At 54.2% G+C, this 115,343-nt stretch carries 103 protein-coding genes, 1 riboswitch and 1 other annotated feature (2 of these 105 running past the window's edge); of the genes, 24 read left to right on the forward strand and 79 right to left on the reverse strand.

Annotation, left to right across the window (positions count from 1 at the left end; translation table 11 throughout):
* The 20 genes in view from cobT to C0557_RS15980 are tightly spaced (at most 27 nt apart) and all read right to left on the reverse strand, a layout consistent with a single transcriptional unit that may run on beyond the window.
* Nucleotides 1–561: the 5' portion of a nicotinate-nucleotide--dimethylbenzimidazole phosphoribosyltransferase gene (cobT, locus tag C0557_RS15885; RefSeq protein ID WP_208659406.1), read on the reverse strand. It extends 498 nt beyond the left edge of the window; only the first 561 of its 1,059 coding nucleotides appear in the window; the start codon lies at nucleotides 559–561; its stop codon lies off the left edge, out of view.
* A gap of 27 nt (nucleotides 562–588) precedes the next feature.
* A complete protein-coding gene (gene cobS, locus C0557_RS15890) occupies nucleotides 589–1,326 on the reverse strand; it encodes an adenosylcobinamide-GDP ribazoletransferase (protein WP_208659408.1) in 738 nt (245 codons plus the stop codon).
* A complete protein-coding gene (cobU, locus tag C0557_RS15895) occupies nucleotides 1,323–1,868 on the reverse strand; it encodes a bifunctional adenosylcobinamide kinase/adenosylcobinamide-phosphate guanylyltransferase (RefSeq protein WP_208659410.1) in 546 nt (181 codons plus the stop codon). The genes cobS and cobU overlap by 4 nt, the downstream gene beginning before the upstream one ends.
* On the reverse strand, nucleotides 1,862–3,385 hold the full coding sequence (locus C0557_RS15900) for a cobyric acid synthase (RefSeq protein ID WP_208659412.1): 1,524 nt from the start codon (nucleotides 3,383–3,385) through the stop codon (nucleotides 1,862–1,864). Before C0557_RS15900 ends, cobU begins: the two co-directional genes overlap by 7 nt.
* Entirely contained in the window at nucleotides 3,382–4,197 is an 816-nt protein-coding gene (locus C0557_RS15905; RefSeq protein WP_208659414.1) for an energy-coupling factor ABC transporter ATP-binding protein, read from the reverse strand. Before C0557_RS15905 ends, C0557_RS15900 begins: the two co-directional genes overlap by 4 nt.
* A gap of 9 nt (nucleotides 4,198–4,206) precedes the next feature.
* The gene (locus C0557_RS15910) at nucleotides 4,207–4,887 is read right to left on the reverse strand and encodes an energy-coupling factor ABC transporter transmembrane protein (RefSeq protein ID WP_208662987.1); all 681 of its coding nucleotides are present in this window, start codon (nucleotides 4,885–4,887) and stop codon (nucleotides 4,207–4,209) included.
* Entirely contained in the window at nucleotides 4,871–5,152 is a 282-nt protein-coding gene (locus C0557_RS15915; RefSeq protein ID WP_208659416.1) for an energy-coupling factor ABC transporter substrate-binding protein, read from the reverse strand. Before C0557_RS15915 ends, C0557_RS15910 begins: the two co-directional genes overlap by 17 nt.
* Nucleotide 5,153: 1 nt before the next feature.
* Nucleotides 5,154–5,888 carry a cobalt ECF transporter S component CbiM gene (gene cbiM / locus C0557_RS15920; RefSeq protein WP_208659418.1) on the reverse strand — a complete coding sequence of 245 codons (735 nt, stop codon included), beginning with the start codon at nucleotides 5,886–5,888 and terminating at the stop codon, nucleotides 5,154–5,156.
* Nucleotides 5,885–6,595: a cobalt-factor II C(20)-methyltransferase gene (locus C0557_RS15925; RefSeq protein WP_208659420.1), complete on the reverse strand. Its 711-nt coding sequence runs from the start codon at nucleotides 6,593–6,595 to the stop codon at nucleotides 5,885–5,887. The genes cbiM and C0557_RS15925 overlap by 4 nt, the downstream gene beginning before the upstream one ends.
* Entirely contained in the window at nucleotides 6,592–7,386 is a 795-nt protein-coding gene (locus tag C0557_RS15930) for a sirohydrochlorin cobaltochelatase (protein ID WP_208659422.1), read from the reverse strand. Before C0557_RS15930 ends, C0557_RS15925 begins: the two co-directional genes overlap by 4 nt.
* 10 nt (nucleotides 7,387–7,396) lie before the next feature.
* Nucleotides 7,397–8,182, reverse strand: a complete 786-nt coding sequence (locus C0557_RS15935) for a cobalt-precorrin-6A reductase (protein WP_208659424.1) — start codon at nucleotides 8,180–8,182, stop codon at nucleotides 7,397–7,399.
* Nucleotides 8,179–8,904 carry a precorrin-3B C(17)-methyltransferase gene (locus C0557_RS15940; RefSeq protein ID WP_007371323.1) on the reverse strand — a complete coding sequence of 242 codons (726 nt, stop codon included), beginning with the start codon at nucleotides 8,902–8,904 and terminating at the stop codon, nucleotides 8,179–8,181. Before C0557_RS15940 ends, C0557_RS15935 begins: the two co-directional genes overlap by 4 nt.
* Nucleotides 8,904–9,959: a cobalt-precorrin 5A hydrolase gene (gene cbiG / locus C0557_RS15945; RefSeq protein ID WP_208659427.1), complete on the reverse strand. Its 1,056-nt coding sequence runs from the start codon at nucleotides 9,957–9,959 to the stop codon at nucleotides 8,904–8,906. Before cbiG ends, C0557_RS15940 begins: the two co-directional genes overlap by 1 nt.
* A complete protein-coding gene (locus C0557_RS15950; protein WP_074779603.1) occupies nucleotides 9,940–10,713 on the reverse strand; it encodes a cobalt-precorrin-4 methyltransferase in 774 nt (257 codons plus the stop codon). Before C0557_RS15950 ends, cbiG begins: the two co-directional genes overlap by 20 nt.
* Nucleotides 10,706–11,275: a decarboxylating cobalt-precorrin-6B (C(15))-methyltransferase gene (locus tag C0557_RS15955; RefSeq protein WP_208659429.1), complete on the reverse strand. Its 570-nt coding sequence runs from the start codon at nucleotides 11,273–11,275 to the stop codon at nucleotides 10,706–10,708. The genes C0557_RS15950 and C0557_RS15955 overlap by 8 nt, the downstream gene beginning before the upstream one ends.
* The gene (locus C0557_RS15960) at nucleotides 11,265–11,870 is read right to left on the reverse strand and encodes a cobalt-precorrin-7 (C(5))-methyltransferase (protein ID WP_208659431.1); all 606 of its coding nucleotides are present in this window, start codon (nucleotides 11,868–11,870) and stop codon (nucleotides 11,265–11,267) included. Before C0557_RS15960 ends, C0557_RS15955 begins: the two co-directional genes overlap by 11 nt.
* On the reverse strand, nucleotides 11,864–13,000 hold the full coding sequence (gene cbiD, locus C0557_RS15965; protein WP_208659433.1) for a cobalt-precorrin-5B (C(1))-methyltransferase CbiD: 1,137 nt from the start codon (nucleotides 12,998–13,000) through the stop codon (nucleotides 11,864–11,866). The genes C0557_RS15960 and cbiD overlap by 7 nt, the downstream gene beginning before the upstream one ends.
* A complete protein-coding gene (locus C0557_RS15970; RefSeq protein WP_208659435.1) occupies nucleotides 12,997–13,629 on the reverse strand; it encodes a cobalt-precorrin-8 methylmutase in 633 nt (210 codons plus the stop codon). The genes cbiD and C0557_RS15970 overlap by 4 nt, the downstream gene beginning before the upstream one ends.
* Before the next feature lie 11 nt (nucleotides 13,630–13,640).
* The gene (cbiB, locus tag C0557_RS15975; RefSeq protein WP_208659437.1) at nucleotides 13,641–14,597 is read right to left on the reverse strand and encodes an adenosylcobinamide-phosphate synthase CbiB; all 957 of its coding nucleotides are present in this window, start codon (nucleotides 14,595–14,597) and stop codon (nucleotides 13,641–13,643) included.
* Nucleotides 14,594–15,973, reverse strand: a complete 1,380-nt coding sequence (locus C0557_RS15980) for a cobyrinate a,c-diamide synthase (RefSeq protein ID WP_208659439.1) — start codon at nucleotides 15,971–15,973, stop codon at nucleotides 14,594–14,596. Before C0557_RS15980 ends, cbiB begins: the two co-directional genes overlap by 4 nt.
* A 99-nt stretch (nucleotides 15,974–16,072) precedes the next feature.
* A riboswitch (cobalamin riboswitch) is annotated at nucleotides 16,073–16,255 on the reverse strand.
* Nucleotides 16,256–16,641: 386 nt separating this feature from the next.
* Between C0557_RS15980 and C0557_RS15985 the strand changes: the two genes are divergently transcribed.
* A complete protein-coding gene (locus C0557_RS15985; RefSeq protein ID WP_208659441.1) occupies nucleotides 16,642–17,508 on the forward strand; it encodes an L-threonine kinase in 867 nt (288 codons plus the stop codon).
* A gap of 31 nt (nucleotides 17,509–17,539) precedes the next feature.
* On the opposite strand, the gene C0557_RS15990 is transcribed toward C0557_RS15985, so the two are convergent.
* From C0557_RS15990 to dacD, 4 genes are all read right to left on the reverse strand, one after another.
* On the reverse strand, nucleotides 17,540–17,875 hold the full coding sequence (locus C0557_RS15990; RefSeq protein ID WP_074779588.1) for a DUF496 family protein: 336 nt from the start codon (nucleotides 17,873–17,875) through the stop codon (nucleotides 17,540–17,542).
* Nucleotides 17,876–18,041: 166 nt separating this feature from the next.
* Nucleotides 18,042–19,100 (reverse strand): FUSC family protein, encoded by a 1,059-nt coding sequence (locus tag C0557_RS15995; RefSeq protein ID WP_074779586.1) that lies wholly within the window; start codon nucleotides 19,098–19,100, stop codon nucleotides 18,042–18,044.
* Between the two features lie 125 nt (nucleotides 19,101–19,225).
* On the reverse strand, nucleotides 19,226–19,699 hold the full coding sequence (sbmC, locus tag C0557_RS16000; protein ID WP_074779584.1) for a DNA gyrase inhibitor SbmC: 474 nt from the start codon (nucleotides 19,697–19,699) through the stop codon (nucleotides 19,226–19,228).
* 121 nt (nucleotides 19,700–19,820) lie between these two features.
* On the reverse strand, nucleotides 19,821–20,981 hold the full coding sequence (dacD, locus tag C0557_RS16005; RefSeq protein ID WP_371813163.1) for a serine-type D-Ala-D-Ala carboxypeptidase DacD: 1,161 nt from the start codon (nucleotides 20,979–20,981) through the stop codon (nucleotides 19,821–19,823).
* Nucleotides 20,982–21,191: 210 nt separating this feature from the next.
* On the opposite strand from dacD, the gene sbcB reads away from it, so the two are divergent.
* The gene (sbcB, locus tag C0557_RS16010) at nucleotides 21,192–22,616 is read left to right on the forward strand and encodes an exodeoxyribonuclease I (RefSeq protein ID WP_208659443.1); all 1,425 of its coding nucleotides are present in this window, start codon (nucleotides 21,192–21,194) and stop codon (nucleotides 22,614–22,616) included.
* Nucleotides 22,617–22,694: 78 nt separating this feature from the next.
* Here the strand turns inward: sbcB and C0557_RS16015 are convergent, their stop codons facing one another.
* Entirely contained in the window at nucleotides 22,695–24,053 is a 1,359-nt protein-coding gene (locus tag C0557_RS16015; RefSeq protein ID WP_208659445.1) for an APC family permease, read from the reverse strand.
* Between the two features lie 338 nt (nucleotides 24,054–24,391).
* On the reverse strand, nucleotides 24,392–25,216 hold the full coding sequence (locus tag C0557_RS16020; protein WP_208659448.1) for an SDR family oxidoreductase: 825 nt from the start codon (nucleotides 25,214–25,216) through the stop codon (nucleotides 24,392–24,394).
* A gap of 176 nt (nucleotides 25,217–25,392) precedes the next feature.
* Here C0557_RS16020 and hisL point away from each other — a divergent pair, with 176 nt between their 5' ends.
* The 9 genes from hisL (at nucleotide 25,393) to hisIE (ending at nucleotide 32,598) form a co-directional block, all read left to right on the forward strand.
* Nucleotides 25,393–25,443: a his operon leader peptide gene (gene hisL, locus C0557_RS16025; protein WP_001364200.1), complete on the forward strand. Its 51-nt coding sequence runs from the start codon at nucleotides 25,393–25,395 to the stop codon at nucleotides 25,441–25,443.
* Nucleotides 25,419–25,541 (forward strand) — a sequence feature (His leader region). It overlaps the preceding gene by 25 nt.
* 36 nt (nucleotides 25,542–25,577) lie before the next feature.
* Nucleotides 25,578–26,477 (forward strand): ATP phosphoribosyltransferase, encoded by a 900-nt coding sequence (hisG, locus tag C0557_RS16030; RefSeq protein ID WP_074779576.1) that lies wholly within the window; start codon nucleotides 25,578–25,580, stop codon nucleotides 26,475–26,477.
* 4 nt (nucleotides 26,478–26,481) lie between these two features.
* Nucleotides 26,482–27,786, forward strand: a complete 1,305-nt coding sequence (gene hisD / locus C0557_RS16035) for a histidinol dehydrogenase (protein WP_208659450.1) — start codon at nucleotides 26,482–26,484, stop codon at nucleotides 27,784–27,786.
* Nucleotides 27,783–28,844: a histidinol-phosphate transaminase gene (gene hisC / locus C0557_RS16040; protein WP_208659452.1), complete on the forward strand. Its 1,062-nt coding sequence runs from the start codon at nucleotides 27,783–27,785 to the stop codon at nucleotides 28,842–28,844. The genes hisD and hisC overlap by 4 nt, the downstream gene beginning before the upstream one ends.
* The gene (gene hisB, locus C0557_RS16045; protein ID WP_208659453.1) at nucleotides 28,841–29,908 is read left to right on the forward strand and encodes a bifunctional histidinol-phosphatase/imidazoleglycerol-phosphate dehydratase HisB; all 1,068 of its coding nucleotides are present in this window, start codon (nucleotides 28,841–28,843) and stop codon (nucleotides 29,906–29,908) included. The genes hisC and hisB overlap by 4 nt, the downstream gene beginning before the upstream one ends.
* A complete protein-coding gene (gene hisH, locus C0557_RS16050; protein WP_208659455.1) occupies nucleotides 29,908–30,498 on the forward strand; it encodes an imidazole glycerol phosphate synthase subunit HisH in 591 nt (196 codons plus the stop codon). The genes hisB and hisH overlap by 1 nt, the downstream gene beginning before the upstream one ends.
* On the forward strand, nucleotides 30,498–31,235 hold the full coding sequence (gene hisA / locus C0557_RS16055) for a 1-(5-phosphoribosyl)-5-[(5-phosphoribosylamino)methylideneamino]imidazole-4-carboxamide isomerase (RefSeq protein ID WP_208659458.1): 738 nt from the start codon (nucleotides 30,498–30,500) through the stop codon (nucleotides 31,233–31,235). Before hisH ends, hisA begins: the two co-directional genes overlap by 1 nt.
* Complete coding sequence (gene hisF, locus C0557_RS16060; RefSeq protein ID WP_074779569.1) at nucleotides 31,217–31,993, forward strand: imidazole glycerol phosphate synthase subunit HisF; 777 nt, start codon at nucleotides 31,217–31,219, stop codon at nucleotides 31,991–31,993. Before hisA ends, hisF begins: the two co-directional genes overlap by 19 nt.
* Nucleotides 31,987–32,598, forward strand: a complete 612-nt coding sequence (gene hisIE / locus C0557_RS16065) for a bifunctional phosphoribosyl-AMP cyclohydrolase/phosphoribosyl-ATP diphosphatase HisIE (RefSeq protein ID WP_007371298.1) — start codon at nucleotides 31,987–31,989, stop codon at nucleotides 32,596–32,598. The genes hisF and hisIE overlap by 7 nt, the downstream gene beginning before the upstream one ends.
* Before the next feature lie 71 nt (nucleotides 32,599–32,669).
* On the opposite strand, the gene wzzB is transcribed toward hisIE, so the two are convergent.
* Entirely contained in the window at nucleotides 32,670–33,653 is a 984-nt protein-coding gene (wzzB, locus tag C0557_RS16070) for an LPS O-antigen chain length determinant protein WzzB (protein ID WP_208659460.1), read from the reverse strand.
* A 202-nt stretch (nucleotides 33,654–33,855) separates the two neighbouring features.
* On the opposite strand from wzzB, the gene C0557_RS16075 reads away from it, so the two are divergent.
* Nucleotides 33,856–34,860, forward strand: a complete 1,005-nt coding sequence (locus tag C0557_RS16075; protein WP_208659462.1) for an NAD-dependent epimerase — start codon at nucleotides 33,856–33,858, stop codon at nucleotides 34,858–34,860.
* 41 nt (nucleotides 34,861–34,901) lie between these two features.
* Here the strand turns inward: C0557_RS16075 and C0557_RS16080 are convergent, their stop codons facing one another.
* The 39 genes from C0557_RS16080 to C0557_RS16270 form a co-directional block, all read right to left on the reverse strand.
* Complete coding sequence (locus C0557_RS16080) at nucleotides 34,902–36,077, reverse strand: IS4 family transposase (RefSeq protein ID WP_208659464.1); 1,176 nt, start codon at nucleotides 36,075–36,077, stop codon at nucleotides 34,902–34,904.
* A 111-nt stretch (nucleotides 36,078–36,188) separates the two neighbouring features.
* Complete coding sequence (gene ugd, locus C0557_RS16085) at nucleotides 36,189–37,355, reverse strand: UDP-glucose 6-dehydrogenase (protein WP_208659466.1); 1,167 nt, start codon at nucleotides 37,353–37,355, stop codon at nucleotides 36,189–36,191.
* A 265-nt stretch (nucleotides 37,356–37,620) separates the two neighbouring features.
* Nucleotides 37,621–39,027, reverse strand: coding sequence for an NADP-dependent phosphogluconate dehydrogenase (gndA, locus tag C0557_RS16090; RefSeq protein ID WP_074778168.1), 1,407 nt, complete (start codon nucleotides 39,025–39,027; stop codon nucleotides 37,621–37,623).
* A gap of 143 nt (nucleotides 39,028–39,170) precedes the next feature.
* On the reverse strand, nucleotides 39,171–39,719 hold the full coding sequence (rfbC, locus tag C0557_RS16095; RefSeq protein ID WP_208659468.1) for a dTDP-4-dehydrorhamnose 3,5-epimerase: 549 nt from the start codon (nucleotides 39,717–39,719) through the stop codon (nucleotides 39,171–39,173).
* A 14-nt stretch (nucleotides 39,720–39,733) separates the two neighbouring features.
* Complete coding sequence (rfbD, locus tag C0557_RS16100; RefSeq protein WP_208659470.1) at nucleotides 39,734–40,624, reverse strand: dTDP-4-dehydrorhamnose reductase; 891 nt, start codon at nucleotides 40,622–40,624, stop codon at nucleotides 39,734–39,736.
* 35 nt (nucleotides 40,625–40,659) lie between these two features.
* Nucleotides 40,660–41,535 carry a glucose-1-phosphate thymidylyltransferase RfbA gene (gene rfbA / locus C0557_RS16105; RefSeq protein WP_208659472.1) on the reverse strand — a complete coding sequence of 292 codons (876 nt, stop codon included), beginning with the start codon at nucleotides 41,533–41,535 and terminating at the stop codon, nucleotides 40,660–40,662.
* Nucleotides 41,536–41,550: 15 nt separating this feature from the next.
* The gene (rfbB, locus tag C0557_RS16110) at nucleotides 41,551–42,615 is read right to left on the reverse strand and encodes a dTDP-glucose 4,6-dehydratase (protein ID WP_208659474.1); all 1,065 of its coding nucleotides are present in this window, start codon (nucleotides 42,613–42,615) and stop codon (nucleotides 41,551–41,553) included.
* Between the two features lie 313 nt (nucleotides 42,616–42,928).
* Nucleotides 42,929–43,756, reverse strand: coding sequence for a hypothetical protein (locus tag C0557_RS16115; protein ID WP_208659476.1), 828 nt, complete (start codon nucleotides 43,754–43,756; stop codon nucleotides 42,929–42,931).
* A 27-nt stretch (nucleotides 43,757–43,783) separates the two neighbouring features.
* Nucleotides 43,784–43,954 (reverse strand): hypothetical protein, encoded by a 171-nt coding sequence (locus C0557_RS16120; RefSeq protein ID WP_208659478.1) that lies wholly within the window; start codon nucleotides 43,952–43,954, stop codon nucleotides 43,784–43,786.
* 38 nt (nucleotides 43,955–43,992) lie between these two features.
* A complete protein-coding gene (gene wbaP, locus C0557_RS16125; RefSeq protein ID WP_208659480.1) occupies nucleotides 43,993–45,429 on the reverse strand; it encodes an undecaprenyl-phosphate galactose phosphotransferase WbaP in 1,437 nt (478 codons plus the stop codon).
* 45 nt (nucleotides 45,430–45,474) lie between these two features.
* Nucleotides 45,475–46,653 (reverse strand): glycosyltransferase family 4 protein, encoded by a 1,179-nt coding sequence (locus C0557_RS16130; protein ID WP_208659482.1) that lies wholly within the window; start codon nucleotides 46,651–46,653, stop codon nucleotides 45,475–45,477.
* Complete coding sequence (locus C0557_RS16135; RefSeq protein ID WP_208659484.1) at nucleotides 46,631–47,830, reverse strand: glycosyltransferase; 1,200 nt, start codon at nucleotides 47,828–47,830, stop codon at nucleotides 46,631–46,633. Before C0557_RS16135 ends, C0557_RS16130 begins: the two co-directional genes overlap by 23 nt.
* A gap of 10 nt (nucleotides 47,831–47,840) precedes the next feature.
* Nucleotides 47,841–49,334: a murein biosynthesis integral membrane protein MurJ gene (gene murJ, locus C0557_RS16140; RefSeq protein ID WP_253073732.1), complete on the reverse strand. Its 1,494-nt coding sequence runs from the start codon at nucleotides 49,332–49,334 to the stop codon at nucleotides 47,841–47,843.
* Nucleotides 49,331–50,497, reverse strand: coding sequence for a glycosyltransferase family 4 protein (locus tag C0557_RS16145; protein WP_208659486.1), 1,167 nt, complete (start codon nucleotides 50,495–50,497; stop codon nucleotides 49,331–49,333). The genes murJ and C0557_RS16145 overlap by 4 nt, the downstream gene beginning before the upstream one ends.
* The gene (locus C0557_RS16150) at nucleotides 50,490–51,626 is read right to left on the reverse strand and encodes a glycosyltransferase (protein ID WP_208659488.1); all 1,137 of its coding nucleotides are present in this window, start codon (nucleotides 51,624–51,626) and stop codon (nucleotides 50,490–50,492) included. Before C0557_RS16150 ends, C0557_RS16145 begins: the two co-directional genes overlap by 8 nt.
* Nucleotide 51,627: 1 nt before the next feature.
* A complete protein-coding gene (locus C0557_RS16155; RefSeq protein ID WP_208659490.1) occupies nucleotides 51,628–52,938 on the reverse strand; it encodes an O-antigen ligase in 1,311 nt (436 codons plus the stop codon).
* A gap of 26 nt (nucleotides 52,939–52,964) precedes the next feature.
* Nucleotides 52,965–54,344, reverse strand: a complete 1,380-nt coding sequence (locus tag C0557_RS16160; protein WP_208662993.1) for a phosphomannomutase CpsG — start codon at nucleotides 54,342–54,344, stop codon at nucleotides 52,965–52,967.
* A gap of 12 nt (nucleotides 54,345–54,356) precedes the next feature.
* On the reverse strand, nucleotides 54,357–55,754 hold the full coding sequence (locus C0557_RS16165) for a mannose-1-phosphate guanylyltransferase/mannose-6-phosphate isomerase (RefSeq protein ID WP_074778195.1): 1,398 nt from the start codon (nucleotides 55,752–55,754) through the stop codon (nucleotides 54,357–54,359).
* A gap of 251 nt (nucleotides 55,755–56,005) precedes the next feature.
* Complete coding sequence (gene galF / locus C0557_RS16170) at nucleotides 56,006–56,905, reverse strand: GalU regulator GalF (protein ID WP_074778197.1); 900 nt, start codon at nucleotides 56,903–56,905, stop codon at nucleotides 56,006–56,008.
* A 186-nt stretch (nucleotides 56,906–57,091) separates the two neighbouring features.
* Complete coding sequence (gene wcaM, locus C0557_RS16175) at nucleotides 57,092–58,507, reverse strand: colanic acid biosynthesis protein WcaM (protein WP_208659492.1); 1,416 nt, start codon at nucleotides 58,505–58,507, stop codon at nucleotides 57,092–57,094.
* Nucleotides 58,508–58,518: 11 nt separating this feature from the next.
* The gene (wcaL, locus tag C0557_RS16180) at nucleotides 58,519–59,739 is read right to left on the reverse strand and encodes a colanic acid biosynthesis glycosyltransferase WcaL (RefSeq protein WP_208659494.1); all 1,221 of its coding nucleotides are present in this window, start codon (nucleotides 59,737–59,739) and stop codon (nucleotides 58,519–58,521) included.
* On the reverse strand, nucleotides 59,736–61,016 hold the full coding sequence (gene wcaK / locus C0557_RS16185; protein ID WP_208659496.1) for a colanic acid biosynthesis pyruvyl transferase WcaK: 1,281 nt from the start codon (nucleotides 61,014–61,016) through the stop codon (nucleotides 59,736–59,738). Before wcaK ends, wcaL begins: the two co-directional genes overlap by 4 nt.
* Nucleotides 61,017–61,047: 31 nt before the next feature.
* Nucleotides 61,048–62,526, reverse strand: a complete 1,479-nt coding sequence (wzxC, locus tag C0557_RS16190) for a colanic acid undecaprenyl disphosphate flippase WzxC (RefSeq protein WP_074778204.1) — start codon at nucleotides 62,524–62,526, stop codon at nucleotides 61,048–61,050.
* 10 nt (nucleotides 62,527–62,536) lie between these two features.
* Entirely contained in the window at nucleotides 62,537–63,931 is a 1,395-nt protein-coding gene (gene wcaJ / locus C0557_RS16195; RefSeq protein WP_208659498.1) for an undecaprenyl-phosphate glucose phosphotransferase, read from the reverse strand.
* A gap of 58 nt (nucleotides 63,932–63,989) precedes the next feature.
* Nucleotides 63,990–65,360: a phosphomannomutase CpsG gene (gene cpsG, locus C0557_RS16200; RefSeq protein ID WP_208662995.1), complete on the reverse strand. Its 1,371-nt coding sequence runs from the start codon at nucleotides 65,358–65,360 to the stop codon at nucleotides 63,990–63,992.
* Between the two features lie 109 nt (nucleotides 65,361–65,469).
* Nucleotides 65,470–66,906 (reverse strand): mannose-1-phosphate guanyltransferase, encoded by a 1,437-nt coding sequence (cpsB, locus tag C0557_RS16205; protein ID WP_208659500.1) that lies wholly within the window; start codon nucleotides 66,904–66,906, stop codon nucleotides 65,470–65,472.
* Nucleotides 66,903–68,210, reverse strand: a complete 1,308-nt coding sequence (gene wcaI, locus C0557_RS16210; protein ID WP_208659502.1) for a colanic acid biosynthesis glycosyltransferase WcaI — start codon at nucleotides 68,208–68,210, stop codon at nucleotides 66,903–66,905. Before wcaI ends, cpsB begins: the two co-directional genes overlap by 4 nt.
* Nucleotides 68,207–68,680: a GDP-mannose mannosyl hydrolase gene (locus C0557_RS16215; protein ID WP_007371263.1), complete on the reverse strand. Its 474-nt coding sequence runs from the start codon at nucleotides 68,678–68,680 to the stop codon at nucleotides 68,207–68,209. The genes wcaI and C0557_RS16215 overlap by 4 nt, the downstream gene beginning before the upstream one ends.
* A 2-nt stretch (nucleotides 68,681–68,682) precedes the next feature.
* Nucleotides 68,683–69,648, reverse strand: coding sequence for a GDP-L-fucose synthase (locus tag C0557_RS16220; protein ID WP_074778212.1), 966 nt, complete (start codon nucleotides 69,646–69,648; stop codon nucleotides 68,683–68,685).
* 2 nt (nucleotides 69,649–69,650) lie between these two features.
* A complete protein-coding gene (gene gmd, locus C0557_RS16225; RefSeq protein ID WP_074778214.1) occupies nucleotides 69,651–70,772 on the reverse strand; it encodes a GDP-mannose 4,6-dehydratase in 1,122 nt (373 codons plus the stop codon).
* Between the two features lie 25 nt (nucleotides 70,773–70,797).
* On the reverse strand, nucleotides 70,798–71,352 hold the full coding sequence (wcaF, locus tag C0557_RS16230) for a colanic acid biosynthesis acetyltransferase WcaF (protein WP_007371260.1): 555 nt from the start codon (nucleotides 71,350–71,352) through the stop codon (nucleotides 70,798–70,800).
* Nucleotides 71,353–71,374: 22 nt separating this feature from the next.
* On the reverse strand, nucleotides 71,375–72,121 hold the full coding sequence (gene wcaE / locus C0557_RS16235) for a colanic acid biosynthesis glycosyltransferase WcaE (RefSeq protein WP_074778218.1): 747 nt from the start codon (nucleotides 72,119–72,121) through the stop codon (nucleotides 71,375–71,377).
* Nucleotides 72,122–72,134: 13 nt separating this feature from the next.
* Complete coding sequence (gene wcaD, locus C0557_RS16240; RefSeq protein WP_208659504.1) at nucleotides 72,135–73,355, reverse strand: colanic acid polymerase WcaD; 1,221 nt, start codon at nucleotides 73,353–73,355, stop codon at nucleotides 72,135–72,137.
* On the reverse strand, nucleotides 73,330–74,547 hold the full coding sequence (gene wcaC, locus C0557_RS16245; RefSeq protein WP_074778222.1) for a colanic acid biosynthesis glycosyltransferase WcaC: 1,218 nt from the start codon (nucleotides 74,545–74,547) through the stop codon (nucleotides 73,330–73,332). Before wcaC ends, wcaD begins: the two co-directional genes overlap by 26 nt.
* On the reverse strand, nucleotides 74,544–75,035 hold the full coding sequence (gene wcaB, locus C0557_RS16250) for a colanic acid biosynthesis acetyltransferase WcaB (RefSeq protein WP_074778224.1): 492 nt from the start codon (nucleotides 75,033–75,035) through the stop codon (nucleotides 74,544–74,546). Before wcaB ends, wcaC begins: the two co-directional genes overlap by 4 nt.
* Nucleotides 75,036–75,881, reverse strand: coding sequence for a colanic acid biosynthesis glycosyltransferase WcaA (gene wcaA / locus C0557_RS16255; protein WP_208659507.1), 846 nt, complete (start codon nucleotides 75,879–75,881; stop codon nucleotides 75,036–75,038). It abuts the gene before it with no gap.
* 105 nt (nucleotides 75,882–75,986) lie between these two features.
* Nucleotides 75,987–78,155 carry a tyrosine-protein kinase Wzc gene (wzc, locus tag C0557_RS16260; RefSeq protein ID WP_208659509.1) on the reverse strand — a complete coding sequence of 723 codons (2,169 nt, stop codon included), beginning with the start codon at nucleotides 78,153–78,155 and terminating at the stop codon, nucleotides 75,987–75,989.
* 2 nt (nucleotides 78,156–78,157) lie between these two features.
* On the reverse strand, nucleotides 78,158–78,601 hold the full coding sequence (gene wzb, locus C0557_RS16265; protein WP_074778424.1) for a low molecular weight protein-tyrosine-phosphatase Wzb: 444 nt from the start codon (nucleotides 78,599–78,601) through the stop codon (nucleotides 78,158–78,160).
* 2 nt (nucleotides 78,602–78,603) lie between these two features.
* Entirely contained in the window at nucleotides 78,604–79,746 is a 1,143-nt protein-coding gene (locus tag C0557_RS16270) for a polysaccharide export protein (RefSeq protein ID WP_074778231.1), read from the reverse strand.
* Nucleotides 79,747–80,435: 689 nt separating this feature from the next.
* Here C0557_RS16270 and C0557_RS16275 point away from each other — a divergent pair.
* Nucleotides 80,436–82,019 carry a TerC family protein gene (locus C0557_RS16275; protein WP_208659511.1) on the forward strand — a complete coding sequence of 528 codons (1,584 nt, stop codon included), beginning with the start codon at nucleotides 80,436–80,438 and terminating at the stop codon, nucleotides 82,017–82,019.
* Between the two features lie 4 nt (nucleotides 82,020–82,023).
* Here the strand turns inward: C0557_RS16275 and C0557_RS16280 are convergent, their stop codons facing one another.
* Nucleotides 82,024–82,779, reverse strand: a complete 756-nt coding sequence (locus C0557_RS16280; protein ID WP_208659513.1) for a DeoR/GlpR family DNA-binding transcription regulator — start codon at nucleotides 82,777–82,779, stop codon at nucleotides 82,024–82,026.
* 84 nt (nucleotides 82,780–82,863) lie between these two features.
* On the opposite strand from C0557_RS16280, the gene C0557_RS16285 reads away from it, so the two are divergent.
* Nucleotides 82,864–83,448, forward strand: coding sequence for an NUDIX domain-containing protein (locus C0557_RS16285; RefSeq protein WP_208659515.1), 585 nt, complete (start codon nucleotides 82,864–82,866; stop codon nucleotides 83,446–83,448).
* 42 nt (nucleotides 83,449–83,490) lie between these two features.
* Here C0557_RS16285 and asmA read toward each other — a convergent pair whose 3' ends face one another.
* The 3 genes from asmA to udk form a co-directional block, all read right to left on the reverse strand.
* The gene (asmA, locus tag C0557_RS16290) at nucleotides 83,491–85,338 is read right to left on the reverse strand and encodes an outer membrane assembly protein AsmA (RefSeq protein WP_208659517.1); all 1,848 of its coding nucleotides are present in this window, start codon (nucleotides 85,336–85,338) and stop codon (nucleotides 83,491–83,493) included.
* Nucleotides 85,339–85,359: 21 nt separating this feature from the next.
* Nucleotides 85,360–85,941 (reverse strand): dCTP deaminase, encoded by a 582-nt coding sequence (gene dcd / locus C0557_RS16295; RefSeq protein ID WP_007371246.1) that lies wholly within the window; start codon nucleotides 85,939–85,941, stop codon nucleotides 85,360–85,362.
* A gap of 83 nt (nucleotides 85,942–86,024) precedes the next feature.
* Nucleotides 86,025–86,666 carry a uridine kinase gene (gene udk, locus C0557_RS16300; RefSeq protein WP_074778241.1) on the reverse strand — a complete coding sequence of 214 codons (642 nt, stop codon included), beginning with the start codon at nucleotides 86,664–86,666 and terminating at the stop codon, nucleotides 86,025–86,027.
* A gap of 353 nt (nucleotides 86,667–87,019) precedes the next feature.
* On the opposite strand from udk, the gene C0557_RS16305 reads away from it, so the two are divergent.
* Nucleotides 87,020–90,349, forward strand: coding sequence for a diguanylate cyclase (locus C0557_RS16305; RefSeq protein WP_208659519.1), 3,330 nt, complete (start codon nucleotides 87,020–87,022; stop codon nucleotides 90,347–90,349).
* Nucleotides 90,350–90,387: 38 nt separating this feature from the next.
* Here the strand turns inward: C0557_RS16305 and alkA are convergent, their stop codons facing one another.
* Entirely contained in the window at nucleotides 90,388–91,230 is an 843-nt protein-coding gene (gene alkA / locus C0557_RS16310) for a DNA-3-methyladenine glycosylase 2 (RefSeq protein ID WP_208659520.1), read from the reverse strand.
* Nucleotides 91,231–91,362: 132 nt separating this feature from the next.
* On the opposite strand from alkA, the gene yegD reads away from it, so the two are divergent.
* The 7 genes from yegD (at nucleotide 91,363) to baeR (ending at nucleotide 104,036) form a co-directional block, all read left to right on the forward strand.
* The gene (gene yegD / locus C0557_RS16315) at nucleotides 91,363–92,715 is read left to right on the forward strand and encodes a molecular chaperone (RefSeq protein ID WP_208659522.1); all 1,353 of its coding nucleotides are present in this window, start codon (nucleotides 91,363–91,365) and stop codon (nucleotides 92,713–92,715) included.
* Nucleotides 92,716–92,898: 183 nt separating this feature from the next.
* Nucleotides 92,899–94,137 (forward strand): MdtA/MuxA family multidrug efflux RND transporter periplasmic adaptor subunit, encoded by a 1,239-nt coding sequence (locus C0557_RS16320; protein ID WP_208659524.1) that lies wholly within the window; start codon nucleotides 92,899–92,901, stop codon nucleotides 94,135–94,137.
* Nucleotides 94,137–97,259, forward strand: coding sequence for an MdtB/MuxB family multidrug efflux RND transporter permease subunit (locus tag C0557_RS16325; protein WP_208659526.1), 3,123 nt, complete (start codon nucleotides 94,137–94,139; stop codon nucleotides 97,257–97,259). Before C0557_RS16320 ends, C0557_RS16325 begins: the two co-directional genes overlap by 1 nt.
* The gene (gene mdtC, locus C0557_RS16330; protein WP_208659529.1) at nucleotides 97,260–100,337 is read left to right on the forward strand and encodes a multidrug efflux RND transporter permease subunit MdtC; all 3,078 of its coding nucleotides are present in this window, start codon (nucleotides 97,260–97,262) and stop codon (nucleotides 100,335–100,337) included.
* Nucleotides 100,334–101,749 carry an MFS transporter gene (locus tag C0557_RS16335; RefSeq protein WP_208659531.1) on the forward strand — a complete coding sequence of 472 codons (1,416 nt, stop codon included), beginning with the start codon at nucleotides 100,334–100,336 and terminating at the stop codon, nucleotides 101,747–101,749. Before mdtC ends, C0557_RS16335 begins: the two co-directional genes overlap by 4 nt.
* On the forward strand, nucleotides 101,746–103,317 hold the full coding sequence (gene baeS, locus C0557_RS16340; protein ID WP_208659534.1) for a two-component system sensor histidine kinase BaeS: 1,572 nt from the start codon (nucleotides 101,746–101,748) through the stop codon (nucleotides 103,315–103,317). The genes C0557_RS16335 and baeS overlap by 4 nt, the downstream gene beginning before the upstream one ends.
* Nucleotides 103,314–104,036 (forward strand): two-component system response regulator BaeR, encoded by a 723-nt coding sequence (baeR, locus tag C0557_RS16345; RefSeq protein WP_007371234.1) that lies wholly within the window; start codon nucleotides 103,314–103,316, stop codon nucleotides 104,034–104,036. The genes baeS and baeR overlap by 4 nt, the downstream gene beginning before the upstream one ends.
* A gap of 29 nt (nucleotides 104,037–104,065) precedes the next feature.
* Here baeR and C0557_RS16350 read toward each other — a convergent pair whose 3' ends face one another.
* Entirely contained in the window at nucleotides 104,066–104,527 is a 462-nt protein-coding gene (locus C0557_RS16350) for a helix-turn-helix domain-containing protein (RefSeq protein ID WP_208659536.1), read from the reverse strand.
* 393 nt (nucleotides 104,528–104,920) lie between these two features.
* Here C0557_RS16350 and yegQ point away from each other — a divergent pair, with 393 nt between their 5' ends.
* Together yegQ and yegS are read left to right on the forward strand one after the other, a co-directional pair.
* Nucleotides 104,921–106,282 carry a tRNA 5-hydroxyuridine modification protein YegQ gene (yegQ, locus tag C0557_RS16355; RefSeq protein WP_208659538.1) on the forward strand — a complete coding sequence of 454 codons (1,362 nt, stop codon included), beginning with the start codon at nucleotides 104,921–104,923 and terminating at the stop codon, nucleotides 106,280–106,282.
* 251 nt (nucleotides 106,283–106,533) lie between these two features.
* Entirely contained in the window at nucleotides 106,534–107,433 is a 900-nt protein-coding gene (gene yegS, locus C0557_RS16360; protein ID WP_208659540.1) for a lipid kinase YegS, read from the forward strand.
* Nucleotides 107,434–107,677: 244 nt separating this feature from the next.
* On the opposite strand, the gene C0557_RS16365 is transcribed toward yegS, so the two are convergent.
* From C0557_RS16365 to fbaB, 7 genes are all read right to left on the reverse strand, one after another.
* Complete coding sequence (locus C0557_RS16365) at nucleotides 107,678–108,451, reverse strand: ABC transporter ATP-binding protein (RefSeq protein ID WP_208659542.1); 774 nt, start codon at nucleotides 108,449–108,451, stop codon at nucleotides 107,678–107,680.
* 10 nt (nucleotides 108,452–108,461) lie between these two features.
* Nucleotides 108,462–109,325: an ABC transporter ATP-binding protein gene (locus tag C0557_RS16370; RefSeq protein WP_208662997.1), complete on the reverse strand. Its 864-nt coding sequence runs from the start codon at nucleotides 109,323–109,325 to the stop codon at nucleotides 108,462–108,464.
* Complete coding sequence (locus C0557_RS16375; protein ID WP_074778268.1) at nucleotides 109,297–110,202, reverse strand: ABC transporter permease; 906 nt, start codon at nucleotides 110,200–110,202, stop codon at nucleotides 109,297–109,299. Before C0557_RS16375 ends, C0557_RS16370 begins: the two co-directional genes overlap by 29 nt.
* Complete coding sequence (locus C0557_RS16380; RefSeq protein ID WP_074778270.1) at nucleotides 110,199–111,236, reverse strand: ABC transporter permease; 1,038 nt, start codon at nucleotides 111,234–111,236, stop codon at nucleotides 110,199–110,201. Before C0557_RS16380 ends, C0557_RS16375 begins: the two co-directional genes overlap by 4 nt.
* Nucleotides 111,233–112,861 (reverse strand): ABC transporter substrate-binding protein, encoded by a 1,629-nt coding sequence (locus C0557_RS16385; RefSeq protein WP_074778272.1) that lies wholly within the window; start codon nucleotides 112,859–112,861, stop codon nucleotides 111,233–111,235. Before C0557_RS16385 ends, C0557_RS16380 begins: the two co-directional genes overlap by 4 nt.
* Nucleotides 112,862–112,960: 99 nt before the next feature.
* A complete protein-coding gene (locus C0557_RS16390) occupies nucleotides 112,961–114,115 on the reverse strand; it encodes a mandelate racemase family protein (protein ID WP_208659544.1) in 1,155 nt (384 codons plus the stop codon).
* Between the two features lie 246 nt (nucleotides 114,116–114,361).
* Nucleotides 114,362–115,343, reverse strand: the 3' portion of a protein-coding gene (gene fbaB, locus C0557_RS16395) for a class I fructose-bisphosphate aldolase (protein WP_007371229.1). 71 nt of this gene lie beyond the right edge of the window; only the last 982 of its 1,053 coding nucleotides appear in the window; its start codon lies beyond the right edge, outside the window; its stop codon occupies nucleotides 114,362–114,364.

Consider the following 115,343-nt stretch of genomic DNA (forward strand, 5'->3'; position numbering starts at 1 on the left):
GACAATCGCCGCGGCTGGCGTGGTATTGGCCATCCCCAGTTCGCCAACGCCAAACAGCGTCACGCCCTGCGCTGCCAGCTCGCGGGTATAACGCATCGTTTCCAGCAGCAGTTCCTGCGCCTGCTCGCGGCTCATCGCCGGGCCGCTGGCGATATTCCCGCTGCCACGCGCAACCTTCATATTGACAAGACCCGGGATCGGATCGGCATCAATACCAACATCCAGCACGTGTACTTTCGCCCCGGCCTGCGCCGCCAGCACACAAACGCCCGTGGTGCCTTGCGTCATGTTTGCCGCCTGAATCGCGGTCACCACCTGCGGTGAAATCGCCACGCCTTCATGCCAGACGCCGTGATCGGCGCACATCACCACAATCGCTTTTTCGCCGATGCCCGGCGCGCCATTCAGCCCCGGCATACCGGCCAGTTGTACCGCTAATGCTTCCAGTCGCCCCAGGCTGCCAGGCGGCTTCAGTAAACCATCCAGATGAACCTGGGCCTGCGCCATCGCCTCGTCATCGGGTGCCGGAATGCTTGCCAGTAATGTCGTTAATGTCTGCATGCTGTTTCTCGTTATGTTGTGGGCTGGTTATAACAGCGCCAGAAGAAAAATCAGTTCGCCCAGTTCAATGGCGGCACCGAGCGTATCGCCGGTCTGCCCGCCAAGCGTGCGCTTCAGCATCTGCCCGAGCAGAAATACCGCCGCCAGAGTCACCAGCAGCGCCACAATCCCTTTCGCGCCCAGCAACCCGATCGTGACCAGCGCGGTAATCATGAGCGTGACTGACGTATCGCGCCCCGACACTTTGCCGATAAACAGATTGCCGAGCCCCTCTTCGCGGGCGTAGCGATGACCGAACATCAGTAGCACCGCGCAGCCGCGCCCGGCGGCACAGGCCGCCGCAAGTGCTGCGATCATCGGCGCATCACGCAGTTGCAGTTCGCTAAGGGTGAGGATTTTCGCGGCCAGCACGAAGACCAGCGCCAGACCGCCATGGGTGCCGAGACGGCTGTCGCGCATGATCTCCAGCATCCGCTCGCGCCGCCGGGCGGAAAAGACGCCGTCGCAGGTATCGGCAAGACCATCAAGATGGAAGCCGCCGGTCAGCAACGCCAGCGCCAGCACGCAGAACAGTGCCGCCAGCGGTGCGCCGCACCACGGCTGCAATATCACCAGTACGCCGCCGCTAATAGCGCCCAGCAGCACGCCGACCAGGGGAAAAGTGACAATCCCGCGCACATAATCGGCGACATCCAGCCCCTGCACCCAACGCTCTGGCACCGGCAGACGGCTAATAAATGACAGCGTGGCAAAGAACAGTTTCATTTGATTTTGACTCCAATCCCGGACACCACCAGCCAGACGTGATCCGCCGCCTGCGCCAGCCGCTGATTGACGCGCCCGGCTATATCGCGGAAATGCCGCGCGAGGCGGTTTTCCGGCACAATCCCCATCCCCACTTCATTGGTGACCAGCACCACCGGCGACGGGCAGGCCGCGCAGGCGGCTATCAGCACCTCAATTTCCTGCTGCACCTGCGTTTCCAGCGCGGCGTAATCCCACTGTTCCGGGTCACTCTCGCCGCCAAAGGCAAACAGCAGATTGGTCGCAAGCGTAGTGATGCACTCCAGCAGCACGGCTTCGCGGCTATCGTTGTCGGGCGTAATGATCTCCGCCAGCTGCTGCCAGCGCTCTTCGGTACGCCAGTGGGCCGGACGGCTCGCCCGGTGGTGCGCAATACGCGCCGCCATCTCCTGATCAAAGATCTGCGAAGTGGCGATATAGAGTACGCGGCTGGCGTCTGCGACCAGCGACTCGGCGTGGCGGCTCTTACCGCTGCGCGCCCCGCCGGTAACAAGGGTTAACATGTTTGCTCCTGATGTTGCTGCATAATCTGGTAAATACGATCGATGTCGACATGCTTGCGCATGGCGTCGGCGAGGATATCAAACTGCTGCGCTTTATAGTCGGCATAATTCACGGCGATATCGAGCGGCCCCAGCCCTTTACGCTCGCGCAGGCCGTTCAGCAACGCGCGGGTAAACGCATCGCTGTCGAACAGGCCGTGCAGATAAGTACCAAACACCAGGCCATCATCGCTGACCGCGCCATCCGCCACGCGCTGACCGTTTTTCGCTAACCACAGCGCCGGGCGGCAACCGCTTTGCAATGTGGTTTCGCCCATATGGATCTCATATCCGCGCAGCGCCAGCCCGGCGCAGTTCGCCAGCCAGCCGGGCAATGCCTCCGGCAAACGGGCCTCAACAAGCGTGGTGGTTTTATCCTGTGCGAAATGGGTTACGGTATTGAGCAGCCCCAGCCCCGGCTGCGTACCCAGCCCGGATTCCACCTCATCGACGATCGTCTCGCCGAGCATCTGGTACCCCCCGCAAACGCCGATCGTCGGTCCGCCCGCGCGATGCCTGGCAAGCAGCGCCTTCGCCAGCCCGCTTTCACGCAGCCAGTTCAGATCGCCGAGGGTGTTTTTACTGCCGGGTAAAATCACCAGATCCGCGCCCTGCAACGCATCGGGCGAGCGGACATAGTGCACGCGTACATCCGGCTGCGCCGCCAGCGCGTTAAAATCGGTGAAGTTGGAAATATGCGGAAGCTGCACCACCGCAATATCCAGCGCCCGCTCGGCGGTGCTCAGGTATTTGCCTCGTTGCAGCGCCACGCCATCTTCATCTTCGAGGTCGACCTCCAGCCACGGCATCACACCGATCACCGGAACGCCCGTCAGTTCTTCAATCTGTTTTATGCCCGGCGTCAGTAGCGCGACGTCGCCGCGAAATTTATTGATGATCACCCCTTTTACCCGCCAGCGTTCATGCGGCTGGAGCAGCGCCAGCGTACCGTAAATGGCCGCAAAGACGCCGCCGCGATCGATATCCGCCACCAGGATAACCGGGCACGCGGCCATCTCCGCCATGCCCATATTGACAATATCCCGATCGCGCAGGTTGATCTCCGCCGGGCTGCCTGCCCCTTCCAGCACCAGCGCGTCGTACTCCTGCGCCAGGCTTTGCCAGACGCGCATAATCTGCGCCCGCAGATGCGGCTTGTAATCGTGATAGCTGACGGCATCCATGTCGGTCGCCACTTTGCCCATCAGCACCACCTGCGCTTTACGGTCGCTGGTGGGTTTAAGCAGCACCGGGTTCATACGCACATCCGGCACGATACCCGCCGCTTCCGCCTGGAATATTTGCGCGCGCCCCATCTCCTGGCCATCCGGCGTGATACCGGAATTGAGCGCCATGTTCTGCGATTTAAAGGGGGCGGTTTTCAGCCCATCCTGATAAAAAATGCGGCACAGCCCGGCCACCAGCACGCTTTTACCCACGTCCGAGGCGGTGCCCTGCAACATAATCGCCAGCGTCATGACGCCTCCTTAACCCGCATCGCCCGCATGCGGGCATAAAATTCATCTTCACTTTTACACAGCGGCAAACCCAGCTCGCTGTGCAGTTTTACCAGCCACGGCTGCGTCAGACCGGCTTTCTCAACCAGTGCGCGGTGGGCAAACACCTCGGCAGGCGTTCCCTGCGTCAGACATTCGCCGTGATGCAGCACATAGACTGCATCACAAATTTCATAAATCAAATCAATATCGTGGCTGGAGATCACCACATGATTTCCCTGCGCGACAATGCGGCGGATGAGCGCCATCATCTGCGCGCGCCCGGCGGGATCAAGACCCGCGGTGGGCTCATCCAGCAGCAGATATTTTGCCTGCATCACCAGCGCGCCAGCGATGGCGACGCGCTTTTTCTGCCCGTGGCTCAGGCACTGGATCGGCTGCTGACGGAAGGATTGCGCATCCACCAGCGTCAGGGCGTCATCGACGCGGCGCGCGATCTCTGCTTCCGCCACGCCAATGTTGCGCAGGCTGAAGGCGATGTCGCTGTCGATATCGGTATAGAAGATCTGCTGATCGGGGTCCTGAAAGACGGTGGTCACCTGCTGGCGCAGCGCCAGCAACCCACGCTTGCTGTAATCGAGCGGTTTTCCCTGCCACAGTACCGCCCCTTTTTGCGGGCGCAGGATACCGTTCAGGTTCATAAACAGTGTTGATTTCCCGCAGCCGTTGGCGCCGATCAGCCCGGTCACCGGCTGGCGGGAAAAATCGAGCGTCAGCCCTTTCAGCGTCGGCGCATCCTGGTAACTGAACCACAGATTTTCACATGCCAGCATGCCTCGTCCCTACAGGTGAAAATCACCCTGATAAAGTTTGATATCCAGCGTGGTCGCCAGCGCTTTGTAGCGCAACAGCACGCGGGTAAATAACAGGCTCACCAGCATCGCCAGCGAGCGGTAGCTCTGCGGCAAGGTGCGATAACCAAAGCGCAGCGTCTGCGCACGGTGAAGCGCCGCCGCCTCTTCGAGCAGGATAAAGATAAAGCGCCAGGTGAGCAGGATCTGTTCGGTCAGCAAGCGCGGTACGCGCCCGCGTTTGAGCAAGAGAATCAGTTGCGGAAAGGTCAGATTGAGCACCAGCCAGAAGGTTGCCGCCAGCGCGGCGAGACTGCGCCATAACGTTGAGTTAGCTGACGCCAGCCCCTGCGGCGTTACGCCGATCCAGACGCTGCCCAGATGCACGCCGTACAATAGCTGCTGCGGCTCGCGCGTCACGCTGAACAGAATCGTCACCACGCCAACCAGCAAAAAGCCCATCGGCAGAGCCATCCAGCGCAGCCAGCGCCAGAGAGAAACGCGCAGCAGCCAGCAGGTAAAAATCGCCAGCGCCACCAGCAACATCCCCTGCCCGAACGGCGGCAGGGAAAAGGCCAGCACCATCATCAGCAACCAGAACAGGAACTTACGCTCCGGCGCAACGTGAAGCCAGCGGCTCTGATAACTCAGCCGATCAAGACCGTTCGCGATCACGCTGCCTGCCTTTCATATAACCGAGGATGTAGAAAATGACCGCGGCGCCCATCGAGCCTTGCAGGGTAAAAAGCAGGCTTTCAATTTCGCTGCTTGCTGGCTCATACAGCGGCTGGAACCACGGCTGGTAATGGGGCGCAATCGCCTGGATCTGGCTTTCCGCCTGGTTGTCGGAACCGCCATATTCACCACCGTGATTGATAAAGAACGGCAGCACCATCAGGGCGATCACCATCGCCAGCAGGATCAGGGTCTTTTTCATCTTAATGCTCCCTTGCAGCGATCAGCTGTCGTTTGACGAGCTGATCGTAAATCATCACCGTCAGCAACCCTTCCGCAATGGCAATCGGAATTTGCGTCAGACAAAAGATGCCCATAAATTTCACGATCGAGCCGATTGCCCCACTTTGTGGATCCGGGAATGCCACGCCCAGCTGCACCGAGGTAATAAAGTAGGTCGCCAGATCCGCCAGCATGGCGCAGAGAAACACCGCCACATCGCGGCGAAAACCCGCCCGGCAGGCCAGTTTCCACACTACATAGCCGACAACGGGGCCAATGACCGCCATCGACATGCCATTGGCGCCAAGCGTGGTCAGCCCGCCGTGCGCCAGCAACAAAGCCTGAAACAGCAGCACAATCGCGCCAAGAATCGCCACCACGCCGGGGCCAAACAGGATCACCGCCAGCCCGACGCCGGTCGGGTGCGAACAGCTTCCGGTCACCGACGGGATCTTCAGCGCCGACAGGACAAAAATAAACGCGCCGCACAGCGCCAGCAGCACCTTCTGGTTGGTATCGTCCGCCACAATGCGACGCAGGCACACCAGCCCGTACCACAGGCACGGCAGGAACAGCACCCACCACGCCAGCGCCCACATCGGCGGCAGAAAGCCCTCCATAATATGCATGGCGAAGGCCTCCTGCGGCACCACCATCAGCAGCAGCGCAGCGGCAAGCCCGCTGTACGACAGCTGTTTCAGTTGTTGCGTTTTCATCTTCTCTCCCACTGTTTATTCACCAGAATGGTCGAAAAATAGGGCAGCGGCTGATCATCGCGAACCTCGCTAAGCTGCCGCCAGCACTGCTCGCCGGGCAGGGTGGCTTCCGCCATCATCAGGGCGTGCTCCAGCAGCCCCGCTTGCGCCAGCAACGCTTTGATACGGGCAAAACGGCCATAGACTTTCATCAGTACCAGGCTGTCGTGTTGCTGTAACGCCTGGCGGATTTCATCTTCCGGCGCGGTGCAGGACACCACGCCCAGCGACTGTTGCTCCATCGCCAGCGGCACCTGCGCGCGTGCGGCAATGGCGGCAAACGACGTGACGCCTGGCACAATCTCCAGCCACTGCGGCTGGCCAAGCCGTTGCAGCAGGAATACCCAGGTGCTGAACAGCATTGCATCGCCGAGGGTAATAAACCCTACCTGTTTACCGGCCTGGACTTCCGCGGCCAGCGCGGCGGCGACGTCGTCCCACACCGCTTCTTTTTCCGCGCTGTCAGCGCTCATTGGAAAGTGGCAGCAGCGGACTTCGGTCTGCGCGCCGAGGTACTCGCGCACAATGGAAAGCGCCAGGCTGTCGCCGCCTTTGCGCCCGGCCGGGGCATACAGCACATCGAGCTTTCCAAGAATGCGCGCGCCGCGCACGGTGATCAGATCGGTAGCACCAGGGCCGGTACTCAGCGCGTAGAGTTTACCGCTCATGCTGCGACCTCCATCACCTGCGCCAGCGCCTGATGCAGATGCTGGACGAACATCGCACGCACATCGGCATTCTCGCCTAAGCCCTGTAACCACGGCGTCGCAGCAATACCGACGCGCTCAAACTGCGTCTTCCACGAATCATCGTCATCCGAGGCCATGTCGTTGATTGCGTGATCGCCCGCCACCAGCATCAATGGCATCAGGTGCACCGCTTTCACCCCTTCATGACGCAGGCCGTCGATCAACAGATCGATTTCCGGGTAGCTCTCTACCGCGCCAACCCGCGCCGGAAAACGGTGAGCCGCCATCATATGGTCGAGGCAGGCGTAAGCCGCAAAAGCGTGATGGCTGGCGCCGTGGCCCATAAACACCACGCGCTCATCGGCCACGACCTGCGGCATCTGCCGGGAGAGCGCCTGCATCAGATGCAGATAATCTTCGTGGCTGCTGAGCAGCGGCGCGCCAATCACCAGCCGTTTGAACAGCGGGCGCAGCGTCTGGACTTCACGAACGATTTTTTCGTATTCGTCGCCGTTGATAATGTGCAGCGACTGGATCGCCACATCCTGATACCCCTGCTCCGCCAGCTTTTGCAGCGCCTCCAGCGGCGTGTCGATATGCAGGTTGTCGCGCTGTTTGAGCTTGCGAATGATCATCCCGGAGGTAAAGGCGCGAAACAGCGCACGATCCGGGCAGCTCGCCGCCAGATCGCGCTCGCAGGCGACAATATTCTTTTCACAGGTGTCGCGATAGCTGGTGCCAAAGCTCACTACCAGAAGGGCTTTCTTCATTCTGTTCTCCTCACTGTGCCGCCAGCCAGCGTTGCAAGCGTCCGGCAAAGGCATCCTGACTGTTGAGTAACTCGTCGCCTACGACCCGCGGTTGCGGCCTGGCAATCACAATGCACGGGATGCCAGCATCCAGCGCAGGCTGTACTTTTTCCAGATAACCGCCTTCCGCGCCGGAGGCTTTGGTGATCATCACCTCAACGCGGTACTGGCGATAAAACGCGGCGTTAAATTCAGCGCTAAACGGGCCGCACAGCGCGAAGATCTCACCCACGCCGAACCCCAGCGCTGCGCACTGCGCCAGCACATCCGCCACGGGCAGCACGCGCGCCAGCAGCGTTTTCCCCGGCAATCCGTCGCGCCAGCGCGCCAGATCTTTGCTGCCGGTGGTCAGCAAGATGCGCTCCCCCAGGTTACGGGCTTTGGCGCAGGCGTCCTCCAGCGTAGCGACATTGAACAGCAGCGGATGTTGCAGCTCCGGCTGTTGTTCCGGACGCTGATAACGACTCAGCAACACCTGCGCCTCGTTGCAGGCGTGGGCAATATTGCGGCTGACCACGTCGGCGTAGGGGTGCGAAGCATCGATCACCCAGCGCGTGCCGTTCTGTTTGAGCCACGTAACCATCTCGCCCCTCTCCAGCCGCCCGCAGCGCACCTGACCGCGAATGTTGCCTGCCAGCTGTGCGCCAGTCGGCGTGGCGACCGACAGCGTGTAACGCACTCCGGCTTCATCCAGTTGCTGGCAAATCAGCCGCGCATCGCTGGTGCCGCCAATCACCAACACCTCGCCTGCTGTCACAGGGTGTAACCGCGTGGGGTGATCATCAGACCGTTTTGCACATAGGTGGCACGGTTACCGACAATCACCAGGCTGGTCATATCAACGGGTGCAAAATCCATCTCGCCGAGCGTGGTCAGCCATTTTTCCTCTTTCTTGCGCCCGGCAGACTTCACCACGCCCACCGGCGTATTGGCGCTTTTGCTGGCCGCCAGCAGTTCGAATGCTCGCGCCAGATGCCCTTCGCGGCCCCGGCTGCGTGGGTTGTAGAAGCAGATGACAAAGTCCGCCTCGCCGGCCGCGATAATGCGCTTTTCGATAACCGGCCACGGCGTCATCAGGTCGCTCAGGCTGATATGGCAGAAGTCGTGCATCAACGGCGCGCCCAGCAGCGCAGCGGCGGCGATGCTGGCGGTCATGCCCGGCACCAGCCGCACTTCTACATCCAGCTGTTGCTTGTTGACCAGTTCGAGCACCAGCCCGGCCATGCCGTAGATCCCGGCGTCGCCGCTGCTGACCAGCGCCACGTTATGCCCGGCCTGCGCCAGCTCGATTGCCGCCTGGCAGCGCTCAATCTCTTTGCACATACCGGTTTTGATCACCTGCTTATCGCCGGTGAAGGCTTTGACGAGGTGGGTATAGGTTTTGTAGCCCACCACAATTTCCGCCGCCTGTAGCGCTTCGATGGCCTCCATGGTCATCATTGCCTGTGAGCCAGGGCCAATCCCGATTACCGTTAACATCAGTGCGAAACTCCCAAAGTAATTGTCACGCCCTGCTCCCGCAGGGTCTCACCGACCAGTTGCCCCTGGCTCATCAGCCAGGCAGCAGGGCCGGAAACGCTACCCACGCCCGCGGTCTGCCGGACAAAGTCCGAGGCCGGAAAGCGATGCTCGTGCTGACGCAGCGCCTGCGCGGTAAAAATTTCAAACGGCACCCGCAGGCTCTCAGCCAGTTGCAGTAACCCTTTCTCATCCTGCTTTAAGCTGATGCTGCCAATCGCCCGCAACGCCAGCGGATCGAAGGCCTGCACCTGAAACTGGCGTTGTAGTAACGCCGACAGCAAGGCAAACGGCGTATCGCGCCGACAGCCGATCCCTGCGACCACGCGTTTTGGCACCAGTTTGAACACCGGCACGGGCAGCGCGGGCAGTTGCGCCCGGATGGACACGCAGACCAGCCCGTCCAGTTCCGGCAGGGCGTCGAGCCGCGTGACGGGGATAAAACCCCGCGTGTCGCAGCGTGCCACTTCCTCACGCAGCGTCTCTTCACACCACAGGCCGATGCGTTTACCGCTGACCAGCATGTGGTTGATGGTCTTGACCGCCGCGCGAAAATCCGCCATCCGCGCATCAAGCTGACAGGCCAGCGTATCCAGCGCCGCCAGTTCGTTTACGTCGGTCGCCGTGGTGATCACCGGATCGGCATCCAGTACGCCCGCCAGATAACGCGTCAGCGCGTTCCCGCCGCCGTAGTGGCCGGAAAGCAGGCTGATCGCATGCTGGCCGCGTTCATCAATCACGATCACCGCCGGATCGAGAAATTTGTCGTTGACCAGCGGGGCAATCGCCCGTACGGCAATGCCCGTTGCGCCGATAAACACCACCGCTGAATAGTGGCAAAAGGCCTCGCGCAGGCTCTGCGCAAAGCTGCCTGCAAAGGGCTGAAAGCCGTCGGTGAGCAATTTCTCGCTGGTAAAACAGGTCATCGGCAACGCCGCTTTCAGACGGCTCGCCAGCGCCAAACCGCCCGGCGTCAGGCAGAACAGCGCAATCGATTCAGGCTTTACGGTATTCATGGCTGAAGTCCGCCGCATAAAGCCGCGAGTAGTGGTACTCCTCGCCAAGAAATGCGCCAACAAGGATCAGCGCAGTTTTACGGATGCCTGCTTCACGCACTTTGTCGCCGATATCGGCCAGCGTGCCGCGTACCGTCTGGCTCTCGGGCCATGTGGCTTTGTAGATCACCGCCACCGGCGTGGTCTGCGGATAGCCGCCTTCCATTAAGCGCTCCGCCACGCGGTGGATGCGCTGCACGGAAAGGTAGATAGCCATCGATGTCTGATGGCTGGCGAAGGATTCAAGCTGCTCGCGCTCCGGCACCGGCGTACGCCCTTCCAGGCGGGTAATGATCAGGCTCTGCGACACTTCCGGGACGGTGTACTCAACGCCCAATTCTGCCGCCGCGCCGAGAAACGCGCTGACGCCCGGCACGACCTGCCACTGGATGCCGCGCCGGGTCAGTTCTTCCCCCTGCTCACGCACCGAGCCGTAAAGCGAAACATCGCCGGTTTGCAGACGCACCACGACTTTCCCGGCTTTCACTCCGGCTTCCATCAGGTCGATAATTTGCGCAAGATGCAGTTCGGCGCTGTCATGGCAGACCGCGCCAGCCGGGCAATACTCCAGCAGTTCGGTGTTGATGAGCGATCCGGCGTAAATCACCACCTGAGCCTGTTGCAACAGCCGGTAGCCTTTCAGGGTGATCAGTTCGCGATCGCCCGGCCCGGCACCGACAAACCAGACCGTTTGTGCATCAGCGTTATCAGGCATGCTGCTTCTCCTTTTCGCAGGAAATCAAAAAGACAGGATTATTCGCTTTGAAGTAGTGACCGCTGCCCAGCCCGGTGAGCAGGGAGACCTGGATTTGCTGGCAATCCAGCGCAGCAACCCGCAGGGTGCGCAGGTGCGAGAGCGCGCTGTTAAGGTTCTCCTGCAAAATAAAGGTCATCACCAGCCGTCCGCCGGGGTGAAGCTGCGCCAGCGACCAGTCAATCAGTTGCGTCAGGTTGCCGCCGCTGCCGCCGATAAACACCGCGTCGGCAAGCCGCTCGACAAACAGCGGCGCAGCGCCGGTGACGATGGCAATGTTGCGACAGCCAAAGTGCAGGCAGTTCTCTTCCAGCAGATTCAGCGCCGCCGGGTTACGCTCGATGGCGGTAACCTGCAAGCCCGGATGCGCCAGCGCCGCTTCAATGCTGACGCTGCCGGTACCGGCGCCGATATCGATCAGGTGCTGCGCGCGATGCAATTCCAGCTTCGACAGCGCCAGCGCACGCACCGCCTCTTTGGTCATCGGCACCTTTTCACCACGGATAAACAGCTCATCTTTCATTGAGGATCACCACCACATTCATCGCATATTCGGCCTGTACTTCCGCCGGACGCAGCCGGTGGATGCGCTCATCTTCCAGCCCTAAGTTTTCACCGATCACCAGCCAGCACTTTTCTGCGCCGCGCGCCAACAATGCCTCCGCAATCGCTTTTGGCCCGCACTTTGCGTCAGTGACCATCGCCACTTTGCGCGCGCGGGCCAGCGCGTCGAAATCCACTGCCCGCCCGTGGCTGCTGGTGAGCCAGATGTCATTCATATCGATGCCCGTGCGTGCGCAGAGATATTGCACGGCGCTGATACCGGGAATAATGCGCAACTGCCCGATACCGAAATGCGCCACCAGCCGGGTGCCGATGCCGTAAAACAGCGGATCGCCGGAAGCCAGCACCACCACGCGCCGCTGCTGTTGCTGCTCAAGCCACGCCAGCAGGCCGGGGATGTCAGCATCCAGTACGCGAACTTCACCGCGAAAATCGGCAAACTGCGCCAGATGGCGTTTGCCGCCGACCAGCACGTCGGCCTGCGCCACGGCCTCCAGCGCCTGCGGCGTCATCAGCGCGAGGTTACCCGGCCCCATGCCGGCAATGGTCAACATTTCAGCTCTCCGGCAATCTCTTCAACCGGGCGATTCGCGCCCAGCACTTTGTTATCAAAAGAGAACAGCACCGCATCACACTGCGGCGGGTTTTGCGTGAAACGCAGCATCTGCGCGATGCGCAGGCAGATCCGCTGCGCCAGATGCGTGTAAAGATGGCTGAACCCGGCAGCGTCGATGTACTCCATTGCCGCTTCAGTGGTGTCGCAGTCGCTGACCTTCAGCAGCAGATCATGCGGCGCGCCGAGCAGCGCCAGGTGTGCGACCAGCGTCTCCATCCGCGCATCCGCGATATGGCTGTGGGTATGAAAAATACCGGCGGCGATTTTCACCAGCTTGCCGGGATGGCCAACCAGTACGATCTGCCGGTAGCCCAGACGCACCGCCTCTTCAATCATGTAGCCAACGAAGTTGCTCATCGTCACTACCCGTTCGCCGGAGACGCCAAGCTGCTCACGCACGAAGCGCTCGCCGTGGTTGCCCGGGACGAGGATCACCCGTTCCATTCCGCCCGCGCGTTTTAGCTCCAGCTCCAGCGACAGCGAGCGTTTCCAGCTCTCTTCCGACATCGGCGTCACGATACCGGTGGTACCAATAATCGAAATACCGCCGAGAATGCCAAGCCTGCCGTTGTAGGTTTTCTTCGCCCGCTCTTCGCCTTCCGGGGCAAAAATTTCCACCTGCGCGCCGCGCGTGGGGCCAATCACTTCGCGTACGGCGGCTTCGATGGTCTGACGCGGCGTGCGGTTGATAGCCGCTTCCCCCACCGCCAGGCCAATACCTTTGCGGGTGACGGTACCCACACCTTCACCGCCGCGCAGAACAATCTGTTCATCATCGGTGAGCGTGACGCGGGCAAAGATCAGCATACCGTGGGTGGCATCCACATCGTCGCCGCCGTCTTTGCGAATGGCGGCAATCGCCTGCTGGCCTTCAATGTGCGGCGATTCCACATTCAGATGCAGGGTGACGCCGGAGGGGGTGACAATCGAGACCTGGTGAATGATGTGCTGGCGCAGCACCATCAACGCGGCGACTTTTGCCGCTGCGGTGGCGCAGGAGCCGGTGGTATAGCCTTTGCGCAGGGCTTTACCGTTGTGCCACACCGGGTCGTCGAAGGACTGGCTCATTGCGCCGCCTGCAAGTGATAGAGCAGCGCATTAATAATTGCCGCCGCCACATTGCTGCCGCCCTTACGACCCTGCGCGGCAATGGCGGGCAAACCGCTCTCTACCAGCGCTTCTTTCGATTCCGCTGCGCCAACAAAACCGACCGGCACGCCGACCACGCCGCTGACGGGCACCTTATGTTCCAGCAGGCGGAACAAAGCCGTGGGCGCATTGCCGAAAACAAAGATTTTCTCTTCCGCTTCCGTCAGCGCCAGATCGACCGCCGCCATCGAACGGGTGATCCCCTCCTCTTTGGCTTTACGTACTACGCGTGGATCGGAGATATAGCAACGCACTTCGCCGCCAAACTCCGCCAGCAGCCGCTTATTAATGCCGGCAAGCGCCATCGTGGTGTCGGTATAAAGGGTGCAGCCTTGCGTTATCGCCCCGCACAAGCGTTGCAGCGCATCACTGGAAAACCACAAAATATCGAGCCAGTCGAAGTCAGCGGTGGTGTGGATGACCCGTTTGATTACCGCCTCATGCAGCGGGCTGGCAAAACGAAAATCGGGGCGGGTTTGCTGGATAATCTCGCCGATAATGACAAAACTTTTGGCTTCAATAGCCTGCGGTTGCTGCAAATAATCCATCGTCTTCATCCTTATGCGCCCGCGAGGGCAAGGTGTATCAGCGCAAACAGCGCCAGCGCCAGCATGGCGGCAAGCCACATCATGCGAATAGTGCGCGGAATGTCATCCGGCGTAATGGCGCGGAGCTCATCGCCAATCCACGGTTTTTCGACCCGCTGGCCGAAGTAGTCATTTGGCCCGCCAAGCCGCACGCCAAGCGCCCCGGCCACGGTGCCTTCAGGCCAGGCGCAGTTGGGGCTGCTGTGGTTGCGCCGATCGCGAAAACCGATACGCAGCGCATTGCCCGCGTCATTACCTGCGAGCCATGCTGCCATGCTGAGTAACAGCCAGCTCAGACGCGCCGGGATAAAGTTGGCGACATCATCCAGCCGCGCGCTGACCATGCCGATCGCACGGTATTTTTCATGCTTGTAGCCCACCATCGAATCCAGGGTATTGACCGCTTTGTAGGCCATTGCCAGCGGCGCGCCGCCGAGCAGTAAAAAGAACAGCGGCGCGATAACGCCATCGACGGTGTTTTCCGCGACGGTCTCAACTACCGCGCGGGTGATTTGCGGCGGCTGGAGCTGCGCGGTATCGCGACCGACAATCCACGACAGCTTTTCGCGGCTTTCAGCAAGCGAACCGGAGCGCAGCGCCTGCTCCACTTCCCGCGCCATATCCGCAAGACAACGCGTGGCAAGCAGGGTGTAAATCATCCACACCTCCACGCACCAGCCGAACCACGGATGGATTGCCTGCGCCAGTGCGAGCACGCCCCAGGCAACGCTCCAGGTGATGCCCACCACCAGCAGCCACATCACGCCGCCGCCGATGCGCAGCGCGGTATCGCTGCGGCACACTCGCCGGACGGCGCTTTGCACCAGGTTAATCAGCGCGCCGATCCAACGCACCGGATGCGGCCAGTGCGGCGGGTCGCCAAGGAAGCGATCGAGCAGAAATGCGACACACCAGGCCAGCAGCGTCATGACGCCCTCCTGGCGGCGGCAAACCAGTGCTCCAGCATCGCTGGACGCTGGGCGAAATGCAGATGTAAATAGCTGGCAAAAGTGTTGCCCACCTGCCAGCCGCCCTGCCAGCGCTTCAGCACTTCGCCATCGCGCGTTTTATGGCACGCCAGCACGGCATCGACGCGCGGGGTGAAATCGGAATAGTGAAACTCGTGGCCGCGCAGGGTTTCCCCTTCGCCAGCAAGTAAGGTCTGCTGCGTTGCGCGGGCTTCGCAGTAACCAAAGCGGGTGAGCTTGCTGCCCATCCGGCTGTGACCGGGGATGGCGCCGACCATCGGCCACTCATCGCCTGCGGCATCCACCAGCGTATCGCCGAGATACATCAGGCCGCCGCACTCGGCATAGATCGCCACGCCACGCCGGTGCGCGGCGAGAATGGCATCGCGCATCGGCTGGTTTGCCGACAGCGTGCGCGCGTGCAGCTCCGGATAACCGCCGCCCAGCCACAGCATCTGGCATGTGGGCAACTCATGGTCATGCAGCGGGCTAAAACGCACGATGCGCACACCGGCATGTTCAAGCAGTTGCAGATTATCGGCATAGTAAAAGTTGAAGGCTTCGTCGTCGGCCAGCGCCAGCTCCAGCCCTGCGCCCGCCTCTGGCGCGGGCATGGCAGGAAGCGCCCCCTGCGGCAGCGCGGTGACCTGGCTCAGGGCGAGTAAGCGGTCAATATCGAGGGTCTGTTCCAGGCGCGCGGCAAACGCCTGCCATGGCTGTGCGTTAACGACCGACTCGCGGGCAGTGACCAGACCAAGATGACGTTCCGGCAGCGCCACGCCGGGAGCAACGGGAACATATCCCAGCACCGGCAAGTCGCAGTAATACTCAATGGCGTGTTTCAGCAGTTGAAAATGGCTGTCGCTGTTTACCCGGTTGACGATCGCTCCGGCAATGCGCAACTGCGGGTCAAAGCGCTGAAACCCCATCACCGTGGCGGCAATTGAGGTGGATACCGCTTTGCCATCAACCAGCAGGATCACCGGAAGCGCAAGCTGTTTTGCCAGCGCCGCGCTGCTGCAATAATTGGGGTCGGTGCCGTAGCCATCGTAAAGCCCCATCACGCCCTCAATAACGGCGACATCGGCGGCGGTGAAATGTTGGCGAAACAGCGCATTTAACACAGGCGTCGGCAGCATAAAGCTGTCGAGATTACGGGAAGCCACGCCGGTAACGGCGCTGTGCCAGGCGGTGTCGAGGTAGTCCGGCCCGACTTTGAAGGGTTGCACGCGTAAACCGCGACGTTGCAGCACAGTGAGCAGCCCGAGCGTGACGGTGGTTTTCCCACAGCCGCTGCCGGTTCCGGCAAGGATAAAGGCGCTGCGTCTGTCTGACATTCCTGTAACCCCGTAGCGGGCAGGAAGAACGGAGCCAGGACGCGAGTTGACCCGGTCTTTCGACCGTACGCGACTGAGCAACCCACTTCCCACCGAAGTTGTTGATAATGTCCATCAGGCCGGTCTTCTGGCTTAGCGTCATCCTCGCCCGTCCTTCCCGATCTTACGATCAGTGGCGATTACGGGGTCGTCAGCATTACAGCAGCGGGGGCTGCGGGGGATTTACACCCCCTTCCCAGCCGCAAAATACATTTGCGGCAAACCTGATAGATTTTTAATCACGGCGCGTCATTATCACCCTGATTTTTCCCTGTACGAACTATATCGCAGCAGGGAAATAAAAACGGGTTCAGTTTATCTTTGAGCAAATAATAATTTGTTGCGCTATGACAATTTATTGCTCACCCTTTTCATCAACTCCCGGCATATTAAGGCATCAGAGAGTTCTCAAGCGCATCCGGAATAACAAAATATTGCTAACGGTAATTTAATCGCCCGCAATATTTGCATTATTTTGCAGACGAAATGCCTGCGGCGTCAGTTGACAGGTCTGGCGAAAAACATTGCAGAAATAGCGGGTCTGCGAGAAATCTAAATTGCGCGAAATTCTGGCGTTCGCCGGGTCGAAGTGACACTATCCGGGCTTTGATTGTGAAGGGAGTTACAGCGTGGCGTTGGCGCACTGTCCCGCATCGTGCGGTGAAATAATCCAGGGCTGGATCCTGGGAGGTGAAAAGCTGGTCTCCTGTCCGGTGGACTGGTACAGCAGTGTCGAAGTCACCCACGGCAAACCTCGGGTGGATGAACGGCCGCTGGTGCGTCGTATGGTTAACCAGCTCCTGGCGCACTGGCAGCTACCTGCCACGCTGGCGCACACATTGCGCATCGAGTGTCACTCTACCATTCCCCTGGCCAAAGGCATGGCCAGCAGCACCGCGGATATTGCCGCCGCCGCCGTGGCAACGGCCCGTCATCTTGAGCAACCGCTGGATGAGAAAACGCTGGCGCAACTGTGCGTGGCGCTGGAGCCGACCGACAGCACGATCTTTTCGCGCCTGACCCTGTTCGATCACAATAGCGCTGAAACGCAGATTACCTGCGGCAGTTTGCCGGAGTGTGACGTGCTGCTGCTTGAAAGCCCGCTAACCCTGACCACTGCCGCTTATCATCGTCTGCCACGCCAGCGGGCACTGCTGGAAAATGCCCCTACGCTGGATAATGCATGGCGCCTGTTGCAGCAGGCCTGCGTGGAAAATGATGCCGCGCGGCTGGGAGAAGCTGCGACGTTAAGCGCGATTGCCAGCCAGGCGCTGCTGCCAAAACCGGCGTTTCCCACCCTGCTCGAGCTGGTGGAGCGTTGCGATCTGTATGGACTGAATGTTGCTCACAGCGGAAGTGTGGTCGGGCTACTGCTTAATAGCCAGCGCCATGATGTGGAAAGCATTCGTCGGGAATTGAAAGAGACCGGGTTGACGGCGCACTGGCCGCAAAACTATCTGCTGAAAATGGTGGCAGGAGGCGTGCTGGAAGGGTGAGAGGCGCACCTCTCACCGCTCGCTGGAGGCGTTATTCCACTTTTGGCTCAATCGGCTTCAGTTCGCCCATGGTTTTGAGTTTTTTGGAGATTTCGCGGCGCTCTTTCGACAGTTCAGCATTTTTGATGATGTAATCATCCACGCGATCTTCGTAGTCGGTCTTCATGCTGGCGATAATGCCCTGGATCGCTTCTACGCTCATACCCGGTTTAATGTAGTCGCTCAGGTTGTCCAGCAGCAGCACGCGCTTCTGGTTATCACGGATCTTCTTCTCCACGTCCTGGATTTCACGCTGCAATTTATTTTTGCGGCGGAACAGACGCACAAACTCCAGAACATCCTGGAATGAAGGCTTACTTGTTTCCATTTTTACACCCCTGATAATGTGAGACTCGGATTCGTTAAAGCAACCACCTTAGAGGCAAACCTACCCAATGTGGTCGCATAAGACAATGGTTTTTCCTGTCGGCTATCATAACCGCAAATGTAGCTGAATCGAAACAACCCAACAACGGCATCGGGTTATCTGGCCGTTATTTGCGCAACGCCCGGCAGATCAAATGTGACAGCAGTTCCAGTTGGCGGGCCAGCTCCATGCTTAGCCAAACGTAACCGTGAATCGAGGTTTCAGCCAGCGCATCGCCTTTATGCTCACGGCTCAACTGGCGCAATTCCGCCACAATCTCACTGAGCTTTTCAGTATTGGCCAGAATCGGCTGCGGGTTGCCTTCATACAGCGCATGCGCAATGGTCAGCAGCGTTTGCTGAGTCATCTGCTGCGTATCCTGCAGCGTACGTGCGTTGATCATCACAAAATGGCTGGTACGTGAGCTCCAGTGAGCATTGATTTGCAGCTCCAGCATGCAGACCATATTGCGGCTGACGGTCTGGATGGCTTCGAAAATCGCCTTTTGCAGATGCGTCTCTTTGCAGGCGGGCGTGATCAGTCCGCGCATCTTCACCACGTCGTTGAGGATTTTTTGCAGATGTTTTTCCAGCCGCGGCCGTTCAACCAGGTTACGGGAGAAACCCGCCTGATAAACGCGGTTGAAGGCGGTAACGTAGTTGGCCATCTGAATACGCCAGTGCAAAAATGCCCGCTGCGGCCAGATGCCGGTAAACAGCATCGCCAGCAGTGAACCGATAATCACATCGCCGCTGCGCCACAGCGCGGTATGCATATCACCTGGCGGCGCGCCAACCACCACCGATAGCGTAATGCCAATGAGCAGCGCCTGGTAAGGCTTTTTGCCCAGCGCCAGCCAGCCACAGAGAAACATCGCCACCGCGCACCACAGCAGCATCACGGGCAGCGAGAGAAGCTCTAGTTTTAATGCCACCAGACCCAGCGCCGCACCCAAAATTGTGCCGCCAATGCGTTCAAATGCGCGCGGAACCACGTTTCCCCAAAAGGAGATCGGCCCCATCAACACCACCAGCGTGATCAGTGGCCAGGTTCCCTCTGGTACCTCCAGCAGACGGATCAGCAAAAAGGTCAGAATAAAAGCCAGCGCGATACGCACACCGTGTACGACACGATAATGGCGGTAAAGACGAATTTCGAAAGGACTGAGTGATTTGTCGCGACGCACAGTCGCTTCTCCCGATTGAACCGACAAAGGCGCAATTGTAGGATTTTTCGGACTCAGATAGCACCCTCTGCGATAAAAAAAGAGGCGACAGCGCTTCCTGTTGCCTCTTCCGGTTATTTTATCGCTTACAGATTTTTCGACTCAACCGGGATATGCATGTCGATTTCCCAGTAACCATCCTGCTGCGCATCGTTCAGGTAGACTTCAAAGCAGGGACCCGCAGCAATTTGCACGGATTGATCGCTAAGCAGTTCATCAAAGAAGAGATCCCAGCACGCTTCGAACTCTTCGTTGTACACCCGCGCCTGCGCCACGGCGTACTGGCCGCCGGGAATGTCGGTGAGAATCACTCCTTCGCTATTTGCCGGGATTTGAAAGCCAGCATCGACGGTGATAGCAACGTCAGCGCGCAGCTTTTCCGGCGGCACTTCGTCAGGGTTATCGTAATAGGCGCACACCCACTCCAGCGGTGCGATCTTATTGCTGTCGACCCACATCATTAGCTGTTTAAAACCCTGCTTCACCGTCACATCCCAGGGCCCGACCAGATGGAACCCGGCGATACGACGTTTTTCCAGTTGCTTCACGTTGTAGCTCATGTTGACTCCCTTAGCGTTACTGTGTGTTTATACAGTATAGCGTTCCGACGATCGCCTGGCATGTCGGAGTCATCAATTATGCGAGCAGACTCGCATCACCGCCACTCTGCCCGCACACGCGTTAACCTTTATGATGCAGCCAGTCGCTCAGACGCGAGAACACGCCGCCTTTGCCGACACTTTCCAGCGTGACCAGCGGCCAGTGAGCGATCAGCTGGTCGCGATCGTAGAGTTGGATCTCCCCCACCTGCTGATGTGCAGCCAGCGGCGCATTTAGCTCTTTACTGCTCAGCACATACTTCGCTTTGACGTTCTGCACTTCTGCTTTTGGTAGCACCAGCCAGTAATCCTGGTCCGTACCCACCGCAATCTGCTCTTTATCGCCGTACCACACGCGCTCGCTGCCGACTTTTTTGCCGTTACGCAAAATTTCGACGGTATCGAAGTTTTGTTGTCCCCAGTGCAGTAATTTGCGCGCCTGATCTTCACGGCCTTTCGGGCTGTCTGCGCCCATAATCACCGCAATCAGGCGGCGCTGACCGTCAACGCTGGAGGCAATCAGGTTGAAGCCTGCACCTGAAGTGTGACCAGTTTTCAGCCCATCGACATTGAGGGTTTTATCCCACAATAACCCGTTACGGTTTTGCTGGGTGATACCGTTCCACGTCAGGCTTTTTTCGCTATACATATGGTAGAAATCCGGCTCGCCGTGAATGATGGCGCGGGACAGTACCGCCAGATCGTAGGCCGAACTGTGCTGCCCTGGCGCATCCAGCCCGTGGACAGTTTCGAAGTGGGTGTCGCGCAGATTCAGCTTCTGCACATAATCATTCATCATGGCGACAAACTGCGGCTGGCCGCCCGCAACATGATCGGCCAGCGCCACGCAGGCATCGTTACCCGAATCGACAATCAGACCGCGGCTCAAATCGCGCACGGTCAGGCGATCGCCGGGCTTCAGGAACATCAGCGATGAACCGTCAAAAACCGGGTTGCCTTTCGCCCACGCATCCTTCCCTACAGTTACCACATCATCCGCGCTGATACGATGGCTGTCGATCGCCCGATCCACCACATAGCCGGTCATCAGTTTGGTCAAACTCGCCGGATTACGCTGCTGATGCTCGTTGCCCGCAGTTAAGATTTGCCCGGTGGTGTAATCCATCAATACCCAGGAGCCAGCCTGAATAGCTGGAGGCTGTGGGGCAAAAGGTAAGTCGTCGGCCTGGGCGTTATGTACGCAAATCGCCAGCAAAGAAGCAGCAAACAAACGGCGTTTCAATGAAATATCCTCAATAGCATCTAAAATCGCTGTCCTTTTTACGGAACTTCGCGTGTCGTTACCTGATTAAATTGCAAAAAAATGTGACACAGATCAGTTTTAACGCACTGTTTTTGCGAGGTTCTGCGGAACAGTGACCGGTTTTTCTTCGGCACACAGGGTGGGATGGTTTACCATAAGCGACATATTTACTGACAGGATGAGCAACTGGTGTCTGATTCCGCCGCAACGCCCACTTTTCTCTTTCACGATTATGAGACTTTCGGTACCAGCCCGGCGCTGGATCGCCCGGCGCAGTTCGCCGCGCTGCGTACTGATGCCGATTTTAATGTCATCGGCGAGCCGGAAGTTTTCTACTGTAAACCGGCGGATGATTACCTGCCGCAGCCCGAAGCGGTGCTGATCACCGGTATCACGCCGCAGATTGCGCGCGCCAAAGGCGAGAACGAGGCCGCGTTCGCCCGGCGAATTCACGATCTCTTTACCGTGCCGAAAACCTGCGTACTCGGTTACAACAATGTGCGTTTTGACGACGAAGTCACGCGCAATATCTTTTATCGCAACTTTTACGATCCGTACGCCTGGAGCTGGCAGAACAACAATTCGCGCTGGGATCTGCTGGATGTGATGCGCGCCTGCTACGCCCTGCGCCCGGAGGGCATCAACTGGCCGGAGAACGACGACGGCCTGCCGAGTTTTCGCCTTGAACATCTGACGAAAGCCAACGGTATCGAACACAGTAATGCCCACGATGCGATGGCCGATGTGTACGCCACCATTGCGATGGCGCAGCTGGTTAAAGCAAAACAGCCGAAGCTGTTTGACTATCTCTATAGCCATCGCAACAAGCAGAAACTGGCGGCGCTGATCGATGTTCCGCAGATGAAGCCGCTGGTACACGTTTCCGGCATGTTCGGCGCATGGCGCGGCAATACCAGTTGGGTTGCGCCGCTGGCCTGGCACCCGGAGAACCGCAACGCAGTGATTATGGTGGATCTCGCGGGCGATATGTCGCCGCTGCTGGAACTGGATGCCGATGCACTGCGCGAGCGTCTGTACACGCCAAAAGCGGATCTCGGCGAGAGCGCGGCAGTGCCGGTGAAGCTGGTGCATCTGAATAAATGCCCGGTGCTGGCGCAGGCCAATACGCTGCGCCCGCAGGATGCGGAGCGTCTGGGGATTAACCGCCAACAGTGTCTTGATAACCTGCAAATTCTGCGCGACAACCCGCAGGTGCGGGAAAAAGTGCTGGCCATTTTTGCCGAAGCCGAACCCTTCGTGCCGTCAGAGAATGTTGATGCGCAGATCTACAACGGCTTTTTCAGCGATGCCGACCGCGCAGCGATGAAAATCCTGCTCGAAACCGAGCCGCGTAACCTGCCCGCTCTCGATATTACCTTTGCCGACGGGCGCATTGAAAAACTGCTGTTTAACTACCGGGCGCGCAACTTCCCCGGAACGCTGGATGAAAACGAGCAGCAGCGCTGGTTGCAGCATCGCCGTAACGTCTTTACGCCGGAGTATTTGCAACAGTACGCCGAACAGATCCAGGCGCTGTTCCAGCAACACGACGGTAACAGTGAGAAGCAGGCGCTACTGAAGGCGCTGTGGCAGTATGCGGAAGAGATTGTCTGAGCGCGAGTAGCCTGACCTGGAAGCATAAAAAAACCGGAGGCCTTGACCTCCGGTTTTTTTGTTTCTGCGTAAAGCGATTTACGCGATATCTTCGTACTGCGGCACCGGGTTGCGGAAGCTGCGGGTGACACAGGCCAGATAGACCAGGCCGATTGCGCCCCAGATGAGGCCCAGAATCATTGAGCTCTGCTCAAGGTTGATCCACAGCGCGCCCACTGTCAGCGCACCGCATACCGGCAGAACCAGGTAGTTGAAGTGATCTTTCAGCGTCTTGTTGCGTTTTTCACGGATCCAGAACTGCGAGATCACCGACAGGTTCACAAAGGTGAATGCCACCAGTGCACCAAAGTTAATCAGCGCCGTTGCCGTGACCAGGTCGAATTTAATCGCCAGCAGCGCAATCGCGCCAACCAACAGAACGTTCCACGCTGGGGTACGCCATTTCGGATGCACATAGCCGAAGAAACGGGACGGGAACACGCCGTCGCGGCCCATGACGTACATCAAACGGGAGACGCCCGCATGCGCCGCCATACCGGAAGCCAGTACGGTAACGCTGGAGAAGATCAGCACGCCCCACTGGAAGGTTTTACCGGCAACGTACAGCATGATTTCCGGCTGTGAAGCGTCCGGATCTTTAAAGCGGGAGATATCCGGGAAGTAGAGTTGCAGGAAGTAAGATGCCGCGATAAACACCACGCCGCCAATCAGCGCGGTGAGGAAGATAGCGCGCGGGATCACGCGTTCAGCGTCTTTGGTCTCTTCAGACAACGAGGAGATGCCGTCAAAACCGAGGAACGAGAAGCACAGGATGGTTGCGCCAGTGATCATCGGCACAACGTGCGCGCCTTCAGACCAGAATGGACGGGAACTGACCAGCGTGCCCGCACCTTCACCGTGTGAAACGCCGTAAATGATCAGGCCGACGATGACTGCGACGATGCCCATTTGCAGGATCACGATCAGGGTGTTGAAGTTCGCCACGGTCTTGATGCTGCGCAGGTTCGAAATGGTCATGAAAGCCACCAGCGCGACCACGAAGATCCACGACGGTACGGACGGCACCAGCGCTTCGAAGTAAATTTTCGCCAGCAGAATGTTGATCATCGGCATGAACAGGTAGTCCAGCAGCGATGACCAGCCGACCATAAAGCCGACAGCCGGAGAAATAGATTTCTGTGCGTAGGTGTACGCAGAGCCTGCGGACGGGAAGCGGCGCACCAGCTTACCGTAGCTCAAGGCAGTAAAGAGGATGGCGACCAGCGCAAACGCATAAGCGGTTGCGACGTGACCATCGGTCAGGCCGGAGACGATACCAAATGTATCGAACAGCGTCATCGGCTGCATATAGGCAAGGCCCATCATTACAACCGGAATTAACGTAAGGGTCTTACGTAATTCCACGCGAGAGGTTTTTGGAGTAACGTTATGCGACATGGCTATCCCCCAGAACGGTGTGTACCGCCGCAAAAGCAAAAAATTGCCCCATTTGTGTTCTTTCCTCAGCGACAACGACTGTCGGTTTTTAAATGTGTATCTATCCGGTACGAAGCCCGGCCTCTTTTATTGAATGACGTTTTTGCCCGCAAAAAAAATAACCGACGGATTAAGGTCGGTTACTCTCTATTTTTTGCAGCGGCACATTTTGCACCAGATTGAGGCGCGATGACAATACAGTGCAAACCAACTCACTGCATTGGTGCATTCAAGTGACTGATTTTTAATCTTTTGGCGAACTATTAATCATACTAATAGCATTTTTTGCACAAAAATCGTCACGACAGCGGCATATTAAACGGATCGGGGTAGAGATATTCGAAGCCCAGCTCATTGCAAATCCGGCTGCCATCAATCACTTTGCCCTTCTCGCGAGCGGTTGATTCGAGAAAATGCGGCGGTGCCAGTCCAAGCTGGCGCGCCATCTGCGGATAAAAGCTTTCCCGCGAGGGATGAGACGGCGCACAAAGGTTGTAGATGTGCCCGCCTTTGGGCGCCTGTAACAGCAGCGTGATAGCCGCAATGACATCTTCCAGATGCACCAGATTAACGCCATGCTGGCCGTCGGGCGCGGTTTTTCCGGCGAGGAATCGCCCCGGGTGGCGCGCAGGCCCAACAAGCCCCGCCAGGCGCAGAATATCAACGGAAGTCCCCGGCAAATTGTGCAGCCAGTCTTCCAGCTCTTTCAGCACCCGCCCGCTGGCCGTCACCGGCTCGCGCGGCGTGCTCTCTTTCACGACGCCAGATGCATCGCCATATACCGACGTCGAACTGGTAAAGATGATGCGCGGAATACGATACGCCAGCGCGCTGTCAACAATTTCCTGCACCGCCTGCAAATAGAACTCTTCGCCAGGCCCGCTGCGCCGCGCGGGAAGCGTAATCACCAGCGCATCGACATTCATCAGCGCGTCGAGATCGTCCGTATAACACACCAGTTCCGGTTCGAGATTCAGCAAATAACTTTCGATACCGCACATGCGCGCGGCTTCCACGCCATCGGGGCGGGTTTTGCTGCCGGTCACCTGCCAGCCCCGCGCCATTAATGATAATGCCAGCGGCATGCCCAGCCATCCTAACCCGACAATTGCGACCTTTTTCATGCTTTCTCCCCTTCCTTTCCGGCACCTGACTCTTCAAGGCTACGCCAGCCAGCGACAACTGACAATTCATACAATGTATATGAAATGAATGAATGATTAAAAAAGCCCTTGCGTTTGTCAGCTAAAGTGGTTTAGGTTAATCAGCATTATGTGAATAAGCATTCATTGAGAATTTTATGACCCGCGTTCAATTTAAACACCACCATCATCACCATCATCCTGACTAGTCTTTCAGGCGATGTGTGCTGGAAGACGTTTGGATCTTCCAGTGGTGCATGAACGCAGAGAAAGCCCCCGGAAGATCTTCTTCCGGGGGCTTTTTTTTTTGAACCAAATTCAGCAGGATAAAGAGGACAACAGAATGTTAGATAACACGCGTTTACGCATAGCTATTCAGAAATCCGGCCGCCTGAGCGATGACTCTCGCGAACTTCTGGCCCGTTGCGGCATTAAGATCAACCTGCACACGCAGCGTCTGATCGCGCTGGCGGAAAATATGCCGATCGATATTCTGCGCGTACGCGATGACGACATTCCGGGGCTTATCATGGACGGCGTCGTTGACCTGGGCATTATTGGCGAGAACGTGCTGGAAGAAGAGTTGCTAACCCGCCGCGCGCAGGGCGAAGATCCGCGTTACTTTACCCTGCGCCGTCTCGATTTCGGTGGTTGCCGCCTGTCGCTGGCCACGCCGGTGGATGAGTCCTGGAACGGCCCGGAAGCGCTGGACGGCAAACGCATCGCCACCTCTTACCCGCACCTGCTGAAACGCTATCTGGATCAGAAAGGCGTCTCTTTTAAATCCTGTCTGCTGAACGGTTCTGTTGAAGTTGCTCCGCGCGCCGGTCTGGCCGACGCGATTTGCGACCTGGTATCAACCGGTGCCACGCTGGAAGCTAACGGTCTGCGCGAAGTCGAAGTGATTTACCGCTCGAAAGCGTGCCTTATCCAGCGCGACGGCGAGATGAGCGACGCCAAACAGCAACTGATCGATAAACTGCTGACCCGCATCCAGGGCGTTATTCAGGCCCGCGAATCGAAATACATCATGATGCATGCGCCAAGCGAGCGTCTGGAAGAAGTTGTTGCCCTGCTGCCGGGCGCTGAACGCCCAACCATTCTGCCGCTAGCGGGCGACCAGCAGCGCGTGGCAATGCACATGGTGAGCAGCGAAACCCTGTTCTGGGAAACGATGGAAAAACTGAAAGCGCTGGGCGCCAGCTCCATCCTGGTTCTGCCGATTGAGAAGATGATGGAGTAAGGCCATGAGTTTCAATACCGTAATTGACTGGAACAGTTGTAGCGAACAACAGCAACGCGACCTGCTGATGCGCCCGGCCATCTCAGCCTCGGAGAGCATTACCCGCACGGTGGTGGAGATCCTTGATAATGTCCGTGCGCGCGGCGATAACGCGCTGCGCGAGTACAGCGCCAAATTCGACAAAACGCAGGTTGATGCGCTGAAAGTCACCGCTGACGAAATCCGCGAGGCCAGCGCCCGACTGAGTGACGAACTCAAGCAAGCAATGGCCGTGGCGGTGAAAAATATCGATACCTTCCACAATGCGCAAAAATTGCAGGCGGTGGATGTGGAAACGCTGCCTGGGGTGCGCTGCCAGCAAGTGACCCGCCCGATCGCTTCCGTCGGCCTCTATATTCCCGGTGGTTCGGCTCCACTGTTCTCCACGGTGCTGATGCTGGCAACGCCAGCGCGTATCGCCGGATGCCAGAAAGTGGTGCTCTGCTCGCCGCCGCCGATTGCCGATGAAATTCTCTATGCCGCGCAGCTGTGCGGCGTACAGGAGATCTTTAAAGTCGGCGGCGCGCAGGCCATTGCGGCGCTGGCTTTCGGTACGGAATCCGTACCGAAAGTTGACAAGATCTTCGGACCGGGCAACGCCTTTGTTACCGAAGCCAAACGCCAGGTGAGCCAGCGTCTGGATGGCGCAGCCATTGATATGCCGGCTGGCCCTTCTGAAGTGCTGGTGATTGCCGACAGCGGCGCAACGCCGGATTTTGTGGCCTCCGATTTGCTGTCGCAGGCGGAACACGGCCCCGATTCCCAGGTGATCCTGCTGACGCCGGACAGCAATATGGCTTCCCGCGTCGCCGACGCCGTTGCGCGTCAACTGGCGGATCTGCCGCGTGCGGAAACTGCGCGCCAGGCGCTCTCTGCCAGCCGCCTGATTGTGGCGCGCGATCTGGCGCAGTGCGTGGCGATTTCCAATCTTTACGGCCCGGAGCACCTGATTATTCAGACCCGCGACGCCCGCGCGCTTGTCGATGGCATTACCAGCGCCGGTTCGGTGTTCCTCGGCGACTGGTCGCCGGAATCGGCTGGCGATTACGCTTCCGGCACTAACCACGTTTTGCCGACCTATGGCTATACCGCAACCTGCTCCAGCCTGGGGCTGGCGGATTTCCAGAAACGCATGACAGTACAGGAACTCTCGCGCGACGGTTTTGCACGGCTTGCCAGCACCATCGAAACGCTGGCAGCGGCTGAACGTCTGACCGCCCACAAAAACGCCGTCACCCTGCGCGTCAAGGCGCTGAAGGAGCAAGCATGAGCATTGAAGAACTGGCGCGTAAAAACGTACGCGAACTGACACCTTACCAGTCTGCCCGCCGCCTGGGCGGCAAAGGGGATGTCTGGCTGAACGCCAACGAGTTCCCGACGGCAGTGCAATATGAACTCACGCAACAGACGCTGAACCGCTATCCGGAGTGCCAGCCGAAAGCGGTTATCGAAAATTATGCGCAGTATGCCGGGGTGAAACCGGAGCAGGTGCTGGTCAGCCGTGGCGCCGATGAAGGCATCGAACTGCTGATCCGCGCCTTCTGCGAACCAGGCCAGGATGCGGTTCTGTTCTGCCCGCCGACTTACGGCATGTACAGCGTCAGCGCCGAAACGCTGGGTGTCGAATACCGTACCGTGCAGGCGCTGGCAGACTGGCAGCTCGATTTACCGGCTATCGCCGATAAACTGGACGGCGTGAAAGTGGTGTATGTTTGCAGCCCGAACAACCCGACCGGTCAGATTATCAAACCGCAAGATATGGGCGTCTTGCTGGAAATGACGCGCGGCAAAGCTCTTGTGGTAGCTGATGAAGCCTATATCGAATTCTGCCCGCAGGCGACGCTGGCGGGTTGGCTGGCGGAATATCCGCATCTGGTAGTGCTGCGCACGCTGTCGAAAGCCTTCGCGCTGGCCGGTCTGCGCTGTGGTTTCACGCTTGCCAATGAAGAGGTGATTGCCCTGCTGCTGAAAGTGATCGCCCCTTACCCGCTCTCCACGCCGGTGGCCGACATCGCTGCGCAGGCGCTCAGCCCGCTGGGCATTGTGGCCATGCGTGAGCGTGTGGCGCAGATCCTCGCGGAGCGCCAGTATCTGGTTAGCGCATTAAAGGATATTCCGTGCGTTGAACAGGTATTCGACTCGGAAACGAACTATATTCTCGTGCGCCTGACGGCCTCCAGCACCGTGTTTAAATCTTTGTGGGATCAGGGCATTATCCTGAGAGACCAGAACAAACAACCTTCTTTAAGCGGCTGCCTGCGTATCACCATCGGCACCCGCGCAGAGAGCCAGCGCGTCATCGACGCCTTACGTGCGGAGCAAGTATGAGCCAGAAGTACCTGTTTATTGACCGTGACGGAACACTGATTTCCGAGCCGCCGAGCGACTTTCAGGTCGACAGATTCGACAAGCTGGCCTTTGAGCCAGAGGTCATTCCGGTGCTGCTGAAGCTGCAAAAAGCGGGCTACCAGCTGGTGATGATCACCAATCAGGATGGTCTGGGCACCAGCAGCTTCCCACAGGCCGATTTCGATGGTCCGCATAACCTGATGATGCAGATCTTTACCTCGCAAGGGGTGAATTTTGAAGAGGTGCTGATCTGCCCGCATTTCCCTGACGATGGCTGCGACTGCCGCAAACCGAAAGTGAAAATGGTGGAACGCTGGCTGGCGGAACAGGCACTGGATCGCGCCAACAGCTATGTGATTGGCGACCGCGCAACCGATATCGAACTGGCGGACAACATGGGGATCGGCGGCCTGCGCTATCACCGCGAGACGCTGAACTGGGCGATGATCGGCGAACAACTGACGCGCCGCGATCGTTATGCGCACGTGGAACGCACCACCAAAGAGACGCAGATTGATGTCAAAGTGTGGCTGGATCGCGAAGGCGGCAGCAAAATTCACACCGGCGTCGGTTTCTTTGACCACATGCTGGATCAGATCGCCACCCACGGCGGTTTCCGCATGGAAATTACCGTTAAAGGCGATCTCTATATTGACGATCACCACACGGTGGAAGATACCGGTCTGGCGCTGGGCGAAGCGCTGAAACTGGCGCTGGGCGACAAGCGCGGCATCAACCGTTTTGGCTTTGTACTGCCGATGGATGAGTGTCTGGCACGTTGTGCCATGGATATCTCCGGTCGTCCGCACCTGGAATATAAAGCCGAGTTCGCCTATCAGCGCGTGGGCGATCTGAGCACCGAAATGGTCGAGCACTTCTTCCGTTCGCTCTCCTACACCATGGCGCTGACCCTGCATCTGAAGACCAAAGGCAAAAACGACCATCACCGTGTGGAAAGCCTGTTTAAAGCCTTCGGCCGCACGTTGCGTCAGGCCATTCGCGTGGAAGGCGATACCCTTCCCTCCTCAAAAGGAGTGCTGTAATGAGTGTAGTGATCCTTGATACCGGCTGCGCCAACCTGAATTCGGTGAAATCCGCCATTGCCCGTCACGGTTATGAACCGCTGGTGAGCCGCGATCCGGATGTGGTGCTGCGCGCCGACAAACTGTTTCTTCCCGGCGTGGGTACGGCGCAGGCGGCGATGGACCAATTGCGCGAGCGCGAACTTATCGATCTGGTGAAAGCCTGCACCCAGCCGGTGCTCGGCATTTGCCTTGGCATGCAGTTGCTGGGCCGTTTCAGCGAGGAGAATAAAGGCGTCGATTTGCTGGGTATCATCGACCAGGATGTGCCGAAAATGAAAGATGTCGGCCTGCCGCTGCCACATATGGGCTGGAACCAGGTCTATCCGAAAGCGGGCAACCGCCTGTTCCAGGGCATTGACGATGGCGCGTACTTCTACTTTGTGCACAGCTACGCGATGCCGGTCAATGAGAACACCATTGCCCAGTGCCAGTACGGTGAAGCGTTCACCGCCGCCGTACAAAAAGATAATTTTTATGGCGTGCAGTTTCACCCGGAACGCTCGGGGCGCGCGGGCGCACAACTGCTGAAAAACTTCCTGGAGATGTGATGATTATTCCCGCTTTAGATTTAATCGACGGCACGGTGGTGCGTCTCCATCAGGGCGATTATGCGCAGCAGCGTGACTACGGCAACGATCCGCTGCCGCGTTTGCAGGATTATGCCGCACAAGGCGCCGAAGTTCTGCACCTGGTGGATTTAACCGGGGCGAAAGATCCGGCTAAGCGCCAGATCCCGCTGCTGAAAACGCTGGTCGCCGGGGTGAATGTTCCGGTGCAGGTCGGTGGCGGCGTGCGCAGTGAAGAAGATGTCGCTGCCCTGCTTGACGCGGGCGTGGCGCGGGTGGTGATCGGTTCTACCGCCGTCAAATCCCCGGAAGTGGTAAAAGGCTGGTTCACCCGGTTTGGTGCGGACCGGCTGGTGCTGGCGCTGGATGTGCGTATTGATGAACAGGGGACGAAACAGGTGGCAGTCAGCGGCTGGCAGGAAAACTCCGGCGTTACGCTGGAGACGCTGGTGGAAACCTACCTCGCCGTGGGCCTGAAACACGTGCTGTGTACGGATATTTCCCGCGACGGTACGCTGGCCGGTTCCAATGTTTCGCTGTACGAAGAGATTTGCGCACGCTGGCCGCAGGTGGCGTTCCAGTCTTCCGGCGGTATTGGCGGGATAAATGATATTGCCGCCCTGCGCGGTACCGGCGTGCGCGGCGTGATTGTCGGACGCGCGCTGCTGGAAGGTAAATTCACTGTGAAGGAGGCCATTCAATGCTGGCAAAACGGATAATCCCTTGTCTCGACGTGCGTGATGGTCAGGTGGTGAAAGGCGTGCAGTTTCGCAATCACGAAATTATTGGCGATATCGTTCCGCTGGCGAAACGCTATGCCGAAGAAGGTGCAGACGAGCTGGTGTTTTATGACATCACCGCCTCCAGCGATGGTCGCGTTGTGGATAAGAGCTGGGTTGCGCGCGTCGCGGAAGTGATTGATATCCCCTTCTGTGTGGCAGGCGGTATTAAATCTGCCGACGATGCCGCCAAAATTCTCTCGTTCGGCGCGGATAAAATCTCCATCAACTCTCCGGCGCTGGCCGATCCTGAGTTGATCACCCGACTGGCTGACCGCTTTGGCGTGCAGTGTATTGTGGTGGGAATTGATACCTGGTTTGATGCTGCTACCGGCAAATACCACGTAAACCAGTATACCGGCGATGAAAGCCGTACCCGCGTGACAAAATGGGAAACGCTGGACTGGGTGCAGGAAGTGCAGAAGCGCGGCGCCGGGGAAATCGTACTGAATATGATGAACCAGGATGGCGTGCGCAACGGTTACGATCTTGAGCAGTTGAAAAAAGTGCGTGCGGTATGCCATGTTCCGCTGATTGCTTCCGGCGGTGCAGGCACCATGGAACACTTCCTGGAAGCGTTCCGCGATGCGAATGTTGACGGTGCGCTGGCGGCTTCCGTCTTCCACAAACAGATTATTAATATTGGTGAATTAAAAACGTTCCTGGCAGGCCAGGGCGTGGAGATAAGGGTATGTTAACAGAGCAACAACTGGCCCAACTGGACTGGGAAAAAACCGACGGACTGCTGCCCGCCGTGGTGCAACATGCGGTTTCCGGCGAAGTGCTGATGCTGGGTTATATGAACAAAGAGGCGCTGGCGAAGACGCTGGAAAGCGGTAAAGTGACCTTTTTCTCCCGCACCAAAGGGCGTTTGTGGACCAAAGGGGAAACCTCTGGCCACTTCCTTAATCTGGTTAATATTGCCCCGGACTGTGACAACGATACCCTGCTGGTGCTGGTGAATCCGATCGGCCCGACCTGCCACACCGGCACCTCAAGCTGCTTTGGCGATAATAGCCATCAGTGGTTGTTCTTGTATCAACTTGAAGAGCTGCTGGCATCGCGTAAAACCGCCGATCCGGCCAGTTCCTATACGGCCAGACTGTATGCCAGCGGCACCAAGCGTATCGCGCAAAAAGTCGGCGAAGAAGGTGTGGAAACGGCGCTGGCGGCGACTGTACACGACCGCGAAGAGCTGACGAATGAAGCCTCTGACCTGATGTATCACCTGCTGGTGCTGTTGCAGGATCAGCAGTTGGATCTGACGACCGTAATTGAGAACCTGCGCAAGCGGCATCAGTAAGGCGTAAAAAAACCGGGCGCTGCCCGGTTTTTATTGTTCTGCTGGATCCCTCTCCAGTGAAAGCGGTTTGTTTACTGCTTCACCTGATAAGCCCTGATGGCATTGCGTACCAATACGAATCCCGCCCCGATCACCCCTCCCAGCAACGTGGCCAGCACCAGCGTTAACGCTTTTTTCGGGCTGTCGCGGAAGGCAGGTAGCGATGGTTTCATTACATAGCGATAAGCATGGATAGTTTGCGGGTCTACTGAAATCGACTGCAAGACCAGCAAATTCTGCCGGGTTTTAAAGTAATCATCAGAGAAGACCAGCGGTCGGGATGATTCATTCTTAATCATCGATTCCAGCGCCGTACTGCCAAGCAGGAACATGTTATCCTGCGAAATATTCTCCGCCTGCTGAACTTGCGGAGCCTGCACACCCGCTTCTTTAGCAATCGTAAGCGCCTGCGCAATCTGTTTAATCCGCAGATCCTTTTGTTCCTGCGCCACTTTTTCTTGTGTGGACAACGATTCAATCAGATTCGAGATTTGCGCATGAATATTGTTTTGTAAGTCTTCGACCAGCTCTTTGCCAATTTTTTGGTCGATTTGTTCAATATATTGCGCCAGTTTCTGCTGAGCTTCTTTAGCCGTTGGGCCAACGTAGGTCACTTTCAACGGTAATGGCTGTCCCTGAACCGAGGCGGCAATCGTAAGGTTTTCCGGCTTTTCCTGGTTCTTTAGCGTCTCCGCCAGGGCGGAAAATGCGGCATTAAAACGCGTAATGACACGCTGTTGAATATCGTTGATATCAAAGTTGGGAGTATTAATTATTACGCTCATGGCGTTCGAATAAGCAACAATCTGCCCGGCGTCAGGCGAACTGATCACCGCGACCGATGTCCATTTCTCTTTTGCAACGTTTATATAAGCAACAGCAAGGATAATGCTCACTGCAACGAACATTGCCACAAACCACTTCCCTCGCCAGATTTGCAATAACACATCAATGAAATCAATCTGTTCCTGCGCGTTATTTAGCTCAGTCTGGTGGTTATTTTTTTCGTACGTCATAGCAACCTTAGATAAGACATGCATGAGAAAATATTATAGTGCGCGAGTTTAGGCCCCCCTGCTTTTTTTTCTATAGGATAATATTTAAAAAATGTTTATCGTTCATTTTTTGTACCAAATGATAAATCCTTTAACTTATAGCGATTAGCCTGTCAGCATCATACAATATGCGAATTGTATTAGATGTCATAAAGGATGAGAGATGAAATTTCTGGTTACCGGCGCGGCCGGCTTTATCGGCTTCCACGTCAGCGAGCGCCTTTTGCAGGCGGGCCACCAGGTTGTAGGGATTGATAATCTCAATGATTATTACGATGTGAGCCTGAAACAGGCGCGCCTGGATCTGCTGGCCTCGCCCGGCTTCAGCTTCCACAAGATTGACCTCGCCGACCGTGAAAATATGGCACAGCTGTTTGCGACGGAGAAATTCGACCGGGTGATCCATTTAGCGGCGCAGGCTGGCGTACGCTACTCGCTGGAAAATCCGCATGTTTATGCCGAATCAAATCTCATTGGGCATCTGAACGTACTGGAAGGTTGCCGCCATAATAAAGTGCAGCATCTGCTCTATGCCTCCTCCAGTTCCGTTTACGGCCTGAACCGTAAAATGCCGTTCTCCACTGATGATTCTGTTGATCATCCGGTTTCGCTGTATGCGGCAACCAAAAAAACCAATGAGTTGATGTCCCACACGTACTCTCACCTTTATGGATTACCGACTACCGGTTTGCGTTTCTTCACCGTTTATGGCCCGTGGGGCCGCCCGGACATGGCGCTGTTTAAATTCACCAAAGCGATGCTGGAAGGCAAAAGCATCGACGTTTATAACTACGGCAAGATGAAGCGCGACTTCACCTATATCGACGATATCGTTGAAGCGATTGTCCGTATGCAGGAGGTGATCCCGCAGGCCAACCCGGCCTGGACGGTTGAAACAGGCACGCCAGCCAGCAGCTCTGCACCTTACCATGTCTATAACATCGGCAATAGCTCGCCGGTGGAGTTGATGGATTACATTACGGCGCTGGAAGAGGCGCTGGGCATTGAAGCACAGAAAAATATGCTGCCGATTCAACCGGGCGATGTGCTGGAGACCAGCGCGGATACTCAACCGCTCTACGAAACAATCGGTTTTAAACCGCAAACCTCGGTTAAAGAAGGGGTGAAACGCTTTGTTGAGTGGTACAGAGACTTTTATAAGGTATAAAAAAACGGCCCTTACGGGCTGAGGGATCCCCAGAAACATCATTAATACACCATGATGATGTTTCGATAGGCCCTCGCCATATCGGCGTACACCCTGTCGGGGTTCATCCCCGACAGGAGCCCCGGTGACTGTCGGATGACATTTTCACTCAAAGTCAGATACGACAGCACTCTGCGTGATTTCTCACTGTTCGCCTGAAACCATCTGTTTATTCCTTTACTTTCAAGGTAATAACCACTCATCCACATAATGATGCTGTAGAGCGTGGCGATCAGGCAAAGCACAGATATCCGCTTTTCTCCCCGGCTTTTGCTTGCCCGTAGTCCCAGACCATAACGTTCACTTTTCTCATCCCTGAAGTTCTGCTCTATTTGCATACGGCGACTGTAAATTTTAACTATCCCGCGTGGCTTATATCCCATCAGGCTGGTAAAAAGCAGCCACGGTTCACGCGCGTTTTTACGGTACATCCTGTCTGTTTTGGGGTAATGCTGGCTGCTTTTCCTGCCCGTCGCCCGCTTATGCACGGTGTAGAAATGTCCCGGACAGTCACGACTGACGTTGCGTGCCAGTCGTCCGAATCCCAGATAGCGCGCCGTTGTTGATGACGCAATATCCCGCGCCATCAGCCACTCTTCATTCCCGGCGACCTGAAAATAGAGGCTGCCCCTGACCCGTCCGACAAAATCCCAGCCCAGAGAGCGGATGTGGTGAAACCAGCTGCTGCGAAAGCCTGCATCGGTCACGATAATGACCTGCTTATCTTTGCCGATGGCGGCAGCCATCTGATCGAGAAAGGCATTTTGTACTGCAGAGTTGTTCTGGTGGCGGGAGGAAATGACTTTACTCATCAGAGGGATAGCTCTGCCATCACACAATAAGCTTGCCCGTAAAACACTGAGCTCTGATGAGGGATAGCCACTCCAGTCCACGGCAATGACACAAACTGAAAGGCTGTGTGTGAGACGGGATACAAGCTGCTGGTAGACGGAAGGAATATCACTGAACATCAGGTCGCTGTTGAGGTGCCGGTCAACACGCTTAATCTTGTGCTTAACACGTGCGGGGCCTGGCAGGTATCTGCCGATGCTGGTAAGAGAAAGCGAAGCACCACGCGTCAGGGCCACGGTCATATCGAGCAGGGCATTTTTACGGTACTGATGAATGGAGTTCAGGGACTGACTGAAAAATTTATGGCAAACTTGTGAAGCAGGCATAGAGGAGTGACCTTACTTTTTGGTGGAACACTAAGTAGATCACAACCTTCTATGCCTGTCTTTATTTATGGGGAACCATCAGCCCTTACGGGCCGTTTTCATTTTTCGTCTTTAGTCGTTACCGAATAAATCACGGGTATAGACTTTGTCCGCAACATCAGACAGTTCTTCCGCCATACGGTTGGAGATAATCACGTCAGCTTCCTGTTTAAACGCCTCCAGGTCGCGCACTACGCGGGAATGGAAGAATTCATCCTCCTGCATCACCGGTTCATAAATGATAACCTGCACGCCCTTCGCTTTAATGCGCTTCATGATGCCCTGAATGGACGATGCGCGGAAGTTATCGGAACCGCTCTTCATGATCAGACGGTAAACGCCGACCACTTTCGGTTTACGCGAGAGAATGGAATCGGCGATAAAGTCTTTACGCGTGCGGTTAGCATCAACGATGGCCGAAATAATGTTGTTCGGCACGGACTGGTAGTTTGCCAGCAGTTGCTTGGTGTCTTTCGGCAGACAATAGCCGCCGTAACCAAATGACGGGTTGTTATAGTGGTTGCCAATACGCGGATCGAGACAAACGCCTTCAATAATCTGACGGCTGTTCAGCCCCAGGCTTTCCGCGTAGCTGTCCAGCTCGTTGAAGTAAGCAACACGCATCGCCAGATAGGTGTTGGCGAACAGTTTGATCGCTTCGGCTTCCGTAGAGTCGGTAAACAGTACGCGAATGTCTTTCTTAATTGCCCCTTCCTGCAACAGTGCGGCAAAACGCTCAGCACGTTCAGAACGCTCTCCGATGACGATACGTGATGGGTGCAGGTTATCGTACAGAGCTTTCCCTTCACGCAGGAATTCGGGTGAGAAAATGATGTTATCTACGCCGAATTTTTCGCGGATCGACTGGGTAAAGCCCACCGGAATAGTGGATTTGATAATCATCACCGCCTGCGGGTTAATTTCCAGTACATCGCGGATCACCGATTCCACGCTGCTGGTATTGAAGTAGTTGGTTTTCGGATCGTAATCCGTCGGGGTGGCGATAATCACAAAGTCGGCACCGCGATAGGCTTCCTGTTTGTCCGTGGTAGCATGGAAATTCAGCGGCTTATTCTGCAAATACTCCTGGATTTCCTTATCAACGATGGGCGAAATCTTCTGGTTAAGCATATCAACTTTGGATTGCACGATATCCAGCGCTACGACTTCATGGTTCTGCGCGATCAGAATCCCGTTTGATAGCCCAACGTAACCTGTTCCGGAGATTGTTATTTTCATTCGATAAGCAACTTTTGTGAGTGTATGAAACCGGAGATGACGAACCTGTCGCCACCCACTTAATATCAATAACTGTTGGGGTTTTTACCTCTTCTGTTGAGGGACTGTCAAGGCGACAACCAGCCTGCAACAGCGGCGTTGATGCGAAGTTTAATGTCGAATTGTCAACAAATTAAAGACGAGTGCCCTGAAAAGCCGCGCTGCGGCCGAAAAAAAGCCCGGTTGCGCTAACCGGGCTTGCATTCATCAAACGAATGATTTCAGATTAATCCAGCCACTCGGTGTGGAAGACGCCATCTTTGTCAGTACGTTTATAGGTGTGCGCACCGAAGTAGTCGCGCTGGGCCTGGATCAGGTTCGCTGGCAGCACGGCGGAACGGTAGCTGTCGTAATAGGCCACTGCGGCAGAGAAAGTCGGTACCGGAATACCGTTCTGCACAGCGTAAGCCACGACATCACGCAGCGCCTGCTGGTAATCATCAGCAATTTTCTTGAAGTACGGCGCCAGCAGCAGGTTGGCGATTGCCGGTGTTTCTGCGTAAGCGTCAGTGATTTTCTGCAGGAACTGCGCACGAATGATGCAGCCTGCGCGGAAAATCTTCGCGATTTCGCCGTAGTTCAGATCCCAGTTGTGCTCGTCAGAGGCGGCACGCAGCTGAGAGAAGCCCTGCGCGTAAGAGACGATTTTACCCAGATAGAGCGCGCGGCGCACTTTCTCGATAAATTCCGCTTTATCACCAGCCGGTTTCGCTTGCGGTCCGGAAAGCACTTTAGAAGCCGCAACGCGTTGCGTTTTCAGGGAGGAGATGTAGCGCGCGAAAACGGATTCGGTGATCAGCGACAGCGGCTCGCCGAGATCCAGGGAGCTCTGGCTGGTCCATTTACCGGTACCTTTGTTTGCCGCTTCATCCAGGATCACATCGACCAGGTATTTACCCTCTTCATCTTTCTTGGTGAAGATATCTTTGGTGATGTCAATCAGGTAGCTGCTCAGTTCGCCCGCATTCCACTCGCTGAAGGTTTTCGCCAGCTCTTCGTTAGAGAGGTTCAGACCGCCCTTCAGCAGCGCGTAAGCTTCAGCGATCAGCTGCATGTCACCGTATTCGATGCCGTTGTGCACCATTTTCACGTAGTGACCCGCACCATCCGGACCGATGTAAGTGACGCACGGTTCGCCATCTTCAGCCACTGCAGCAATTTTCGTCAGGATCGGCGCAACCAGTTCATACGCTTCTTTCTGACCGCCAGGCATGATTGACGGGCCTTTCAGCGCGCCTTCTTCACCGCCGGAAACACCGGTACCGATGAAGTTAAAACCTTCGGCAGAAAGTTCGCGGTTACGACGGATGGTGTCCTGGAAGAAGGTGTTACCGCCATCAATGATGATGTCGCCTTTGTCCAGATACGGTTTCAGAGATTCGATCGCCTTGTCAGTACCCTCGCCGGCTTTCACCATCAGCAGGATGCGGCGTGGGGTTTCCAGGGATTCGACAAATTCTTGCACGGTGTAGTAAGGAACCAGCTTTTTGCCCGGGTTTTCGGCAATCACTTCTTCGGTTTTTTCGCGGGAGCGGTTGAACACGGAAACGGTGTAGCCACGGCTCTCAATGTTGAGCGCAAGGTTGCGCCCCATCACTGCCATACCAACAACGCCGATTTGTTGCTTGGACATTACATACTCCTGTCAGGTGTGGTCACCGCGGCTTATGCGCGGCTTGAAATGTGCCAGAGATGTTAACTCAACACCGCAGCTTTGTGGATAGCTTTGGTATTGTTACCGCACAGACGGCTATTGTTGCAGCGTTAACAAAGGCGTTACTCAAAAAAAGTAGCTTCTGCAAAAGATTTCGCATTGAGATCTTTTTGCGACATCAGAGGTTTCATGTCAGGAAGGATTGGCCACTGAATGCCAACGGTGGCATCGTTCCAGAGTAGGGCATGTTCGTATTCAGGATTGTAGTAATCAGTACATTTGTAAACAAACTCGGCTGTTTCTGAAATTGCATAGAACCCATGAGCAAAGCCTTTAGGGATCCATAACTGCCGTTTATTCTCAGCGGAGAGAGTGACACCCACCCATTTGCCAAACGTAGGGGATTTTTTACGCATATCGACGGCAACATCGAACACTTCGCCCTCAACGACACGGACTAACTTTCCTTGCGTGTTTTTAGTCTGGTAATGCAATCCGCGCAGAATATTTTTTGAAGATTTAGAATGATTATCCTGCACAAAGTGCGTGGTGCCGATGACTTCATCGAACTTACGTTGTTGCCAGGTTTCCATAAAAAAACCACGCTCATCGCCAAACACCGCGGGTTCGATAATCTTCACTTCAGGGATTTCAGTTTCAATGACTTTCATCTTCAACTCTTTTCTTACTTACCCAAAACTTCCGTTATCACGCGCTCCACGCCTTTTCTCCAGTCAGGCAAGATAACACCGAAAGTTTTCTGGAATTTAGCATTGGAGAGACGCGAATTACGCGGCCGTTTCGCAGGTGTCGGGTATGACGACGTAGGAATCGCGGTTACCTCGGTAACCTTTAATTGATGACCGCTGGCTTTAGCCAAATCGAACACATAACGGGCATAATCGTACCAGCTTGTTTCACCGCTCGCGACCAAGTGATATGTCCCGGCCGTATTGTTGCGGCGTAGCTCCTCGCGAATGGCGATGGCTGTACAATCCGCTAATAATTCAGCGCCAGTCGGCGCACCGAATTGATCATTGATAATAGAAAGCGCCTCTTTTTCACCCGCCAGGCGCAGCATCGTTTTGGCAAAGTTAGCGCCGCGCGTAGCATAAACCCAACTGGTACGAAAGATAAGATGGCGAGGGTTGACTTTCCTGATTGCTTCCTCTCCTGCTAGTTTAGTCTTTCCGTAGACATTAAGCGGCCCGGTAGCGTCATCCTCGCAACGGAAATGGTCGCCTTCCCCATCAAATACATAATCCGTTGAATAGTGCACCAGCAGTGCGCCCAGTTTCGCTGATTCACGAGCCAGCACGGCAACACCATGCTCATTCAGTTGCGCGGCAAGCTCTCGTTCACTTTCAGCTTTATCCACGGCGGTATGTGCTGCGGCATTAACAATTACGTCGGGCTGCACCGTCTGGATTGTTCTGACCATCCCTTCCTGATTCGTCAAATCACCACACAATGTTTTATCGAAGTAATCGACAGCAACAACTTCACCCAGCGTAGCAAGGGAACGCTGTAATTCCCAACCTACCTGCCCATTTTTACCGACAAGCAAAATTTTCATTGAACGCGACTCTGTTGGGTTTTCATGGACCATGGTTAACTTTTATTTTCATTAATCAGGACTTGCAGATACTGCCCATACGCCGTTTTTTTAAGTAATTCAGCCTGAACAGCCATTTCATCGGTAGTCAGCCAATTTTTACGGAAGGCAATTTCTTCCAGGCAAGCGACCTTCATGCCCTGTCTTTTTTCGATCGTATTGATAAATTGAGAGGCTTCAATCAGACTGTCATGCGTGCCAGTGTCCAGCCAGGCAAAGCCACGGCCCAACACTTCCACATCCAGTTCGCCACGCTCCAGATACATTTGATTAAGCGTTGTAATTTCAAGTTCGCCACGAGCAGAAGGTTTCACTTCTTTAGCCATATCCAGTACTTTATTGTCATAGAAATAAAGTCCTGTGATGGCCCAATGGGATTTAGGTTTTAACGGTTTTTCTTCGATAGAGAGCGCTTTAAAATTCTCATCAAACTCTACTACGCCGAATCTCTCGGGATCCTGAACCTGGTAACCAAAAACGGTAGCGCCGCTGGTTTTACTGGCCGCAGCTTCCAGTTTTTTACCAAAGCTTTGTCCAAAATAAATATTATCACCCAGCACCAGCGCGCAATTATCATTGCCAATGAATTTCTCGCCAATAATAAATGCCTGCGCTAAGCCGTCGGGGGATGGCTGGACCGCATAGGTAAAATTAACGCCAAACTGGGAGCCATCTTTAAGCAGGCGCTGGAATGAAGCAAGATCTTCCGGTGTCGTGATAATTAAAATATCGCGAATACCCGCCAGCATCAGGACGGAAATAGGATAAAAGATCATCGGTTTATCATAAATGGGCAGCAATTGTTTCGATACCCCCTGCGTGATGGGATATAAACGTGTGCCCGAACCGCCAGCCAGAACAATACCTTTCATCGTCGTTATCACCTCTTATTTTTTCAGGCCGATTCGTTCGCCAGCATATGAACCATCCAGCACACTCTGCCACCAACTTTTATTATTCAGATACCAATGAACTGTTTTCTCAATACCGCTTTCGAACGTTTCTTCCGGTATCCATCCGAGATCGCGTTTAATCTTATCTGCACAAATAGCATAGCGCACATCATGGCCAGGGCGGTCAGGAACAAACACAATCAGCTCAGAGAAGCTGGAGATTCCTGCGGGTTTATTATCGATAACACGGTCAAGAATAGTGCAAATGGTTTTTACAACATCAATGTTCTTACGTTCGTTATGCCCGCCAATACAATATGTCTCACCATTTTTCCCCTCGGTGACCACTTTATACAGCGCGCGAGCATGATCCTCGACGTAAAGCCAATCGCGGATCTGTTCGCCGTTACCATAAACAGGTAATTGTTTACCGGCCAACGCATTAAGAATAATTAAGGGGATTAATTTCTCTGGAAAATGGTAGGGTCCGTAATTGTTCGAACAATTGGTCACTACTGCTGGCAGATCATAGGTACGATTCCACGAGCGGACCAGATGATCGCTACCGGCTTTCGAAGCAGAGTACGGGCTGCTCGGGGCATACGGTGTCTCTTCAGTAAACAGCGCATTCGTACCGTGCAAATCGCCAAAAACCTCATCGGTAGAAATATGATGGAAAAGGAAGGTGCGCTTTTTGGCATCATCTAACGTTGAGTAATAGTAGCGTGCGGCCTCCAGCATGGTAAACGTGCCAACGAGATTGGTTTGAATGAACGCTGCCGGACCATCAATAGAACGGTCGACATGACTCTCTGCAGCAAGGTGCATCACCACATCCGGGCGGAACTCAGTAAATTGTTCACTCACGCTCCGCATATCGGTGATATCGGTGCGTGAAAATGAATAGCGGTCGCTGTCAGCAACCGTCGCCAAAGACTCGAGATTACCTGCATAGGTCAGACAGTCGATAACACGAACCTCATCGGTCGTATTGTTGATGATATGCCGGGCAACAGCAGAACCAATGAACCCCGCACCACCAGTAACAAGAATCTTCATATTGAATTCACTTATTTATCGTTAACATCAAAGCTAGCAGAAAAGATGTTGCTCGTAGTAGATACAATCAAATTATCTTTTGTTTTATAAGGTTACATCGAGCGTTATAGCGTTATAGCGTTATAGCGTTATAGCGTTATAGCGTTATAGCGTTATAGCGTTATAGCGTTATAGCGTTATAGCGTTATAGCGTTATAGCGTTATAGCGTTATAGCGTTATAGCGTTATAGCGTTATAGCGTTATAGCGTTATAGCGTTATAGCGTTATAGCGTTATATAGTAAAGCGGCCACCGAGCTTGCACAAGAGTTTACTTATCCGCAAAAAGTCTGTTGATATGTTCGGCCAGTTTTTTTCTGTAAAAGTAAAATCACATATTTCATTGAAAACGCGCATAGCATTCTCGGACATTTCACGCGCCAACTCATCATTATTAGCCAGTAAATTAAGTGCCTACTCCCAGTTTTCTTTCGTATTCTGGCGAATAACAATTCCGATATTTCGGCTTCGATATCGACATACCAGTATGGATTGTAAGTCGTTATTACTGGACGTCCTAATGCAATAGCCTCAATCAGTGAAGATAACCCAACACAATAATTAATTTTATCCTGCCGCAAAGGGATAATCATTGCTTTTGCAACACTGACTTTTTCAAGCAATGTATTATACTGCCAAAAATCTTTATTAATTTTGAAGTCGCCTTTAATATTATGATAAAAATCAGACTGACTGGTATCGCTAGTATAAAAATCAACTTTGATATTAGTATTGGCTAACGCATTAAACACGACAGGGAGATCTCTGTTTTCCCGACCAGTAGAAATAATGTCATCAGAAAGATCGTCTTGCTGAAAATACTTATAAAATTCTTTATCGCCGCTCCAGCGAATGAAATGACATTTCGCAGGATTCAAATTTCGTTTTTCTGAAATTTCAGCCAGTGTTTTTTTAGAAAGGAAGAAAATTGAATCGAGGGTACGTATATATCGCTCAATAATGGGCAAAAAAAGCGCATGAATGATTTTTTTCGCCTTGCTTTTTGGTGGCGAAAAAATGTCGAGGTGCAACCATCTAACAAATTTAGTCTTAATTAGAAATAATTTAGCCAGCAGAAAAAAGAAAAGTGTTTTTCTCTTCATAAATAGCATAAAGAAAAGATCAGGTTTTTATTTTACGAAATCCTGTAAATCTTTCACAAAGTTTCCACTGGCAACTTTAACTTCAAAGTCCATTTTCTGTAACTGGGTGACACCATAAATGAATTGCGCAGGGATCTCTCCCTGCGTATATCTTTTATATACAGAAGCATTATCATTGACGAAAACAAATGCTTTCATTCAAACTCCAGACATCTCAATACATAGCAAAATGTTATTTAGTAAGCGCCCTTCCGTAAAAGCACAACATTTATTGTTTTGAATAAAATTACGATATCATTCCACAGTGACCAGTTCTTAACATACCAGGAGTCAAAATAAACGCGCGTGGCATAATCAACATCATTACGACCACTCACCTGCCATAGACCGGTCATTCCTGGTTTGACCATTAAATAATATTCAACATCATCAGAATAACGCTCAAGTTCTTCCTGTATTACAGGCCGCGGACCAACGAGACTCATTTCACCTTTCAGTACATTAAAGAGCTGCGGCAATTCATCCAGACTGGTTTTGCGGATGAAACGACCAATACGAGTAATACGCGGATCATTTTTAAGTTTAAAATCTTTTTCCCACTCGGAACGTGCAAGTGGGTCTTTGGTCAGAAGATCATCCAGCACTTCCTGAGAATTCATTACCATCGAACGAAATTTATAACAATTGAATTCTTTTCCACGCCGACCAATGCGGGGATGTGCATAAATAGCCGGACCGCCATCACGGCTCACCGTATACCATAGATAAATAAAGAGCGGCGACGAGATTGCCAGGATACCCAGGGTACATACAATATCGAAAAACCGCTTAATGAAACGAGAAGTGGCTTTTGACAAATTATTATGCACCTGTAACAACAGCACTTCATGACTAAAAATAAAAGACATGCTGGTGCCATACAGAGGGAAACCACGTAACGATGGAATGATTGTAATATTCCGACATTTATGTTTTGCCAGAAACCGCAACCATGTTTCAAATTTATCACTTTCGTTATAATCACATGCAACTACAAACTGTGTAGAAAAAGGGTTAAACGTGTTTAATAATGTCTCTTCATTGCGTATAACTGGGCACTCTTCCAGAGTATGAATGTCAGTATCAAAATCACAGAATGCATCAATTTTAAAACCAGACACCTCTTCACTTTGCAGCGCGTAGTAAGCTTCCCTTGCATTACGCCCTACCCCAAGTATAACCGTGCTCTTTTTCCAATAACCGAGTTTATCAAGAAGGTGCTTGACTATTTCACGGGACAGAGGGACTAAAATGATGGCATAAAGCCAGCAGTAAACCCAAATATACCGAGAAAAATGCCATTTAGAAAACGCAACCAGCGCCAAATCGAAAATTGAAAATATAACGATAGTGCGCAGTGTTTCTTTTAACTCAGACCAGAATGGTTTTTTTTGTGCATAATGGCGCAAGCGGATCCCGAACCATAAAACGCACAACATCGTCATAATAAAATGAGAGAAAATCCGGACATCAATCTGCACGAGCGGCATGAAAGTATTAAGGCTGCCGAGGAACGTAGCTACAGAAAGAAAAGAAAGTCCCAGTGCCACATTGAGCCAGAATAAATCTGATAATGCCAAAGCAATTCGACAAATGAACTCTCTTTTTTGATTCTTGAATTCGAAACTTTTCATTATATTTTCCCGGCACGATGAAAATTCACTGTACCTGATGACACATTAATCTTGGTGGGTGTATATATTTTGTGTTTTCGCAGCCTGAATATTCAGTAATCCTTCAGAGTACTCACGCCAGGACTGCTCCACAAATGAAGTCATTTCAGCGCAAAAACGCTTTTCAGAAAAATAAAGCGCATGCTCGCGGCAATCTGCCGGACTGATTTGATCAGCATACTGCTCAAATGTATGCACAGCCTTACAAATTGCATCCGCGGTTTGCTCAAAGAAGAAAACACCTGTTGGCTTTTCACTTCCCAAAGGCCGAACAGTTTCAAGGCAGCCACCTTTACCAAACGTAATAACAGGTGTGCCGCTTGCCTGAGCCTCTACAGGAGAGATACCGAAATCCTCTTCTGCCGCGAAGACGTAAGCTTTTGCTCGTTTCATGTAATCAATCAGAGAAGCATCATCCTGATACCCTAGCAGCGTAATATTATTTGTTGCCAGTTTTTTAATTTTATCCATTTCAGAGCCATCGCCAATCACCACTAATTTTTTGTCGGGCATTTTAGCAAAAGCACTGACAATTAAATCCACGCGTTTATAGGGAACCATACGACAGGCAGCAAGGTAAAAATCCTCTTTGGTATCACTAAATTTAAATTTTTCCGTATTTACTGGTGGATAAATCACGCTGGCCTGGCGCCCATAGACTTTATTTATACGCCGTCCGATGAATTTTGAATTGCCAATAAAATGCGTTACCCCAGCTGCAGTACGGTAATCCCAAATACGAATTTTATGCAGTAAATATTTTGCAATCCATCCTTTCAGCCCTTTATCAAGTCCGGCCTCGCGTAAGTATTGATGCTGGAAATCCCAGGCATAGCGGATCGGAGAGTGAACATAGGAAATATGAATTTGATCCGGCCCGGTGATGACACCTTTAGCGACTGCATGGCTGCTGGAGATCACGACATCATAAGCAGACATATCCAGTTGCTCAATGGCAAGTGGCATTAGGGGTAAATAAGACTGGAATTTTTTAGCCGCCCACGGCAACCGTTGAATGAATGTTGTTGTAACTTTCTTATCATTGAGAAATGCTCTGTCTTCCAGCTTTAAAAAATCACAAACGGCAAAAATATCTGCATCAGGATAACAGCGGAGAATTTGCTCAACAACTTTTTCCGAACCTGCATAAGAACTTAACCACTCATGGACGATTGCTACTTTCATTGCATTTCTCATCAATTATTTTAAACATTTTTTCGGTACGAGCCTGATAGGTATATTCTCTTGCTAATTCCTGACACTGCTCTACAGAAATACTGTCACCGGCGATAACAGCTTCTAACCTGGCAATAAATTCTTCATCATTTTTTCCGATTCGAGCATAGTCTTTGAAATCAGCCAAAGACGCCAGATCAACGCTAACTACTGTTTTCCCCGCAGCGAGATATTCAAAGAACTTCATCGGAAACATTGAAGCCGTATATTCATTGATGTTATTCGGAAGCAGTGTGGCACTGAACCCTTTCAGATAATTAGGTAATAACTTATAGTCCCGAGGGCCGATTAAATGGATATTTTTATGCCGCGTAAGACGGGTAGCATCCGTATTCGGATCGCCTTCTCCAACGGTGCCAATCATTACAATAGACCACTCAGGATGCGCTTCAGCGATTTTTTCCAATAGCGCAAAGTTAACTTTATAGCCACTGATCGCACCGATAAACCCAATGCGTGGATCAGGAATATTTTTCAGATCCTCAGGAATTCGCGTTTCTTCATTGAGAGCGAGAGAAAAGTGATTATAGTCAGCAACATTCGAATGATAATAAACATTATCACTCCATTGTTTTCTCGATTTTAAGAGTGTCAGAGAAGTTACGAAAACAATATCAGCTTTGCGGACTAACTCTTCCTCTGCCTCCTGCAAGATATCAACGGGCATACCCGGCTGTGCTTTTATCTCGTCTACACAATGATATATAACATTCGAAAAATGCCCCAATGTCAAAAAACGAGTTGTGAGAGGATTGTATGTCCACAACGTTTTTTCGCGCATCCCCAGCTTCCAGCACCAGAATTTCAGGGCGCTACTAAGCATGAACTTATTAAATTTTCTGACGATACTGTATCGGTTGAATGGAATGGATATCGGAGACCACACCCAAATATTATCGCGAACCTGCCTTGGTGCTTTAATTGCTTTCAGAACCCGACGAAAAATACGTGATAAATCTCGCTTATTGATACCAGGGCGGCGTAACCCTAACGATTCAATATATAATACCCGATGTCCACGTTTGGCAAGTTCAAGCGTAACATGCTGTTTATTTGTCCAGAAAGGATTATCCCAATCAGCAGTTGATAAAACCACGATATCATTAACCGACTTGTTCTTTTTCATGATTTCTAAATTATCTCATCCCTTTTCTGATTAATATAGATTTAACGCCATTACGATATAGCGGAAAAAGCATGGCCCAGATAGCAGCAAAAATTAAGAAGAACACACCATTAATTATTAATCGTAATAAAACCGAGTTAAATACAATTAGATTATTTCCGACGAGCATCATCAGACACCAATAAACAAGCAACCCAGATCCTACTTTTAATATTGTCGACAGCAGTGAGTTGAATATTTTCAGATACCAACCACCTAATAGGAACATCACCAAACTGTATGCCGCATTACCAAGCCCAAGGCCAAATGCTCCCCATGTCCTATAAGTCACGAGATTAACGACCGCGTTACTCAATAATGCTATAACCATTACTATAAAAACATGTTTGTTTTTAAGATGTGCACTTAGTGCTTTAGTAAATATATAGCCAATGACTTGCGCCCATAAACCAATGCACATCCCCTGTACAATCTGTGTGGTAACAGTAACGGAGTGGTCGTTAAAAGCACCGCGCATAAATAATAAAATAACAATATCTCTGGCATAGTAGAAAATAAAAAAAGATATATTAATGACTAATAGTCCCAACCAGTGATAGATTTTAATGATTTTTTCTCTCATCACATCTTGTGGTTGAGAAGACCACTCGGATAAACCAGCAAAAGCGATCGGCACGGAAAAAATAAAAACTAAGGTATCCGTAATGAATTTTGCATAATCCAGAGCAGAAACGACATCAATACTTATCAGCGATGCCAGAGCACGCTCCAGTGTGATATTGCCTTGAAGAATTAGTGGCAATAGCAATAAAGGGCGCAGAGTGATCCAAAAACGATACATCACTTTTTTTATTTCTTCAAGGTCAAAGCGTTCAGGAAAAGTTAGCAGGGCTCCTTTCCATGCTCGTGATATTACCCAAATACTGAAGAAGATGTAGCTGAAAGTGAAACCCCATGCCAAAAGCAAAAAGTTCTGGTAGATATATGCGGCAACGACTCCTAGTAACATACCCACATTCTGAATCGAAGCGCGTACAGAAAAAGGCTTATAATCTCCATGAGCCATCGATATATAATTCACGAGCCCTGAGAACAAATAAAATGGACAGCATATCGCCATTATTTTTAACAGTTCTATCGACATTAGGCGCGTATTTTCATTTATTCCCGGCGCCATTATTTTAACCCAATAGCCTGAGTTAAGATATAAAAGACAAAAAACAAATAATGATATCAATGTAAAGAAAATGAACATGCACCATTTGAAGGTCGACGCTCGTTGTTCATCTTCTACAAGATATTTTTTATATAATGGTATAAAGGCAGAATTTAGACTATCGCTTGTCATAAAATTGATTGGCACTAATGTCCCGGTTTGCGCGATTCGATATGCGCCATTCACATCACCGGTACCGAAAAATTTTGCCATCAGAATTTCCCGAACTAGACCGAGGACTTTTGACAGCATATTTCCGCCAAGTAACTGACCTATTGCTTTCTTCATTTGTTGTTACTTTGAATTAATGAAATATATTTATCCACGGAGTAAGTCAATGTATTTTTATCCTTTATATAGGACTCCCTGCCATATGACAGCATATTTAAAATATCATCCACCATGCTATCATTATCAATACAAGCTGCATTACATTTTATAATTTTCTCACTGGCCTCAAAACTCAAATGTTCAGAGATAATTAATGGTAAACCAGCACTCATCGCTTCCAGAATGTTGAGAGGCAAACCTTCAATACGCTTAGTCAGAAATAAGAAAATATCAGCGCACTGCATTATCAATGATAACTCACGTCTGGTTTTTGCACCTAAAAAAAGAATATCCTCAGCAAGACCGTAATCTTGCACGATTTTATGCAACTGCGCTTCATATGGACCATCACCACAGATAACATACTTTGCGTTATGGATTTTATTTTTTATGCTGGCAAAGAGGCGAATATTCGTATCAACCCCTTTTTGTTCATGAAGCCGCGAAGCGGACATAAAAACCAATGCATTCTGCGGGATAGCAAACAGATTTCTTAAGCGCTCTCTTTCGGACTGCGAATCAGTAAAAATATTTTGATCAATACCATTTTCAATTTTTATAATCTTTTCCGGCGTACATATAATGCGCGTTGGAAAAGCATTAAGATCGTCATAAACAGCATCACCTACTGCAACAATCCAATCGAAAGCTCGATAATGTTTCGCATCTGAAATAAAGCCAATGATATTTTTCACTGCGGAAAGAGCTTTTTTTATTTTTTTCGTTTTTAACTTAGAAACTAACTCACCCATTGAAGTACCATGCGCTTGCATGATGAATCTGGCATAAGGGAATTTATCCTTATGTTTTAGTACACCGAAAGCACCTGCGCTAATGCTTATGACTGCACAGACTTCGTTCTTATTTTCCCATGCCAGCATGGTTTCTGCCGTTTTTTTCCACCAACCTGACGAATATTTACCTCGAGGAATATTTTTTAATTTTATTAGTGCAGGCCCATCGATTTCATTTTCAATATCCGTGTCAAAATCAGTTGTTATAACACTAACCTGATATCCCTTATTTTTTAATTCCACAGCTAAATCCCATGCAACAATCTCCATACCTCCAAGGTGATGAAAAGGTAACGATCGTGCCAAAATAATTATTTGGTTAGCCATGAATCACTTCCCGATAAATATCTTCCAATTTTTTAGTTTGAAGTGCCAAGTTAAAATTTTCGGTAACAAATGTCCTGGCTTCGCGCCCAATCGAGCAACGTTTCGCCTCATTATTCAAAAGAAAAAGGATACGCTCAGCAAGTTGTTGCGTATCGCCCTCCTGAACAAGGAAGCCCGTTTTTTCATCAATAATCGCCTCGGGAATTCCGCCGTGATTGCTACCAATAACTGGAATAGCGGTCACTGAAGCTTCCAGCAAGACCATGCCCAGACCTTCGGCATCACCCGTTTTTGCCGTTAGGCTTGGTAATACCAGCATGCTTGCTTTGCGCATCCACGTCATTACCTCAGCATGTGGCAGCGCGCCGGTGAAAGTGACGTTAGAATCAATACCATAGGCGACTGTCTGTGCCTGTAATTGGCATAAAAGCGGACCTTCGCCAATGATGACGAGCTGAACATCTTTATTACTTGCTTTGACTTTTTTTATCGCTTCCAATAATACGGCCGTGCCTTTTTTTTCTACCAGTCTGGCGACATGTAAGATAATGCCGGTTTGCTCTGCAGCGATTGCTGGCTGATATTTTTCGACATCAATACCGATATAGTGCTTGATTATTTTGTCTTCCGGAAAGCCATTACGAATAGCTTGTTTCACGATGAAGTCAGAGACACCGATAAACTTATCGCCCTCTTTTTTTAATTTTTTTTGTTGCAGAAAATAATTAATCCAGGCTGGAGATCGCGATGCCAATAAATCTTTATTTTTCACAGTAACGTCAAAACCATGTAACGTTGTGATCAGAGGAATATCTCTTTTATTAGCCAGAGCCAAGCCATAAATACCATCAATGGCAAAATGGGCATGAATCAGATCTAAAGGTTGCTGTTGTAATATATGCAGATAAGGCTGTGCTGACGTAGTCAGTGCATTATAGAGTTCAGCGAGTTTTTCTTTCCTGGTGCCATTTGCATTGAGCAACCAGCTTGTTGTCGATGAAGGTTTATTCCCAAGAGCTCTTCTGCCGATATAACATTTATTATATGCCTGAAGCGCCTCAGCCTGCTGAGATATAAATACCTCTGAGCCTTTAAAAAGCTGATTGCGAAAAATACCAATAGTTTCCATTTTACGTCCTGTGAGCTGACATCTTCGGGGAGTTATTTGCCAGGCAAACTCCCAACATGATTGTCAAAATGATCATTTGATGTTGCTCGCCAATCAAACCAAAATTTTCACCAAAACCATGAGCAAATAGCCAGGCAATGACCATCATAAATGAATAACTTAATTGTCTGGCATTAGCTTGCTGATTACGAATCCCTTTAAATGCAACCCGAAGGCAACTTACAATAAAAAGTAATCCCATTACTGCTGCCAGCAAGCCTGACTTCGACCAAAGAAAAATAAGTGTATTATGTGGGGGTAAATAATAGTTTGAAAATGTACTGTAGTTCTCTTCCCAGCCACCAAAGCCCTGCCCCATAAGCGGGCTATTGATAAATGAATCAAACGCATACTCCCATATCTGATATCGCGTTCCTGCTGTTTCTGCTGATTGGCTGAGAAAATCGTAACGTTCAGTCATGCCAAAAACTATACCAATGCCAATCAGCATAAGTGCAAAAATAGCACAAAATAAAGAAACATAAATTTTGGTTTGTTTTTGTAGTTTTAAATAGACAATAAATAAAGGTATTAATACTGAAAACAGTATCCCCGCCTTTGAGCCTGTGAAAAATACGCTAACCCAAAGAAAGATTGCCATCAGCAGTGATATTTTTGTTCTGTATGCTTTGAATATACCCCAAGCCATAAATGACGAAATCCCAACATAGCAGGCAGCAGCATTCGCATTTATAAATAAAATCCCGCCAGCTTTTACCGGATCGTAAAAATTATTTCTGGCGCCTTCAAGTAAAGCAGTCAGAGTATTATCACCCATGGTATATTTACTTATGGAGGACAAAACAATCGACAGTTCGAGTGTCTCATTCAACCTGAACAATACAATTGTTATCGCCTGTAGACACACAAAGAACAACATTATATTCGTAATTTTATACAGTTCATTTTCTTTGGTTCGTGCGAGAACATATACTGCATTGGCAATAACAATAAATTCAATATAATAAGCAATATCTCGTATACCTGCAGATTTCGCTTCAGACCATAACAAACTAACAATGCTACAGCAGATCAATACTAATACCGACAGGATCGGTAGTTTCGCCAAAAAGATGTTCGCATTTTTAATAAATTCTGGCAGCAATAATATAGGAAGCAAAAATGCCAGCGAAACATCCGCGCCTGCGATCTGAATAAGATAGAATTGAGGTACAGATGAGACTAATACCATTAATAAACGATGACGTAACGGAAGAACTAAGCACATGAAAAACAGTAGTCCTCCGATCCCTGCCAACAAAACTTCAACCATATGCGTATACCTATCTGGCAACAGTGCTATTTATTAATAATTTCCAGTAATTCATTTGTTTTCTGTTGCATTAGTGTATGATTATTTTTCGCTTCAACATTCAAACGTAAAAGAGGTTCAGTGTTGGAGGTCCGGACATTAAAACGCCACTGCCCGAATGACATGCTCAAACCATCAATATAATTAATGTCGGATGCAGAAGGCGCATAATGATCTTCTATTTTTTTGATTAAAGAAACGGAATCAGACACACTACAGTTAATTTCTCCCGATACCGGGAATTTTTTGATTCTGGTTTCAACCAATTCACAAAGTGAACAATCGCTTGTCAACACTAATTCAGCCACAAGCAACCAAGGAATCATGCCGCTGTCGCAATAGGCGAAATCTCGAAAATAGTGATGTGCACTCATTTCGCCGCCATATATTGCGTTCTCTTTGCGCATTCTTTCTTTAATAAAGGCATGTCCTGTTTTCGACATAATCGGAACGCCACCTGATTTTTCGACAATATCAATTGTATTCCAGGTCAATCTTGGGTCGTGAATAATTTTGGCGCCTTTATCTTTACGCAAAAAAGCTTCAGCCAACAAACCGACAATATAGTAACCTTCGATAAAGTTTCCATGTCCATCAAAAAAGAAGCAGCGATCAAAATCACCATCGAAAGCAATGCCCAGATCTGCGCCTGTCTGCCTTATTGCATTCTGCGTGTCCTTTCGGGATGAGGGCAGTAATGGATTCGGGATCCCATGAGGAAAAGTGCCATCCGGATTATGATGGACCTTAATAAACTCAATCATTAAATTTTGTTGTTTAAAACGTCGTTCAATCTCATCAATAACATGACCTGCTGCGCCATTCCCGGAGTTAATCACGATCTTAAGTTTTTTATTCCGGAAATTATTCGTATCGATATAACTAAGTAAATGATCAACGTAGGCATGTTGAATGTCTATTTTTTTATAATGCCCTTGTTTTTCCGCCACAATTTTTGTGAATTGGTTTTCTTCCGCCAGCCGTTTTATTTCATTTAAACCTGTATCACCACTGATCGGCTGTGCGCCGTGCCGCACTAACTTCATACCATTATAATCAATTGGATTGTGGCTCGCCGTCACTTCAATTCCGCCGTCACAGCCAAGGTGGAATGTGGAAAAATAGATCTCCTCCGTGCCCGAAAGTCCGATATCAAGTACATCGCAGCCAGCATCCATTAATCCTCTTGCCAATGCCATTTTCAGCGATTCGCTGGTTAAACGAACATCACCACCGACAACAACCTGCTTCGGTTTTAAGAATTCGGCATAGGCACGGCCAATCCGCCAGGCTATATCTTCGTTGAGTTCTTCGCCCAGTTTTCCACGAATATCATATGCTTTAAAACAAGTTAATTTGTCTGCCATATTTTTATTCATTTACAGAATCCTTTGCACATCATCTTCACCTAAATAACTACCAAATTGGATTTCCAAAATTTCTAATTTCATGTCTTTCGGGTTCTTGATTTTATGTTTTTGTCCAGGTAGAACGGTGACCGATTCGTTTTCGGCAAGATATTGTTCTTCGTCATCGATGCGAATTAATGCTGTTCCACTCAACACGACCCAATGTTCAACACGATAATTATGTTTTTGCAGTGAGAGTTCACCGCCGGGCAACAGAGTTATACGATTGACGTTATAACGTGCCTCCTTGATGAGAGATTCTACATGTCCCCAAGGTTGATAGCGTGTTGGGTGTAATCTATATTCGCTTCTCGATTGTTTTTTTAAATAGTCGACGACGACCTTAACGTCCTGGGTACAGTTTTTGTCCGATACCAGTAGCGCGTCTTTTGTATTAACAATGACCAGGTCGTGTAATCCCAGCGCCGCAGTAAGCTTGTCTTCGCTGTGAATATAGCAATCGTGGGAATTATGAATAAAAACATCGCCTTGCATCGCATTTCCTGCATTATCCCTCGATGATGTTTCCCACAAAGCAGACCAGGAACCGATATCGTTCCAGCCGGCATCCATAGCTGCAACAATGCCGGATTCAGTATGCTCCATCACCGCATAATCAATAGAATCAGACGGGCACGCCGCGAAGATATCTTTATTTAATTTAATGAAGTTAAGGTCATTTACCGATTGCGCCATCGATCGTTGGCATACATCCAGGATCTCAGGACAGAATTTACTGACTTCATTTAAATAAGCGGATGCGCGGAACATAAACATACCGCTATTCCATAAATACTCACCGCTTTCCAGATACTTCTCCGCTGTTTCTCTGTCCGGTTTTTCAACGAAGCGCTTAATTTTCCATGCGGAGGAACCATCAGATTGTTGGATATCACCACGCTGGATATAGCCATATCCTGTTTCAGGTTGCTTTGGAACAATCCCAAACGTAACTAATTTATCGTGTTGAGCGAAAGAAATAGCGTGGTTAACAACGGAACGGAATGCGTCTGAATCGGCGATTAAATGATCTGCTGCGAGTACGAGCAGTATTGGGTCCTCACCACCGGCAATAGCATGCAATGCAGCGAGAGTAATAGCAGGAGCGGTATTGCGACCGACAGGTTCCAGGATGATGTTATCAGCAAGTTTGTCAAGCTGCCTTAACTGCTCAGCAACCAGAAAACGATGCTCTTCGTTGCAAATAACTAAGGGAGCAGCAGCATCGAGACCATTAAGACGAGTGATAGTATTTTGTAGCATCGACCCTCCTTGGTGGAATGACAGAAATTGCTTCGGTTGCAATTCACGGGACAATGGCCATAAACGGCTTCCTGTTCCTCCTGCCATAACAACTGGAAGTAACATCCTTCTTCTCCTGCTCGTTCAGTACTGTATTTGTGTATAAAAATGGCACGCTACCGCCCCTGGCTTTGGCTACCAGAAGCACTAGTCGAGAAATGAAAACTTACTCAACAACAATAATTATCGCAGACAGGCACCTTCCGATAACCCGTTACGGCCACATTCTGCGAATTCTATAGGATTTCAATACGACAAGAGACTACCCTGAAAACGCAGGGTAGTCTCTCGTAAAATTATGTTATGCAGACTGTCTATCAGCCATGCGAGCTAAGAAGCTTCTTAATACTATCGCGGAACTTCTGACCTTCTTTCAGGTTGCGTAAGCCATACTGCACAAATGCCTGCATATAGCCCATTTTCTTACCGCAGTCGTAGCTCTCGCCAGTCATCAGCATTGCATCGACAGACTGTTTTTCCGCCAGTTTGGCAATCGCATCGGTCAACTGGATACGGCCCCAGGCGCCCGGCTCGGTTTTCTCCAGCTCAGGCCAGATATCCGCAGAAAGCACATAGCGCCCCACGGCCATCAGGTCAGAATCCAGCGTTTGCGGCTGATCCGGTTTTTCGATGAACTGAACGATACGGCTAATCTTGCCTTCAGTATCCAGCGGCTCTTTGGTCTGAATCACGGAGTATTCCGAGAGATCGCCTTTCATGCGTTTTGCCAGTACCTGGCTGCGGCCAGTTTCCGTGAAACGCGCCACCATAGCGGCAAGGTTGTAGCGCAGTGGATCCGCAGTGGCGTTGTCCAGCACGATATCCGGCAGCACCACGACAAACGGGTTGTCGCCAATAATCGGGTGGGCACAGAGGATAGAGTGGCCCAGGCCCAGCGGCTGCGCCTGACGCACGTTCATGATCGTTACGCCCGGCGGACAAATAGACTGTACTTCCGCCAGCAACTGGCGCTTAACACGCTGCTCCAGCAGCGCTTCCAGCTCATATGAGGTGTCGAAGTGGTTCTCCACTGCGTTTTTAGACGAGTGAGTAACCAGAACGATTTCTTTGATCCCTGCAGCAACAACTTCATCGACGATATACTGAATCATCGGCTTGTCGACAATCGGCAGCATCTCTTTTGGAATGGCTTTCGTGGCAGGAAGCATATGCATTCCCAACCCTGCTACCGGAATAACTGCTTTCAAATTAACCATTATTTCTATCCACCTATAATAATTGGACGAAGTATAAACCTTTAACCTGGTTTCGCCAGCAAGTTAGCGATGATGATCGGTAAAAAGTCTTATGTTGTGTTATGACTGTCCAGTTCAGGCCAACGATGTAATCCTAACCCCCCGGTTAAATCACCAGGATTTATCGCAAAAGCCCGTAATAACGGCTTATAACCGCTTCGCCGGTAGCCGGAAGTTCAAATTATCAACATTCACCACATGCTGATCGACCCTGTCGATATCCACCGAGCTTTGCCCGTTTTCGTTAACTGCGTGAATATTCGCCAGCGACAACAGCGTGTCATTTTTGGCCATAAAACGTCCGCGCACATCTTTGCGCAAGTCAAAATTGAGTTTCAGCGCCGGACCATTGGCTGCATCTTGCATTACATTGATATTTCGCAAGAAAAGATGTTGTGGCTTGTTATGCAACTCGAGCGTCGCATGCTTCATTTTTAGATTCGTAATCGCCACAAACGACGTGGCATTACCGGACGATATCTGGATACCGCGCAGCTTATATTTACTGCCGCTGTTATCCTGCTGAATATCGTTGAGTTTAAAGTTCTGCGGTATGGATAAATAATTCCCCTTGATCACGCCATAACCAATCAACATTCCGGCACTATTGACCATACTGACATTATCAATAACAAAGTTATCGCAGCCGTAAATAGCGACCGTGGCATTATCCAGGCCCGCCTTTTTGCTGAAATCGGGGGTGATATTCTCCGCTTTAACGTTACGGATAATGAAATGTTTGCCGTTCTCGACATGGACCAGTTGGCGGCAATTACTGCCGGTAATATTAGCCACGACGAAATTTTTCACTGCCTGATCTTCCGGGTAGTTATTGTCGTAGGTACTGCCCGCCAGCCCGATACCAATGCCCCAGTTAATCTTGCCGTTGGTGCAATCGATATTTTTGATGATATGGTCGGAAATCAGAATATTGCGATCGTTAATTGCCACGTTCCATTCGATGGCATCGCCCTGCAGGTCGCTGAAACGGCTATTCGTGATACGTGCGCCGTCCAGTTGATTATGATAACCCTGGCGCAGGATGCCGTAGTTAGCCTTGCTGACAGTGATGTTATCTATCAGCAAGTTACGCAGCATGCTGTTATCTTTGCCGCCAATATAAATCTGCATGATCGGGCCGTAGCCGCTCATACTGATACCCTGGATAACGCAGTTGGAACCACGCACATCCAGCGTAATGTTATACAAGCTTCCGCCTTTCTCGCCGATAACGCGGCTACCATCCTGCAACACAAATCGTCCGCGCCCACTGCCCTTCAGCGCGCCACGGATCAGCAGCGTTTTACCCGGCGGGATAAAGATCCCGGTATTGATATTTTCACACACCAGGCCAGCGGGGATTTCTACCGTTTGCCCCTCGTTAAAGGCTTTATTTAACGCAGCGGGCCAGTCGTGGTGATCATAATCGCTGATGCTGACGGAATCATTGCGTCCCAGCGCACGTGCGGCTGGCGAATGCAGTAACGGAAGCGCCGCCAGCGCAGAGCCGGCAGCGAGAAAAGTGCGGCGTGAGAGCGGTGTTGATGCTTTTTTTGCGGTCATAAAACCTCGATTCAAAGCGCCTGCAACAGGCTGGCAAGCTGCTGATTGATGATCTTTTGATTAAAGTCGGCTTCGACTTTTTCCCGCGCACGCGTCACCACCGGCGCTAAATCCTGGCCCTGCATCGAGCCAAACGCGGCAAGCCGCTGCGCCAGCGCCTGAGCATCGTTTTCCGGCACCAACCAGCCGGATTTACCGGCTTCAATCAGCTCCGGAATGCCGCTGTGCACCGTCGAAACCACCGGAATGCCCACCGCCATCGCTTCCATCAGGGCAACGGGTATCCCTTCCATATCGCCATCCGCGCCCGTCACCGAAGGCAGCAGGAAAACATCCGCTTCATCGAGCATGGCCTTGACTTCATGACTCGGTTTAAAGCCCGGCATCTCAATCACATCTTCCAGTTGGAACTGTTCGATCAAGGTGCGCAAACGGCGTTCCCATGGACCGATTCCCAGAATGCGATATTTGAAATCGACGCCGCGTTCCTTTAGCAGGCGGCAAGCTTCAATCGCCACATGCAGCCCTTTTTTCTCGGTAAGACGCGCCACCGAGATAATTTGTAGCGGAGTACCCGGCGCTCTAACCGGGCGCAGGCTAAAGCGCGCCATATCGACGCCCATACGCGAAACTGCGATTTTTTTCTCCGGGCAGCCCATTTTTTTCAGTCTGCCCGCCCACAGCTCGCTGATCGGCAACATCAAATCCCCGCGCTGGAACAGTTGCTGATACTCCGGCGTGTAGTGGTTCAGCACATCGCGATGGGAAATATCGATACCATGGAAAACCGTGGCGATTTTGCCCTTCAGCACGCCAAGTTCACGCAGTTTTGCCGCCGTAACGCCTGCCGGGCCAAAGTGAGCAATAAAAATATCCGCATTGAAGGTACGCGGAGCGAGAGCACAAATCGCTGGCAGGATCAGGTTGCGCGCTTCGTTGCCATAGCGGCTGATATTCAGCGCTTTCCAGGTTGCGGGTTTCCACATCCCGCGCGCCATTGCCTGCGCACGGTAGCCCAGCTTCGCCATGCGTCCTTCCGGTTCCGACAGCAGCCAGCGGGTTTTCTCCGCCAGCCGGTATTCGGTGTAGGCCGCGTGGGTATTGTTCATATCGCCCTTTTGCAGAGCGATGATTTCCACCTCAAACCCCATATTGATAAACGCCACAATCTGGTTGAGGACAAAGGTTTCGGAAGATAATGGAAACTTCAGCAAAAAGAAGCTGACTTTCATTTCACCCCCTGTACGCGGTCAAGCACCGATTTCACCATCTTCATGCCCTGCTCGCGCTCAGCCGCAACCGCCGTTGCCAGACGCTGGTTAATGGCAGGCAACTGCCCCAGCGAATCGGCGACCATCGCCGCCAGCGAACCGTCCAGCAAGTGACGAATATCGACCGCCATTTCCGGCATGCCCAGTTGCTGCATGATGCCCGCCGATTTGTGTTCGTAGTTGATGGCAATCGCCGGGGTACCAAAGTTCATTGAGATGATCGCCGAGTGCAGACGCGTGCCGACGGTTAAATCGCAGGCGGCCAGCAGTTTCCCCATCTCCAGATCGTTGAGTTCATCCATCACCACATGGTATTGCGACGGATCGTTAACGTACTGACGCAGGTTGAGCGCCACCATACGGTCATCTTTGTTGTAGCTGTCGATACCGGTACAGGTGGAAAGCGCAATCACCTGGTAGCCCGCCTCGATAATGCGGTTGACCACTCCAGCAAACGCCTGTTCGTAGGCCTGCTGTGTGGTATTCAGTCGCTTGTCAAATGGCGCCAGTTCACGCAGGGTGATTGCGACGGTTTTCTGTTTTGCTGCCAGATCCAGCCAGTGCTGCACCGCATAGCTGGCAACAAAATCGTGCTGATGGTGATCCACCAGCCAGGCGGTATCCACGCCCTGCTCCACTTTCTCGGTGGTGATGTCGCTCTGCTTCATCAGATTGAGGCTGACGGTTTCTCGCAGGATCAGCGCATCACAGTGGCCGAAAACATAATTCGCCAGCTGGTTGAAGGCTTCATTCTGGAATGGGCCGACGCTGTGACCCATCATATAAAGCGGCTTTTTCGCCATGAAGGTGCAGAGCGCATGTTCAAATTGCGGCACGCCATAGAGATCGACAAAGAACGAACCGCCGACCTGAATAATCGCGTCGTAATCGTTAAGCCTGCGGACAAAATCGGTAAAGCCCTGAGCGATGGCAATATTGCGCAGCTTGCCGGTGTCCGTCACGCGTGAAAGCAGCACCTGGTGCTGATAGCGACGACGCAGCACTTTCTTCACCCGCCCCATCAGACCGGCGGCGTTATTGTGCTCTTTCATCTGGCTGTAGAGCGGATCGCCCATCACCGGACGGTTTAATAACCACGATGAACTCACCGGATAGCGGCTCATCACGTCAACATCTGCGTCAGGATTAATCAGGGCAATCGCATCCAGCAATCCGCGTAAAATTGCGCTGTCACCGCGGTTTCCGCAGGTGTGATTGCCAAGGATCAATAATTTCATAGCGACCTCATAAGGGGTTCAAAAACGTTTCTTATCCTGCGCGAAGCAGCGTTTTAAGTTTCTCGTTGCGGCAAAACTGGCGCTTCATCTCCACCACCAGTGCGTTGCGCGAAACAATCAGCATCACCGCGAATGCCAGTACGCCCGCCGCGACCTGTACCGCCAGCATGGCGGCCAGCGGCATATGCCCGTTCAGCGCCAGCCCAAGGCCATAGCTCACGACCAGCGTCGGCAGCGATAAGTAGAACGGCAGCCATAAGCTGAGGATGTACTGACGATAGCTGGAACCGAGCACCGGTTTGATCATCACGAAGTAGCTCAATACGGTGTTGATGATTTGTACCAGCAGGAAACCCAGCGTGACGCCCAGCGCGCCGGCCAGATGACCGCCGATGATAATGGCGGGAATAAAGAGAAACGTTTTGAAGACATTGAATTTAAAACTGATATCCACCCGCGCTTTCGCCATCAGCAGCGAACCGATAGGGTTACCGACCGCGCGCAGCAGGCCAACAATACAGAGCAATTGCAGGATCGGGATAATGCTGTTCCACTTGTCGCCAAAGACCAGCGGCACAAAATTATTCGACACCACCATCAGCCCCAGCAGGATGGGAAAGTTGATGATCCCCACCACCGACAGCAGCTTGTAGAAGTTAACGCGCAGCTTCTCCGTGTCGTCCTGAATTTTGGCGAACGCCGGGAACAGCACGCGGGTGATAATCGGGTTGAGTTTCATCGGCGGCACCACCGCCACGTTGTACGCCAGGTTGTATCCCCCGGCGACGCTGGCGCCGAGGATACGCGCCAGCACTAACGTGGAGAGGTTGGTGTTGACATAGTTAATGATGCTGTCAGCCGTCAGCCATGCGCCAAAGCGCAAATTTGAACTGACCGACGCAAGGGAGAAATGCAAGCCAGGGCGATAGATCTTGCGGCCAAAATAGCCGAACAGCAGCGTACGAACGGCGCTGTTGACCAGATAACCGAGGATGGCGGTCATCGCCAGTGGCCAGTAAAAAGCGCTGATCACCGTGAAGCTGAAACCCGCCATTACCGACACGGTTTCAATCGCGCCTATCTTGTTGAACTCCAGTTCTTTCTGCATCAGCGCGCGGAATTGCTGACCGTGAGGGATCACCACAAAAGCGAACGACAGGGTTTTGATCAGCGGTGCCAGATCCGGGTTGTGCAAGACGCTGGCAATAACGTTGCTCAGCGAGAAAACCAGCAGACAAACCACAATCCCCAGCCCAACGTTCAACCAGTACAGGGTGGTGAGTTCCAGATGGCTTATCTCTTTGCGCTGAATAATGGAGTTAGCGATACCAAAATCCGACAGCGTATCCGCCAGCGCGATAATCACCAGCGAGACGGTCAGCAGACCGAACTGGTGGTTATCGATAATGCGCGCCAGCACCGTCATCTGCACCAGCCCCAGGCCGATGATGGTTAAAGTGGCCATCGCTGACCACTTCGCACCGCTGATGGTTTTTTCTCTCAGGCTCATGACCTTTCCTTTAATACGCCGCTTTATTAATAAAGCCTTTAAAGATGGTCAGAAAAACGATTTTGATATCGAACCACAGACTCCACTCGCGGATGTACTCCAGATCGAACTCAACGCGTTTTTCCATTTTTTCCAGCGTGTCGGTTTCGCCGCGCCAGCCGTTAATCTGCGCCCAGCCGGTAATGCCCGGTTTCACTTTATGACGCAGCATGTAACCCTCAATCAGCGAACGGTACTGCTCGTTGTGCGCCACCGCATGCGGGCGCGGGCCGACGATAGACATGCCGCCGAGCAGCACATTAATGAACTGCGGCAGTTCGTCGAGCGAGGTACGGCGCAGGAAACTCCCCACTTTGGTTACGCGCGGATCGTTCTGCGTTGCCTGAGTCACCACTTTGTCGTTTTCCATCACCCTCATGGAACGGAATTTCCAGACTTTGATTGGCTTACCGTCCATGCCATAACGGGTCTGACGGAAGATAATCGGGCCGGGAGAGCTGAGTTTGACCGCCACCGAAATCGCCAGCAGTACCGGAGAGATCAGCAGCAGAATCAGCGACGAGAGCACAATGTCTTCAAGGCGTTTCAGAATGCGGTTCACGCCGGAAAGCGGTGTTTCGTACAGCGGAACTACCGGCACGCCATTCATCTCTTCAATCCGCGAATGCAGAATATTGAAGGTGAAGACATCCGGGATCAGGATCACTGAACAGGTGGTGTCCGCCAACTGGCGCACCAGCTTTTTGATGCTGGCCGCATCATTCATCGACATCGCGATATAGACGTTGTGAATTTTCCCCGCTTTCGCATCGTCAACCAGCTGGTCGAGGTTGCCGGCCCAGCCGGTGGTGATGCCGCCCGGTTGCGGATCGTGGTACACCCCCACCACATCGAATCCCAGCCAGGGTTCATTGCGAAAACCTTCCAGCAGCGCCTGGCCCATCGGCATATCCCCCGCCACCGCAACGCGGCGCGTGTTATAGCCCAGGTTCCGCAGCCAGCCTGCGCCAAAGCGGATCACCGCGCGGCTCAGCATCAGCCCCATACTGGTTAACAAATACCAGGGGAGATAGATCATGAAGGTGTTATCGAAATCGTTGTTGAACGAGAGCAGGCCCGCACTGAAAATCAGGCTGAGCGTCCAGTTCTGCAACAGTAGAGTCAGTTCAGTGGTGATTTTTACCCCTCGCCAGGAGCGATAAAAATCGGTCATCCCGCCAATCATCTGGAAGACAACAAGGGAGAGCAGAGCCATCAGCAGATGCATGTAGAAAAAGGGCAACGCATTCAATTTGCACACCAGCCACAGTCCACCGAACATAATGGTGATGTCAGAGAATCGCTGCACGATTGAGATTAACGATGCATTCGTTTTGGCCCGGTCGCGCTTTTTTAGATGAGTCATCGTTTTACCTGCCTGTATGTTGACTCTCCCCACGTCCGGGGGAGAGCAACGCCGAGATTTACTGATTCAACAGCGCCAGAATTTCCTGCGTTCGTGCCTCCATCAGTGACACATCGCGACGCGACTCAACGTTCAGTCGCACTACCGGCTCGGTATTGGATGAACGGAGGTTAAAGCGCCACTCAGGGAAGGCGATGCTGATGCCGTCGGTGCGATCGATCTCCAGCGCGCCGGGCGTAAAGTGCTGCTCAACGCGCTGGATAGCCGTAACCGGATCGGCAAGCTTGCTGTTGATTTCACCGCTCGCCGGGAACGCGACCATTCGATCGCTGACCAGCTCGGCGAGGGTTTTACCTTTCAGGCACAGCAGCTCAGTGACCAGCAGCCACGGAATCATGCCGCTGTCGCAGTAGGCGAAGTCGCGGAAGTAGTGGTGCGCGCTCATCTCGCCGCCATAGATGGCATCTTCAGTACGCATACGTTCTTTAATAAATGCGTGCCCGGTTTTTGACATGACCGGCGTGCCGCCCGCGCGTGTCACCACATCCACCGTATTCCAGGAGAGACGGGGGTCGTGGATGATTTTGGCGCCGGGATGTTTTTCGAGGAACGCTTCTGCCAGCAAACCAACGATGTAGTAGCCTTCAATAAAGCGCCCTTCGCCATCGAACAGGAAGCAGCGGTCGAAATCGCCGTCAAAGGCGATCCCCATGTCGGCTTGATGTTCCAGCACCGCATTGCGGGTATCCGCGCGACACTCCGGCAGCAGCGGGTTAGGAATACCGTGTGGGAAAGTGCCGTCCGGTTCGTTATGCACTTTGATAAAGGTTACCGGCACGTTCAGCGCTTTGAAGCGGGCTTCAATGGCATCCACTACCGGGCCCGCCGCGCCGTTACCGGAGTTGATCACCAGTTTCAACGGCTTAAGGTTAGTCGGATTGATATAGCTCATAAGATGATCGACATACGCATCGCGCAGGTTGATCTGCTTGTAGCTGCCGCGTTTTTCCGCATCCACTGGCGGAAAGTCGTTGGCTTCCGCCAGACGCTGCACATCGCGCAGCCCGGTATCGCCGCTGATCGGGCGCGCGCCTTTGCGCACCAGTTTCATGCCGTTATAGTCCATCGGGTTGTGGCTGGCGGTCACTTCGATGCCGCCATCCACGCCGAGATGGAACGTGGCAAAATAGATCTCTTCGGTACCGGAAAGACCGATATCCAGCACGTTGACGCCCGCATCCTGCAGCCCCTTCGCCAGCGCCAGTTTCAGCGCTTCGCTGGTCTGACGCACATCGCCGCCCAGCACAATCGTTTGTGGCTTCAGGTATTCACCGTAGGCGCGGCCGATACGCCATGCGATATCTTCATTCAGTTCTTCGCCCAGCTTTCCACGGATATCGTAAGCTTTAAAACAGGTTAATTTTTCCATCATTACCTCTTCTTAAGGCAACAGTCAGCCTTGACCGTAAAAAGGCCATTTGTTATTGATTCGTTTGTTTTTTCTGCCGGACGGGCAACACCGCGTCCGGCACTGGCTTTTAAACTCGCCCGTAGCGATCCGCAAAGCGCACGATGTCATCTTCTTCCAGGTACGAACCCGAACGAACTTCAATCAGATCGAGCGGAATTTTCCCCGGGTTTTCCAGACAGTGGTGCGCGCCAAGCGGGATATAGATCGATTCATTCTCGCCGAGTAACTTCACTTCATCATTGATGGTCACTTTCGCCGTCCCCGCCACCACTACCCAGTGCTCTGCACGGTGATGATGCATCTGCAGGGAGAGCCCCTCGCCCGGCTTCACGGTGATGCGTTTCACCTGATAGCGATCGCCAGTATCGATGGAGTCATATTTGCCCCAGGGGCGGTAAACTTCACGGTGGATATGGTGCTCGTGACGTCCGTCGGCTTTGATTTTCTCCACCACTTTTTTCACATCCTGCACCTGATTGCGATCGGCAATCAGCACTGCATCTTTGGTCTGTACCACCACCAGATCTTTAACGCCGACGGTGGTGACCAGCCCGGACTCCGCATACACATAGCTGTTTTGGGTGTTATGGCTGATGACGTCGCCGTGATGGACGTTTCCCTCCGGCGTGTGCTGGCTGATTTCCCACAGCGAAGACCAGGAGCCAACATCGCTCCAGCCAGCATCCATTGGCACCACTACCGCATCGGCTGTGCGTTCCATTACCGCATAGTCAATTGACTCTTCCGGGCAGGCGAGGAAGGCCTCCTCGTCAACGCGGACAAAATCCATATCCGGATCGGCGGCCTGCATCGCCTGTTCGCAGGCGCGCAAAATGTCCGGACGATATTTATTCAGCTCTTCAAGGAAACGACCGGCGCGGAACAGGAACATACCGCTGTTCCAGTAATATTCACCGCTGGCAACGTAACCCTGCGCGGTTTCCAGGTTCGGTTTTTCAACGAACTGTGCCACCTCGAAGGCAACGGAATCGGCCTGACCAGCGCAGACGCCACCGCGGCGGATATAGCCATAGCCCGTTTCCGGCAGATCCGGCACGATGCCGAAGGTCACCAGTTTGCCGCTCTGCGCATAAGGAATAGCGTCGCGAACCGAGGTGCGAAACGCCTCTTCGTTCTGAATCACATGGTCGGCCGCCAGCACCAGCATCAGCGGATCGCTGTCCGGGTTATGGCGTTTTATCGCCAGCGCCGCCAGCGCTATTGCCGGGGCGGTATTACGGCCAGCCGGTTCGAGAATGATGTTCTCGGTCAGCTTGTTCAGTTGACGTAGCTGTTCGGCGACGATAAAGCGATGTTGCTCATTACAAATCACCACCGGGCTTTCACACTCGACGCCATTCAGGCGGCAGACGGTGGTCTGCAACATGGTGAGATCGCCCTTCAGGCAGAGAAACTGTTTAGGGTAAAGCACGCGGGACAACGGCCACAGACGGCTTCCGGAGCCTCCGGCCATCACTACCGGATAGAGTTGTGTTTGACTCATGATTTATCCCCATTCCCGTCAAAATTCAGGCGGCCTTCGTGCTGCGCGCTTTCGCGGGCGTGTACGGGCTTCACGGAACTTTCCGGGCTGATATCAGCAATAAACTGGTTTAATACGCTCTCTTTTTCGAGCGTGCGTTCGGCATATTCACGTGCCACCGTGTTGTTTTTGGGCAGCGCCAGCGCGCGCTCAATGCCCCAGGTCAGCGCCTCAACCGATTCCGGCTCCACGCAGACCGCAATGCCTGGCTCTGCCCGGCAGAGTTGCCCAAGCTCGGTGCTCTCTTCGGCAGTGATGACTGCATTACCGCCCACCGCCAGAATGTTGGTCAGCTTGGACGGCAATACCGCATCGGCCGCGCCGCGTTTCTGGATAACCAGATGGCAATCGCCCATTTTCAGCAGCGCCGGCAGCGCGTCGTACGGCTGCAACGGGAAGAAGATGACGTTATTCAGGCCACGTTCACTCACCTGTTTTTCCAGCCGCGCCTTACCCCCGCCCTGGCCGACAATGACAAACAGCCACGGATGGGTGTGTAACTGCGCAGCGGCTTCAATGACGTTTTCCAGCCCCTGCTTCTCGCCGATGTTGCCGGAGTAAAGAATGATTTTTTTGTCATCCGGCAGACCGAGGTTGCGGCGCAGCTCCGCGACATTTGTTTCGCCGACATCGCGAAAGCGCGCCACTTCCGACCAGTTCGGGAAGAAGATGATTTTGTCGGCCACCACCCCTTTCTCGCGCGCTTTGTTCATCATTGAGCGAGAGATGGTGGAGACGTTATCGACGTTATGCAGATTGCTGCGTTCAAACGCGGTCGCCAGCTTCGCCACGCGGCCGCTTTTACCTTTACCCGCCATCCCCAAACCGAGCATGGCGTCCACTTCATAATCCTGAATGTGCAGCAGCGTTTTTGCGCCGCTCAGTTTGGCCAGCAGACGCATCCCCGGCGTGCAAAACAGCGTTGGCACCACGCCGATAATGCGGTCTGGTTTCCAGCTACGCTGCGCCATCAGCGGGAAAAAGCTGCTGAGGGCAAAGCTGCCCAGATGCAGTAAACGCTTCAGGGTCGATGGCTGTTTTGGCACATACAGCGGGCAGCGCCACACCGTGGCGGCACCCTGCTCTTTACGCCAGCGCCAGGCGCTGTAGTGCTCGTCGACTTTCCATTCCGGATAGTAAGGCGGCGCCGTAATCACGCGCACTTCATGGCCCTGACGGGCCATCCATTCCACCATTTCGCCGGTGTACTTACCGATCCCGGTCAGCTCCGGCGAATAGTTGATGCCATAGACCAGGATTTTCATAAGCCCGGTACTCCCTGCGCGTCGAGGAAATAGGCGCGGCTGTTGTCATGCACCAGCGGGTCGGCAATCAGCGACTCCGGCGTCCCCCAGCGATAGTCATTGTGCTGATCCGGCGGCAGCGCGAGCGTCTGCTCGTCCACGCGCAGGCGGAAACCCAGCACAATGTAGTGGGTGGAAAAATCGCTACCGGAGAAATTATCGTCATAGAAGTGCTGCCAGACGCCGTAAAACTCGCCTGCGGACATCGGCAGGCGCAGCCCCAGTTCCGCCAGGGTCAGCCGCTCGAAAGCGGCCGCCAGCGGCTCGTCCTTTTGCACGCGTCCGCCCGGCACAAACCAGTATCCCTGGGCCGGACGGTTAGTGCGCTTGCCGAGCAAAAACTCGCCGCGTGAGTTTTCCACGATCAAATCGATGGAAATCAGCGGAGTGGAGCGCACCACCGTGGCAAAATCTTCCTGACTCAAAAACATGCCTACCCCCGGAACCGGTGCTGGTTTTCAAGGAACCACTGGTAAGTGCTCGCAAGCCCTGCTTCCAGTGAGATCTCGTGATACCAGCCAAGCTGATGCAGACGCGTCACATCCAGCAATTTACGCGGCGTACCGTCCGGCTTGGTGGCGTCAAACACCACGCGGCCTTTGTAGCCGACAACGCTGGCCACGGTCTGCGCCAGTTCGCGAATCGTGCAATCCACACCGGTACCGACGTTGATATGCGACAGCATCGGTTCGGTGTTCTCTTGCCACACTTCGCGCGCCAGCTCCTGAACATGGATGCTGGCTGCTGCCATATCGTCCACATGCAGGAATTCACGCATCGGCGTGCCGCTTCCCCACACCACCACGTCCGGAGCGTTCTCCTGCGTCGCCTCGTGGAAGCGGCGCAGCAGCGCCGGGATCACGTGCGAATTGCTCGGGTGGAAGTTATCGTGCGGACCATACAGGTTGGTCGGCATCACCGAGCGGTAGTCGCGGTCATACTGGCGGTTGTAGGATTCGCACAGTTTGATACCGGCGATCTTGGCAATCGCGTACGGCTCGTTGGTCGGCTCCAGCGTCCCCTGCAACAGCTCACTTTCCGCGATCGGTTGGTGCGCCAGTTTCGGGTAGATGCAGGACGAACCGAGGAACAACAACTTGTTCACGTCATGCTTATGCGCTGAGTGAATGATGTTGCTCTCAATCATCATGTTTTCGTAGATGAAGTCCGCCGGGTAGGTATTGTTCGCCACAATACCGCCCACTTTTGCCGCCGCCAGGTAAACCTGATCGATAGGGTTGCTGGCGAAAAAAGCATCGACAGCAGCAGAATCCAGCAGGTTCAGCTCTTCACGGGAGCGCAGTACCAGTTCAACATCCGCACGTTGTTCGAGCTGGCGAACAATGGCTGATCCCACCATCCCGCGATGGCCAGCCACGAAAATACGTTGTTTGGTCATGCTTAAGACTCCAGCGCGATGGCAACCTCGTAACCGTGGGCTTTAAGCAGTGAGTGTTTTTTCGCTGCTTCCAGATCTTTCGCGACCATCTCGGAGACCATTTCCTGCAGCGTGGTTTCCGGTTTCCAGCCCAGTTTTTCGTGTGCTTTGGTCGGATCGCCCAGCAGGGTTTCCACTTCCGCAGGACGGAAATAGCGCGGGTCAACGGCGATGATCACATCACCCGGTTTCACGCCCGGTGCGTCATGGCCGGTCACAGAGACCACAATGCCCTTCTCTTCTACGCCGGTGCCTTCAAAGCGCAGTTTGATACCCAGCTGCGCCGCGGCCATTTCCACGAACTGACGCACGGAATACTGCACGCCGGTAGCGATAACGAAGTCTTCCGGTTTTTCCTGTTGCAGCATCATCCACTGCATTCTCACGTAGTCTTTCGCATGGCCCCAGTCACGCAGGGAGTCCATGTTGCCGAGGTACAGGCAGGATTCCAGACCCTGAGCAATGTTGGCGATCGCACGGGTGATTTTACGGGTTACGAAGGTTTCGCCGCGGCGCGGAGATTCGTGGTTGAACAGAATGCCGTTGCAGGCATACATGCCATAAGATTCACGGTAGTTGACGGTGATCCAGTAGGCGTAAAGTTTGGCAACCGCATACGGAGAACGCGGATAGAACGGCGTGGTCTCTTTCTGCGGAATTTCCTGCACCAGACCATACAGTTCAGAGGTTGATGCCTGATAGAAGCGGGTTTTCTTCTCAAGGCCGAGGAAGCGAATCGCTTCCAGCAGACGCAGCGTACCCATCGCATCCACGTCGGCGGTGTATTCCGGGGATTCAAACGACACGGCCACATGGCTCATCGCGCCCAGGTTGTAAACCTCATCCGGTTTAACTTCCTGCAGGATACGGGTCAGGTTAGACGTATCCGTCAGGTCGCCGTAGTGCAGATGGAACTTCGGATTGCAGGTGTGCGGATCCTGATAGATGTGATCCACACGCTCGGTATTGAATGAGGAAGCACGGCGTTTGATACCATGAACTTCATAGCCTTTTTCCAGAAGCAGTTCTGCCAGATAAGAGCCATCTTGCCCGGTTACGCCGGTGATGAGAGCGACTTTAGACATAATTTATTTTCCTCAATAGTCCCTGTTAGGGAGTTACCTTTTCAACGCGTTCGCGCGTCACCACTGCGGGATTGCCACGGCAAATTGCATTTGCCGGAAGCGATTTAAAAACACTACTGCGCGCACCGACTACCGTCCCGTCGCCGATGGAGACGCCCGGCGCGACAAAAACATCCGTTGCCAGCCAGCACTTCTCACCAATCACGATTGGCGTCGCGTTAATATCGAAATGCGCGCTCTGATAATCGTGACTGCCGGTGCACAAATAACATTTCTGTGAAACCACGGAATTTGCGCCGATGGTGATATCACCAAGGGTGTACAACACCGCGTCATCACCGACCCAACTGTAATCGCCTAATGTTAATTTCCACGGGTAGGTAATCTTTACCGATGGGCGAATAACCACGCCCTTACCAACCTTTGCGCCAAATAAACGCAAGAGGAATGCACGCCAGCGATACAGCACCTGTGGAGACCAGGCAAATAATGTCGCCTGCACCGCCCACCACAGTTGAACCTTAATAGCATTGCCGCCCCGAAAGCCTTTCGGCACGGAGAATCCTTGTAAATCCTGCATCTTTATTCCCTATATTTGAGCGTTATGCTTTGTTATATAAGGCCTTTGCTTTGCCAGTCGTCCGCAAGCGCAACATATATGACAATTGCGCCCAAAAACCCGGGACTCGTAATATTGTGCGCTGAACTTTGCGGGCATCCTGACATAATTCAACGTTATTAGAGGTAGATACGCCGCCCATCGAAAATTCAGACACCAGCCCTTTCAAACGCTTGAAAGGAAAACCGGCTTTAAACATTCTGGCTGCTAATGCGTAATCGGAAGAGACTTTGAATTGCAGATCGTAGGGGTATGTTTTCAGACCATTCACCGGGAAAAATATAGCCTGATGGCTGGCCGGCAAGCTGTGGTAAATATACCAGCCATGTTTGGCGCTACGGCGTAATTTGTTGCCGTCGCCAAAATCCAGCAGCGCATCGCCAATATACATGGCGTTTTCGCTTTCTTCATCTAACTGGCGAACAACATCCACAATTTCCTCATGGAAAATATCGCCGGAATTCAAAAACAATGCATAGCGTCCCGTCGCCATGTCAATGCCTTTATTCATGGCATCATAAATGCCTTTGTCACGCTCGCTGATAAAACGTAAATTGTATTGTCCGTTGAGATTTTTCAGAAATTCCGCAGTACCATCCTGCGAGCCGCCGTCAACGACAATCCATTCGAATTCGATATTCTGCGCTTTCGCCAGGTGAGCCAGAGACTGCCAGGTCTTCATCACACCTTCATAATTGCGAAACGCGACAGTAATAACACTTAGCAGCATATGACCCACCTTTTCATGAATTCACGATATTCAGCGCTTTACGCAGAATAAACGGACAAACAATTAAAAACGCATATTCCGGGCTAAAAATTGACCCCGTAAAAAACAACGATATAGGCGTAAACAGGTAAAGCTGTACGCGAAAATTCTGATTATTGCCAAAGGCATTTACCATCATTTTCCCGACTTTGAACAAATACCATCCTGTCAGCAACACTGCGAACCATGAGAAATAAATGATCAGCAGATACAACCCATTGTCTATTGTTTTCCCGACATCTGCACCGTTAAAGATTCCGAATGATGCGACATATTCATAAAGTGAGCCAAATCTTACTACCCCGTCAATATTGGTCAGCGAATATCCCACCATCACCAGCGGACCGATAATACGGTAATAAGAAGAAGAACCTTCCGTCCCTAAATCGCCGAGTCGTTCGGCAATATAGGGGAAAGCGAAAACCACACCGACAACAAAAACCGCGAGTGAAATAATCGCCAGCGGTAACTTTTTACGCATCGCCTCTTTGTTCAGATACTGGAATGCCCACTCCAGCAAATAAAACAGGATAAAAGTCATTACCCCAGAGAACGATCCCGAAAGTACTATCCCTGCCAAAATCATAGCATCGGTCTTCGGAGTTTTGATACCAAACTGTTTGATACTGAGCCAAATTGAGATTAATGCCAGAGCGAAGAATGCCGGTTCGAAATATAACGCAGTAGTACGCTTACCGCCGAACTTGATAAAATTCAGCACGTAACTGTTGCTGTAGATGAGGTATTTAGAAATACCCTCCATCAAACTACTCCCACCGGTGAGAATAATCTGAGCCATTTCCATTGCCGCAAGCATCACCACCATTGCCACGACCACATAGAAGAATCGCAAAATCTTGCGGTAATTATGGGGCGATATGGTTTTAAAGCGAATGCTCCACACCATGCCGACAATGACCACAATGTAAACAAACAGCATGGTTGAAGTGACATATTTGCTGGCATCCAGCGATTTACCAAAAATAAAGTTAAACAGCGTTAACCCGGCTCCCGCCCCCAGCGCAATCATCAACTTTTTCAGATTAATTTTGTCGAGGTAGAGCAACAGCAGCAGCGGCAAAAACGTCACGATAGTGATCGGGAAACTCTCACCAAGCTGCATGATTTTCACGTTAACCAGCAGGTAAATCACCGGCAGCAGCAGGTAACTACAGACTCTGATAGAACGAGACATATTCCTCCAGCATCTGTTGTCCACTGTAGGCCAGGCGGCTGCGCGCGCGAAACGCGTCGAGGCTTTCGCCAAACACCGCCTGGGCAATTTCTGCTTTACGGCACTGCACCAGCGGCAGCACCTCCTGTTCGGCAAAGGTTTTACCGCCGGATTTCTGCAACACTTCCCGCGCCGCATCGCTGTGCGTGGCGATCACCGGCACGCCAATGGAGAGCGCTTCGCAGAGGATCAACGGATAGTTATCCACCCGGGATGAGAAGACCAGCGCATCCAACTGATTGAGTTCACTCATCAATTGGCGCTTGTCGGTCAGAAAGCCGTGATTGACAACGTTTTGCCCCTCAAACGGAGAAAACTTGCCAAAGGTGTGCAGCTCCACGCGGTCACCCAGCGCCATGATGTCGCGCACCAACTGCTGGTTGGTTTTACCGTCATAGCGCAGATCATGAGCAACAACGGCGATTTTCGGTTTTCCTTCGGTGGCTTTTACCGGCGCGAGTTCAGCCAGAATCGCCTCGGTCGCAACATCAATACCGTTATTAATAATGTTGCAGCGCCCTGCGCCATAGAGGCTGTTAAAAGCGTCCGCCACATGCTGGCTGGGGGAGATAAACTGGCAGCCCAGCGCCAACATATTGTTAAATAACTGACGCTTGTGGTTGACCAGTTGATGCGCGCGATCCACCTTCACCGGCGGATAGTTGTTCAGCGTCGGGCATTTGCGGCAATTCTCTTTCCAGCCTTCGCAGCCGTCGGTAAAGGCGCAGCGCCCGGTTACGCTCCAGTGATCGTGCAGCGTCCAGACCAGCGTGACGTCAGGTTTGTGCGCTTTCACTTTCTGGCAGAACGCCACCAAATCATCAAGGTTCAGCCAGTAGCTGTGCATCACATGAAAGTGCAATACCACCGGCCCTTGCGTGCGGGTGACGGTGCGATAAAGGTTATTCAAATTGCCAAAAACATCGCGGTTAAACAGGCGGAACAGCGCGAGATTAGCAACGGAAGTCAGACGCGGCGTCTGCTTGTAAACCTGCGGGTAGTTATCGTGACTGACACTTTTTTTCCCGCCTTTGCCGTAGCCATAAATAAAACGTGACTGCATACCCTTTTGCAGCGCGCGCTGGTGTAAATCCAGCGCCACGCCCGCAGCGCCGCCTTCGGCAAGGCGGACATTGAATTGTAAAATATTCATTTGATCACCTTCACGCGCGCTTTCTCACCCACCACCAGCGCGTTATCGGGGATGCTGTCGAGTACGACGCTTCCCGCGCCGATAGTGACATTGTTGCCAATAGTGATGTCGCCAATGATCACCACATTTGCGCCCAGCTCGACATTGTTGCCAATCACCGGGCAGGCCAGATTATCAGGCCCACGATTGCCGATGGTGACGCCGTGACGAACGGTGAAGTCATCGCCCGCAACCACATATTTATTGATCACCACCGCATAGCCGTGATGGATAGTAAAACGGCGCCCAATGGTCGCAGCAGCCTGGATTTCGTAGCCAAACAGACACTCGGTGACAAAGCGATAGAGCAGGATCGCAGGCGCAGCCCACAAATTGTTGATGACATGCTTTTTGCGCCATACAGAGCAAAAGTGAGCAATACGGTAAGCCGCAACCATGCAGCAGGGGCGCAAATTCCAGTGGTTTGCGCGAAAATCTTCCAGTCGCATTTATTTCCCCCGCAGCCCGTCAGCCAGTCGTTTACCGTTACGCAGCGAGAACAACGTCAGCAGCGTGCGCCAGGTCATGCGCTTATTGCGGATCTGATACAGCGTAAACAACTGATATTTTTTGCTGGCGCGATCGAACTTGTTTTTATGCTTACGATAAAAGTGGAAGTAGCCAGAGAATTTCTTCGGCGACGAGGTGATTTGCATTTCGCCGTGGTTGACGTGCAGGATCTGCGTGGCTTCTTCAATCTTCCACGGTTCGCCATACTCATCCACCATGCGCAGGAAAATATCGTAATCCTGAGCCGCTTTCAGTTGCGTGTCGAACAAGCTCTCTTTGAAGCGCCAGGCCCAGGTAAAGACCTGGTTGCCGACGATGTTGCGCTTCCAGAACAGCTTGCGTGAGAACGGCGATTTCGGATACAGCGGCAAACTGGTCGGTTGTGCATAAACCTCGCCCTGGCAGAGATAATCATTGGCATAGAGAAACGCGCGGGTGTTGAGCAGATGTTTGTGCGCCAGAAAAACCGACAGCCTGTTCGGCGTCCATTCATCGTCGTCGTCAATCCCGGTAATGTACTGCCCCTGCGCCTGTAAAATCGCCTGGTTACGCACCGCGCAGGCCCCCGAGTTATAGGGATTGCGCGTGTAGCTCACGCGCGAATCGCCCAGATCTTCAACAAACTGTTGCAGTTGTTCATACGCGTCGGAACAGTCGTCCACCACGATCATTTCCCAGTGCGGGTAATCCTGGCGCAGCACCGATTTAATGGCGCGGATCGCCAGTTGTTGCCGGTTCCAGGTTGGCATATAGATAGAAATTAATGGGTTTGCTGTTGTGCTCATGATGCGATCCCTAATGCGTTCAACATGCCACGTTCGCCCCCACGTCTGCTCCCCCGCCGGACGGAGGGAGAGCAGTTCGTGCTAAAGATTGAAGTGAGGGACTGGTTATTTCGAATCGGACTTGTATTCGTATTCGTAGTAGCCGTAATCCTGATAGCCGGTCGCGCGGCGGAAAATCGAGTTCAGTATCACGCCCTTAACCTCAATACCGTTCTGTTCGAAGCGGCTCAGACTGGTCTGGATCTCTTTCAGGGTGTTTACGGCGTAGCGAGCCACCATCAGCGTGGTGCCGGCATGACGACCGACAATCGCCGCGTCCGTCACTGCCAGAATTGGCGGGGTGTCGATCAGCACCAGGTCATAGTGGCTGCTGGCCCATTTCACCAGTTGTGTAAAACGTTCGCTCATCAACAGTTCGGACGGATTCGGCGGCACCAGGCCGCGCGGAACCAGATCGAAGTTGCTGATGGAGGTCGGTTTGGCGCAATGCTCAATCGACCCTTTTCCGGCCAGCACATCGGACAAACCGTTAATGTTGTCGGTGCCCAGCAGTTCGTGGGTGTAACCTTTGCGCATGTCACAGTCGATCAGTAGCACACGTTTGTTGGTCTGGCTGATCACCGCGGCGAGGTTGGCACAGACAAAGGTTTTACCGATGGAGGGGCTGACCCCGGTCATCATCAGCACATTATTAGTGGACTGCATCATGGCGAAGTGCAGGCTGGTACGCAGACTGCGCACGGCTTCAATCGCCAGATCTGTCGGGTTACCCACTGCCAACAACTGGCTCTGCTTGTAGCGTTTCACACCTTTAACGGTTTTGACGCTATCACGTGCTTTCTGCCATTCGGAAAGCGGGATGCTGGCATAAACGCTGATGCCGTGCTCTTCGAGGATCTGCGGGCTTTCCACACCGCGATTGAACAGCGAGCGCAGCAGAACGCCAACCACGGAGACAATCAGGCCAAGAATAATGCTACCGAGAATGATCAACGCTTTCTTCGGTTTCAGCACGCCAGGCTGGGTGATCGCCGGGTCGACAATACGCACATCGCCCACGGTACTGGCCTGGGTAATACGCAGTTCCTGCTGTTTATTCAGCAGTTGCATGTAGACCTGCTGGCCGGATTCGACATCACGCGTCAGGCGAACAATTTCCTGTTGCGTTTGCGGCATCGCGGTAATGCGGTCGTTCAGCTTCGCTTTTTCATCTTCCAGCGCTTTACGTTTTTCCAGCAGCGTGCGGTATGCCGGGTGAACTTTGGTGTACAACTTGGAGATTTCCGCTTCGCGGAAAGTCAGTTCGTTCAACTGCGAGTCGATGTTGACCATCGAATCGAGCACCGATTTGGCTTCCAGCGGCAGATCGACAGAGTCTTTGGTCTGGCGATAAGTGTTGAGCTTATCTTCTGCGATATCCAGATTGTGGCGCACTTCCGGCAGCTGTTTATCAAGGAATACCAGACTCTTCGCTGCTTCCTCGGATTTACGCTCGATATTTTGCTCAAGGTAGTTACGGGTAATGCTGTTCAAAATAGCGCGGATCTGATCGCGATCTTCACCGGTATACGTCAGGCTGAGCACACCGGTATCTTTACCGTTCTCCACTACCGTCAGGTTGTTTTGCAGGTTGTTAATCATCCCCAGCGTGGAGAATTTAGTGACGGTAAACTCGGAGTCATTCGAGGCAAGAATGTCGCTCACCATCATGGTCACGCCCTGCTTGCTCAGCAACTTGCCGACTTCGCCACGCGCCTCAAAACCGCCATCGCTGGTTAACTGATACTGTTTTGGGCTCAGCACTTTCAGCGTAAAGGTCTGCTGATTCATTCCGGCAGGCAAAGTAAAGCTGGTGACTTTCACCGTCTCGTTCTGCCGCCCCATCAGCCGCTCCCAGCCGGTACCGAACAGCGGAAAGGTGTTTTTCACCACGGAGATATCGAGATCCAGATCTTCAACGGTTTTGCCCAGCACCAGACGCGACTGGATAAGCTGGATTTCCGCATCTGACGCAGGTGGCTTATTCGACAGGGCGCTGCTGATATCCTGCACCAGTGAACTGCCGGTGTTTTGTTCGATTTGCACCAGTGAATCGGCGCTGTAAATGGGTGTCGCAAACAGGCAGTAGACAACCGCGATCAGTGCAAACACCGAGGTGATGCCCAGTACCCACCAGCGAGCTTCAATGATAGTGCCGAGCAAACGGCCAATATCGATTTCGTCATTGCCCACCACCGGGGCAGCAGAATGCGAATGGTGTGTTTTCTCTGTCATTATTATCCCTGCTGAGCTTGCAATGCCTGCACCCACTGGCGGGCAGACTGGTCAAGTAAGGTGTAAACGGCTTCAAAAGCTTCACGACTTTTACGATACGGGTCGGGAATTTCTCGTTCGTTATCCCAGTGGCCAAATAACATGACCTTGCCGCGCATCTCCGGGGCAATCTCACACAGGCTGGCGATGTGGCGTTTTTCCATGACCAGAATCAGGTCATATTCACGACACATGACGCCGGAAACCTGCCGTGCACAATGTCCTTCGAGAGAAAGTTGATTGTCTGCCGCTACGCTCACCGCGTTAGCATCCGCGCCACGTCCAACCAGCGCGCCCAGCCCTGCTGATGCCACCGTTAATCCGGGCTGGTATTTTTTCAGCAGTCGCTCTGCTGTCGGGGAACGACAAATGTTCCCCACACAAACCACCAGAATTTTGTTGAACATAATCATTGCAAGCTTTGGATGTCGTTGGCCGTGTTGGTCATGTAGCGAACGCCACTGATTGTCGGCAGCAACTGGTTGATAAGACGATTCCAGCGCGCCACCGGCGCAGTCGTGACGTACACCACGTCATACGGCTGGAGTCGGAAATTCGTCGCCATCACCAGAGAGGTGGCGTCCGACATATCAAGCTGGTAGATATTGGCAATCTTGCCGTTGCGGTCCTCGCCGCCTTTCAACGGACGGATAACGAAGATGCCGCTGGCGTTGGATGTCGTCAGGTCGAGACCTTCGGCCTGGCCAAGCGCTTCCGTCAACGTCATGCCGCTGAAGTCCATTTTGAGCGTGCTCTGTTTTTTCACTTCGCCCATTACAAACACTTTCAGATCGTCATTACGCGGTACAAAGAGGATATCGCCCGGATAAAGCAGACGGTTCTGACTGAGGTCGCCATTTTGCATCAGTGCCTGGAGCGAAATACGCTGCTCTTTTCCATCGTGCGTCAGCACGACGTTGCGCCAGTCGGCATTGTCGGTCAGCCCGCCCGCCGCGTTGATAGCGTCCAGCACGGTAAGCGGCACGTTGGTGATCGCCTGCTGGCCGGACTTGCCGACCTGGCCGGAGATATAGGCTTTTTGTGAGCGGAATGCGGCGATATTAACGTCCACCTGCGGGTCAGCAATGTACGTCGCTAAACGGCTGGTAATATCACTGCGGATCTCGGCGAGGGTTTTCCCCACCACCTTTACCTTCCCAACATAGGGATAAAACATGGTGCCATCAGGCTGCACCCAGTTGCCTGTGTCGCTGGAGCTACGATATTGACCCGCTGGCGTGGTTAATTCCGGGTGATCCCAGACGGTGACATTCAATACATCCCCTGGCCCTACACGATACTGGTAAGCCGCAATTTCGTTGTCGAGCGACATATTTGGTTGAGCGACATTAACGCGCGGGCGCAATTGTTCAATCAGACGTGGTGTTAAAGGATAAACATTCACCATGCGGTCTAAATCAAAGTCTGCATCCTGCTGTTTAATCACATCCTTTCCCATCGTAGTCATATTGCTACCGGGGAAAACAGTGCAGCCACTCATCAAGCTTATGGACACCAATAATGGCATCAATTTCATTTTAGATTTCATCATTGATTAATTATCACTTTGGCAGAGTAATTATCCTGTGCGATTTATATAAGCGCTCAAGTTGTACACAGAATCAGAATGCAGTTAATTACAAAAGAATATAACTGGCATCAATCCTAAAAAGCGTTTATTCAACCACATGCGATTACAGAATAATCCAGGCTGATTGACATACCCACAGGCACGCTACCGCCCCTGGCTTTCAGTTACCAATTCACTGAACATCTCTAACTCATTGATAGTTATCCCTTAAAGGCCTTTAGGTCGCAATGGACCGCAGACCAGAAAAAATACGGCAGGAATCGAATTTGTAACGAATAACGATGACGAAAATAACATCGTTAGTATATTTGAGTGATGCAGGAAGAATTGTTGCAGCTAAGCGAATAGCAGGCAAGGCACCAACCCTGATAAACATATTTTTAAGAATAAGTTTAAGAACAAAGTTTTCGAATTTTAAGACTAACCGTATATTGACAATCTTTGTATATGGAATTACTTATGCGAAATATCCTAATTTGCTAATTTTTCTCTTATAATTAATCACAGTAACAATAAGGAAATTGAATTTATACATATTGCTCATATCCAATAAATTAAGAATAATCGCAGGCTGGCATTGCAATTTTATCCAGCTTTATCCATGATCGCACTGTGACAATTGTCATATCACAGAAGGTGTTACGTTTACGATGGAATGGATTGCGGATCCATCAATCTGGGCCGGGCTGATCACGCTGGTGGTGATTGAGCTGGTACTCGGTATTGATAACCTGGTTTTTATTGCGATTCTTGCGGAAAAATTGCCAGCGGCGCAGCGCGATCGCGCCCGTATTACCGGGCTGCTGCTGGCGATGTTAATGCGACTACTTTTGCTGGCCTCAATCTCCTGGCTGGTGACACTTACCAATCCTCTGTTTACGGTGCGCGGCTTGAGTTTCAGCGCGCGCGATCTGATTATGCTGCTCGGCGGCCTGTTTCTGCTGTTTAAAGCGACGGTGGAACTGAATGAGCGCCTGGAAGGCAAAGACAGCGACAATCCAACGCAGCGGCGTGGCGCGAAGTTCTGGGTTGTGGTCACCCAGATCGTGGTACTGGATGCGGTTTTCTCGCTCGACTCGGTGATCACCGCCGTCGGCATGGTTGACCACCTGGCCGTCATGATGGCCGCCGTGGTAATTGCCATTTCCCTGATGCTGCTGGCCAGTAAATCCCTGACACGCTTCGTCAACAGCCACCCGACGATTGTTATTCTTTGTCTCAGTTTCCTGCTGATGATCGGTTTTAGCCTGGTGGCCGATGGTTTTGGTTTCCATATTCCGAAAGGTTATCTGTACGCCGCAATTGGTTTCTCGGTGATGATTGAAGCGCTGAACCAGTTGGCTATCTTTAATCGCCGCCGTTTTCTGTTCGCCAACCAGACGCTACGCCAGCGCACAACAGAAACGGTGATGCGCCTGCTCAGCGGACGTAAAGAGGATGCTGAACTGGATGCCGATACCGCCTCGATGCTGCACGACAGCGACGATAGCCAGATCTTTAATCCGCAAGAGCGGCGCATGATTGAGCGGGTGCTTAACCTCAATCAGCGCTCGGTTAGCAGCATCATGACGTCGCGCCACGATATTGAGCATATCGATCTCAGCGCGCCGGAAGCAGAGATCCGCGCCCTGCTGGATAAAAACCAGCATACGCGCGTGGTGGTTACGGGCGGCGATGCTGAAGAGGATTTGCTCGGCGTCGTCCATGTGCTCGATCTGCTGCAACAATCCCTGCGCGGCGAACCGCTGGATCTCAAGGCGCTGATCCGCCAGCCGCTGGTGTTCCCGGAAGCGCTGCCGCTGCTGCAGGCGCTGGAGCAGTTCCGCAATGCCCGCACCCACTTCGCTTTCGTGGTCGATGAGTTTGGTTCCGTGGAAGGTATTGTCACTCTCAGCGACGTGATGGAGACCATCGCCGGGAATCTGCCGAACGAAGTGGAAGAGATCGATGCGCGCCACGATATTCAGAAAAACAGCGATGGCAGTTGGACGGCCAATGGTCATATGCCGCTGGAGGATCTGGTGCAGTACATCGCGCTGCCGCTGGATGAGAAGCGCGATTACCACACCATTGCCGGCCTGCTGATGGAGTACCTGCAACGGATCCCCAAACCTGGCGAAGAGGTTCAGGTGGGCGATGTTCTGCTGAAAACCCTGGAAGTTGAGAGCCACCGCGTGCAGAAAGTGCAAATCATTCCGCTGACGCGTGACGAAGATCCGGACTACGAAGTGTAAATGGCTACGCTTTAACCACCGTCACGCCGCGCTGGTTGAACGGGGCCAGCAGGCGATCGTCGGTCTGCGCATCCACCACCAGCGTGTTAATCAGCGAGATATCGCCAATCACCCACGGCGATGCGCTGTTCAGTTTCTCCGGCGAGGCCAGAACCACGGTCTCTGCCGCCCTGTCGGCCAGCGCGCGCTTGATACGCGACTCCTCAAAATCCCCGGTGCTGAGACCAGCTTCCACATGGACGCCGGTCACGCCCATAAAAAAGAGGTCGGCGCGTATCCGGCTGATAGACTCCAGCGCGCCTGCACCAACGTTGACGATCGAATGTTTGTAGAGATGGCCACCGATCATCACCACTTCAATCAGCGGATGCTGTGCCAGCCCAACGGCGATACTAGGGCTGTGTGTTACCACGGTAATGCGTAAATCCTGCGGGAAATGCGTAATCAACTCAGAGGTCGTTGTACCGCCATCTATCATAACAACCTGCCCTGCTGAGACGAGCTGAGCGCCTTTCTGCGCGATACGCCGCTTGGCGTCCGACTGCAAATGTTGCCGCTCAGCAAATGTTACCGTAGCGGCGGAAGATGGCAGTGCGCCGCCATGCACACGCTGCAATAAACCCTCAGCCGCCAGCTCACGCAGATCGCGCCGCACGGTATCTTCCGAGATGCCAAACCGTTCGCTGAGTTCTTTCGACAACACCTGCCCTTCTTCAGCAAGCTGGCTGAGGATCAATTGCTTACGTTGTGGGGTTAGCATTGCGTTGCTCCTGTTTGCACGAAACATCTTGATCATGCACGAATGTGCACGCTATGCTGCTATCTTACCCGCACAGGAGCTGATATGTCATCTGAAAATGCACAAGTACGCATTATTGCGTCGATGCCCCTCGCTGAAGACTGGGGAAAACTGACCAAATACACCTTTGATTACCGCCGTCACGACGGTGAATGGCAGCGCCAGACCCGCGAAGTGTATGACCGGGGCAACGGCGCGGTGATCCTGCTGTATAACCGCAGCAAGCGGAGCGTAATCCTCACCCGACAGTTTCGTTTACCGCTTTTCGTCAACCAGCATCACGGTTTTTTGCTGGAAGCGGCCGCAGGTCTACTGGATGAGCTTGAGCCTGAAGAGCGCATTCGCCACGAAGCGGAAGAAGAGACCGGCTACCGGCTGGAACAGGTGCAGAAAGTATTCGCGGCGTGGATGAGCCCCGGCTCCGTCAGCGAAAAATTGCACTTTTTTATTGCTGAATACGATGACAGCAAACGCACCGGAAAAGGCGGCGGCGTGTCCGAAGAGGGAGAGGATATTGAAGTGGTGGAGATGGATTTCGCCACTGCACTGGCGGCAATCCGTACGGGCGATATTGCCGACGGCAAGACCATTATGCTGCTGCAACATCTGGCGCTGGAGGGCATTTTATAGCCCGACAGCGCCGTTGCTTATCCGGCCAAACTGGCCGGAGAGTTACATCTTATCAAGCAGCTTTTTCAGGTCTTTGCTGTTTTGCGAATCTTTATTACGCTCAGCCCAGTCGTTGAGACGACGTTTGGCTTCATCCTGCAAATGCTTACGCAATACCTGGTCCACTTGCAGGCTATAGTTGAGGGCCTGCCATTTACCGTAAACGCGCAGTGGGATTGGCGTCGCTTTCAGGAAATCGATCAACGCGCTATCGCCTTCCCATCCTTCCAGCACCCGGACATTAAAGCGCGTATCGGCCTGCTCCTGCACCAGATCCATCTTGCCTTCCCCGGAGAGCGCCAGCAGCGCGGAGCTACCCTGCATATCGCTGAAGGTCATCTGTCCCTTATCCAGCGACAACTCTGCGCTGAAATTATCCAGCCGGGTGGCGCTGTCGAAATTATCTTTCGCATGCACATCGCTGCTACGCGCCACCGCCTGTTGCACCAGTTGCTGGAAGTTAAGCCCTTCCATGCGGCTGTTTTTCAGATCGATGTGCGCCTCTCCCTGCCAGTCGCGGCGGAAAGATTCCGCATCAATATCCGGGCCGCTGAAATCACCTGCCATTGTCAGGCTGCCGGTCAGCGCAATTGGGTAGTTAAACGCTTTCAGGATATTACCAATCTCAATACTCTCAAGCCGCGGCTGGAACTCGGCGTGAGGCTGCTTGCCGCGCACATCCAGCGTGCCAGGCAATGAGATTTGCCCGCTCCCCATTTTGCCCTGCAACGTCGGGATAGCCAGCAAACCGGCATTATTGTTGAGCTGGCCGCTGACATCGGCAAACTGCATACCGCGCCAGCGCACGTTTTTCGCGGTGATGCCGATTTGCGCCGTAAAATCGCGCAGTTCGTTGTACTGCGGCGTATCCGCCCCGCTGGCAATCACCGGACGCGGCAGGCGGTTTTGTTCCTGACCCTGTGGCGTCACGCCGTCGCCGCTCAGCGTCACTTCCGCCGGCAGCAAGTTATCCAGATTGAGATTATCGAACTGCACATCGAGCGCCCAGACTGGCTGCGAGCCAAACGTTACGCTTCCCTTGCCGGTAAAGGCGCTGTCATTCGCGCTCAGACTGACATCATTCAGCGTCAGCCGCTGTGCCACGCCTTGCCACTGCGCTTGCAATGAGCCCGCCCCGCTAATGCCCTTCGGCGGCGTATCGCCCCCCTGAAGCTGCCACTGCAATTTATCGATAGCGGCGCTGACATTACGCGGATAGTCGCGTGCATCCATTTTCGCGCTGAATGAAAGCGTCAGGTCGCGCTGATTGCGGTTAACCCGCCCGGAGAAATCCAGCGTCGCCTGATATTGCGCATCCTGCTCCATTTGCAGATGAATATCGCGTACCGTCACCGGTTCATCGTTGGCGCGCTGGAAAACCAGCAGACTATCCGCAACCTGTAAGCGGGCAATATCCCATGACCAGCCGCGATCGGATTCCACCTGCGGCAGTGAGTTGCCATGCGGCGCCACCGGCGCATTTTTTTCCGGTGCCGCTTCGCTTTGCGGAGTGAGCTGGATCACCGCGCCCTTCAGCATCACTTGTTTCACCTGTAACTGGTGCGACAGCAACGGCCACAGGTTGACATCAAGACGCATATTATCGGCTTTCACCACCGGCATTTCCGCGCCGGGGGCCGTCAACGTGACGCGGCCAGAGAGGATGCTAAGCTGCGGCCAGACGTGCCAGCGCAGCGGGCCATCAAGCTGTAGCTGATAGCCGCTCCGCACCTCCACCTGGCGCACCATGTAAGCGCGGAAATCGTTCGGATTGACCAGTAACACTAATGCCGAAAGGCCGGCAACCAGCACGACCAGCAAAATCATCAGTGTTGTTAACGCTCTTCTCATCACATCCTCAATGGAGATCAGTCAGTCTTTATCAATGCGGCTGGCGACCGCGCCTTGCTGATCGCGATACTTCGCATCTTCACGTCGGTTGTAAGGACGATCGGCCGGTCCGGAGAGCGGCTCAAAGCTCAGGGCGCCAATCAGCATGCCCGGACGCAGCGCCAGCGGCAGCTTGCCTGAATTATAGAACTCCAGCACGATACAGCCGGACCAGCCGGGATCGATACGGTGCGCGGTCACGTGCACCATCAAACCCAGACGCGCGAGGGAAGAGCGCCCGTCCAGCCAGCCAACCAGATCGGCAGGCAAGGTAACGGATTCATAGGTCACCGCCAGCGCCAGTTCGCCCGGATGCAGGAAAAACGCCTCGCCTTCATCGAGCACAATTTCGTCGCTCATTACCCGGTCAAGGGCCGCGCTGACTTCATGCTTCGGGCCGCTGAGATCGATAAACGCCGCCGTGTGTCCGCTGAACGTGCGGAATTTATTGCCGAGGCGGACATCCACCGTCGCCCCGTTAATCCGTTCTACTGGCGGACGCGGGTTAATAGCAAGCCGACCGTCATTCAGCCAGGCTTCAATATCGCGGTCACAAAGACGCATGGCGCATTCTCCTTAATAGTGCGACACGCCCCTGAGAAAATCAGGGGCCGGACTTAACACTCAGTGCTATAGCCTAACATGTATTATTCAAAAAACTGGCTGATTTTGGCTTTCAGAATATCGATAGCGATGCGGTTTTTACCGCCGCGCGGCACGATGATGTCGGCGTACTGCTTGGAGGGTTCAATAAATTGCAGGAACATCGGACGCACGGTTTTTTGATATTGCGCCATGACCGAGTCCATTGAACGGCCGCGCTCGTTAACGTCGCGCTTGATGCGGCGCATCAGGCAGATATCGAGCGGCGTATCAACGAAAATGGAGAAGTTCATCTCATCACGCAGGCGTGAATCAGTCAGCAACAGGATCCCTTCCAGGATGATCACTTTTTTCGCTTCAATGCGGATAGTTTCTTGGGTGCGAGTATGTTCCACATAGCTGTACACCGGTAACTCAATGGCTTCGCCGCGCTTGAGCGACTGCAAATGCTGGAATAACAGACTATGATCCATTGCACTGGGGTGGTCATAGTTGGTTTTTACACGCTCTTCCATCGACAGATGGCTTTGATCTTTGTAGTAGCTGTCTTCTGGAATAACGCCAATGTGTTCATCACCCACCTGCTCGCGCAGTTCACGATACAGCGTGCTGGCGATAAGACTTTTACCTGAAGCAGATGCGCCGGCGATGCCGATGATGACGCACTGATGAGACTGATCAGTCATAAATTTAGCGACCTGATTAACCTGGATGTAAAGGAAGGACGACGCCGAAGCGTCAAACGCGGCAATTATAGGGATTTCACCGTCGTGATACCAGCCGAATCCTTAGCGGAAACGGGGACGGTAAAAAGCCGCTCGCTTTTGCCCGTCTGACTGACCAGTCATCAATTAAAACGCTCAAAATTAACCCGGCGGATGCGTTTTCATTACTGACTAAGTAATTAATAACACTATGGTGTCAAATTATGAGCGCCCGGCATAGGAATTGTAAATTGTTTGTACTAGCATAATCCAAAAATCAAATTTCACTCTCCGGACGCGGTTCCGGACGTTACAGGGTTGCGGATAAAGCGGTAATGAAGAAACAACACCAGCGCGTTTTGGTTACCACCCCACATCCTGGGCTGCGGCTTGTCAGTTTAGGGCTGCTCTCTTTCATCTTTACGCTCTTCTCGCTGGAGCTTATCCGTTTTGGCACCGTTATCGCGCCGCTGTGGTTTCCCACCGCCATCATTATGGTGGGATTTTACCGCCACGCCGGGCGGATGTGGCCGGGCATCGCGCTGGCCTGCGTGCTGGGCAATGTCGCGGCGACAGTCTTGCTCTTATCGGCCAGTGCGGTCGATCTACGCTATACCGCTGTCAATGTTATCGAGGCCGCAATAGGCGCGGTGCTGCTGCGCAAACTGTTGCCCTGGTATAACCCACTGCAAAACCTTGGTGACTGGCTACGTCTGGCGGTCGGCAGCGCGATTATCCCGCCGCTGGTCGGCGGCGTGCTGGTTTGTCTGCTGGTGCCCGGTGACAATATCCTGCGGACCTTTCTGGTCTGGGTGCTGTCGGAATCGATCGGCGCGCTGGCGCTGGTGCCGCTCGGCCTGCTGTTTAAACCGCACTACCTGCTGCGTCACCGTAAACCGCAGTTGCTGCTGGAAACACTCGTTACGCTCTCTGCCACGCTCGGGCTAAGCTGGCTGGCGCTGCACTACCTGCCGTGGCCGTTTACTGCGGTCATTGTACTGCTGATGTGGAGCGCCGTACGTCTGCCGCGGGTTGAAGCCTTTCTCGTCTTTCTGATTACCATCATGATGGTCTCGCTGATGATTGCCGATGATCCCTCTCTCATCACCATGCCGAAAAGCAACGTGGTGATGAACGCGCCGTGGCTGCCGTTCCTGATGATCCTGCTGCCGGTGAACGTCATGACCATGGTGATGTACGCCTTTCGCGCCGAGCGCAAACACATTATCGAAAGCGAAGAGCGTTTTCGAAATGCGATGGAGTATTCCGCCATCGGGATGGCGCTGGTAAGCACCGAAGGACAGTGGTTGCAGGCCAACAAAGCGTTATGCCAGTTTCTGGGCTACAGCCAGGAGGAGCTGCAGCAGATGACCTTCCAGCAGCTCACCTGTCCGGAAGATTTAAACAGCGATCTGGAACAGCTTGAGCAACTGGTGCGCGGCGACATCTCTACTTACTCCATGGAAAAGCGCTATTACACGCGCAACGGCGAGCTGGTGTGGGCGCTGATGGCCGTTTCCGTTGTCCGCCACACGGATGGCACCCCGCTCTACTTTATCGCCCAGGTCGAAGACATTAACGATCTGAAGCAGACCGAGTGGGTTAACAAGCGCCTGATGGAGCGCATCACGCTGGCGAACGAAGCGGGCGGGATTGGCATCTGGGAGTGGGAGCTTGAGCCGGACATTATCAGTTGGGACAAGCGCATGTTCGAGATGTACGAAGTGCCGCCCCACACGAAACCGACATGGCAATTGTGGTACGAGCGCGTGCTGCCGGAAGACAGACCGGAAACCGAACGCATTATCCGCGACGGGCTGGCGGCGCGCATGGCCTTCAAACTGGAGTTCCGCATTAGCGTCAAAGGCGGTATTCGCCATATTCGCGCGCTGGCAAACCGCGTGCTGAACAAGCATGGCGAAGTCGAACGCCTGCTCGGCGTCAATATGGATATGACAGAAGTTAAGCAGTTGAACGACGCGCTGTTCCAGGAAAAAGAGCGCCTGCACATTACGCTCGATTCCATCGGCGAAGCGGTGCTGTGTACCGATGTGGATATGAACGTCACTTTTATGAACCCGGTGGCGGAAAAAATGAGCGGCTGGATGCAGAAACAGGCTATCGGCCAGCCGTTGCTGACGGTGCTGCGCATCACGTTTGGTGATAATGGTCCGGTGATGGAAAACATCCACAGCGGTGATATGTCGCGTTCGGCCATTGAACAGGATGTGGTACTGCACTGCCGCACCGGCGGCAGCTTCGACATTCACTACAGCGTCACGCCGCTCAGCACGCTGGATGGGCAACATATCGGCTCGGTGCTGGTGATTCAGGATGTCACGGAATCCCGCAAAATGCTGCGGCAGTTGAGCTACAGCGCTTCGCACGATGCGCTGACCCATCTGGCGAACCGGGTCAGTTTTGAAAACCATCTCAAACGCCTGCTGTTGACAGTGCAGGAATTCCACCAGCGTCATGCGCTGGTGTTTATCGATCTTGACCGCTTTAAAGCCGTCAACGATACAGCCGGGCACGCGGCGGGGGACGCCCTGCTGCGCGAGATCGCGTCGCTGATGCTCAGCATGTTGCGTTCGACCGACATTCTTGCCCGCCTTGGCGGCGATGAGTTCGGTTTGCTGCTGCCGGACTGCAATGTCGAGAGCGCGCGGTATATTTCCGGGCGTATTGTTGAAGCCATCAATGAGTACGAATTTACTTGGGAAGGCCGTTTGCACCGCGTCGGCGCCAGCGCCGGAATTTCGCTGATTGATGAAACAAACTATCAGGCTTCAGAAGTGATGTCGCAGGCGGATATCGCCTGTTACGCCTCCAAAAATAATGGGCGCGGTATCGTGACCGTGTACGAACCGCAGCAAGGTCAGATGCAGCATGAGCGCAACATGCTGTCGCTGGATGAACAGTGGCATATGATCAGAGACAATCATTTGCTGATGATTGCCCGCGGCGTGGCGTCGCCGCGCGTGCCGGAAGCCTGCAACTTCTGGCTACTCTCCCTGCGTTTGTGGACCAGCGAAGGCGAAGTGATGGAGGAGCATGCTTTTCGTTCCGACCTTAGCGAACCCGAACTCATCCGCGCTCTCGACCGCCGCGTATTCCATGAGTTTTTCCGTAACCACGCTACTGCGGTTGCGGGTAAAGGGCTCGGCGTTGCTCTGCCGCTTTCTGTGGCCGGGCTCTCCAGTACAACGCTGGTGAATGAACTGCTCGAACTGCTGGAAAGCGGCCCACTATCCGCCCGGCTGTTGCATCTGGTGGTGCACGCCGATGCGCTGATGCGTGAAGATAACATCCTGCTCGACAATCTGAAGCGGCTGCGCCAGGCGGGTTGCCGCATTATTCTCAGCCGTATCGGGCTCGATCTGGATATTTTTAACCACCTGAGTCCAAATATGGTCGATTACCTGATGCTCGATCCGGAACTGGTTACCAACGTTCACGGTAATCTGATGGACGAGATGATGGTGACCATTATTCAGGGCCACGCCCAGCGCCTTGGCATGAAGAGCATTGCCGGGCCGACCAATCAGCCGCTGATGATGGATACCCTTTCCGGCGTCGGCATCGATCTGATTTATGGCGATATTATTTCGCCGGCTCAGCCGCTGGATTTGATGCTGAATACCAGTTATTTCGCTATCAACTGACAGCCTTATCCGGCCGACAAATGCACTACCACCAGGCATCACACTTCAGGCTCCCACCCCGGCGTATACCAGATATGCAACAGCGCATAGGAGCGCCACGGCAGCCAGCGTTCGGCGTAGCGCCGCGTCTGCGCGGGTGTCATCCCGGCAAAACGCTGCTTGATCAGATAATCGTCGGGTAGAAAGATATCTTTCGCCTGCCAGCCGCGCAGGGCAAAGTAGTTGGCAGTCCAGCGGCCGATGCCGGGGAAAGTTTGCAAGGCTTTCACCCCCTGCTCCACATCCGCCGGTGCCGTCAGCGGCAGCAAACCGTCGCAGGCTGCCTGCGCCAGGTATATCAGCGATTCAGCGCGTTTGCGCGGCATGCCAAGCGTTTGTAAATCCCCGACTTGCGCCGCAGAGAGCTGCTGCGGCGTGGGAAAACAGATAAAACCGCGCTCATCCAGCGCATCGCCATAACGCTGCGCAACCTTTGCCGTCAGCTTTGCCGCCATCGCCACGCTGACTAACTGGCCTAAAATTGCCCGCACACCCTGCTCAAACGGATCAACGCATCCTGGCAGGCGCAACCCTGGTCGCGCGGCGCCCAGCGTTCCCAGCGCCGCAGTCACCTCCTGCGGATTGCAGTCCAGATCAAACAGACAGCGAATCCGTTGCAGGCACAGTTCCGCAATCGGCTGTAAACCTTCGCTGAGCGTCACCTTCAGCGTCGCGCTCGCTTCATCCGGTTCGGCGATAATCAGCCCGCGATGCTCGCCAGAGGCAAAGGAACGCACATAGCGTGTCGCATCAATCTGTTCAACGCCCGCCACGGCGCGATCGCCTAAAAATCCCAACATCCAGGCCCAGTCACAGGGCGGCTGCCAGCGCAATTCGTACATAGTTACTCCTCGTTTTCTGCTAACAGCATAAACGGCATCGGAATTTTCCGCCTTGCTTTCATATTCCGGTTGTCGCCCGCGCCGCATTCGGCTAAAGTCGCCCCCCTTCTTCACTGGCATGGGGATAAACACGTGTTTGTAGGCTTTGACTACGGGACAGCAAACTGCTCGATTGCAGTAATGCGCGATGGCGCGCCACACCTGCTGACCATGGAAAATAACAGTACGCTGCTGCCATCTATGCTCTGCGCACCGACGCGCGAAGCCGTCAGCGAATGGCTCTATCGTCACCATCAGGTTCCGGCTACGGGGAACGAAACCCAGGCGCTGCTACGCCGGGCGGTAAGTTTTAACCGTGAGGAAGATATTGAGGTCAACGCTGCCAGCGTGCAATTTGGTCTCGCCTCGCTGCGTCAGTACGTGAGCGATCCGGAGGAGGTTTACTTCGTTAAATCGCCGAAATCCTTCCTCGGCGCCAGCGGCCTGAAACCGCAGCAGATTGCCCTGTTCGAGGATCTGGTCTGCGCCATGATGCTGCATATTCGCCAACAGGCCGAAACGCAACTGCCGGAAAGCATCAACCAGGCGGTCATTGGCCGACCGATCAACTTCCAGGGGCTCGGCGGTGATGAGGCCAACGCCCAGGCGCAGGGGATCCTTGAGCGTGCGGCAAAACGCGCCGGTTTCCGCGATGTGGTGTTCCAGTATGAGCCGGTCGCCGCAGGGCTCGATTTTGAAGCCACGCTAAGCGAAGAGAAGCGCGTGCTGGTGGTGGATATCGGCGGCGGAACAACAGACTGCTCCATTCTGCTGATGGGCCCACAGTGGCGCGCCAGACAGGATCGCGCAGCCAGCCTGCTCGGCCACAGCGGCTGTCGCGTTGGCGGTAACGATCTGGATATCGCGCTGGCGTTTAAAAGCCTGATGCCCCTGCTTGGTATGGGCGGCCAGACGGAAAAAGGCATCGCCCTGCCGATTCTGCCGTGGTGGAACGCGGTGGCGATCAACGATGTGCCGGCGCAAACCGAGTTTTACAGCGCAGCCAATGGCCGTCTGCTCAACGATCTGCTGCGCGACGCCCGTGATGCGGAGAAAGTCGCCCTGCTGCTGAAAGTGTGGCGGCAGCGTCTGAGCTACCGGCTGGTACGCAGCGCCGAAGAGAGCAAAATTGCCCTCTCGGAAGAAGCGCATGTCACCGCGCCGCTGCCGTTTATCAGCGACGATCTTGCCACCGCCATCACCCAGGACGGTCTGGAAGCGGCGCTCAATCAGCCGTTACAGCGCATTATTGAGCAGGTGCAACTGGCGCTGGAAAACAGCAACGAAACGCCGGAAGTGATCTACCTGACCGGCGGGAGCGCCCGCTCGCCAATCATCAAGAAAGCACTGGCGGAAACGCTGCCGGGGATCCCGATTGCGGGCGGCGATGATTTTGGCTCCGTCACTGCCGGGCTTGCCCGCTGGGCGCAGGTTCTGTTTCGCTAATATTTTGCCGGATGATCGCCATCCGGCATGATTTTCTTCTTCATATTATCCCTAACACAAATTTCTATCCCCGCTCGACGTTTCTAAACAGTGTTTCATATTTCCTCCATTTTTCTCCGTTAAAGCCTCACTAAACTAGTATTATTTTGGTCATGGTTTTTTCAGGACGAGATACATATAACGATGAAACGCAGTTTCACTTTTCGCCGCACGCTTGTTGCGGTTGTGGTTATCGCAGCGGCAGGTGCCGCGTGGTACCACTTTAGCCATCAAGAGGCTACACCTTCTTCTTCCGCCACCGGGCACACGCAGCGTCAGGCTGGTGGCGGTGGTCGCCACGGCATGCGCGGCGGCGCGCTACCGCCGGTACAGGCTGCCACAGCGACCCGCGAATCCGTTCCGCGTTATCTCTCTGGTCTCGGTACGATTACGGCAACCAATACCGTGACCGTTCGCAGCCGCGTTTCCGGCCAACTGATGGCGCTCCACTTCCAGGAAGGGCAACAGGTTAACGCCGGCGATCTGCTGGCTGAAATCGACCCCAGCGAATTTAAAGTGGCACTGGCGCAGGCGCAGGGGCAACTGGCAAAAGATAAAGCCACGCTGGCGAATGCGCGCCGCGATCTGGCCCGCTACCAGCAACTGGCGAAAACCAGTCTCGTCTCCCGTCAGGATCTCGATACCCAGCAGGCGCTGGTAACGGAATCCGCAGGCACCGTCAAAGCCGATGAAGCCTCAGTCGCCAGCGCCCAGTTGCAGCTGGACTGGAGCCGCATCACGGCGCCCATCTCCGGGCGCGTTGGCTTAAAACAGGTGGATATTGGCAACCAGATCAGCAGCAGCGATACCACCGGCATTGTGGTGCTGACGCAAACCCACCCAATTGACCTCGTCTTTACCCTGCCGGAAAGCGACATCGCCACCGTGGTGCAGGCGCAAAAAGCTGGCCAACCGCTGGTAGTGGAAGCCTGGGATCGCACTAACAAACAGAAATTGAGCAGCGGTTCGTTGCTCAGTCTTGATAACCAGATCGATGCCACCACCGGCACAATTAAGCTGAAAGCACGCTTTAATAATCAGGACGACGCGCTGTTCCCCAACCAGTTCGTCAATGCGCGCATGCTGGTCGCCACGCAACAAGATGCCGTTGTGATCCCTGCCGCCGCGCTGCAAATGGGTAATGAAGGCAACTTTGTCTGGGTGGTGAATGAGAATAGCCAGGTCAGCAAACATATCGTTACGCCGGGTATTCAGGACAGCCAGAAAGTGGTGATTGCCGCCGGGCTGTCGGCGGGCGATCGCGTGGTGACGGACGGTATCGACCGTCTGACCGAAGGGGCCAAAGTGGAAGTGGTGGATGCGCAAAGCGCCCAGCAGATGCCCGCAAAACGTGAGCATCCGGCGAAAGGAGCGCACTCCTGATGCAGTTGCTACCGCCAGGCCGGACGGGAGGTCCTTCCCGTCTGTTTATCTTGCGCCCGGTCGCCACCACCTTATTGATGGTGGCGATTCTGCTTGCCGGGGTCATCGGCTACCGTTTTCTTCCCGTCTCGGCGCTGCCGGAAGTCGATTACCCCACTATCCAGGTTGTCACCCTTTACCCCGGCGCCAGCCCGGATGTGGTGACGTCGGCGATTACCGCGCCGCTCGAACGGCAATTTGGCCAAATGTCGGGCTTAAAACAGATGTCGTCGCAAAGCTCCGGCGGCGCATCGGTGGTGACGTTGCAGTTCCAGCTCACGCTGCCGCTGGATGTTGCTGAGCAGGAAGTGCAGGCGGCGATGAACGCGGCCAACAGCCTGCTCCCTTCCGATCTGCCTAACCCGCCGGTTTACAGCAAAGTTAACCCGGCCGATCCGCCGATCATGACGCTGGCAGTCACCTCTTCCGCCATGCCGATGACGCAGGTGGAAGATATGGTCGAAACGCGCGTCGCACAGAAAATTTCGCAGGTTTCCGGCGTCGGTCTGGTCACGCTTTCCGGCGGCCAGCGCCCGGCAGTGCGCGTCAAACTTAACGCGCAGGCCATCGCCGCGTTGGGGTTGACCAGCGAAACCATTCGCACCGCCATCGACAATGCCAACGTTAACTCGGCAAAAGGGAGCCTCGATGGCCCAACGCGCGCCGTCACGCTCTCCGCCAACGATCAGATGCAGTCCGCCGAAGAGTACCGCCAGTTGATTGTCGCTTACCAGAACGGTGCGCCCATTCGCCTGGGCGATGTGGCAACCGTGGAACAGGGCGCGGAAAATAGCTGGCTTGGCGCATGGGCGAATAAGCAACAGGCGATTGTGATGAACGTCCAGCGTCAGCCTGGCGCCAACATCATTGATACCGCCGACAACATTCGTACTCTGCTGCCGCAGTTAACGGAGAGCCTGCCGAAATCGGTCACGGTGAAGGTGCTCTCCGATCGCACCAACAACATCCGTGCTTCGGTCAGCGATACGCAGTTCGAACTGATGCTGGCCATTGCGCTGGTGGTGATGATTATCTACCTGTTTCTGCGCAATATTCCGGCAACTATTATTCCTGGCGTAGCCGTACCGCTGTCGCTTATCGGCACCTTTGCGGTGATGGTGTTCCTCGATTTCTCAATCAATAACCTGACGCTGATGGCGCTAACCATCGCCACCGGCTTTGTGGTGGATGACGCGATTGTGGTAATTGAGAACATCTCGCGCTATATCGAAAAAGGGGAAAAACCGCTGGCGGCGGCGCTGAAAGGCGCAGGCGAGATCGGCTTTACCATTATCTCCCTCACCTTCTCGCTGATTGCCGTGCTGATCCCGCTACTGTTTATGGGCGATATTGTCGGGCGCCTGTTCCGCGAGTTCGCCGTCACGCTGGCGGTGGCAATCCTGATCTCGGCTGTGGTTTCACTGACGCTGACGCCGATGATGTGCGCGCGCATGCTGAGCGCTGAATCCCTGCGCAAGCAGAACCGTTTTTCCCGCGCTTCGGAGCGTTTTTTTGAGCGCGTGATTGCAGGTTACGGCCACCTGCTGGCGAAAGTACTTAACCACCCGTGGCTGACGCTCAGCGTGGCGATAGGCACGCTGCTGCTGTCGGTGGCGCTGTGGGTTTTCATCCCGAAAGGCTTCTTCCCGGTACAGGACAACGGCATCATTCAGGGTACGCTCCAGGCGCCGCAGTCGGCATCGTTTGCCAGCATGGCGCAGCGCCAGCGGCAGGTTGCCGACGTTATCCTGCAAGATCCGGCGGTGGAAAGCCTGACCTCGTTTGTTGGCGTCGATGGCACCAACCCGTCGCTGAACAGCGCCCGTCTGCAAATCAACCTTAAGCCGCTGGATGAGCGCGACGACCGCGTACAGGCAGTGATTACGCGCCTGCAACAGGCGGCGGCAAAAGTGCCCGGCGTGGCGCTCTATCTGCAACCGACGCAGGATCTGACCATCGACACCACGGTCAGCCGCACCCAGTACCAGTTTACCTTGCAGGCAAACTCGTTGGACGCGCTGAGCACCTGGGTGCCGCAACTGATCGCCAAACTGGAAGCGCTGCCGCAGCTTGCTGATGTCAGCAGCGACTGGCAGGACAAAGGGCTGGTGGCGTATGTCAACGTTGACCGCAGCACCGCCAGCCGTCTTGGTATCACCATGTCGGATGTTGATAACGCGCTGTATAACGCCTTCGGTCAGCGGCTGATCTCCACCATCTATACCCAGTCAAACCAGTATCGCGTGGTGCTGGAACACGACACCACGCAAACGCCGGGGTTGGCGGCGCTGGAGAATATCCGTCTGGCCAGCAGCAGCGGCGGCGTGGTGCCGTTATCCTCGATTGCCAAAGTGGAACAACGCTTTGCGCCGCTGAGTATTAACCACCTCGATCAATTCCCCTCCACCACCATTTCTTTTAATGTGGCGAGCGGCTATTCGCTGGGCGATGCGGTGCAGGCGATCACCGACAGCGAAAAAACCCTCAATTTCCCGACCGATATCCGCACCGAGTTCCAGGGCAGCACGCTGGCGTTCCAGTCTGCGCTTGGCAGCACGGTCTGGCTGATCGTCGCGGCAGTGGCGGCAATGTATATCGTGCTCGGCGTGCTGTATGAGAGTTTTATTCACCCGGTCACCATTCTCTCAACGCTGCCGACTGCGGGCGTTGGCGCGCTGCTGGCGCTGATGATTTCCGGCAGTGAACTGGATGTGATCGCCATTATCGGCATCATTCTGCTGATTGGTATCGTCAAGAAAAACGCCATCATGATGATCGACTTCGCTCTCGCCGCCGAACGCGAAGAGGGGATGGCGCCGCGCGACGCGATTTTCCAGGCCTGCCTGCTGCGTTTTCGTCCGATCCTGATGACTACGCTGGCCGCCCTGCTCGGTGCGCTGCCGCTGATGCTCAGCACCGGCGTGGGCGCAGAGCTGCGCCGCCCGCTGGGTATCGGCATGGTGGGCGGTCTGCTGGTCAGCCAGGTGCTGACGCTGTTTACCACACCGGTGATTTATCTGCTGTTCGACCGCCTGTCGCTGGCCGTAAAACAGCGCTTCCCGCGCCGTGAAGAGGAGGCGTAAGTGAAGTTTTTCGCCCTCTTCATTTACCGCCCGGTGGCGACGATTTTGATTTCGCTGGCGATAACGCTGTGCGGCATCCTCGGCTACCGGCTGCTGCCGGTAGCCCCGCTGCCGCAGGTCGATTTTCCGGTGATCATGGTCAGCGCCTCACTACCTGGCGCCTCGCCGGAGACGATGGCGTCGTCGGTCGCTACGCCGCTGGAACGCTCGCTGGGACGAATTGCCGGGGTCAGCGAAATGACCTCCTCCAGCTCGCTGGGCAGTACACGCATCATTTTGCAGTTTAATTTTGACCGCGATATCAACGGCGCCGCGCGCGATGTGCAGGCGGCAATCAACGCGGCGCAAAGCCTGCTGCCAAGCGGTATGCCGAGCCGTCCGACCTACCGCAAAGCGAACCCGTCGGACGCACCGATCATGATCCTGACGCTGACCTCGGATACCTATTCGCAGGGCCAGTTATACGATTTTGCCTCGACGCAGCTGGCACAAACCATCTCGCAGATCGACGGCGTCGGTGATGTGGATGTCGGCGGAAGTTCACTGCCCGCAGTGCGCGTCGATCTCAATCCGCAGGCGCTGTTTAATCAGGGCGTGTCACTCGATGCCGTGCGTACCGCCATCAGCAGCGCCAATGTCCGTCGCCCGCAGGGCGCAGTGGATGACGGCGCACAACGCTGGCAGGTGCAAACGAATGATGAGCTGAAAACGGCCGCCGAATACCAGCCGCTGATCATTCATTACAACAACGGCGCAGCGGTACGTTTAAGCGATGTCGCTACGGTCAGCGACTCGGTGCAGGATGTGCGCAATGCCGGGATGACCAACGCAAAGCCGGCGATTTTGCTGATGATCCGCAAGCTGCCGGAAGCCAATATTATTCAGACGGTGGATAGTATCCGCGCCCGCCTGCCGGAATTACAGAAAACCATTCCTGCCGCTATCGATCTGCAAATCGCCCAGGATCGCTCGCCGACCATTCGCGCCTCGCTGGCGGAAGTGGAGCAGACGCTGGTGATCTCGGTGGCGCTGGTGATTCTGGTGGTGTTTCTGTTTTTGCGCTCCGGTCGCGCGACGCTTATCCCGGCGGTCGCCGTACCGGTTTCGCTGATCGGCACCTTTGCCGCTATGTACCTGTGCGGTTTTAGCCTGAATAATCTGTCGCTGATGGCGCTGACCATCGCCACCGGCTTTGTCGTCGATGATGCCATTGTGGTGCTGGAAAACATCTCCCGCCATCTTGAAGCGGGCGTGAAGCCGTTACAGGCGGCGTTACAAGGGACGCGGGAAGTCGGTTTTACCGTGCTGTCGATGAGCCTGTCGCTGGTAGCGGTGTTCCTGCCGCTACTGCTGATGGCCGGTCTGCCGGGCAGGCTGCTGCGAGAGTTTGCCGTCACGCTGTCGGTGGCGATTGGCATCTCGCTGGTTATCTCGCTGACGCTGACGCCGATGATGTGCGGCTGGCTGCTGAAGCGCCATAAACCGCGCGAACGCACGCGGGAAAGAGGCGTTGGCCGTTTGCTGATTGCGCTCCAGCAGCAGTACGCCCGTTCGTTGAAATGGGTGCTGAACCACGCCCGGCTGGTGGGCCTGGTGCTGCTTGGCACCATCGCGTTGAATATCTGGCTCTATATCTCGATTCCGAAAACCTTCTTCCCGGAGCAGGACACCGGCGTGCTGATGGGCGGCATTCAGGCGGATCAGAGCATCTCCTTTCAGGCGATGCGCGGTAAGTTGCAGGATTTTATGAAAATCATCCGTGACGATCCGGCGGTGGATAATGTCACCGGTTTTACTGGCGGCTCGCGCGTGAACAGCGGCATGATGTTTATCACCCTCAAATCCCGCCATATTCGTAATGAAACGGCGCAGCAGGTGATTGACCGGTTGCGCGTTAAACTGGCGAAAGAGCCAGGCGCAAGCCTGTTTTTGATGGCCGTACAGGATATTCGCGTCGGCGGACGGCAGGCCAATGCCAGCTACCAGTTTGCCCTGCTGTCGGACGATCTCAGCGCCCTGCGCGAGTGGGAGCCGAAGATCCGTAAAGCGCTGGCGGCGCTGCCGCAACTGGCAGACGTCAACTCAGACCAGCAGGACAACGGCGCGGAGATGAATCTGGTTTACGATCGCGAAACAATGTCGCGGCTGGGCATCAGTGTTGAAGCGGCCAACAGCCTGCTGAATAACGCCTTCGGCCAGCGGCAGATCTCCACTATTTATCAACCGCTTAACCAGTACAAAGTGGTGATGGAAGTCGATCCCCGCTATACCCAGGACGTGAGCGCGCTGGACAAGATGTATGTGATCAACAACGAAGGCCAGTCGATTCCGCTCTCTTACTTTGCCCACTGGCAACCAGCGAATGCGCCGCTGTCAGTGAACCATCAAGGGCTGTCGGCGGCATCGACCATCGCCTTTAACCTGCCGACAGGCACGTCGCTGTCGGAAGCCAGCGACGCCATCGATCGTGCGATGACGCAACTTGGCGTCCCTTCAAGCGTGCGCGGCAGTTTCGCCGGTACAGCGCAAGTATTCCAGGAGACGATGAATTCACAGGTGATCCTGATCCTGGCCGCGATTGCCACGGTCTATATTGTGCTGGGGATCCTCTACGAGAGCTACGTCCACCCGCTGACCATTCTCTCCACGCTGCCCTCGGCGGGCGTCGGCGCGCTGCTGGCGCTGGAGCTGTTTGGCGCGCCGTTTAGTCTGATCGCACTGATTGGCATCATGTTACTGATCGGGATTGTGAAGAAGAATGCCATAATGATGGTCGACTTCGCCCTCGAAGCCCAGCGCAAGGGCAGCCTGAGCGCAGAAGAGGCCATCTTCCAGGCCTGTTTGCTGCGTTTTCGTCCGATCATGATGACCACCCTGGCGGCGCTGTTTGGCGCACTGCCGCTGGTCATTTCCGGCGGTGACGGCTCCGAACTGCGTCAGCCGCTGGGGATCACCATTGTCGGCGGCCTGGTGATGAGCCAGCTTCTTACCCTGTATACAACGCCGGTGGTCTATCTCTTCTTTGACCGCCTGCGTATGCGTTTTAGCCAGAAAGAAAGAGAGCCTGTTAGTGAATGAATGAACTCCCCAAAAACATCCGCTGGCAACTATGGATTGTCGCCTTTGGCTTTTTTATGCAGTCGCTGGATACCACTATTGTGAATACCGCCCTCCCCTCGATGGCGCGAAGCCTGGGGGAGAGCCCGCTGCATATGCACATGGTGGTGGTCTCCTATGTATTGACCGTGGCGGTGATGCTGCCAGCCAGCGGCTGGCTGGCAGATCGGGTCGGCGTGCGCAATATCTTTTTCGTCGCCATTGTGCTGTTCACCACCGGCTCGCTGTTTTGCGCGCAGGCCTCAACCCTTGATCAACTGGTGATGGCGCGGGTTTTACAGGGTGTCGGCGGGGCGATGATGGTGCCGGTAGGCAGGCTGACGGTGATGAAAATCGTCCCGCGCGACCAGTATATGGCGGCGATGACCTTCGTCACTCTGCCAGGGCAAATCGGCCCGCTGGTCGGCCCGGCGCTCGGCGGGATTCTGGTGGAATATGCGTCGTGGCACTGGATCTTCCTGATTAACCTGCCGGTCGGTATTATCGGCGCGATCGCCACCCTGAGCCTGATGCCGAACTATAAACTGCAAACCCGTCGTTTCGATATGGCGGGTTTTGCGTTGCTGGCCTGCGGTATGGCAACGCTGACGCTGGCGCTCGACGGCAGCCGCGGGCTGGGGCTTTCGCCCGTCCAGCTTGGCGCATTGGTAGCCGTGGGCGCAGCGACGACGCTATTTTATCTGCTGCACGCCAGAGGCAACGATGGCGCGTTGTTCAACCTGCGGTTGTTCCGCACGCCTTCGTTTTCACTGGGGCTGGCCGGGAGCTTCGCCGGGCGTATCGGCAGCGGCATGCTGCCGTTTATGACGCCGGTGTTTTTGCAGATTGGCCTTGGCTTTTCACCGTTCCACGCCGGGCTGATGATGATCCCGATGGTGCTGGGCAGTATGGGCATGAAGCGGATTGTCGTGCAGGTGGTTAACCGTTTTGGTTATCGCCGCGCTCTGGTCTGTTCCACCCTTGGTCTGGCGCTGGTGAGCCTGCTGTTTATGAGCGCCGCCCTGCTCGGCTGGTACTATCTGCTGCCGGTGGTGCTGTTCTGCCAGGGGATGATCAACTCGATGCGCTTCTCTTCGATGAACACCCTGACGCTGAAAGATCTGCCCGATGAACTGGCCAGCGGCGGCAACAGCCTGCTGTCGATGATCATGCAGTTGTCGATGAGTATCGGCGTTACCGTCGCCGGTTTGCTGCTCGGCCTGTTCGGCCAGCAGCATCTGTCAGCGGACAGCGGCGTGGCGCACCATGTTTTCCTTTACGCTTATCTCAGTATGGCGGTGATTATTTCACTACCGGCGTTAATCTTCGCCCGCGTCCCGAATGACGCCAGCCAGAACGTCGTGATTGCCCGTCGCAACAGGAGAGAATCATGAAATTCTGGCGGCCGGGTATTACGGCCAAACTTTTTCTGGCCATTTTGACCACCTGCATCGTACTGCTGATCATCATGCACTGGGCGGTGCGAATCAGCTTCGAGCGCGGGTTTATCGACTATATCAAGCGCGGCAACGAGCAGCGCCTGCAACTGTTGAGCGACACGCTGGCCGAGCAGTACGCCCAGCACGGCGACTGGCAATTTCTGCGCAATAACGACCGGATGATTTTCCAGATCCTGCGATCTTTCGAACGCGATAACGACCATGAAGATACCGGTGGGCCAGACCGCGGCATGGAGCGGGATCGCGCGATGGGCGACAACGGCGGAGCAGATCGTGGAATGGCGCCGGACAACCGGGCAGCGGACCAAGGGATGGAGCCAGACAATAACGCCGAATCCGATCGCGGGATGGAAAACGATGATCCGCCGCCTGGCCCGCCAGGCCCGCCGCCGCCGCGCGGCTGGCGCACGGTGTTCTGGGTTGTCGATCAGAACAACAATGTGCTGGTCGGCCCGCGCGGCACGGTGCCGGACGAAGGCAACCGCCGGGCGATTGTGGTGAACCAGAAAACGGTGGGCTGGGTGATTGCCTCCCCGGTTGAGCGGTTAACGCGCAATACCGACATCAATTTTGACCGTCAACAGCGTCGCACCAGTTGGCTGATTGTCGGTCTTGCCATGCTGCTGGCGGCGCTGGCAACCTTCCCGCTGGCACGAGGCCTGCTGGCACCGGTGAAACGGCTGGTCGAAGGGACGCACAAACTGGCCTCCGGCGATTTCTCGACGCGCGTCACGACTGACAGCCAGGATGAACTGGGCAGGCTGGCGCGCGACTTTAACCTGCTGGCCAGTACGCTGGAGAAAAACCAGCAAATGCGCCGCGATTTTATGGCTGATATCTCCCATGAACTGCGCACGCCGCTGGCGGTGCTGCGCGGCGAACTGGAGGCGATTCAGGACGGCGTACGCAAATTTACGCCGGAATCGGTTCTGTCATTACAGGCAGAGGTCGGCACGCTCACCAAGCTGGTGAACGATTTACATCAGTTGTCAATGTCCGACGAGGGCGCGCTGGCCTACCAGCGCACGCCGGTGGATGTGGTGACGCTGCTGGAGATTGCCGCTGGCGCGTTTCATGAACGTTTTGCCAGCCGAAACCTGAACTTGTCGCTGGATTTGCAGTCCACCAGTGGCAGAGTCTTTGGCGATCCCGATCGCCTGATGCAGCTGTTTAATAATCTGCTGGAAAACAGCCTGCGCTATACGGACGGCGGCGGACAAACGCAAATTCAGTCCACCACCCGCGACGGCAAACTGATCCTGCGTTTTGCCGACAGCGCGCCGGGCGTTTCCGACGAGCAACTGACGCGCCTGTTTGAGCGTTTCTACCGCACGGAAGGATCGCGCAACCGCGCCAGCGGCGGCTCCGGCCTGGGGCTGGCTATCTGTTTTAATATTGTGGAGGCCCACGGTGGCGCTATCCACGCCGGGCACTCGCCATTTGGCGGGGTTACTATTACAGTTGAACTACCGCTTGAAGGCGAACAATCGAGAGAAGTATGACTGAGCTACCCATTGATGAAAACACGCCGCGTATTCTGATCGTGGAAGATGAACCGAAGCTGGGACAGTTGCTGATCGATTATCTGCGGGCGGCCAGCTACGCGCCGACGCTGATTAACCACGGCGATCAGGTGCTGGGATATGTCCGCCAGACGCCGCCGGATTTGATCCTGCTCGATCTGATGCTGCCCGGCACCGATGGCCTGACCCTGTGCAGAGAAATCCGTCGCTTCTCCAATGTGCCGGTCATTATGGTGACGGCAAAAATCGAGGAGATCGATCGTCTGCTGGGGCTGGAAATTGGCGCCGACGACTACATCTGCAAACCCTACAGCCCGCGCGAAGTGGTGGCGCGAGTCAAAACCATTCTGCGCCGCTGCAAGCCGCAGCGCGAATTGCAGGCGCTGGACGCGGAAAGCCCGCTGATTGTGGATGAAGGGCGTTTCCAGGCAAGCTGGCACAACAAACTGTTGGATCTCACCCCGGCGGAATTCCGCCTGCTGAAAACCCTCTCCAGCGAGCCGGGCAAGGTCTTCTCCCGCGAACAACTGCTCAACCATCTTTATGATGACTATCGCGTGGTGACCGACCGCACCATCGATAGCCATATCAAAAACCTGCGCCGCAAACTGGAAGCGCTGGATGAGGAACAATCCTTTATCCGTGCAGTTTACGGCGTCGGCTACCGCTGGGAAGCCGACGCCTGCAAACTGGCGTAACGCTGTCGGGCTTCGCGCCCGACGGCATTTTATTTACGCAACAGCCGCTGTAAACGCTGTTTGCGCCAGCGTGCGATCGGTTCAGCGAAGACGAAGAGCCGCAATCCCCGCACCAGCAGCAACCCGCCCCAAATCGCCGCCACCCACAGTGACCACAGCGGTTCTGGCGCGGTACTGCGATTCAGGAAATAGAGCAGCACGCAGACGATGACGGCGGTGACAAGCGATCGCCAGAAGCGGCTTTCGGCATCGACCTTTTCCCGCGCGGCAGTGATGCGCTGATCGAGCGCCTCTTCCCCCGCCTCCGCCTGCCCGGATAACTCAGTGACGCTGACGCCAAACACCGCCGCTAACGCACTCAGCGTCTCCAGCGAAGGTTGATCGCCATTTTCAATTCGCTGCACCGTTCTGACACTCAACGCGGCCATCTCTGCAAGCTGCTCCTGCGACCAGGCGCGGGCCAGACGGAACGCTTTCACTTTATTGCTCATGATATTTCTCCACAGGAAACCGGCTTGCAGTGTCGCTGAACCACGCGGACAGCAACACGATCGTCACCCGACAGCAACACGACACAGCCCCGACAGCGCCCTGACAAAGCCTTCCGCCGAGTATAAACCGGCCGTGAACATGCTGTAATCCTCTGTAATATGGCGGGCGCTTCAGGCTGCATCAAAGGATGGTGAGGAAATACGACATTGGCGTACTGATGCTGCAGGCTGCGTTCAGTTGCCAGGCGGAAATAACCGCCGACTGCGCGTGAGCTAACGCGCAGGTTTACTCCCCCGGCGCGCGGCGCTACAATTCCCGCCCTAAATTTAGGGGAACTCCCCCGCCGCCTCACCTGCTGAGGCGATCTGACCTGTCATCAGAAAGAGAAAATCATGTTTAAACCGGAACTCCTGTCCCCGGCGGGAACGCTGAAAAATATGCGTTACGCCTTCGCTTACGGCGCGGACGCCGTTTACGCTGGCCAGCCGCGCTACTCGCTGCGCGTGCGCAATAACGAATTCAACCACGAAAACCTGCAAATCGGCATCAATGAAGCCCACGCGCAGGGCAAAAAATTCTACGTGGTGGTGAATATCGCGCCGCATAACGCCAAGCTGAAAACGTTCATCCGCGACCTGAAACCGGTGGTGGACATGGGGCCGGATGCGCTGATTATGTCCGATCCGGGGCTTATCATGATGGTGCGCGAAAACTTCCCGCAGATGCCGATTCACCTCTCCGTGCAGGCGAACGCCGTCAACTGGGCAACGGTGAAATTCTGGCAACAAATGGGGCTGACGCGCGTGATCCTCTCCCGCGAGCTGTCGCTGGAAGAGATCGCCGAAATTCGCAGCCAGGTGCCGGAAATGGAGATCGAAATCTTCGTGCACGGCGCACTGTGCATGGCTTACTCCGGCCGTTGCCTGCTTTCAGGCTATATCAACAAGCGCGATCCGAACCAGGGCACCTGCACCAACGCCTGCCGCTGGGAATATAACGTTCAGGAAGGCAAAGAAGACGCTATCGGCAATATCGTACATGTTCACGAACCGATTCCGGTACAGAACATCGAACCCACGCTGGGCGTCGGCGCGCCGACCGATAAAGTGTTTATGATTGAGGAAGCGCAGCGTCCGGGCGAGTACATGACCGCCTTCGAGGACGAACACGGCACCTACATCATGAACTCGAAAGATCTGCGGGCGATTGCCCACGTTGAACGCCTGACGCAGATGGGCGTGCACTCGCTGAAAATCGAAGGCCGTACCAAATCGTTCTACTACTGCGCCCGTACTGCGCAGGTTTACCGCAAAGCGATCGACGATGCCGCAGCGGGTAAACCGTTCGACACTTCGCTGCTGGAAACGCTGGAAGGGCTGGCGCATCGCGGTTATACCGAAGGTTTCCTGCGCCGCCACACGCATGATGATTACCAGAACTATGACTATGGCTACTCGGTTTCCGAGCGCCAGCAGTTTGTCGGCGAATTCACCGGCGAGCGTAAAGGCGATCTGGCCGCCGTCGCGGTGAAAAATAAGTTTTCGCTCGGCGACAGCCTGGAGCTGATGACGCCGCAGGGCAACGTCAACTTTACGCTTGAGCAGATGGAAAACGCCAAAGGCGAAGCGATGCCGGTCGCGCCTGGCGATGGTTATACTGTCTGGTTGCCGGTTCCGCAGGATATGGCGCTGGAATATGCGCTGCTGATGCGCAATTTCACCGGGCAGTCAACGCGCAATCCTCACGCGAAGTAATTTAGCAGGGTTATTTTTACGGCTGGAAAAATCTTAGAATCGGATCACATACCTCCCCGCTCGTTATGGGTATTATCCATCTCGCTGAAAAACATAACCCATAAATGCTAGCTGTACCAGGAACCACCTCCTTAGCCTGCGTAATCTCCCTTACGCAGGCTGATTTTTTTTAACGCTTTTTTCCGCTTTTTTTACCCCCTTCCCGCTCGTGAGATACACTTTCCTCATTGCATGCAATAAGGACGAGAAATATGGGCAAAATTCCTGGAAGCTTATTGATCCTCAACGGTAAAAGCGCCGGAGACGAAACGCTGCGCGCCGCCATAGCGCTGCTGCGTGACGAAGGTATGGATATTCAGGTGCGCGTCACCTGGGAAAAGGGCGATGCCGGGCGCTACGTTAAGGAAGCACAGCAACTTGGCGTGGATACGGTGATTGCTGGCGGCGGCGACGGCACCATCAACGAAGTGGCGACAGCGCTGGTAAACTGCACGGGCGATAACATTCCGGCGCTCGGTATTTTGCCGCTCGGTACCGCCAATGATTTCGCCACCAGCGCGGGGATCCCCGAGGCGCTGGAGAAAGCGTTACAGCTGGCCATCGTGGGTAAAGCGGTGGCTATCGATATCGCCCGCGTCAACGATAAAACCTGCTTTATTAATATGGCAACCGGGGGTTTTGGTACCCGCATCACCACGGAAACGCCGGAAAAACTGAAAGCCGCGCTGGGCGGGGTTTCTTATCTGATCCACGGGCTGCTGCGTCTGGATAAGCTAAAGGCTGACCGCTGCGAAATTCGCGGTGAGGATTTTCAGTGGCAGGGCGATGCGCTGGTGATTGGCATTGGTAACGGTCGCCAGGCGGGCGGCGGACAACAGCTTTGCCCGCAGGCGCTGATTAACGATGGCTTACTGCATCTGCGTATTTTTACCGGCGAAGAGCTGTTGCCGGCGCTGTTAACCACCCTGACGCAGCCGGACGATAACCCGCATATTATTGACGGAAAATCGGCATGGTTCGAGGTCAGCGCCCCGCATGAAATTACCTTTAACCTCGACGGCGAACCGCTGCGCGGTGAGCATTTCCGCATCGAAGTGTTGCCCAATGCGCTGCAATGCCGGTTACCGCCGGATTGCCCGTTATTGCGTTAACCGCTTAAAAATGCCTGATGGCGCTTCGCTTATCAGGCCTACAACAGCACCGATCTTCGTAGGCCGGATAAGGCGTCGCCGCCATCCGGCGTTTGCCGCCAATTCTGCCTGCTGGCGCTTCGCTTATCAGGCCTGCAATGCCAATCCCCGTAGGCCGGATAAGGCGCAGCCGTCATCCGGCGTTTGCCGCCAATTCCGCCTGATGGCGCTTCGCTTATCAAATCTACGGAGCGAGACAAAAAACTCAATACGCCGCCACTTCGCGTGCCATCTCACGGCTATATTGCTGGCTGGCATGCACCAGCATCTGCGTATACCCCGTTTGCGCCGCGCCGCTAACCAGCGCATCGACGGTCAAAGTTTCGAGGATTTTACCGTGCTGCATCACCGCCACCTTCTGGCATAAATGCGCGATCACCCCCAAATCATGCGTCACCATCAGATAGGTAAGTTGCGATTCCTGATGCAGCGCCGCCAGCAGGTTGAGGATTTCCGCCTGCACCGACACATCCAGCGCCGAAGTCGGCTCATCCAGCAACAACACGCGCGGTTCCAGAATCAGCGCACGGGCAATTGCCACGCGCTGGCGCTGCCCGCCGGAGAGCTGGTGCGGATAGCGGTCGCGAAAAGCACGGCTTAACCCCACCTTGTCGAGCAACGTATTAATACGCCGGTCACGATCGTTGATACCGTGGATTTGCAGCGGCTCCTCCAGAATATCGCCAATGGTGTGGCGCGGATGCAGCGAACCGTACGGATCCTGAAACACCATCTGCACCAACCGACAGCGCGGCGGGCTGAGCCGCTTATCCAGCTTTTGTCCATTAATCGCAAGCTCGCCGTCCCAGTGGGTAAACAGCCCGGCCAGACACTTCAGCACAGTCGTTTTCCCGGAGCCGGATTCCCCCACCAGCCCATAAATCTCGCCAGGCCGCACGGAAAAGCTGACGTCACACAGCACCTGATTGCGTTTCGCCCCTTCGCCAAAGGCCAGATTGAGGTTTTGCACGTTAATCATTCTGCTCTCCTTACTCGCCAAGCCAGCTAGCCTGACGCTGCAACACCGGCAGCAGCGGGCGACGATGATGGATTTCCGGCAGGGCCTGAATCAGCCCCTGCGTATAAGGATGCTGCGCGTTATCAAGATCGCGGGCGGCAATCGATTCCACCACCCGGCCTGCGTACATCACCAGCACCCGGTCGCAGAAACTGCGCACCAGATTGATATCGTGGCTGATAAAAATCAGTCCCAGCCCACGCGATTTCACCAGATCGTCAAGCAAGCCGAGCACCTGCAGGCGCACCGACACATCCAGCGCAGAGGTCGGTTCGTCGGCGATCACCAGTTCCGGATCGGTAATCAGCATCATGGCGATCATAATGCGTTGTCCCTGCCCGCCGGAGATTTCATGCGGGTAGAGCTGGTAAACCCGCTCCGGCTGGCGAATGCGTACCACATCAAGCATCTCCAGCACTTTGGCCTTCGCCTCGGCCTTTTTCCCCGGATGGTGGGTTAACCAGGCTTCAGCGATCTGATCGCCGACGCAGACTACCGGGTTCAGCGAATATTTTGGATCCTGCATAATCATCGAGATACGCTTACCGCGCACCTGGCGCATCTGCGCCTCGTCAATATTCAGCAGGTCGATATCGCCGAACTGCATGCGATCGGCCTGGATGCACGCTTTTGCCGGATGCAGCCGCAGCAGCGCGCGCCCGACGGTGGATTTCCCGGAACCGGACTCGCCGACAATCGCCAGCTTCTCCTGACCGAGGGTGAAAGAGACGCCGCGCACCGCATGTGTTACCGCGCGACCGTTGACGAAATCGACATGCAGATTGCGCACATCGAGCAGCGGCGAATTATTCGCTGCGAGGATCGAGGATGTCACGTAAGCCATCTCCCAAGAAGTTGAACGCCAGACTGTTGATCAAAATCGCCAGCCCCGGAATGGTCACCACCCACCAGCACTCCATCATGTAGGTGCGGCCGCTGGAGATCATCGCGCCCCACTCTGGCTCCGGCGGCTGCGCACCCAGCCCAAGAAAGCCCAGACCGGCAGCGGTCAAAATGATGCCCGCCATATTCATGGTGATACGGATGATCACCGACGGCAGACACAGCGGCACAACGTGGCGCCACAGCACGCGCAGCGGCGAAGCGCCCTGCAAACGCACCGCCGAGATAAAATCGGCCTGGCGCAGCGACAGGGTTTCGGCTCGTGCCAGACGGGCAATCGGCGGCCAGGCGGTCAGCGTAATCGCGATCACCACATGCTCAAGACCAGGACCCAGCGCCGCAACAAACGCCAGTGCCAGTACCAGGCTCGGAAAGGAGATAAAAATATCGGTGACGCGCATCAGCACCATATCGACCTTGCCGCCAAAGTAACCGGCGCTAACCCCAAGCAATAAACCCAGCGGCCCGACGGTGAGAGAAACCAGCAGAACGATATAGAGCGTAATGCGCGAGCCGTACACCAGACGGCTGAAGATATCGCGGCCAAACTCGTCGGTGCCGAACCAGTGCGCGGCATTCGGCGCGGTCAACGCGCTGTCTAAGTCCTGCACCAGCGGGTTATACGGCGCGATGAGCGGCGCGAAAATAGCCACAATCAGCAACAGCAGAATGATGCTGCCGCCGATGGCAGTCAGTGGGTTACGCGCCATCTTGCCGATAAAACCCGCCGCACGTCCCAGCGCGCGTTTTAGCCGCAGGCTGCGTTCCTGCGCCGTGGTCGCAACAGGCGTATCGAAGGAAACCGTCATGATTTCGTCCTCGGATCAAAGAGTTGATACAGCATGTCGGAGAGCAGGTTGAGCAGCACGAAAATCACCCCCACCAGCAACACGCAGCCCATCACCGCGTTCATATCGCCCAGCAGCAGGCTACCGGTCAGATAGGAGCCAAAACCCGGCCATGAGAAAACGGTTTCAATCAGCACCGCCCCTTCCAGCAGCGAGCCGTAAGCCAGCGCCACCACCGTTAGCAACTGCACAAGAATATTGCGAAACGCGTGGTTCCAGATCACCTGCCGTTCGGTCAGCCCCTTCACTCGCGCGGTAATGATGAACTCCTGGGATAACTGCGCCAGCATAAAGCTGCGGGTCATACGGCTGATGTAGGCCAGCGAGTGAAAACCGAGCAGCGACGCGGGCAGCACCAGGTGATTCAGCGCATTCCAGAACACTTGTCCATTCCCCGCCAGCAGTGCATCGACGGTCATCAGCCCGGTACGATGCGGCACAACACCGTCGAGCCCTAAATCGAGACGCCCTGCACCGCCCACCCAGCCGAGCCAGGCGTAGAACAGCAGCAGCCCCATCATGCCGACCCAGAAGATCGGCGTGGAGTATCCGGCGAGGCTGATAATGCGCACCACATAATCGGAAAGGCTGTTGCGCCGCGCCGCCGCCAGCACGCCGAGCGGAATGCCCAGCCCGGCGCCGACAATGATCGCCACCGTCGCCAGCTCCAGCGTCGCCGGGAAAACGCGCACAATGTCGTCCAGCACCGGTTTACCGGTCAGCAACGCATTGCCAAGGTTGCCGTGCAGCAAGTTATTCAGGTAGATGCCAAACTGCGTCATCAGCGATTTATCAAAGCCAAGCTGCTGATAAACCTGCTGGTAGGTGCTCTGATCGGCATCCGGGCCAACAATCGCCAGCACCGGATCGATCGGCATCACGCGACCAATAAAGAAGGTCAACAGCAGTAACCCGAACAGGGTCACCGCCACCTGCGTCAGCCTTTTTGACAAACGCCTGGCGCGCGAGCCAGGGGCAAGCAGAACTGTACTCATCCTTTATCTCCTCCGGGGGCGTCGCTTTTGTAGACTTCACGCAGGAAAGTGGTGGCCGAGGGGTGCGACTGGAAGTTTTTCACCTCATTGCGCACCACCACCGAATCAACCATTTGCGACAGCGGGATCAGCGCGGGGATCAACTGGTCATAACGCACCTGAATCTGCTGGTATTCGGTTTTCTGTTTCTGCGGATCGCGTTCCAGCAGCGCCTGGTCGATCATCTCGTTGAGTGGTTTGTCGTAAAAACTGGTGCGCCAGCCCTGGAAGTTGGTCAGCCGGGCTTCATCACTGTTATCCGGGTTGTAGACCAGTGCGCGCAGGCTGGAGTGCGGATGTGGTTCCACGCCGCTGCCGCCGCGTCCGACCAGCATGTCAAACTGCCGTTCGCGCATCGCGCCGTAAATCTGGTTACCGGTGCCGGTGATGATTTTGGCGTTGATGCCCGCCTGCATTAGCGTGGACTGCACGGCGATGGCGATATTGAGGAATGGCTGATCTGCCAGCACGCGCAGTGTGGTGTCGAAACCGTCCGGGTAACCCGCTTCCGCCAGCAGCTTTTTCGCCCGCGGAATATCCAGCCGGTAGCCTGGATCCGGCAACGTTGACGGCATCCCGGCTTTGATCGGTCGCTGGTGCAGCACGCCGTAACCTGGCATCAGCGCTTTATTGATGCCCTGGTAATCAATCAGATAGCGTACCGCTTCCCGCACTTTCGGGTTGGCAAAGTGCGGCTCCTTCATGCTCATCGCCACGTAATAAACCGTACCCTTCTGCACTGCTTCGACGGTCACATCAGGATCTTTACGCAGCGCGTTGATGTCAGAAACCGCCATGTTGTTGGCAACGTCGAGGTCGCCTTTTGCCAGCATCAGCCGCAAGGTTTGCGACTCCTGAAAGTGGCGTAACACCACGCGACTGAGCTTCGGCTCCTCGCGCCAGTAGTCCGGATTGCGCTTCATACGCAGCACATCTTTTGCCTGCCAGGTCTCCAGCATAAACGGCCCGGAACCGGCTTCGTTGGTGGTCAGCCAGCGGTTGCCCCAGTCGTTATTCGCCGCGTGCGCCTCAACGGTTTTGCGATCCAGTACACCGAGGTTCCCGAGCGCGCCGAGCGAGTAGATAACCAGTTGTGGATCGTTAGGCTTAGGCAGGACGATCTGCACGGTATACGCATCCGGTGCGCTCACCTGCTGATCGATGTTCTTCTTACTGAAGCCGTAGGATTTCCACACCGACGCCTGTGCAAGATTGAGGTGCAGCAGACGACGCATTGACCACACCACATCTTCCGCCGTCAGCGGGTTGCCGGAGTGAAACTTCACGTTGTGACGTAAATGGAAAGTGAGCGTTTTGCCGTCCGGGCTGATTTGCCAGGACTCCGCCAGCGCCGGTTTCACGTTGGTCAGCTCATTCGGATCCAGCTCCACCAGCGAATCGTAGAGATTGACCACAATACCGACCACTTCATTGCCGGTCATCGCTGCCGGATCGAGCGTCAGCAGGTTGTTCATGTTCATACCGATGATGAGCTGATCGGGCGGCGTTTTCGCCAGCGCCGCGCCGCTCCCCATCATCAGCGAGAGCGCGAGTAAGCACGCGCCTGCAAGGGAGGAATTTTTCATCTGTATACCGTTTGTAGGGTACGTTTTGCCGGAGGGCTTGCGCCTTTTCCGGCGTACGCGGCCCGAAAGTCAGTGCTGTCGGGCATTTATTGTTATGGGTCAGTCGTGGCTGACGGTATTCGCTTCGATATACGCAAAATTGATGTCTTCGCCGAGCCCCGGACGCTGCGGCAGATGGACGAAACCCTCTTCATCCATCGGGTCCACAATGCTGTTGAGGTACGCCGCGGGCTGATCGTAATCGAGGAACGGATGCAGCAGGCCGCGTTCGTACCAGCGGCAGTTGCGGATAGAGCCAATCACCGCGAGGCTTGCCGCGCCATTGCCGTGCACTTCGCAATCCATACCGAAGGATTCGGCCAGATTTGCCACTTTCAGCGTCGGCGAAATACCGCCCACCCCGTTAGCACCGGCACGCAGAATGTCGCAGGCGCCGGCTTTTACCCAGTCGGCACGGCTGTGGTGCTTACCGCCGAGGCTCTCCGGCCCGATAATCGGAATTGACAGGTTTTCCGCCAGCCAGGCGTAAGAAGACATGCTCTCTTCTTCCATCGGTTCTTCAAACCAGGCGAAGTTGAGCTTTTCCAGCGCCTTGCCGATGTACAGCGCCTCGGTACGGCTGTACCAGTGATAGCCGTCGATCATCAGATCGATATCCGGGCCAACCGCCTCACGCACGGCAGCGCAGGCGTTAACATCCATTTTCGGGTTGGGCGCAAATTTGACCGGCGGCATCCAGGTGTGCAGTTTGATCGCTTTATAGCCACGTGCCACCAGCTTTTCGGCAAACGCAGCGTACTCTTCCGGCGTCGAGAGACCGCCCTCCAGATCGTCGCCGCACATGGTGCTGCCATACGCCGGAACTTTATCGCGGTAGCCACCGAGCAGTTTGTAGACCGGCATATTCAGTTTGCGGCCAATCAGGTCCCACAACGCCTGTTCAACAAACGACAGCGCGCGCTCGGTAAGTTGATGAGCGCTGCCGCGCTGCCAGTGCACCAGATCCTGCCAGATACGCTCGCGGTTAAACGGATCCTGCCCGACCATCACTTTGCGGAAAAAGGCATTCAGCACAAAAGGACGCACCACTTCCGGCGGCGCGAATGCGTACCCTTTGCTGCCATCGTCAGCGGTGATGGTTAACATCGCCATCTTCGCCTGGGTTTCCGGCCCCGGATGCGAATGCCCGGCGCTGTCGGAAACCCGGCGCGTGGGGTGCTGAAAGACGGTGACATTTACAGATTCAATTTTCATTACGTATCCTTGGTGTTTTTGAAAAGCCGTTTCAGAACAAAATATATGCACAAAAATGCGCCGCAGCCTCGGACAATTTCCGCTAAGCATTGGCCATTTTTTGGGCATGCGCACGAGGATGCGTGACACTTTTCACAAAAGATTACGGAAGTGTGATGAAGATCGGGAAGGGGGTTTTATCTAATTGAAATTGCGTTTTACTTGCGAACCCCCTCCCCCGAAGAGGAGAGGATATGGCGAAAGCCGTTATGCGATGGTCACTTTCTGATCGAGATAGACATCCTGCACAGCGTTAATCAGTTTCACGCCGTCGGCCATGGTTTTCTTGAACGCTTTACGGCCAAGGATCAACCCCATGCCACCCGCGCGTTTATTGATAACCGCCGTACGGACAGCATCGGCCAGATCGGTGTCGCCACCAGCAGCGCCGCCGGAGTTGATCAGCCCCGCGCGCCCCATGTAGCAGTTCGCCAGTTGGTAACGCACCAGATCGATCGGGTTATCGCTGGTCAGTTTGCTGTAGACGCGTTCATCGGTATAACCGAAATTGACCGCCTTATAGCCGCCGTTGTTTTCCGCCATTTTCTGCTTCACGATGTCCGCGCCGATGGTGGCGGCAATGTGGTTCGCCTGGCCGGTCAAATCCGCTGAAACATGGTAATCCACGCCATCTTTCTTGAAGGCAGAGTTGCGCAGATAGGCCCAAAGCACGGTTACCAGCCCCAGTTCATGAGCGCGTTCGAAGGCGGCAGAGATCTCTTCAATCTGGCGACGGGATTCCAGCGATCCAAAATAGATGGTCGCGCCAACGGCCACCGCGCCCATATTGAACGCCTGTTCAACGCTGGCATACAGCGTCTGGTCATATTCCGTCGGGTAGCTGAGAGTTTCGTTGTGGTTGAGTTTAACGAGGAAGGGAATGCGGTGCGCGTAGCGGCGGGAAACAGAGGCCAGCACGCCGTAGGTGGAGGCGACGCAGTTACACCCGGCTTCAATCGCCAGTTCCACAATATTCTTCGGATCGAAATAGAGCGGATTCGCTGCAAAGGATGCGCCCGCCGAGTGCTCAATCCCCTGGTCAACCGGCAAAATAGACAGATACCCGGTGCCCGCCAGCCGCCCGTGGTTATACAGCGTCTGCATGTTACGCAGCACCGCAGGCGGACGGTTGTTATCGACCATTACGCGATCCACGTAATCGCCGCCTGGCAAATAGAGTTGGTCAGCG

The organism is Kosakonia sp. MUSA4 (assembly GCF_013085925.1).
GTDB lineage: Bacteria > Pseudomonadota > Gammaproteobacteria > Enterobacterales > Enterobacteriaceae > Kosakonia > Kosakonia sacchari_B.

What these genes read in the sequence shown, in the direction of transcription:
- C0557_RS15905 (WP_208659414.1), bottom strand. Translation starts at nt 4,197, where the DNA reads ATGCTGGCATGTGAAAATCTGTGGTTCAGTTACCAGGATGCGCCGACG.
- gndA (WP_074778168.1), bottom strand. Translation starts at nt 39,027, where the DNA reads ATGTCCAAGCAACAAATCGGCGTTGTTGGTATGGCAGTGATGGGGCGC.
- udk (WP_074778241.1), bottom strand. Translation starts at nt 86,666, where the DNA reads ATGACTGATCAGTCTCATCAGTGCGTCATCATCGGCATCGCCGGCGCA.
- hisH (WP_208659455.1), top strand. Translation starts at nt 29,908, where the DNA reads ATGAGTGTAGTGATCCTTGATACCGGCTGCGCCAACCTGAATTCGGTG.
- wcaD (WP_208659504.1), bottom strand. Translation starts at nt 73,355, where the DNA reads ATGTCTCGTTCTATCAGAGTCTGTAGTTACCTGCTGCTGCCGGTGATT.
- C0557_RS16275 (WP_208659511.1), top strand. Translation starts at nt 80,436, where the DNA reads ATGGAATGGATTGCGGATCCATCAATCTGGGCCGGGCTGATCACGCTG.
- C0557_RS16215 (WP_007371263.1), bottom strand. Translation starts at nt 68,680, where the DNA reads ATGTTTTTGAGTCAGGAAGATTTTGCCACGGTGGTGCGCTCCACTCCG.
- C0557_RS15970 (WP_208659435.1), bottom strand. Translation starts at nt 13,629, where the DNA reads ATGGATTATTTGCAGCAACCGCAGGCTATTGAAGCCAAAAGTTTTGTC.
- C0557_RS16320 (WP_208659524.1), top strand. Translation starts at nt 92,899, where the DNA reads ATGAAACGCAGTTTCACTTTTCGCCGCACGCTTGTTGCGGTTGTGGTT.
- C0557_RS15990 (WP_074779588.1), bottom strand. Translation starts at nt 17,875, where the DNA reads ATGGAAACAAGTAAGCCTTCATTCCAGGATGTTCTGGAGTTTGTGCGT.
- wcaC (WP_074778222.1), bottom strand. Translation starts at nt 74,547, where the DNA reads ATGAATATTTTACAATTCAATGTCCGCCTTGCCGAAGGCGGCGCTGCG.
- C0557_RS16115 (WP_208659476.1), bottom strand. Translation starts at nt 43,756, where the DNA reads ATGAAGAGAAAAACACTTTTCTTTTTTCTGCTGGCTAAATTATTTCTA.
- C0557_RS15930 (WP_208659422.1), bottom strand. Translation starts at nt 7,386, where the DNA reads ATGAAGAAAGCCCTTCTGGTAGTGAGCTTTGGCACCAGCTATCGCGAC.
- cobU (WP_208659410.1), bottom strand. Translation starts at nt 1,868, where the DNA reads ATGTTAACCCTTGTTACCGGCGGGGCGCGCAGCGGTAAGAGCCGCCAC.
- yegQ (WP_208659538.1), top strand. Translation starts at nt 104,921, where the DNA reads ATGTTTAAACCGGAACTCCTGTCCCCGGCGGGAACGCTGAAAAATATG.
- C0557_RS16020 (WP_208659448.1), bottom strand. Translation starts at nt 25,216, where the DNA reads ATGAAAAAGGTCGCAATTGTCGGGTTAGGATGGCTGGGCATGCCGCTG.
- C0557_RS16380 (WP_074778270.1), bottom strand. Translation starts at nt 111,236, where the DNA reads ATGAGTACAGTTCTGCTTGCCCCTGGCTCGCGCGCCAGGCGTTTGTCA.
- hisG (WP_074779576.1), top strand. Translation starts at nt 25,578, where the DNA reads ATGTTAGATAACACGCGTTTACGCATAGCTATTCAGAAATCCGGCCGC.
- rfbD (WP_208659470.1), bottom strand. Translation starts at nt 40,624, where the DNA reads ATGAAAATTTTGCTTGTCGGTAAAAATGGGCAGGTAGGTTGGGAATTA.
- C0557_RS16280 (WP_208659513.1), bottom strand. Translation starts at nt 82,779, where the DNA reads ATGCTAACCCCACAACGTAAGCAATTGATCCTCAGCCAGCTTGCTGAA.
- hisC (WP_208659452.1), top strand. Translation starts at nt 27,783, where the DNA reads ATGAGCATTGAAGAACTGGCGCGTAAAAACGTACGCGAACTGACACCT.
- cbiB (WP_208659437.1), bottom strand. Translation starts at nt 14,597, where the DNA reads ATGACGCTGCTGGCCTGGTGTGTCGCATTTCTGCTCGATCGCTTCCTT.
- C0557_RS16160 (WP_208662993.1), bottom strand. Translation starts at nt 54,344, where the DNA reads ATGGCAGACAAATTAACTTGTTTTAAAGCATATGATATTCGTGGAAAA.
- baeS (WP_208659534.1), top strand. Translation starts at nt 101,746, where the DNA reads ATGAAATTCTGGCGGCCGGGTATTACGGCCAAACTTTTTCTGGCCATT.
- galF (WP_074778197.1), bottom strand. Translation starts at nt 56,905, where the DNA reads ATGGTTAATTTGAAAGCAGTTATTCCGGTAGCAGGGTTGGGAATGCAT.
- rfbC (WP_208659468.1), bottom strand. Translation starts at nt 39,719, where the DNA reads ATGAAAGTCATTGAAACTGAAATCCCTGAAGTGAAGATTATCGAACCC.
- asmA (WP_208659517.1), bottom strand. Translation starts at nt 85,338, where the DNA reads ATGAGAAGAGCGTTAACAACACTGATGATTTTGCTGGTCGTGCTGGTT.
- hisB (WP_208659453.1), top strand. Translation starts at nt 28,841, where the DNA reads ATGAGCCAGAAGTACCTGTTTATTGACCGTGACGGAACACTGATTTCC.
- wzzB (WP_208659460.1), bottom strand. Translation starts at nt 33,653, where the DNA reads ATGACGTACGAAAAAAATAACCACCAGACTGAGCTAAATAACGCGCAG.
- C0557_RS16385 (WP_074778272.1), bottom strand. Translation starts at nt 112,861, where the DNA reads ATGAAAAATTCCTCCCTTGCAGGCGCGTGCTTACTCGCGCTCTCGCTG.
- rfbB (WP_208659474.1), bottom strand. Translation starts at nt 42,615, where the DNA reads ATGAAGATTCTTGTTACTGGTGGTGCGGGGTTCATTGGTTCTGCTGTT.
- wzxC (WP_074778204.1), bottom strand. Translation starts at nt 62,526, where the DNA reads ATGAGCCTGAGAGAAAAAACCATCAGCGGTGCGAAGTGGTCAGCGATG.
- cbiD (WP_208659433.1), bottom strand. Translation starts at nt 13,000, where the DNA reads ATGAGCCAGTCCTTCGACGACCCGGTGTGGCACAACGGTAAAGCCCTG.
- wzc (WP_208659509.1), bottom strand. Translation starts at nt 78,155, where the DNA reads ATGACAGAGAAAACACACCATTCGCATTCTGCTGCCCCGGTGGTGGGC.
- cpsG (WP_208662995.1), bottom strand. Translation starts at nt 65,360, where the DNA reads ATGGAAAAATTAACCTGTTTTAAAGCTTACGATATCCGTGGAAAGCTG.
- C0557_RS16155 (WP_208659490.1), bottom strand. Translation starts at nt 52,938, where the DNA reads ATGGTTGAAGTTTTGTTGGCAGGGATCGGAGGACTACTGTTTTTCATG.
- cobS (WP_208659408.1), bottom strand. Translation starts at nt 1,326, where the DNA reads ATGAAACTGTTCTTTGCCACGCTGTCATTTATTAGCCGTCTGCCGGTG.
- C0557_RS16365 (WP_208659542.1), bottom strand. Translation starts at nt 108,451, where the DNA reads ATGATTAACGTGCAAAACCTCAATCTGGCCTTTGGCGAAGGGGCGAAA.
- wcaI (WP_208659502.1), bottom strand. Translation starts at nt 68,210, where the DNA reads ATGAAAATCCTGGTCTATGGCATCAACTATTCGCCGGAGCTGACCGGG.
- yegS (WP_208659540.1), top strand. Translation starts at nt 106,534, where the DNA reads ATGGGCAAAATTCCTGGAAGCTTATTGATCCTCAACGGTAAAAGCGCC.
- hisA (WP_208659458.1), top strand. Translation starts at nt 30,498, where the DNA reads ATGATTATTCCCGCTTTAGATTTAATCGACGGCACGGTGGTGCGTCTC.
- C0557_RS16350 (WP_208659536.1), bottom strand. Translation starts at nt 104,527, where the DNA reads ATGAGCAATAAAGTGAAAGCGTTCCGTCTGGCCCGCGCCTGGTCGCAG.
- wzb (WP_074778424.1), bottom strand. Translation starts at nt 78,601, where the DNA reads ATGTTCAACAAAATTCTGGTGGTTTGTGTGGGGAACATTTGTCGTTCC.
- wcaB (WP_074778224.1), bottom strand. Translation starts at nt 75,035, where the DNA reads ATGCGACTGGAAGATTTTCGCGCAAACCACTGGAATTTGCGCCCCTGC.
- hisF (WP_074779569.1), top strand. Translation starts at nt 31,217, where the DNA reads ATGCTGGCAAAACGGATAATCCCTTGTCTCGACGTGCGTGATGGTCAG.
- C0557_RS16270 (WP_074778231.1), bottom strand. Translation starts at nt 79,746, where the DNA reads ATGATGAAATCTAAAATGAAATTGATGCCATTATTGGTGTCCATAAGC.
- C0557_RS16390 (WP_208659544.1), bottom strand. Translation starts at nt 114,115, where the DNA reads ATGAAAATTGAATCTGTAAATGTCACCGTCTTTCAGCACCCCACGCGC.
- C0557_RS15915 (WP_208659416.1), bottom strand. Translation starts at nt 5,152, where the DNA reads ATGAAAAAGACCCTGATCCTGCTGGCGATGGTGATCGCCCTGATGGTG.
- wcaK (WP_208659496.1), bottom strand. Translation starts at nt 61,016, where the DNA reads ATGAAATTATTGATCCTTGGCAATCACACCTGCGGAAACCGCGGTGAC.
- murJ (WP_253073732.1), bottom strand. Translation starts at nt 49,334, where the DNA reads ATGAAGAAAGCAATAGGTCAGTTACTTGGCGGAAATATGCTGTCAAAA.
- C0557_RS15900 (WP_208659412.1), bottom strand. Translation starts at nt 3,385, where the DNA reads ATGACGCTGGCGATTATGTTGCAGGGCACCGCCTCGGACGTGGGTAAA.
- C0557_RS15980 (WP_208659439.1), bottom strand. Translation starts at nt 15,973, where the DNA reads ATGTCAGACAGACGCAGCGCCTTTATCCTTGCCGGAACCGGCAGCGGC.
- C0557_RS15955 (WP_208659429.1), bottom strand. Translation starts at nt 11,275, where the DNA reads ATGAAAGATGAGCTGTTTATCCGTGGTGAAAAGGTGCCGATGACCAAA.
- alkA (WP_208659520.1), bottom strand. Translation starts at nt 91,230, where the DNA reads ATGTACGAATTGCGCTGGCAGCCGCCCTGTGACTGGGCCTGGATGTTG.
- C0557_RS16375 (WP_074778268.1), bottom strand. Translation starts at nt 110,202, where the DNA reads ATGACGGTTTCCTTCGATACGCCTGTTGCGACCACGGCGCAGGAACGC.
- wbaP (WP_208659480.1), bottom strand. Translation starts at nt 45,429, where the DNA reads ATGAAAAGTTTCGAATTCAAGAATCAAAAAAGAGAGTTCATTTGTCGA.
- C0557_RS16015 (WP_208659445.1), bottom strand. Translation starts at nt 24,053, where the DNA reads ATGTCGCATAACGTTACTCCAAAAACCTCTCGCGTGGAATTACGTAAG.
- hisD (WP_208659450.1), top strand. Translation starts at nt 26,482, where the DNA reads ATGAGTTTCAATACCGTAATTGACTGGAACAGTTGTAGCGAACAACAG.
- C0557_RS16145 (WP_208659486.1), bottom strand. Translation starts at nt 50,497, where the DNA reads ATGGCTAACCAAATAATTATTTTGGCACGATCGTTACCTTTTCATCAC.
- C0557_RS16075 (WP_208659462.1), top strand. Translation starts at nt 33,856, where the DNA reads ATGAAATTTCTGGTTACCGGCGCGGCCGGCTTTATCGGCTTCCACGTC.
- C0557_RS15940 (WP_007371323.1), bottom strand. Translation starts at nt 8,904, where the DNA reads ATGTTAACGGTAATCGGGATTGGCCCTGGCTCACAGGCAATGATGACC.
- C0557_RS16165 (WP_074778195.1), bottom strand. Translation starts at nt 55,754, where the DNA reads ATGTTACTTCCAGTTGTTATGGCAGGAGGAACAGGAAGCCGTTTATGG.
- cbiG (WP_208659427.1), bottom strand. Translation starts at nt 9,959, where the DNA reads ATGAATACCGTAAAGCCTGAATCGATTGCGCTGTTCTGCCTGACGCCG.
- cbiM (WP_208659418.1), bottom strand. Translation starts at nt 5,888, where the DNA reads ATGAAAACGCAACAACTGAAACAGCTGTCGTACAGCGGGCTTGCCGCT.
- rfbA (WP_208659472.1), bottom strand. Translation starts at nt 41,535, where the DNA reads ATGAAAGGTATTGTTCTGGCTGGCGGTTCGGGCACACGTTTATATCCC.
- wcaA (WP_208659507.1), bottom strand. Translation starts at nt 75,881, where the DNA reads ATGAGCACAACAGCAAACCCATTAATTTCTATCTATATGCCAACCTGG.
- C0557_RS16080 (WP_208659464.1), bottom strand. Translation starts at nt 36,077, where the DNA reads ATGCCTGCTTCACAAGTTTGCCATAAATTTTTCAGTCAGTCCCTGAAC.
- C0557_RS16150 (WP_208659488.1), bottom strand. Translation starts at nt 51,626, where the DNA reads ATGGAAACTATTGGTATTTTTCGCAATCAGCTTTTTAAAGGCTCAGAG.
- wcaM (WP_208659492.1), bottom strand. Translation starts at nt 58,507, where the DNA reads ATGACCGCAAAAAAAGCATCAACACCGCTCTCACGCCGCACTTTTCTC.
- ugd (WP_208659466.1), bottom strand. Translation starts at nt 37,355, where the DNA reads ATGAAAATAACAATCTCCGGAACAGGTTACGTTGGGCTATCAAACGGG.
- gmd (WP_074778214.1), bottom strand. Translation starts at nt 70,772, where the DNA reads ATGTCTAAAGTCGCTCTCATCACCGGCGTAACCGGGCAAGATGGCTCT.
- dcd (WP_007371246.1), bottom strand. Translation starts at nt 85,941, where the DNA reads ATGCGTCTTTGTGACCGCGATATTGAAGCCTGGCTGAATGACGGTCGG.
- wcaE (WP_074778218.1), bottom strand. Translation starts at nt 72,121, where the DNA reads ATGCTGCTAAGTGTTATTACTGTCGCGTTTCGCAATTATGAAGGTGTG.
- C0557_RS15960 (WP_208659431.1), bottom strand. Translation starts at nt 11,870, where the DNA reads ATGTTGACCATTGCCGGCATGGGGCCGGGTAACCTCGCGCTGATGACG.
- C0557_RS16285 (WP_208659515.1), top strand. Translation starts at nt 82,864, where the DNA reads ATGTCATCTGAAAATGCACAAGTACGCATTATTGCGTCGATGCCCCTC.
- C0557_RS16220 (WP_074778212.1), bottom strand. Translation starts at nt 69,648, where the DNA reads ATGACCAAACAACGTATTTTCGTGGCTGGCCATCGCGGGATGGTGGGA.
- C0557_RS16135 (WP_208659484.1), bottom strand. Translation starts at nt 47,830, where the DNA reads ATGAAAAAGAACAAGTCGGTTAATGATATCGTGGTTTTATCAACTGCT.
- hisIE (WP_007371298.1), top strand. Translation starts at nt 31,987, where the DNA reads ATGTTAACAGAGCAACAACTGGCCCAACTGGACTGGGAAAAAACCGAC.
- C0557_RS16335 (WP_208659531.1), top strand. Translation starts at nt 100,334, where the DNA reads ATGAATGAACTCCCCAAAAACATCCGCTGGCAACTATGGATTGTCGCC.
- wcaF (WP_007371260.1), bottom strand. Translation starts at nt 71,352, where the DNA reads ATGCAGGATTTACAAGGATTCTCCGTGCCGAAAGGCTTTCGGGGCGGC.
- cpsB (WP_208659500.1), bottom strand. Translation starts at nt 66,906, where the DNA reads ATGAGTCAAACACAACTCTATCCGGTAGTGATGGCCGGAGGCTCCGGA.
- C0557_RS16325 (WP_208659526.1), top strand. Translation starts at nt 94,137, where the DNA reads ATGCAGTTGCTACCGCCAGGCCGGACGGGAGGTCCTTCCCGTCTGTTT.
- C0557_RS16120 (WP_208659478.1), bottom strand. Translation starts at nt 43,954, where the DNA reads ATGAAAGCATTTGTTTTCGTCAATGATAATGCTTCTGTATATAAAAGA.
- C0557_RS16130 (WP_208659482.1), bottom strand. Translation starts at nt 46,653, where the DNA reads ATGAAAGTAGCAATCGTCCATGAGTGGTTAAGTTCTTATGCAGGTTCG.
- wcaJ (WP_208659498.1), bottom strand. Translation starts at nt 63,931, where the DNA reads ATGACTCATCTAAAAAAGCGCGACCGGGCCAAAACGAATGCATCGTTA.
- sbmC (WP_074779584.1), bottom strand. Translation starts at nt 19,699, where the DNA reads ATGAGCTACAACGTGAAGCAACTGGAAAAACGTCGTATCGCCGGGTTC.
- C0557_RS16305 (WP_208659519.1), top strand. Translation starts at nt 87,020, where the DNA reads ATGAAGAAACAACACCAGCGCGTTTTGGTTACCACCCCACATCCTGGG.
- wcaL (WP_208659494.1), bottom strand. Translation starts at nt 59,739, where the DNA reads ATGAAAGTCAGCTTCTTTTTGCTGAAGTTTCCATTATCTTCCGAAACC.
- C0557_RS15925 (WP_208659420.1), bottom strand. Translation starts at nt 6,595, where the DNA reads ATGAGCGGTAAACTCTACGCGCTGAGTACCGGCCCTGGTGCTACCGAT.
- baeR (WP_007371234.1), top strand. Translation starts at nt 103,314, where the DNA reads ATGACTGAGCTACCCATTGATGAAAACACGCCGCGTATTCTGATCGTG.
- C0557_RS15950 (WP_074779603.1), bottom strand. Translation starts at nt 10,713, where the DNA reads ATGCCTGATAACGCTGATGCACAAACGGTCTGGTTTGTCGGTGCCGGG.